Raw genomic sequence first — 115,343 nt, 5'->3', positions numbered from 1 at the left:
AAGGAGCAAGAGCGCCACGCCAACGGTATTCGTGACACACAAGTCAACTTGGAAGAGCAGACTGCCAAAATGCGTCACGTGGAGACTGAGCTCGAGACAATGCGCACTGAGCAGTACGCACTGCAAGATCGGGTTTCTCAGGCTCAAGGAGACTTGTATCAAACCAATGCTGATGTGAGTCAGGTTGAGTCACAAATTCGTTACGTGCAAGAAGCGCGCCAGCGCCTGCAACAACAATCCCAAGATTTACAAGCTCAACTGCAACGTTGGACTGTTCAAGAAACTGATGCCGCTCAAGCGCAACGCTCTGCTGAGCATGAGCTTAGCTTGGCTGCGGAAAAAGAACAAACATTAATGGCCGACTTATCTGGTTTGCAAGAGCAAATGCCAGCACGCGAAGAGGCCTATCAATCTCATGTACGCGAACTTAATGATGCTCGCGAGAGCTTAGCCACGATTGACCAGCGCTTAGCCAGTTTAGGCGAGCGTGTTAAAGCCATCACGTCACAGGTAGAAGAACTCAAGGGGCGCGATACCCGTCTTGAGGCTGAACTCGCTGGTATGCGCAGGCCCGATGCCGAAGCATTGCAAATGGCAATTGATCGTCATGCGATGGCGCAACGTAAGGTAGATGAAGCGAGACAAAAAGCAGGTGAGGCGCAACAACGTGTTCCTGCAGCTGATGAAGCTCGCAATACCGCACAACAACAGATTCAATCTGCTAACCAAGAGTTGGCACAAACCGAAGCTAGATTAACTGCACTGACTGCCTTGCAAGCCAGCGTTCAAGCTCAAGGCAAGATTGGTCCATGGCTTGAGAGCAAGGGCTTAAAAGAGAGCAAGCGTTTGTGGCAAGAGCTTAAGGTGGAGAGTGGTTGGGAAGCTGCTTTAGAGTCCGTCTTACGCGAGCGCTTAGCCGCTGTTACAGCCAAAAGCGTTCAAGAAACCTTGGCCTTAGCGAATGATGCGCCTCCAAGTCGTTTAGCGATCTTGCTCACAGAAGACATTTCTCCTGCACACACTACCGTGCCAGCAGATTTTATTGCACTACTAACTCGTGTTCAAAGTGCAGGTGCACCACGCGTAGCTGCTGTATTGCAAGAGTGGTTGGACAATATTTACATTGCTAATAGCTTGGAAGATGCATTGCATCGCCGCGAAAAGTTACCTGCTGGCGGTGCTTTCGTTACTCAACAAGGGCATTTAGTCAGTCGAGTTGGAGTGCAGTTATATGCGGCCGACTCTGAGCAGGCTGGTATGTTGGCTCGCGCTCAAGAGATGGAGGGTCTCGAGAAGCAATTGCGTGCACAGAAGTTAATTCAGAGTGAGTTGCAAGGTGAGCTGGATCAATGCGTTGCCAATTACCAAGCTGCCCATCAAGCTGCTGAGCAAACCCGCATTGCCGCAGAGCATGCCGTACAAGAAGTGCACGGCTTTGAAGTAGAAAGAATGCAATTAACTCAGGCTGAAGAAAAGTACAGCCAACGCGCTGAGCAAATTCAGGGTGAGTTAAGTGAGTTGCGTCAGCAAATGGAACAATTGAGTCAAACTCAAGAGCAATCCTCTGAGGAGCTCGCTCAGTCAGAAGAATCTAAGCAAGGTTTGCAAGAGAATCTCGCCATCGCTCAAGAAAAACTGGAGTCAGCCACTCAAGAGCGCGATCGTCTCCGTGAATCTTTGCGCTCATCAGAGATGTCTGCCCAAGAGGCAGCATTTGCAACCCGTTCTTTACAGCAGCGGATTGCTGACTTACAGCGTGATCAAAGTACTGCGCGTGTTCAGATCATGGAGATTCAGGATAAGCAGGCTACTTCTGAACAAGAGCTGGAAACTCTGAGCGATGAAGAGGCTCAAGATAAGTTACAAGGACTCTTGCTGGCTCGCAGCGCTCGCGAAGCCGCATTGGCAAATGCCCGTACTGAACAAGATGCACTCTTGCATCAATTACGTGAAGCAGATGAAGTGCGCTTACAGATTGAGCGCAGTCTTCAACCGATGCGTGACAAAGTGGTCGACTTACAGTTGCGCGAACAGGCCGCCCGTTTGAACTTTGAGCAGTTTGCGACCTTACTATCAGATGCCGAAGCAGACTTAATGGCATTAGAGGCCAGCTTTAGTCCAGATCTCAAGGTTGGGGCATTACAAACCGAAGTAAATCGCCTCAATTCTGAGATTCAATCTTTAGGCCCGGTCAATATGGCTGCCTTGGATGAACTCTCTAGTTCACGTGAGCGTAAACAGTTCTTAGATGCACAATCAGCCGATTTGAACGAAGCAATGCAGACTTTGACCGATGCGATTGCCAAGATTGATGCAGAAACCCGCGATCTCTTGCAGGGCACTTTTGATCAGGTCAATATACATTTCGGTAAGTTATTCCCTGAGCTGTTTGGTGGTGGTCATGCGGAGTTGGTAATGACCGGTGAGGAGATCTTGGATGCTGGTGTTCAGGTCATGGCCCAGCCTCCAGGCAAGAAGAATAGCTCTATTTATTTACTCTCTGGTGGTGAAAAGGCCTTGACTGCGATTGCCTTGGTCTTCTCCTTATTCCTCCTTAACCCTGCACCATTTTGTTTGCTCGATGAGGTTGATGCACCATTGGATGACGCGAACACCTTGCGTTATGCGAAGATGGTGGCCAAAATGTCTGATAAGACTCAGTTTGTATTCATTTCACATAACAAGATCACTATGGAAATCGCTCATCAGTTGATTGGTGTCACCATGCAAGAGCAGGGTGTATCGCGTATTGTGGCGGTGGATATTTCATCTGCAGTGTCGATGGTGGAGGCAGCTTAAGTGGATCTAGAGCAATTCATGACAATGCTAGGTTTGTCTGACTTGCAGTTTGCTTTGGCTGTTATTGGTCTACTAATACTGATTTTAGTGGCTATTCTGAATGTTAAATATGCTCATGCACTGCGTAAAGCAAAAGCGAGCGTTGAGTATTACGCCGCTGAGCGAAGTGCGCGTGAACCAACTTTTGGGACCGATTTTGCCGATTCCATTCTGGGTGAACAGATTGAGCCAGTTTTTAAAGAAGGCTCTCTGCCAGCAAATACTGAATTGCCAGCCTTTTCGATTGATCCAAGAATAGACTGCGTGATTGCTTTGCGCTTTTCCCAGCCAATTATGGGGTCAGAGATTTTAAAAGAAATGCATTCTTGGGAAGATTTATCTACTCCATCTTCAGCCCGCTGGATGTGCGAGGGTTTGAATGTGGATGATGATTCCTCTGAGACATGGGGTTTGCTTATGCCTGGCTCTTCTTATTCGGAGCTTCAGCTTGCTATTCAATTAGCAAGTCGTCGCGGGCCGATAGGCGTGCTGGAGTTGTCTGACTTTTGTTCTAGAGCTCAGGCGCTTGCGTTAACACTTGGTTCTCAGATTGACATGCCCAGTGTCAGTACGATGTTGGATAAGGCTAAAGATTTGGATTTCATGGCTGCCGAAAGTGATATTCAATTAAGTATCAACGTGCTATTTGATGAAGCATGCCCTTGGACCAGCCTTGATTCTTTGATGCGCCAACGGGGATTTATCTTGTCGCGCAATGGCCGCACTTATGAATACTTCAGTAATCGAGCGCCTATTTTTAGCAGCAGTGACCTTAACCCTGGCAAGCCTGTTCAGCAACTTACCTTACTCCTAGAGCTGCCCTTAGTTTCTTTGGAAGAGAAAGCATTTGAGCGCATGCTTGCGGAGGGTCTTGAAATTGCACAAGCTGCTCATGGTCGTTTAGTTGATGACAACGGCATCAATTTATCTGAAATTTCTATTCAAAGCATTCGTAAACACCTTGATGGTTTATATGAAAACCTCGAGAGAAACGGTGTTCCTGCTGGATCTTCTGCTGCTAGCAGACTTTTTAGCTGAGCAATCACTTGTCGTCCTCTAAGCCGATAAATTTAGCGGATCGTTATGCATTATTGCAGACCGATTTAGCGCGCTTAGAGCATGCCTACTACGTTCTAGATAATCCAATCGTTCCTGATAGTGAATATGACCGCCTCTATCGTGAGTTACTGGATATAGAGGCTTTGCACCCTGAATGGATTACTGTGGACTCACTCTCGCAAAGGGTGGGCGGTACTGCACTGAAGGAATTTGATTCGGTAACTCACCTAGTACCGATGCTTTCTTTAAACAATGCGTTTGAAGATGCTGAGTTAATTGCCTTTGATCGTCGCTGCCGTGAAGGTCTGCATGCCGATCAAGTGGATTACGCAGGTGAACTTAAATTTGATGGCCTAGCAATCTCCTTGCGCTACGAGCATGGTTCTTTAGTAAAAGCTGCTACCCGAGGTGATGGCGCCAGTGGCGAAGATGTCACTGCTAATATCAAAACGATTCGAGCCATTCCACTCAAACTGACAGGTGATAATATCCCAGCAGTATTGGAGGTGCGCGGTGAAGTCTTTATGTATCTGAAAGATTTCCAAAAAATGAATGTGCAAGCCGCTGCTCAAGGTGAGAAAGAGTTTGCCAACCCCCGTAATGCTGCAGCAGGAAGTTTGCGGCAACTAGATTCGAAGATCACTGCCAAAAGACCACTCTCTTTCTTTGCGTATGGGCTAGGAGCCCTAGAGCCACAGTCTTGGCTGCCAAAAACCCATGAAGAACTTCTCAATGCTTATGTGAAGTTGGGTTTACCAGTTTGCACAGAACGCCGTGTTCTCAAATCAGTAGATGATATTTTGGCCTTCTACAACCAAGTTGGTGCAAAGCGCGATTCTTTACCGTATGACATTGATGGTGTGGTCTATAAGGTCAACTCCTTTACTGAGCAAGCTAAGCTGGGTTTTGTATCTAGGGCGCCACGCTTTGCCTTGGCTCATAAGTTTCCAGCGCAAGAAGCGTTAACCACTGTACTCGGTATTGATGTCCAAGTTGGGCGCACTGGTGCCATCACACCAGTTGCAAGGCTTGCTCCTGTGGAGGTAGGCGGAGTGACTGTTACTAATGCCACTCTGCACAATGAAGACGAGGTCAAGCGTAAAGATGTCCGCATTGGCGATACCGTTTCTGTCAGAAGAGCAGGAGATGTCATTCCGGAAGTGGTTTCGGTGCTTAAAGAGCGTCGACCAGAAGGCGCAACAGAATTTGTAATGCCAAAAAATTGTCCGGTATGTGACTCCCATATTGAGCGCTTGGCTGATGAAGCCATTGCTCGTTGTAGTGGCGGCCTATTTTGTGGGGCCCAACGCAAGCAGGCATTAATTCATTTTGCGCATAGACGTGCATTAGATATTGAAGGCTTGGGCGAGAAGATTGTTGATCAGTTAGTTGATCATAATCTAGTCAGAACACCTGCTGATCTTTATCGCCTAGGCTTTACAGCAATCGCCAATCTAGAACGCATGGGTGAGAAGTCAGCTGACAATCTCATTGCAGCAATCAATCAATCCAGAAACACTACGTTAGCCAGATTCATCTTTGCGTTAGGCATTCGTCATGTGGGTGAGACTACCGCTAAAGACTTGGCTAATCACTATCAATCTATGCACGCTTTAATGGATGCCAATCTCGAAGACTTGCTCACAGTAAAAGATGTTGGTCCTGTAGTCGCAGACTCCATCACCAGCTTTATGGCAGAAGCTCACAACCGTGAAGTGATTGAGCAACTCTTGGCATCAGGAATGCAGCTCTCTGTAGAAGAAAAAGTCATTAGCGCAGCAGTAGCAGGAAAAACCTTTGTACTCACGGGTACATTCCCGACCATGACGAGAGATGAAGCAAAAGATCTTCTCGAAAAAGCAGGTGCCAAAGTAGCAGGCTCAGTCTCCAAAAAAACTGACTATGTAGTTGCAGGTACCGATGCCGGCAGCAAACTGACTAAAGCAGAGGAGCTAGGCGTTCCAGTAATTGATGAAGCTGCAATGCTGGAGTTATTGGAATAATTCACATTGTTACTTTTGGCTAACTTGTAGGCCATTTCTTACCAAAGATTCGGGTAGCAAATGCCTATTGAGCTCATTAAGATTCTGTATTTAGGAGTCTTAATGCAAACGCTTTCCAGCTTTTTCCAATCAATTATTGACCCTTTACGTTATAAGGATGTGGATAGCGTAATTGTTGTTATACATGCTGGCGTTGAGGTAGATAATTTCTTGCAGGCGATATCTCAGTTCGCTAGGATAGCTGCTGTAATTCCTAAGAGCAGCTCCAAAAAATTTTCAAATTTAACTTTATTAAAGCAACGCTACCCAGTTGTTGATGTGGATCGTCATTACATAAAAAATCGCACCTCTAATTTTATTGATGTTGTGGATGGGTTAACTGCAAATGAGAGATTTGCAGTTGTGGATATGGGGGGTTATTTTTCACGAATAACTATCGATTTAGCGGTGCGATTTGGAGACAGATTTATTGGGATAGTAGAAGATACTGAGAATGGGCACCAAAAATATGAGGTTGCCGTGCAAATACATAATCAATTCGAATCTATTTTTCCAATTATCTCGGTAGCCCGAAGCTCTCTCAAGGATCCAGAGGATGCTTTAGTGGGGCAGGCAATTGTATTTTCAGCAGAATCCGTGATGCGTGAACGCGGAAATATTTTATTGGGAAAGGTAGTTGGGGTTATCGGGTTTGGCAAAATCGGGCGATCGATTGCATTTTCCCTTGTCTCAAGAGGTGCAAGGGTGGATGTATATGATTCAAATCCAATTTTGATTGCTACAGCACTTTCACTTGGCTTTCATGCCTGTTGTAGGTCTGATTTTTTAAGTCGAGCCGACATTTTATTTTGTGCAACAGGGAATAAGTCCCTTTCAACTTTGGATGGTGTTTATTTAAAAAATGGGTTGCATATTTTTTGTGCTACATCATCTGATGATGAGTTATCAATTTGCTTGCGTAAAAAATTACATACCGAATCTTTTTTAGAGTCACCCCATACCCGCAGAGTAGTTTTATCCAACAAAAATATTTATATTCATAACGATGGAAATTCAATTAATTTTTTACATGGTGCAGTTGTTGATAAATTTATAGAGCTTGTACAGGGTGAAATTATTTATTCACTTGGGAGTTTGGGTGGGGCACCGCGCGGCCGGATTTCATATCTCCCTGATCTCGATAAAAAATATATCGCTCACCAATGGATTTCTAGATATGGTCACGGTCGAGCATTGCTATGCTGATGTATGAATCCCTTCCAATAGCTGCATCACTCATTTCATCCATTAGCCGAGCAGGTTTAAATGTGGTTGATAGACAGCAATTTATAAATACCTCTATATGCCCTATTAATATTAGCTATTGGAATAACTTTCTTCCTGTTGTGTTGATGGCCCCGTTGGTGTTATTTTCCCCGGCAGCGGGATTTGTGTCTGCAGATCTTATTTCTTTTTATGTTGTACTTCTGGCTTTATTAATCCAATTGCTTGCATATTCATTTGGCTATGCATTTAGAACCCTGCGGGTCACCGATATCGCTATTCTTTCAAAGTCTGCTGATATCACTGTTCCGGCTTTCCTTTCTTTGGTCGGGGTTTATTCGATTCACTCGGGTGTGATTTGGATTTTGCCTGCAATACTATGTATGTTTGTATTGGCTGCTGGCATTCAAGCTGCAAAAAGATCAATTTGGGCATCTATTGCACTAGTAACCATACTATCTTCTCAGGGGATCTATTCGTATTTTGTTGGCTTTAATTCGCCATTAGATAGTGGGTATTGGGGGCTACTATCTTTTACATTTGCAGTGCTAATTTGGCGATTTATTTTTTCATTTTTAATCTTAATTCGAAAAGAAGGATTTGCGAGAGCATTCAAATTTCCTGGGGAAATTTTGACTTTAGGTGGGTTTTATACTCGCGGCTTTTTAACGGCAATTACTCAAATTACATTTTTACTTGCAATAAGCGCTAATCAGCTGATGCTCGTGTGGCCAATACTGAATACCACGGGTTTTATGGGGGCAATATTTGCATATTTATTCTTGGGAGAGAGGTTGTATGTAAGAGATTTGTTATTTATTTTGTTAACTTTCCTACTCACAGTTTTGGCTATGTATTTGCTTAATTATGAAAAATTTCACACGTTTTTTTAGAAAAAATTTTGATATTTCAACAGTCCCTGAGCAATTTTTAGGGGCATTTCTTATGATTGCCTCTGAAGAAAATCCATTGTCTAGGCTTAATGTGACTGGCCACATTACTGCTAGCGGGCTTGTCATTAAAGATGACTTAGTGCTCTTGATCTACCATCCCTATATTAAGCAATGGTTCCAGCCTGGCGGCCATATTGATGATGGTGAGTCTCCTATTGAGGCGGCAATAAGAGAGGTTTACGAGGAGACAGGAATTCTTTGCGAATCTACTGATGGTCAATTGGATCCAGTTGATATTGATCTGCATGAAATCCCTGCAAATCCAAAGAAAGGTGAGGGCGCACACTTGCACATTGATCTTTTATTTGTATTGCAGGTGATTGAGGAGCGAGATTCTCCTGAGGATATTCAAAAAGCATGGGTGCCTTTTGATCAAATTACCAGCCCGCGCATTAAACGAGCCTTGCAAAAGCTGCAAGACCAGGCTTAAGCCCCTAGTGCCTCTAGTAAATCCGTTTCCAACAAGATCTGCAGTTTAGGGTTCTTGCTCAGGTTGGCCGCATCCAATAAGAATACGTCTTCTACACGCTCACCCAATGTATTGATGCGCGCGGTGTGTAAGGAGACTTGATGCTTGGCCAATATCCTAGAGATTGCATAAAGTAAGCCGGTGCGATCACTCGCTGAAAGAGATAGCGCATAGTAATGTCCGCGTTCGTCTGGAGTCATGTGGACGCGTGGCTGAATAGGGAAGGTGCGAGATTGCCTCGAGAGTCTTCCCATGCTGGGTGATGGCAGAGGAGCACTAATTTGCAACGCTGCTGTGAGTTCGTACTCCACTAACTGAATTAGATCGCGGTAGCTGCCGCCCTCATCCACTAGATTGCTGCCAGAAATTTGGAAGGTATCCAGTGCATAACCATGCTTTGTCGTATGAATGCGGGCATCCCAAATGGAGAAGCCATGGCGTTCAAAGTAGGCGCAAATTCTGGCGAAAAGATCTTCTTGATCCTTGATATAGACAGCAATCTGCAATCCCTCTCCAACTGGGGAGAGGCGAGCGCGTACGACCGGCGTTTCGCTATCCACCCTGTCAAATAGATGGCGAGTTAACCAGGCAATATCAGCGGCATCTTGGCGCAAGAAGAAGGCAACATCTAATTGCTTCCAGAGATTTTCATAGGTAGGATCTTCAATTGCATTGAGGCGCAACATGGCGCGGGATTCTTCTTGATGTTGTGCGAGTTCAGAGGAAGCATCTGGCTTTGCTCCACCCAATACACGCAAGGTTACGCGATAGAGGTCCTCTAGGAGTTTGCCTTTCCAGGCATTCCATACTTTGGGGCTAGTACCGCGGACATCAGCAACGGTCAGCAGATACAGTGCGGTAAGGTGGCGCTCATCACCCACCTTTTTAGCAAACGCTTGCACCACATCGGGATCGGTAATATCTTGTTTCTGAGCCACTTGGCTCATATTCAAGTGTTCTGCAACCAGCCAAATTAAGAGCTCGGTATCCGCCTTATCTAAGCCATGATCTTTGGCAAACTTGCGCATGTCTGCCTTGCCAAGCTCAGAGTGATCGCCACCACGTCCCTTAGCAATGTCATGAAACAGTGCAGCGATGACTAATAGCCAAGGCTTTTCAAAATGGGCAATCAGACTACTGCAGAAAGGAAACTCATGCGTATGCTCAACCACCATAAAGCGGCGTACATTCCGCAGTACCATCAGGATATGTTGATCCACTGTATAGACATGAAACAAGTCATGCTGCATTTGACCAACGATTCTTCTGAAGGCTGGCAAATAGCGACCGAGGACGCTGGTGCGGTTCATGAGTTGGAAGGCGCGACTGACTCCCTCGGGCTCCTTAAGGATTTCAATAAAGAGTGCGCGGTTCACCGGATCTTTGCGCCATTGACTATCCATCTTTTGGCGAGCGTTATATAAGGCTCTAAAGATCGTTGCCGATAAGCTCTTGACGTTCGCTGTTTGCGCAAAAACTAAAAAGGTCCGCAGGATTTGTTCTGGATACTCCTGAAACAACTGAGGGTCAGTAATATCTAGGACGCCTTGACGCTCAATAAAGCATTCATTGCCCACGCCAGCAATGGCATGGGTTGTTTTGGATTCTTGAGGAAAAAGGAGTGCTTCAATATTTTGAAGTAGTACATCGTTTAATTGGCTGACTGCTTTGGCCGCCCAGTAGTAGCGGCGCATGATGGCCTCACTGGCTAGTCTAGAGGACTCTTCCGTGATGCCCATGGCCGCTGCTAATGGTGTCTGTAAGTCAAATACCAAAACATCCTGCCTACGCTTGGCCAGTAGATGCAAGTTAGCGCGCAGAGTTTCTAAAAAACGCTGGTTACGATTGAGCTCTGTTAACTCACGTTGAGTTACCAAGCCTGCAAGACTGAGATCCTTGAATGTATTACCTAAGTGCGCTGCTTTGCTGACCCAGGAAATTACCTGTAAGTCACGTAAGCCACCGGGACTCTCTTTGCAGTTAGGCTCCAATGAGTAGGGCGTGTCTTGATATTTATAGTGACGCTGGATTTGCTCTGCTAGCTTAGCCTGGAAGAATGACTTTGGGTCTAAACTCTTTTCATAAACAGATTCAAACTCTTTGAAGAGGGCTTTCTTGCCACAGATGAGTCGTGATTCAAGTAGGGAGGTGCGAACGGTAATGTCTTGCTCTGCTTCAGATGTGCACTCAGCAACAGTTCTCACTGAGGAGCCAATTTCTAATCCGGTATCCCAGCATTGCGCTACAAAATTTTCAATCTTGCTGGCAAGTACTTCTTCAAAGTATTCCTTATCTGCAGGTAGCAAAATCAGAATATCAATATCGGAGTAGGGAAAGAGTGCACCTCTGCCAAATCCACCCACCGCTACAAGAGCAGCATCCGAATTTAAATCACAGGAATTCCATAAGCTGATGAGAAGTTCATCGCTGAGCTTGCTCAGTTGCTTGGTTAATCGCCCAACCACTTGATGCTCACGAAAGTCCTCATAGGCTAATTCTCGTGCAGCCCTTAGGCTGTCGATATCTGCAATAGGTTTCATTGCTGCGAGAGTTTGCCCCATTACGCTTGAACTAATTTAGTAATTAAGCGTTGGCTAGATTTGGTCTAAATGAGAGACCTTTAACGCAATCAGGAATTGGATTGCTACCCTCTGACCAAGTTAATACCTCAACGCCGGTGGCTGTTACCAAGAGCGTGTGCTCCCATTGCGCTGAGAGACTACGGTCTTTAGTCTTTACCGTCCATTGATCAGGCATTGTCCGAATATCACGCTTACCTGCATTGATCATCGGCTCAATGGTGAAGGTCATGCCTTCTTTTAACTTTTCACCGGTGCCAGGACGGCCGTAATGAAGAATCTGTGGATCTTGATGAAACACTTTGCCAATGCCATGACCGCAGTATTCACGAACAACTGAATAACCAGCCTTTTCAGCATGGGTCTGAATGACATGGCCAATGTCACCTAGGGATGCGCCAGGCTTAACTTGCGCAATGCCAAGCCACATACACTCAAAGGTAATTTGAGTGAGGCGTTTAGCTAATACTGAAACTTCACCAACCATAAACATGCGACTGGTATCACCGTAGTAGCCATCAGGCGTAATCACAGTGATATCGAGGTTGACAACATCACCGGTTTTTAAAATCTTTTCGCCAGGAATACCATGGCAGATCACATCATTGACCGAGGTGCAGATCGACGCCGGAAAGGGTGGGTAGCCTGGAGGTTGGTAGTTGAGTGGGGCGGGGATGGTCTTTTGAACATCGCGCATATATTCATGGCAGATGTGATCCAACTCCGCCGTGCTGACTCCAGCTTTGACGTGCGGGGCAACGTGGTCAAGAACTTCACTGGCTAAGCGACCAGCTTCGCGCATCCCTTGGATGTCTTTTTCGGCGGTAAATACACTATTCATGCCTTGATTATCAACGACTTGGGGCTTTTTACTAGTGGGTATATGCCTAAAAAATAGGCGGGCACACGATTTAATGGCATTTCTGAGTAGGTTTTCTAGTGAGGAGCTAGGGGTAGGGCGTCTAGACCATTGATATTTAAGCTATAATTTCGTTATCAGGTCAATTTTGATCTGAAATAGCGGGTTGAGCCTTCCAGGGTGGCGCTTTTTAGCGCAGCTAGGACTCAATCTCAGAAACCAACCCTTAGGAGAAGTTATGTCAGTAACTATGCGTCAAATGCTGGAAGCCGGTTGCCATTTTGGTCACCAAACCCGTTTCTGGTCCCCAAGAATGGCCCCATACATTTTCGGCCATCGCAACAAAATTCACATCATCAACTTAGAAAAAACATTGCCAATGTTTCAGGACGCCCTGAAATTTGCAAAACAAGTTGCTGCTAACCGTGGAACTATCTTATTCGTCGGTACTAAGCGTCAATCTCGCGAGATCATTGCTGAAGAAGCTGCTCGTGCTGGTATGCCTTACATCGACAGCCGTTGGTTGGGCGGTACGCTCACGAACTTCAAAACTGTTAAAGGTTCCCTCAAGCGTTTGAAGGACATGGCAGTTGCTAAAGAAGCTGGCGACTGGGAAAAGCTTTCCAAGAAAGAAGCCTTGACTAATGATCGCGATCTCGACAAGTTGCAAAAAGCACTTGGTGGTATTCAAGATTTGAACGGCGTTCCTGATGCAATTTTCGTAGTGGACGTTGGCTATCACAAGATTGCTATTACTGAAGCTAACAAGCTGGGTATTCCGGTTATCGCCGTAGTGGATACCAACCACTCACCAGAAGGTGTTGATTACATCATTCCTGGTAACGATGACTCCAGCAAGGCTGTTCTGCTCTACGCTCGTGGCATTGCTGATGCAATCCTCGAAGGTAAATCAAACTCTGTTCAAGAAATTTTGACTGCCGTTAAAGAAGGCGAAGAAGAGTTTGTTGAAGAAGGGAAATCTGAATAATGGCCGCTATTACCGCTGCAATGGTTGGCGAATTACGCGCCAAGACTGATGCTCCGATGATGGAGTGCAAAAAAGCATTGACTGAGGCTGATGGCGATATGGCTCGTGCAGAAGAAATTCTGCGTGTAAAGCTCGGTAGCAAAGCTGGTAAAGCTGCATCCCGTATTACCGCGGAAGGCATCGTTGCTTCAGCAATCAATGGCACTACAGGCACTTTGCTTGAAGTGAACTGCGAAACTGACTTCGTTTCAAAAAATGATGATTTCTTGGCATTTACACAAGCCTGCGCAAATCTGATTTCTGAAAAGAATCCAGCTGACGTTGCTGCCTTACTTGCATTACCAATGAATGGCCAAACTGTGGATGAAGTTCGTAGCGCCTTGATCGGTAAGATCGGCGAGAACATCATGCCACGTCGCTTCAAACGTTTCGCTGGTAGCAACAAGTTGGTTTCTTACCTCCACGGTACTCGTATTGGCGTGATGGTTGAGTTCGAGGGTGATGAGACTGCAGCTAAAGACGTAGCAATGCATATTGCTGCAATGAAGCCGGTAGCTTTGTCGATGGCTGATGTTCCTGCTGAAGCCATTGCTGTTGAGCGTAGTGTTGCTGTTCAAAAGGCTGCTGAGTCTGGCAAGCCACCAGAAATCGTTGAGAAGATGGTTGAGGGTTCTATTCAGAAGTACCTCAAAGAGGTTTCTTTATTGAATCAAACTTTCGTTAAAAACGACAAGCAATCTGTTGAGCAAATGCTGAAGGCTGCTAACACCACAATCAAGGGTTTCACCATGTTTGTTGTGGGCGAGGGCATTGAGAAACGTCAAGACGACTTTGCAGCTGAAGTTGCTGCTCAGGTCGCCGCTGCTAAGGGTGCTTAATTAGCTCCAAGCTTGCTGGGCTCTTCCAGTACGGCTGTAATACCCAAAAGGGCATCGAAACCTCGGTTTCCATGCCCTTTTCTTTGATCTGTGCCAAGCCCTTTATAATTTGGACAAGAAATTAAAAAGTACTTAAAGATCAATAAGCTAAGCAGATAAATGGCCTAGCAAATTACGGAAAATAAAACGATGCCAGCCTACAAACGTGTTCTCTTAAAACTCTCTGGTGAAGCCCTCATGGGGGATGATGCTTTTGGAATCAATCCAATCACGATTGATTCCATGGTGAAAGAAATAGCCGACGTAGTGCATAGCGGCGTTCAATTGGCTATCGTGATTGGCGGCGGAAATATTTTCCGAGGTGTAGCAGGTGGTGCGGCCGGTATGGATCGTGCAACAGCTGACTACATGGGAATGCTCGCCACAATGATGAACTCTCTCGCACTGCAAGATGCTTTGCGCCAAAAAGGTGTTGAAGCTCGTGTGCAGTCTGCTTTGAGAATGGATCAAGTGGTCGAGCCTTACATTCGTCCTCGTGCGATTCGTGCTCTGAGTGAAGGTAAGGTGGTGATCTTTGCAGCTGGTACGGGAAATCCATTCTTTACTACCGATACAGCAGCCGCTTTGCGTGGTGCAGAGATGGGAGTTGAAATCGTGCTTAAGGCCACTAAGGTAGATGGTATTTACAGTGCAGATCCAATGAAAGATCCAACAGCTACTTTGTATAAAACAATGACTTTTGACGAGGCAATCATCAAAAACTTGCAGGTAATGGACGCAACTGCTTTTGCATTGTGCCGTGATCGCAAGTTACCAATCAAAGTGTTTTCGATTCTCAAACCAGGCGCATTGATGCGTGTGGTTCAGGGTGAGTCTGAAGGCACTTTAGTACACGTTTAATAGGAGGCTTGATGTCCGCAACAGAAATTAAAACTACTACCGATCAAAAGATGCAGAAGTCTCTTGAGGCTCTGAAAACCAATTTGGCGAAGATTCGTTCTGGTCGTGCAAATCCCGGAATTTTGGAGCATATCCAAGTGGATTACTACGGTAATCCAACGCCACTAAGCCAAGTGGCTAGCCTAGGTTTGGCTGATGCCAGAACGATTAACGTGCAGCCATTTGAAAAAACGATGGTTGCTGTGATTGAAAAGGCGATTCGTGATTCCGATTTGGGTCTCAACCCAGCCTCGCAAGGCACTGTGATTCGAGTACCCATGCCTGCATTAACTGAAGAACGCCGCCGTGATTTGACTAAGGTTGTTAAAAACGAGGGTGAAGATACCAAGATCGCTGTACGTAATTTACGCCGCGATGCCAATGAGCATTTAAAGCGCCTCACCAAAGATAAAGAAATTTCTGAGGACGATGAGCGTCGTGCGACTGATGACATTCAAAAGATGACTGATCGCGCCGTGGTCGAGATTGATAAGATCGTCTCTGAAAAAGAAAAAGAGATCATGACGGTTTAATCGTCAGATCCAATCTTATTATTCGCCTCATGACACAGCACACTAGCTCAACCTTGGTAATTCCAGAGGTTAGCGCCATTCCTCGTCATGTCGCCATTATCATGGACGGTAATGGACGTTGGGCCAGTAAACGATTCATGCCACGTGTAGCGGGTCACTCAGAGGGCTTAGGTGCTGTTCGTAAGATTGTTCAAGAGTGCCGCCAACTAGGCGTGGAATATCTCACTTTGTTTGCATTCAGCTCTGAAAATTGGCGTCGCCCTCCAGAAGAGGTCAGCTTTTTAATGAAGCTATTTCTAAAGTCCTTAAAGGGTGAGGTGTCTCGTTTAGCTGAAAACGATATCCGTCTTCGCCTCATTGGGGATTTAAGTCGCTTTGATTCTGGGATTCAGGAGATGGTGCAGTTCTCCGAAGAAAAAACGGCGGCCTGCAAAGGGCTTACGCTTACTATTGCTGCTAACTATGGTGGACGTTGGGATATTTTGCAGGCGATGCGCCAATCTTTGGCTGCCAACCCTAGCTTGAAACCAGAGCAGGTATCTGAAGAATTATTGCAACCCTATTTATCTATGGCTTACGCGCCAGAGCCAGATTTGTTTATTCGCACTGGTGGCGAGCAGCGTGTCAGTAACTTTCTGCTTTGGCAGCTAGCCTATACCGAGCTGTACTTTACGGATACTCTCTGGCCTGATTTTGATGAAGCTCAACTACATAAAGCTTTTGACTGGTTTAGTCAGCGCGAGCGTCGCTTTGGACGCACGAGCGCTCAGTTAGCGTCTGAGTCATTGAGTGACGCAGTCTAAAACCCTCCTTATTTCCCCATGCTAATAACCCGAATCATTACTGCCACCATCTTAATGGCGGTGCTATTACCCATTTTATTTTTCTTGCCACCAATTTACTTGGGTATATTTTTCCTAATTACCTTAGTTGCTGCTGCTTGGGAATGGAGTCGCATGATTGCTCCGGAAGCTAAGAAGGCTGCGTGGCTCTATGCTGTTTTTTGTTTGGTCATTATTTTATTGTTGCTAGGAATGCAAGCAATTGCATGGCAGTTTTCTTTGCTCATGATGGCGGTCTTGTTTTGGTTTTTCGTAGCGCCATTCATCTTAGCCAAAGGAATGAATCTCTCGCTTCAAAAATTCAAACCTTTTTACAGCATTGTCGGTTTGATCATTCTGCCGGCAACTTGGTTTGCTTTAGTCTTCTTGCGTGAGTTGGGCTTAATCTTTTTATTAACAACGATGGCCTTGGTTTGGGTTGCTGATATCGGTGCGTATTTTGTTGGTAAAGCTTTTGGTAAGCATAAGCTAGCCGTGAGCATTAGCCCGGGGAAGTCGATTGAGGGTGCGCTAGGCGGTTTACTGCTTTGTTATCTCTACGCATTCTTATGTGTGACGTATTTACCGCTAGGCGACACTTTATTTGGTGCTTGGGCTATTCAATTTGGATGGGTGCCGATGTTCCTGATGGTGACAGCATTAACAGCGTTCAGTGTCTTTGGGGATTTATTTGAATCTCAGTTAAAGCGTTTGGCTGGCGTTAAAGACAGCAGTCATTTACTGCCGGGTCATGGTGGCGTTCTAGACCGCGTTGATGCACTCATTCCAACAATGCCGATTGCTGCATTACTAGCAGGGTTGATTTAATGTCTCCTAAACAGCTTGCTATCTTAGGGTCTACTGGATCGATTGGTGTTAATACCTTAGACGTAATCCGTGCTCATCCCGATCGCTTTACAGTAGTAGCTCTGACTGCTGCAAAACAAATTGAGCGTTTAGCAGAGCAATGTATCGAGTTTAAGCCTGCTATTGCAGTGGTGGCTGACGCTGATGGCGCCGCTCAACTGAGTCAACTTTTGCAAGAGAAAAAGATTTCCACTCAAGTTCTCTATGGACCTGAAGCTCTGGTCAGCGCAGTAACAGAATCGGGTTGCGATACCGTGATGGCAGCTATTGTGGGAGCCGCCGGCCTAGTCCCTACTTTGGCGGCAGCAAAAGCAGGTAAGCGAGTATTGCTCGCTAATAAAGAAGCGTTAGTAATGTCGGGTAATTTATTTATGCAGGCGATGAAAGCGGGCGGCGGCGAATTGCTGCCGATTGATAGCGAGCACAATGCGATTTTTCAATGTCTACCTGATCGCTTCACAAAAACCCCGTCTGTTCATTTAGGCGTTGAAGAGCTTTGGTTAACTGCTTCTGGCGGACCCTTTAGGGATAGACCCCTCGCAGATTTAGCTGGCATTACACCTGATCAAGCCTGCGCCCATCCGAATTGGGTAATGGGTCGAAAGATTTCGGTTGATTCCGCGACAATGATGAATAAAGGTCTTGAAGTCATTGAGGCTTTTTGGTTGTTTGGCTTGCCACTACAAAAAATTAAGGTTTTGATTCATCCGCAGAGCGTAGTGCACTCGATGGTGCGTTATCGCGATGGCTCAGTCTTGGCGCAAATGGGGCAACCTGATATGCGTACTCCGATTGCCTATGGATTGGCTTGGCCTGAACGTATTGATGCTGGTGTTGCTCCTTTGAATCTGACGCAGTTAAGTGGCCTCAGTTTTACAGAGCCGAATTTTGCTCAATTTCCTTGTTTGAGTTTGGCCTTTGCTGCTGCAAAAGCAGGTGGAACTGCGCCTGCCGTATTAAATGCTGCCAATGAAGTTGCTGTTGCAGCTTTCTTAGGGGGTGGGTTGCCTTACTTAAGCATTCCGAAGGTGGTAGAGTACTGCTTAAATGTCTTGCCATCAGACCCAGCAGATTCCTTAGAAATCATTCTTGGGGCTGATGCTCAGGCTCGTCAAGTTGCTAATCAATTTATTGACGACCTTCAGAAATAGATTGGTCTTTTGATGCAGGCCTTAATCACTCTTGCCGCATTCTTAGTCACACTTGGTGTACTCGTTAGCTTTCATGAGTACGGCCATTTTCTAGCAGCTCGTTTGTGTGGAGTTAGAGTACTTCGCTTTGCCCTAGGATTTGGTAAGCCACTATTTACTTATCACGCTAGTAACGGCACTGAGTGGGTTCTTGCTTCCATTCCTTTGGGCGGCTATGTCAAATTGCTGGACGGCCGTGATCGTGAGCAAGTGATTCCAACAGAAGAACGCCCCCAATCCTTCGATGTCAAGCCCCTATGGCAACGCTCTATGATTGTGGCCGCAGGACCCTTTGCCAACTTTCTGTTGGCAGTCATCTTGTTCTCAGTGATTTATGTTTCGGGTGTGCCTCAGCTTCCCGCTCGACTTCAAGCTCCACCCGAGCAATCGATTGCTGCAAAACTAGGTATAGCGGCAGGTGATCAGGTTGTTGGTTGGCAATCCCTTTCATCTGACCACAACGGCGCCCCCATTCTTGAAGAATTTGACTCAGTTCCAAGTTGGAATGCATTGCGTTGGCTTCTCTTAAATGCGATTACCGGTGAGCAAGGCTTTGCCCTAGAAATCCAGGATGCCGCTGGTGCCCGTCACGTCAAATCCTTTGGGCAGGGCGATTTACCGCTTATTGAACCTGAATCCGACCCATTTCAGGCGCTGGGCTTGTTTCCCCAAGTGAGCTCACCCTCGGAGTGGATGGAGCTCAAGTTAGGGCCGATAGATGCCTTAGGTTTTGCATATCAGCGGGTTTCTCTGATAACCAAAGTCTCCGTAAGGCTTATGTTGGGTTTATTTACGGGTAAAACGACCTTAAAGCAGCTCGGTGGACCCTTAAGTATTGCTGATATGGCAGGTAAGTCTGCCCAGGTCGGCTGGCAGCCATTTGTAGCCTTTTTAGCGCTCATGAGTATCAGTATTGGACTCTTGAATTTAGTGCCTTTACCAATGCTCGACGGGGGTCAGCTCCTGTATGATGCATGGGAGTTGGTTGCTGGTAAGCGAATATCTTTGTCACTTCAGGAAAAGCTCCAAAAAGTGGGTTTTTTGCTTCTGATATCGCTTTCCTTGCTAGCCTTGTTTAACGATTTGCAACGCTACCTTTCATCTTGAATTTTCTGATCCCCCTTTTTCGCTCCGTAACTCGGTTTGTTGCGCAAGTCGCTCTGATTCTTGCGGCGGGTTTTTGTATTAGTGCTCAAGCTGCTGACACCTTTGTTATTACAGATATTCGAATAGAGGGTTTGCAGCGAGTGGAGCCGGGCACGGTATTTAGTTACTTACCCGTTCAGGTGGGTGACACCTTTACCGAAGAGAAGAGTGCTGAAGCAATTAAAGCCCTGTATAGCACCGGTTTTTTCCGAGACGTACAGATTCAGGCTCAAGGCAATGTTTTGATTGTGATCGTTGAAGAGCGTCCCACTATCTCCCGTATTGAATTTACTGGGATGAAAGAGTTTGACCAGGAAAATATCCGTAAGTCGCTGAAGGCAGTTGGCGTTGCTGAGGCCCGCTTCTACGACAAAGCCTTGATTGACAAGGCTGAACAAGAGCTAAAACGCGCTTACGTTGGTAAGGGTATGTATGCCGCTGAAGTGGTTGCAACCGTTACCCCGCTTGAGAGAAATCAGGTTGCCGTCTATTTCAATATTGATGAAGGTCCTGTATCCAAGATTCAAGAGATTAATTTTATCGGTAATAATGTATTTAGTGAGAGCACTCTAAAAAGTGAGATGCAACTCAAGACTGGCGGTTGGTTGTCCTGGTACAGCAAAGACAACTTATATTCCAAGCAAAAGCTCACTGCTGACTTAGAGAGTATTCGCTCTTACTACCTCAATCGAGGCTACCTTGAGTTTGTTATCGAATCTACTCAGGTTTCCATCACACCCGACAAAAAAGGTATTTACCTCACCATCAGCATTCGTGAGGGGAATAAGTTCACAGTTAAAGATATTCGCTTGGCTGGTGAGTTGCTTGGTAAAGAGGCTGAGCTAATTCAGCTTGTGACCCTTAAGCCGGGTGATACATTCTCATCAGCTAAGTTAACTGAGAGCACTAAGGCTATTGCTGAGATTTTGGGTTCCTATGGTTATGCTTTTGCGAACATTAACCCGCAGCCAGATATTCGTCGTGAATTGAGCGAGGTTGACCTTACTTTAGTGATTGACCCAGGTCGCCGTGTTTATGTTCGTCAGGTGAATGTAAGCGGCAATGCAAAGACTCGAGACATGGTGATTCGACGTGAAATGCGTCAGTTTGAAAGCTCATGGTTCGATAGCGATAAGATTGATTTATCTAAGAAACGTCTAGGCCGCTTGGGTTACTTTACTGAGACCGATGTCTCCACACAAGATGTTCCTGGATCCGCAGACCAGGTTGATGTGAACGTTAAGGTAACTGAAAAACCAACAGGTGCAGTGACTCTTGGTGCAGGCTTCTCTTCAACTGAAAAATTAATCCTCTCAGCGGGTATTAATCAAGAAAATGCTTTTGGTACGGGAACCGCAGTTGGCCTCAACGCCTCTTTGGGTAAAATTAACCAAAGCTTAGCCTTATCTAACTATGACCCTTACTTTACGGAAGAGGGTATCAGCCGCTATACCGATTTGTACTACCGCTCATCCAGGCCGCTTTACTACACTGGCGATCCTGATTACCAAATTAAATCTGTTGGTTCAAATATAAAATTTGGCGTCCCTTATACGGAAGTTGATAGAGTATTCTTTGGTACTGGTATTGAGGCGTTTCAAATTAAATCTAGCTCTAATACGCCTGTGGGTTACTTGACCTACATGCAGGATTATGGAATTGCAGCTCCTGGCTATCCCGCGACATTAACTACTTACAATGTTCCAATAACTGTTGGCTGGTCGCGCGATGGGCGTGACAGCGCACTCATTCCCTCAACCGGGTCATTGCAGCAACTGAATGCGGAGGTGGGTACTCCTGCCGGCAATATGATGTTCTATCGCTTATTCGGGCAGTATCAAAAGTACCATTCATTTTCTAAAGGCAACATCTTGTCCTTTAACGGCGAAGTTGGTTATGGTGAGGCCTACGGCAAGTACCCATTCCCGATTACCAAAAATTACTACGTTGGTGGTATTGGCTCCGTTCGCGGCTATGCACCCGGCTCACTAGGACCGACTTATTACAATACGGCCATAGGACTTAATCAACCTACTGGTGGACAGTCTAAAATCGTCACCAACGTTGAATACACCGTGCCAGTTCCTGGTTCTGGTATTGATAAAACCCTGCGGGTATTTAGTTTCGTAGACGGCGGTAATGTCTATAACGAGAATATCAATCTTGTCTTGCGATATTCTTATGGCTTGGGTTTATCATGGATATCACCATTGGGTCCGCTCAAGTTTAGTTACGGTATTCCGATCAAATCATTGCCGACGGATAACATCCAACGTTTGCAGTTCCAAGTGGGTACAGCGTTTTAATTGTTTAAGGAAAGTTTTATGAAACTTCATCAATCTTCCAAATGGATTCAGTACAGCTTAATTGCTGTTTCATCATTCATTGCTTTGCCGTCGGCATTTGCTCAAGATGCTGGAACTCGGGTTGCGGCTGTGAACGTTGAAAAAGTATTCAACGAATCCAACATGGCTAAAGCTAGCCAGACTAAGTTGCAGAATGAATTTACAAAGCGCCAAAACGAAATTCGTGACAGCGCCCAAAAAATTAAATCTGCTGCAGAAAAGTTAGATCGTGATTCAGCGGTTATGTCTGAGGCTGAGCGTGCACGTCGTCAGCGTGAGTTGGCTGATCAGGATCGCGAATTGCAGCGCAAACAGCGCGAGTATACCGAGGACCTCAATCAGCGTAACTTTGAAGAGCGTGCGAAGATTGCTGAAAAAGCGAATCAAGCACTCAAACAAATTGCTGACCAAAGAAAAATTGATGTCATTATTCAAGATCCAGCCTATGCCAATCCCAAGGTTGATGTTACTGATGATGTCATCAAGGCCTTGAATAGTCTTAAGTAAGTTTTATGCCCACCGCCATCGAGCTGGCCGAACAGTTTCAAGTAAGCTTGGTGGGGGACGGCTCCTTCTCGCTTCAAGGCCTCGCCCCTCTCGAGCGAGCCCAATCCAGTCAAATCTCCTTTCTTTCGAATCCGCTGTATCGCCAACAAGCTAGTGACAGTGCTGCAGGTGGTTTGATTGTCAGTAAGGCGGATTTAGATTTTCTCCAGGCAAATCCTGGAGGCTCCTCGGCAGGGCGAGTATTTTTTGTCTCTAAAAACCCTTACGCTACTTTTGCCAGAATGGCGCAGCACTTTGCCATGGCTTCTGCACCTGTTTATGCGCCTGGAGTGCATCCCAGTGCCGCCATTGATTCTAGCGTTAGTATTCCAGCTTCATGTCACATCGGACCATTTGTGCAAATCGGCCCTGAGGTTAAATTAGGCGAGCGAGTTGTCTTGTTAGGAAATACTTCTGTTGCTAGAAACTCGAGTATCGGTAGCGATACTTTGATTTATCCCAATGTATCCCTTTATTCAGAAACCAAGCTTGGTGAGCGCTGCATTATTCATAGCGGAGCGGTCATTGGTGCGGATGGTTTTGGGTTTGCTCCTGACTTTTCTGCTACGGGAGCTGAGTGGGTCAAGATCCCGCAAACGGGTGCCGTTGTCATTGGCAATGATGTCGAGGTGGGCGCGTCAAGCACAATCGATCGTGGCGCCATGAGTGACACCATCATCGGCAATGGCACCAAGATTGATAACCAAGTTCAAATTGCTCACAATGTCGTGGTAGGCAATTGCTGCGTGATTGCTGGTTGTGCTGCCATTTCAGGAAGCACCAAGATTGGTAACTTTTGCATTATTGGTGGTGCAGCCAATTTTGCTGGTCACCTGACTATTGCAGATAGAACAACAGTATCGGGTAATACCTCAATTATTCGTTCGATTACTGAGCCGGGACAGCATTACACGGGCGTTTATCCTTCAATGCCCCATAGCGCTTGGGAGAAAAATGCGGCAATTCTGCGGGGACTCGATAAAATCCGTCAACGCTTACGATTATTAGATAAATCTAAATAGCTTCTTCGCCATATTACAAAATCTAGAAACTTTATTCAGCAGGTAAATACATGAGCAAACCAATCGCTATCGACATCAATCAAATTTTGAAGCTATTACCACATCGCTATCCATTCCTATTAGTTGACCGCGTATTGGAGATTGAGCCTCGTCAAAGTATTACCGCACTCAAGAACGTCACCATGAACGAGCCCTTCTTTCAAGGGCACTTCCCAGATTTTCCGGTAATGCCGGGGGTTTTAATTATTGAGGCGCTTGCCCAAACAGCAGCACTCCTGACCTTTTCCGAAGTGCGTGAAGAAAATGCGGTTTATTATTTTGCCGGTATTGATGGTGCTCGCTTTAAGAAGCCGGTATTGCCTGGTGATCAATTGATCATGACGGCTAAGTTAGAGCGTGAACGTGCTGGTATTTATAAGTTCCAAGTGCAAGCTACCGTGGATGGCGAGTTGGCTGCCGAAGCGAATATCACTTGTGCCGTTCGTACGAAAGGTGCGTAATGACTCAGATTCATCCATCTGCTGTAGTTGATAGTAAAGCTGAGATCGCCAGCGACGTCGAGATTGGCCCGTACTCCGTCATTGGACCAAACGTCAAAATTGGCGCTGCTTGCAAGATTGGCTCTCACACTGTGATCGAGGGTTACACCACGATCGGCAAAGAAAATAACTTTGCCCACTTCGCTGCTATTGGTGGCGCTCCTCAGGATATGAAATACCGTGGCGAACCTACCCAGTTGATTATTGGAGATCGCAACACGATTCGTGAGTTCACAACCATTCATACGGGTACATCGCAGGATGAGGGCATTACTAGAGTGGGTGATGACAACTGGATCATGGCTTATGTGCACATTGCACATGACTGCCAAATCGGTAACCATACGATTTTCTCAAGCAACGCACAAATTGCAGGCCACGTAAAAGTGAGTGACTGGGCGATTATGGGGGGCATGTCTGGCGTGCATCAATTTGTACGTATCGGTCAACATGCTATGTTGGGTGGTGCTTCTGCACTAGTGCAAGACATCCCACCGTTTGTGATTGCGGCTGGTGATAAAGCCTCTCCTCATGGAATTAACGTAGAGGGTCTAAAGCGTCGTGGTTTCTCAAGCGAAACGATTTCTGCATTACGTCAGGCATATAAGATTCTCTATAAAGATGGTCTCAGCTTTGAAGAAGCTAAGGTGGAGATTCAGAAGATGGTGCTCGCTAGTGCATCCGATGCCCAAACTGCAGAAAAGCTGACAGAGTTCCATGACTTTATTGCCGCCTCTACGCGCGGCATTATTCGATAGAGCAAATCTAGTGTCTAAGCTTGCTTGTGTTGCCGGAGAGCCTTCGGGTGACTTGCTGGCAGCGCCAGTATTAAGTGCACTAAAGCAGATCCCCGACACCTCTAATCTGGAGGTCTATGGTATTGGTGGTCCTCGTATGCAGGCAGAGGGCCTGCGTTCAGATTGGCCAATGGAGACATTAAGTGTTCGTGGTTACGTTGAGGCAATTAAACAGTTACCCGCTATTCTGAAGTTGCGTAAAGAGTTGATTGCCAATTTCACGGGCGAAGGCCGCCCAGATGTATATCTCGGTATTGATGCACCAGATTTCAATTTAGGCGTTGAGTTAGCTTTGCGCAAAGCTGGAATTCCGACTTTACATTTTGTTTCTCCATCGATTTGGGCTTGGAGAGCAGGGCGCATTACTAAGATCAAGCAAGCTGTTGAGAGAATGCTCTGTATTTTCCCATTCGAAACTGAGATTTATGAGCGTGCTGGTATTAGTGCAACTTATGTTGGGCATCCGCTGGCCAGTGAAATACCGCTTGAGCCAAATCCAGCAAGCGCTAAGCTAAAAATAGAAAAAATCTTACATCTGCCAAACAATACATTGAGTGGAATAGTTGTCTCTGTATTACCGGGTAGTCGCGGCTCTGAGATTGAGCTGATTGCGCCAGTCTTTTTTGAGACGATGTTAGAGCTTGTAAATCGTATGCCAGGACAACTTCTGCATTTTGTAATCCCAGTGGCCACGCCACGCCTACGGGTACCGCTAGAGTTGCTGTTAAAAAGTATTCTCGAGAAAAATCCTGATCTCAAAATTTATCTAATTGATGGTGAGGCCGATGCAGTGCTTGAGGCTGCCGATGTTGTGCTGATTGCTAGTGGAACCGCAACATTACAGGCGGCGCTCTGGAAAAAGCCCATGGTGATCTCTTATAAGGTACCTTGGTTGACTGCGCAGATTATGAAACGACAGGGCTATCTACCGTATGTTGGTTTGCCAAATATTCTTTGCGGTGAGTTTGTTGTCCCTGAACTTCTACAAGACGATGCTACTCCGAATCAGTTAGCCGATGCCTTACTAGCTTGGTTAAACAATCCTAGTAAAGTCGCTCAACTAAAAACCCGTTTTGCAGAAATGCATGAGACCTTGCGCAGACCCACGGGTTTATTGGTTGCACAGGCAGTGGCGCAAACCATTGCCGCCGCAAAACATCGGGTTATTGTGTGAGCCTGATTTGGGTATGTGGTGTCGACGAAGCAGGACGTGGTCCACTTGCGGGAGCAGTAGTTGCTGGTGCCGTCGTACTGGATCCCAATGACCCCATTAGCGGATTAAAAGATTCTAAGAAGCTATCGGCCGCAAGACGTGAGTTTTTGTTTGAGCAAATTCAGTTAAAGGCCAAAGCCTGGGGTATTGGTGAGGCGAGTCCAGCTGAGATTGATGAGATCAATATTTTGCAAGCGACGATGTTGGCAATGCGTCGCGCAATTGAAGATCTCACTACACGTTTAGGCGGCTGGCCAGATAAAGCCTTGATTGATGGCAATCGCTGTCCTGAACTTCCCATAGCAGCTGAGGCTATAGTTAAGGGCGATACTAAAGAGCCGGCAATCTCAGCCGCCTCTATCTTGGCAAAGGTCACACGTGATCGTCAAATGATGGCCTTGCATGAACTGCATCCCCAATATGGCTTTGCTCAGCATATGGGATATCCAACTGAAGTCCATTTCGCTGCACTAAAGGAATACGGCGCATGCGATGAACACCGCCGTAGCTTTTCTCCCGTACGTAATGTATTGGCACTGCATAGTCGATAATCCCAACTATGAAAATTGAATCTATCAGCTCAAAAGACAATTCCTTGTTTAAGGAAATTCGTCAATTGCAAGCTACTGGTCCTAAGGGTCAAAAGGCTAGATTTGCTTGTGGGCAAGCTTTGTTAGAAGGCATCCATTTAGTACAAACTTGGGTGGGTGATCCAGCACTCAAGACATTAATTACCTCTGAGTTGGGTTTGCAAAATCCAGAGATTGCTCAGGCTGTCTATGACCATGTAGAAATTTGCCCTGAGACTCGCGTTTATCAATTGGATAAAGGTTTATGGGATTTGCTCAGTGATCTGGTCAATGCGCCGCAGATTGCAGGCTTGCTGGACCTTCCTCAATCTGCATTGAACCCTCAAAAGTCGGTTGCTACGCTTGAGGGGGATGTCATTATTTTGGATCGCATTCAGGATGCTGGGAATGTGGGCTCTATTTTGCGCACTGCCGCAGCAGCAGGCTTTACTCAAGTAATTGCACTATCCGGTTGTGCCCACCTATGGTCAAGCAAAGTATTGCGAGCTGGCATGGGCGCCCATCGCTTGCTCGATCTTTATGAAGGTTGGTCATCTCAGCAAGTGCTCAGTGCAGTGACTGCACCTTTGCTCGCTGCAGCTGCCGATGCTGAGTTCGATCTCTTTAATATGCCTAAGGTGTTGATCCATCCGGTTGCCTGGATAATGGGAAGTGAAGGCCAGGGCGTTTCTGAAGATCTCATGGCACAAGCCAAAGGTGTCTCCATTCCGATTGATCCAAGAGTCGAATCGCTGAATGTATCTACTGCTGCAGCAATCTGTCTATTTGAAACAGTGAGAATTCGCCGCAACTAAAACTAGCTATTGCACTAGCCTAAGATTGTTTTATCCGACTTCATGGATTGCAAGACAGTAGTCGCAATCTCTTCAATCGATTTGCTCGTCGTAGCCACCCAAGGAATGGATTCTTTTTTCATCATGGCGGTGGCTTCATTAATCTCGTAGCGGCAGTTTTCTAACTTAGCATAATTGCTGCCAGGTCGTCGCTCATTACGAATCTCTGACAAGCGTTCGGCATCGATCATGAGGCCAAAAATCTTGCTGCGATACGGGATTAAATCTTTGGGTAACTGCCCACGCTCGAAGTCTTCTGGAATAAGAGGGTAGTTTGCTGCCTTCATGCCATATTGCATGGCTAAGTAAAGGCTAGTTGGTGTTTTGCCTACCCGCGATATACCTACCAAAATGACATCGGCCTCAGCTAGATTTTTGTTGGATTGACCATCATCGTGGGCTAAGGAATAGTTAATGGCCTCTATCCGGTTTTTGTAGGCCTCAGTATCTGCATTGTGGTGGAGACGGTTCATCGCATGGGTTGATTTAACCCCGAGAGCCTGCTCCAAAGGCGCCACAAAAGTTTGGAACATATCCAAAATCAGGCCATTGGCTTTGCCGACAATGGTGTTCAGTTCGGGATTCACCAAAGTGGTAAAAACAATGGGCTGAACCTCATATTTAGAGGCTGCCTGATTGATGCTAGAGACCGCATCGTGGGCTTTTTCAATGCTGTCCACAAAAGGCACCCGAATATGCTTAAAAGTGGCCTCAAATTGCGCCAAAATCGATTGGCTGAAGTTCTCGGCAGTAATGCCGGTGCCATCAGAAACAATAAAAACAATACGAGTTTGGAGAGACATGAGATTGGCCTAGAGGTCTTGGTCAGCACTACAATATGTAGTTAATGAAGTATGCCGTATTTTATCCGGCCGCTCGACCAGTTTCCTTATCCTTAGAGAGTATTTTATGTCCAACCAACAACAAAGTAACGATGTAGCAAATGCCTATGTTCTGCCTTTTGAGCAACTCCGCATGACGGATGTTGAATCAGTCGGCGGTAAGAATGCCTCACTTGGTGAAATGATTTCTCAGTTGTCCTCCACGGGTGTACGTGTGCCTACTGGGTTTGCCACTACCTCACTAGCGTTTCGTGATTTCTTGGAACACAACAACTTGACCGAGCGAATCCAACAGCGTTTGGAAAATCTGAACATTGATGATGTGCGTGCGCTAGCCGAGGCTGGAAAAGAAATCCGCGGTTGGATTGAGACTGCACCATTCCAGACGCGTCTTGATGAAGAGATTCGTACTGCTTTTAAGAAGTTAGACGATTCTGGCAAAGGCTCGTTTGCCGTACGCTCTTCTGCTACGGCAGAAGACTTGCCTGATGCTTCATTTGCCGGACAGCAAGAAACTTTCTTGAACGTTGAAGGCATTGATGATGTTCTAAAGAAGATTCGTGAAGTATTTGCCTCTTTATATAACGACCGTGCGATTTCTTACCGCGTTCACAAGGGCTTTGCCCACGCTGAAGTAGCGCTATCTGCTGGTATCCAGCGTATGGTGCGCTCAGACCTTGGCGCAGCTGGTGTGATGTTTACCTTGGATACTGAGTCTGGTTTCGAAGATGTGGTGTTTATCACTTCAAGCTATGGCCTAGGTGAGACAGTGGTACAGGGCGCAGTGAATCCAGATGAGTTTTATGTATTTAAAACTACCCTGGCAAAAGACAAAAAGGCGATTATTCGCCGCTCTTTAGGTTCCAAGTTGATTCAGATGCAATTTGCCCCAGCAGGTTCTGCTGAGAAGGTAATGACTGTAGATGTTGCTCCAGAAAAACGTAATCGTTTTTCCTTGGAAGATGCTGACATTACTGAATTAGCAAAATACGCAGTCATCATTGAAAAGCACTACGGTCGTCCAATGGATATCGAGTGGGGTAAGGATGGTCAAGATGGCCGTATTTACATCCTGCAAGCACGCCCAGAGACGGTGAAGAGTCAAGCTGCTGGTCAAGTGGAGATGCGCTACAAGTTAAAAGGTAGCTCAAAGGTATTGGCTAAAGGTCGTGCGATTGGTCAAAAGATTGGTGCGGGCCCAGTTCGGGTTATTCGTGACCCAAGTGAGATGGATCGTGTGCAGCCGGGCGACGTATTGGTTGCTGACATGACTGACCCTAACTGGGAGCCAGTGATGAAGCGCGCTTCTGCGATTGTCACTAATCGTGGTGGTCGTACTTGTCACGCAGCGATTATTGCTCGTGAGTTAGGTGTTCCTGCAGTGGTGGGTTGCGGTGATGCCACTGAGCATTTGCAAGACGGCATGATGGTTACCGTATCTTGCGCAGAAGGTGATGAGGGTCATATTTATGATGGCTTGATTGAAACTGAAGTGACTGAAGTTTCTCGTGGTGTATTGCCAGAGATCCCAGTCAAGATCACCATGAACATTGGTAACCCTCAGTTGGCCTTTGATTTCTGCCAAATTCCAAATGCTGGTGTTGGTTTGGCTCGCCTCGAGTTCATCATCAACAACTATATTGGTGTGCACCCCCGTGCTGTCTTGGAGTACCCAAATATTGATCCTGATCTCAAGCGCGCGGTAGAGAGCGTTGCTCGTGGCTATGCAAGCCCACGACAGTTTTATGAAGATAAATTGGTTGAGGGTGTGGCAACGATTGCCGCTGCTTTCTATCCAAAACCCGTGATTGTCCGTTTGTCTGACTTCAAGTCAAATGAATACAAGAAGCTCATCGGTGGTTCACGTTATGAGCCAGATGAAGAAAATCCAATGCTTGGTTTCCGTGGTGCATCCCGTTATGTATCAGCGGATTTCGGCGAAGCCTTTGCTTTGGAGTGCGCTGCGATGAAACGTGTTCGCGAGGATATGGGTCTGGATAACGTCGAGATCATGGTGCCGTTTGTTCGCACCATCAAGCAAGCTGAGCGTGTCATCGACATGATGGCAAAGTTAGGCCTTAAGCGTGGTGAGAATGGTCTGCGTCTGATCATGATGTGCGAGATTCCTTCTAATGCGATCTTAGCTGACCAATTCCTTGAGCATTTCGATGGATTCTCAATCGGCTCGAATGATATGACTCAGTTAACCTTGGGCCTAGATCGTGACTCCGGTATGGAATTGTTGGCGATTGACTTTGATGAGCGCGACCCTGCAGTGGAGTTTATGATTGCGCGCTCGATTGAAGCTTGCCTTAAGCAAAATAAATACGTTGGTATTTGTGGTCAGGGTCCTTCAGATCATCCAGACTTTGCGCGTTGGTTGGTTGCTAAGGGCATTACTTCGATCTCCCTCAATCCAGACAGCGTAGTAGCTACTTGGGAAATGTTGGGTAAGAAAGAAGCTTAACTCTCAATCGCTAATCATGAGTATGATGTAAAAAATGCCTAGATGCAAATCTAGGCATTTTGTTTTGTAGTGACCAACCGAACTATCGCTTAGCTTTTGCAGACACTGCTTTTTTGGGGCTGGCTTTAACTATTTTCTTGGGGACCTTGCTACTGCGATGAATAGGTACTGCACTCATTTTTTTGGCAGGCAATGCAATCGAGCGCGATGGGGTTGCTCCAGACCAACTGGGTTCTGCAATCGAGTTAAATGCAGTTCGTAATTTCTCGCCCCACAACTGGTGAATCATTTTGAAGTAGGGATTGGACTCATCCATGGTGACCAGCTTGCTTGCTTGCAAGGAGTTTTTTTCGTAAACCAATAGATCTAGTGGCAGGCCAACAGAAATATTACTATTGAGGGTGGAATCCATGGAAATTAGCGCACACTTGGTGGCCAAATTCAGCGGAGTATCGAAAGCAATGACTCTATCTAGAATCGGCTTACCGTATTTAGATTCCCCAATCTGGAAGTAACAAGTCTCAGGCGTAGCTTCAATAAAGTTACCGGCTGAATAAATATTAAACAGTCTTGGGCGCTCGCCTTTGATCTGTCCACCAAAAATGAGATTGCAATTGAAATCAATGCCTGCTTTTTCTAGCGCCTGATGGTCTCTGTCGTAAACCTGCTTGATGGCATCACCAATGACCACTGCTGCATCGTGGGTGCTTTCCACATTCCATAAATTTTTCCCGTTAAAAAGTTGGCCTTGTAACAGAATCTCCTTAACGGCCTGAGTAATGGCAAGGTTACCAGCACTCATCAGGGTAAAAAAACGGTCTTTATCCTTTTGGAATAAGGACATCTTTCTGAAGGTGCCGATTTGATCAACGCCCGCATTGGTGCGGGTGTCCGACAAAAACACCAGGCCATCTTTTAGGCAAAGTCCAACGCAATACGTCATCCTGCTGTCCCTTTAATTATTTCTTTGAATTATCTCTTACTTGACTCTATCAAGGACTGCTTTAGTTCATTTGAGTAATCGAGATGCTGGCACTTAACTCTTCGCCACCCCCGCCAGATCGCACACCCTTAACGGGCGCTGCCGAGTAATAATCCCTCCCAATCGCCAAGCGCACATGGCGTGCATCAGTAAAGCACGCATTGGTGATATCAATGCTCAGCCAAAGTCCTTTATCAATGTCGGTGCAAAAATCTATCCAGGCGTGGCTTGCTAGGTTGGGCGAATCTTCCGCGAAGAAGTAGCCACTGACGTAACGCGCTGGAATGCCAGAGGTGCGACAAAGGCCGAGCATGATATGTGCATGATCTTGGCAAACACCGGATTTCATAGCAAAAGATTGGGCGGCAGTGGTTGCGGAATTCGTTTGCCCTGGGAAATACAAAATTTCCCGCTGGACTGCCGCAGCTAACTCCAATACCTCATCAATAGAGTTCTTCTTGGGTAGGGATGATGAGAAATACTCCAGCATTGCTGCGGTAGGCTCAGTTAGATTAGTTTGCTGAAGGAGGTGATAGGGCGAAACTGCCTTGGGCTCATCTAGGAACTCAAAAGCATCTTGTGTCATGACCTCGCCTTCTGCCTCAATTATCATCGAGGTGTATGCGTTTTCTTGCACAAAAACGCTATACAGATTACCAAAAGCATCGTGTGAGCTACTTGTCTTAATAGGGGTGCTGACTTTCCACTTTTCAATAGATTGGCCTGCTACATCGGGAGGTGTTAGGCGTAGCTCTTGGATTGAGTAGCGTACTGGTGTTTCATAGCGATATTCTGTGCGATGACGAATCTTCAGGTGCATGGTGATCTTTAAGCTACGGCTAATGGTATGAGATAGGCATTACTGAACTCATCAGCAATATAGTTGATGCGCTCTAAGAACTCCTTAATGAACTCTTCCAGCCCTTGAGAAAAAACTTCATCAATATCGGAATAATCTAAGCTTGCTTTGAGTTTTCCAAGCAGGCGCTCAATTTCTTTGGATTGCTGATTTTTCATTTCTGCAATTAAAGGAATGAGTTCATTAACGCAGCACACTAATGAGCGCGGCATCTGTTTATTAAAAATTAAAAGTTGGGCAACTTGCTTGGGTGTTACTTGATCAGAGTAAATCTGCCGATAGATCTCAAATGCAGATACTGAGCGCAGTAGGGCGGCCCAGTGATAGAAATCAAAGAAATTCCCATCGGTCTCATCAACTAATTTGCCCTCCTTGTCCTTACGTAATACCTTCAGGGCTGCTTGACCTTCATATTTAGTTTCTAAAATACGGGCGGTGTTATCGGCTCTCTCAAGTAATGTGCCGACATTCATGAAGTAGAAGGCTTCATTCTTGAGCATAGTGCCATGCATGACGCCTCTAAATAAATGACAGCGGTGCTTTACCCATTCCAGCAATCTGCTTGGGTCAGTTTGATTACGAGCTTCCAGAATGCGCTGTAATTCCAGCCAAGTAGTATTTTGGGTTTCCCATGCTTCAGAAGTAATCTTGCCCCGAATGACACGGGCATTTTCACGGGCAGCAAATAAGCAGGATACGATGCTTGATGGATTACTGGTCTCGTAAATCATAAAATCCAAGACATTCTCACGAGTAACTACATCGTATTTCTCTAGGAATAATTTTTCCAGCTTAGAGATCGTCAGGAGCTTCTTCCAGCTTTGCTCTAAAAACTCTGCAGGCTGTGGGAGGAGGGAGGTTTGGTGATTGACGTCCAACATGCGAGCAGTATTTTCTGCACGTTCTGTGTAGCGGGCCATCCAGTAAAGGCAATCAGCGGTACGACTTAGCATATTGACTTATCCCTTTTATTCTTTGAGTACCCAGGTGTCCTTGGTGCCGCCACCTTGTGAGGAGTTCACGACTAAAGAACCTTCTTTGAGGGCAACACGAGTAAGTCCGCCTGGCACCATCTTGATGGTTTTGCCCGATAAAACAAATGGGCGCAAATCAATATGGCGGGGTGCAACACCAGACTCAACAAAAGTTGGGCAGGTAGATAGCGCAAGTGTTGGCTGGGCAATGTATTTATCTGGGTTGGCAATCAGATGTTTTCGGAATTCCTCTATCTCTGCTGTGCTAGAGGCTGGCCCCACTAACATGCCATAACCGCCGGCACCATGCGTTAATTTCACTACTAACTTATCTAAATTTGCTAGGGTGTAAGCAAGATCATCTGGCTTACGACATTGGAAAGTCGGCACGTTATTGAGAATCGGTTTCTCGCCCAAATAGAACTCAATCATATCGGGCACATAGGGGTAGATGGATTTGTCATCAGCAATACCGGTACCAATGGCATTCGCCAAAGTCACATTGCCTGCGCGATGTGCGGAGAGTAGCCCAGCAACACCTAAAGTCGAGTCGGAGCGAAATGCAAGAGGGTCCAAGAAGTCATCATCGACTCGACGGTAAATGACATCAACCCGCTCAGGTCCTTGGGTGGTGCGCATAAAGACTTGCTCGTTCTTTACAAACAAGTCCTTGCCCTCAACTAGTTCAACACCCATCTGCTGGGCTAGGTAGCTGTGCTCAAAATAGGCAGAGTTGTACATGCCTGGAGTGAGTATTACGACGTTAGGCTTTTTGACATCATTGGGTTTAACTGACTTCAAACATTCCAACAAAAAATCAGGATAGTGCTCGACAGGGGCAACGCGATACTGTTGAAACAGGTCGGGGAAGAGTCGCATCATCATTTTGCGATCTTCAACCATATAAGAGACGCCAGACGGAACACGCAAGTTATCTTCTAAGACATAAAACTCACCCTCACCAGCTCGCACAATATCAATTCCGGCGATCTGTGCATAAATATCCCGTGGCACATTCACGTTGCGCATCTCCGGTCGGTATTGCGCGTTGTTATAAATTTGCTCAGCGGGAATAATGCCTGCTTTGATAATGTCTTCTTCGTGATACACGTCGTAGATAAAGCGATTGAGTGCTTTAACCCGTTGACGTAAGCCAGCTTCTAGCTGCTCCCATTCTTTGGCAGTAAAGATGCGGGGGACTTGATCAAAGGGAATGGTCCTCTCAGATCCCAGATCATCTCCATAGACGGCGAAGGTAATGCCAACTCGTCGGAAGATGAGATCAGCTTCAGCGCGCTTGAGGCCCATCAGTGTATCGCTTTGCTGCTTGAGCCAATTGTGGAAAATTTGGTAATGGGGACGGGCTTTTCCGCTGGCGTCGAGCATTTCATCAAAAGGCAATTTCATACTTACAAACTAATGCCTTTAGGTTTACTGCATTTGGGGTGATGGGGCAGCTTGGTGCTCAATGCACTTAATTGGTGCATATCTATAGCGGCTTACTCTCCAATGGAATTGAGCGCCTGAGATTATTGAGCCTCTATAGCTTCAGGAAATTATGCGTTGAGGTCGCCTCGAGCAATTCGACCCTTTTGAACTTCCCATTCACGCTCTTTGGTGGCAGCGCGTTTGTCATGCTGTTTCTTGCCACGGGCTAATCCAATCTCGCACTTCACATTCCCTTTGGAGAAATGTAAGTTCAATGGGACAAGGGTGTAGCCTTTTTGCTCTACTTTACCGATAAGCTTTTTAATCTCAATTGCATTGAGGAGAAGTTTGCGGGTGCGGATGCTGTCAGGGACTATGTGGGTGGAAGCTGATAGCAGGGGGGTAATATGGCAGCCGATCAGGAACAGCTCCGCCCGACGGATGACAACATACGCTTCTTTGACGTGCACGCGACCGGCGCGGATGGCTTTTACTTCCCAACCTTCCAGAACCAGCCCTGCCTCGAATCGTTCCTCGATAAAATAATCGAAGAAGGCTTTTTTGTTTTCGACGATACTCATATTTATTTAGCTTCTCAAGATTGATTATGGCAGACGTCAACAAGACCGTTTTAATTGGCCAATCCGCGGACCGCATGTATGGTTTAGTAACTGACGTTGCCCGCTACCCAGAGTTCTTGCCCTGGTGCGGCGGTGTGGAAATTTTTGAGCAATCCGAGACTGTTTTGGATGCCAAAATCAATATCCACTTTAAGGGTATTAATCAGTATTTCCATACTCGAAACACCAATCTTCGCCCCGAAAGCATTGAGATGGTCTTTGTGGATGGCCCGTTCAAGCATTTTTCTGGGCAGTGGAACTTCATTCCCCTCAAGGAGGATGCCTGCAAGGTGGAATTTAAGCTGCACTGGGAGTTTAAGAGCGTCATCCTAGATAAGATTATTGGCCCAGTCTTCGGGCATATTGCAGGCACCTTTGTGGATTGTTTCGTCAAGCGGGCTGAAGATCTCTATGGCTAGCCAGTCTATGGAGATTCTGATTTGTGATGCCCGCTTAGGTGAGCCTCATTTAAGCCCTTTCACGCTGCACTTATTGCCCTCCGAGGCTCCTACTGTAGGACTTGCCCTCACTAAAGCTGGAATTGCCAAAGGCCCCAATGATTCCGTCTTGGCCAGAAAAGGCTGTTTCGGCGTCTTTGGCAAGCGGAAGGAGTGGGATAGCCCTATTTACGACGGTGATCGCCTAGAGCTGTATTCTCCGCTCCTGGTTGACCCCAAGGCTGTCCGTCGCAAGAAGGCCAATCAGAATCAAGATGCCAAATTCCAGGCTGCCGCAGCTAAAAGAAAGGCTAGGAGGCTATAATCGGTTTTTGCGACTAGGGGTTTTGCATGCGACTCATTCAAAAAGCACTCACTTTTGACGATGTGCTCCTCGTACCGGCTTATTCTTCGGTACTCCCTCGAGATGCCAGCTTGGCAAGTATGTTAACTCGAGAAATTTCACTCAATACACCGTTGGTGTCTGCAGCGATGGATACCGTCACTGAAGGCCGTTTGGCAATTGCCATGGCTAGCGAAGGTGGCATTGGTATTGTTCATAAAAATCTCAAGCCTACTGAACAGGCTAGGGAAGTGGCCAAGGTCAAGCGTTACGAGTCCGGCATTTTGCGCGATCCTATTACTGTGGATCCTAGTGTCACACTACGCCAAGTTATTCAACTTTCTCGTGAGCATGGTTTCTCCGGATTTCCGGTGCTGACTGGCAAAGAGGTAGTGGGCATTATTACCAACCGCGACTTGCGCTTTGAAGAAGATTTAGATGCGCCAGTAAAAACCAAGATGACTCCACGTGAGCGCTTAATCACAGTCAAAGAAGGTTGCTCTCTAGAAGAGGCAAAGCGCTTGATGAGTCAGCATCGCTTAGAGCGTGTTCTAGTAGTCAACGACAAGTTTGAATTACGTGGCCTGATCACCGTTAAAGATATCTTAAAGGCGACAGAACATCCGAATGCCTGCAAAGATAGCGAAGGTAAATTGCGCGTTGGCGCTGCTGTCGGCGTTGGTCCCGACAATGATGAGCGTATTGAGCTCTTAGTTCGTGCGGGCGTCGATGTGATTGTGGTGGATACCGCACACGGTCATAGCCAAGGTGTTTTAGATCGCGTGAAGTGGGTTAAGAAAAATTACCCTCATGTACAAGTGATTGGCGGAAACATTGCCACAGGTGAAGCGGCTAAAGCATTGGCTGATCACGGCGCTGATGGCGTCAAGGTTGGCATTGGCCCTGGCTCTATTTGTACCACCCGTATTGTTGCGGGTGTAGGCGTACCTCAGATTAGCGCCATCGTGAATGTGGCTGCTGCACTCAAGGGTACAGGTATTCCTTTAATTGCTGATGGTGGCGTGCGTTACTCCGGTGACGTTGCAAAAGCCTTGGCTGCTGGTGCAAGTTCGGTCATGATGGGCGGTATGTTTGCTGGCACTGAAGAAGCCCCAGGCGAAGTATTCCTGTATCAAGGTCGTTCATACAAGAGTTATCGCGGTATGGGTTCTTTGGGCGCAATGGCAGACGGCTCTGCAGATCGTTACTTCCAAAGTGACATCAGTGCAGCGAATGCTGAGAAGCTAGTGCCGGAAGGTATTGAAGGTCAAGTACCTTACAAAGGTAGCGTCCTTGCCATCTTGCATCAACTGACTGGTGGTATTCGTTCTTCAATGGGTTACTTGGGTTGCAAGACTATTGATGAGCTTCATGAGAAAGCGAATTTTGTGGAGATCACTTCAGCGGGTGTACGCGAGTCACACGTTCATGATGTGAAGATCACCAAGGAAGCGCCGAATTACCATATTGATTAAGAAGTAACAGCAGGCTGAATTTAAGGTAATCCTTTCGTGCATGACAAAATACTGATTCTTGACTTTGGCTCACAAGTCACCCAATTGATTGCCCGACGCGTGCGTGATGCGCGTGTCTATTCTGAAATCCATCCCTATGATTGTGATCCAGAATTCATTCGTAAGTTCATTCAAGAGCAGGGTGGTAAAGGCATCATTCTTTCAGGTGGACCTAGCTCTGTAACGGAAGAGGGTAGCCCTCGTGCGCCGCAAATCGTTTTTGAATTAGGCGTTCCCGTTTTAGGTATTTGCTACGGCATGCAAACTATGGCAACCCAATTGGGTGGCGCAGTTGCTTCGGCAGAATCCTTGGGTAAAGCCCGTGAGTTTGGTTATTCAGAAGTGCGCGCCCATGGCCATACCAATCTGCTCAAAGGTATTCAAGACTTTTCTACTAGTGAAGGTCACGGCATTCTGAAGGTGTGGATGAGTCATGGTGACTCTGTAACTACATTGCCACCAGCTTTCAAGCTCATGGCTTCAACACAATCATGTCCAATTGCTGGCATGGCTGATGAAGAGCGCCGTTTTTATGCATTCCAATTCCATCCTGAAGTAACACATACATTACAAGGCGAGGCAATCTTAAGTCGCTTCGTGCATGAGATCTGTCAGTGCAAACCAGACTGGGTCATGGGCGACTACATTAGCGAAGCAGTTGAGCATATTCGCAAGCAAGTCGGTGATGAAGAAGTCATTTTAGGTTTATCCGGTGGTGTTGACTCTAGCGTAGCTGCGGCATTAATTCATCGTGCGATTGGTGAGCAACTCACTTGCGTATTTGTTGATCATGGCCTACTTCGTTTAAACGAAGGCGATATGGTGATGGAAATGTTTGCCCGCAATCTCGGCGTCAAAGTCATTCGGGTTGATGCTAAAGACAAATTCATGTCCGAGCTTGCTGGTGTTGCAGATCCTGAAGCCAAGCGCAAAATCATCGGTAAAGAATTCGTAGAGATTTTCCAGGCTGAGTCTGGCAAGATTGCCAATGCTAAGTGGCTTGCTCAAGGAACCATTTATCCAGACGTGATTGAGTCTGCCGGTAAAGGTAAGAAGGGCGCGCATACGATTAAGAGTCATCACAACGTGGGTGGCTTGCCTGAAGACATGCATCTCAAGTTACTTGAGCCATTACGTGAATTATTTAAAGATGAAGTACGTGAGCTCGGGGTTGCTTTAGGTTTACCGCGTGAGATGGTTTATCGCCATCCATTCCCAGGGCCTGGTCTTGGTGTGCGCATCTTGGGCGAGGTGAAGGCGGAATTCGCCGATCTCTTGCAACGTGCTGACGCCATCTTTATTGAAGAATTGCGCAATACGATTGATGAAGCTAGTCAAAAATCTTGGTATGACCTTACTAGCCAAGCCTTTGCCGTGTTCTTGCCAGTGAAATCAGTAGGCGTCATGGGTGACGGTAGAACCTATGAATACGTTGTCGCCCTCAGAGCAGTTCAAACACAAGACTTCATGACCGCGCATTGGGCGCACTTGCCGCATGATTTACTAGGTAAGGTCTCCAATCGCATCATCAATGAAGTACGTGGCATCAATCGTGTGGTCTACGATATCAGCGGAAAACCCCCAGCAACTATTGAGTGGGAATGAAAAGCTAATACCATTAATTGATAAAGATTTTTTCATGCGCATTTGAGGTATTATTTTCTCGGAGTAAAGCCTCAGTCAACCCACTTATTTTGTACTTCTCGCTGTATTTTTAAATCAACATCTAATTTTTTAATATTGGCTAACAAAACCTAGGCAGGAGGTTTTTAAATGCATTATTCCAGATATTTTTTTTGGCTCTCAACTGGCATACTTGGCCCCCTATCTTTTTCATATAGCCCATATTTAGCTATATTTTTCTTAGTATTATTTTTGATTGGTCTAAAAGATTCAATCCAAAAGCATCATTCAGTATTGCGCAATTACCCTTTGATAGGACATTTTCGATTCCTGCTTGAATATATCCGCCCCGAGATACGTCAATACTTCCTAGAAGATGATGAGGAAAAAATTCCTTTTTCAAGAAATCAAAGGGCTATGGTTTATAGCCGATCTAAAAAAGATAACGATAAGCGAGGATTTGGTTCAATCAAGTCGATGTATGGTTCTGAAGGTGAATGGTTGGGACACTCAAATTCTCCGTGCCATCCTGACCCAAGTACATTTCGTATTCAAGTTGGCGGTTCAAGCTGTCTTCAGCCTTACTCTTTATCTATATTCAATATTTCTGCGATGAGTTTTGGATCGCTTTCCCCAAATGCCATTAGAGCGCTCAATAGAGGTGCAAAGTTGGGTGGATTTGCTCACGATACTGGCGAAGGCTCAATCTCTGCATATCATCGCGAGTTCGGCGGCGATATTATTTGGGAAATCGGGTCTGGATATTTTGGTTGTCGTGCTGAGAATGGTCGATTTTCAGAAGAAAAATTTACTGCTCAGGTGGTGGATCCACAAATCAAGATGGTGGAAATTAAGCTATCTCAGGGCGCTAAGCCTGGTCATGGAGGAGTCCTGCCTGGAGCTAAAGTCACAGCCGAAATTGCTGCTACTAGAGGCGTGCCGATTGGTGAGGATTGCATCTCTCCAGCCCACCATGCTGAATTTTCATCTCCTTTAGAGTTGATGAAATTCATTGCGCGTTTGCGTAAGTTAAGCGGCGGTAAGCCAGTTGGCTTTAAATTATGCGTCGGTCAGCCGTGGGAGTTTTTTGGTATTGCTAAGGCGATGCTAGAGACAGGCATTAGCCCCGACTTTATTGTGGTTGATGGAAGCGAGGGTGGTACTGGTGCCGCCCCTGTTGAATTTACGGATCATGTTGGGATGCCACTTCGCGACGGCCTTAGATTGGTACATAACACCTTGGTCGGAATCAATCAGCGCAGGGAGATTGCGATCGGGGCTTCTGGAAAAATTATTTCTGGCTATGACATTATTCGAGCTATTGCATTAGGGGCTGATTGGTGTAACTCTGCAAGAGGGTTTATGTTTGCGTTGGGTTGCATTCAGTCACGAACATGCCATACAGATAAGTGTCCTACAGGTGTTGCAACTCAGGATTTGGGTCGTCAAAGAGCATTGGTAGTTCCTGATAAGGCTGAGCGAGTATTTGCATTCCATCAGAATACTGTTGCTTCTTTGGCAGATTTAATTGGCTCTGCAGGTCTCATGCATCCTAATGAAATTACACCTGATTATCTTTTGTGCAGAGATGGTTCTGGCAAGATAACTTCGCTGGCATCTCAGCTCTCAACCCTGACTCCTGGAGCGCTACTGCAAGGTACTGACGCTTCTCTACAAAAAGATTTACCTCAGGAGTTTGTTCAGTATTGGGAAAGGGCTCAAACTAGTAGATTTGGCTTAGCCCCGCTATAAGTCTACCTAACTCCACCCTCGCCATTTGAGCCCAAGTGCACTAAACCCTTTTTTGTCTTAATATAGGTAAAGATTAATAATTTAATTTTAGGAATTAATATGTTTGCTAAAACAATACTCAGCGTTCTCTCCCTTGGTATAACGATAGTAGGATTAGTACTATTCTTCAATACTGGCGAGTATTACATCTTCATTATTGGCATGGCATGCTATTTCTTAGCCGCTGTATCAAGCTCTTTTTTCAAAAGCTGGAATCAATAGTTCTACGTATTGGACGTAATTTTATTTTCTAGAAATAGAAAGCAGGCGGGGTGTCTAAACTAGTCCCTTAGGTAAAGAAAAGTTGATGTTTTCGGCGATACCTTTCATGGGTAGCACCACACCTTTTGAAAGCGTTTTGATGGCTTTGATCACTTTGGCTGTTAATTCTTCGGGAGCGGATGCTCCGGCTGTAATGCCGATATTGTTCACTCCAGCAAACCACTCTGGTTTTATGTCCAGCGGATCGTCTACTAAAAACGCAGGAACCTGCATCTTTAAGGATAACTCCTGAAGTCTTTTGGAGTTTGAGCTATTTGGGCTACCAACGACTATCACCATCTCAACCAAAGGCAGCATTGCTTTAACAGCATCTTGTCGATTTTGCGTGGCGTAACAAATATCCTGTTTCTTAGGTGCATGAATATGCGGATATTTCTTTAATAGAGCGGCAGTGATTTCAGAGGTTTCGTCTACCGATAGGGTGGTTTGAGTAACAAAGGCGAGCAATTCACCTTCTTTAAACCTTAAGCCCTCTACATCAGCCACTTTTTCAATGAGATGAACCGGAGCATCAATTTGGCCTATCGTCCCCTCAACTTCAGGATGCCCAAGATGGCCAATCATGATAATTTGATAACCACTTGCATTTAAGCGAATCACCTCAGCATGGACCTTTGAGACTAAAGGACAGGTTGCATCAAAAACGGTTAGCTTGCGAAATTGAGCTTCATTTTTAACCGCTCTAGCTACACCATGCGCACTAAAGATCAGAATAGATCCCTCGGGTGCCTCCGATACGTCGTTGACAAAAATAACCCCTCTTGCCTGAAAATCTTTTACAACATAGGCGTTGTGAATAATCTCATGCCTCACGTAAATAGGGCTGCCATATTTCTTCAAAGCTTCTTCTACAATCGTGATGGCTCTTTCAACACCAGCACAAAAACCTCTAGGCTGGGCTAAAAAAATTTGTTTAGATTGATTGGCGCCTGAAGAAAGCATGGAGTGTTTTCAGTTTGACTAGTGAACAGCTATTGGATTGCTTTTTAAAACATTAAGCCTAAATGCCAATAATTTTTTCGTTAACTAGTGTTTACTCTAATCATCCGTATAAACCCTAGGAGTTCATAGGCCTCTTAATCCCTGAATTAATTCCCCCTAAGGGATGCTCTGTTATCGATCAGTAAATTGAAGTTTAGCTAAACGGGCATAAAGTCCACTTCGTTGAATTAAATCAGCATGGGTACCAGTTTCAATGATCTGCCCATGTTCCAGCACGATAATTTTGTCAGCTTGCTTTACGGTGGAAAGCCTATGGGCAATCACAATGGTTGTCCGATGATCCATTGCTGCCTCAAGCGCGCGCTGCACGAGTAATTCAGACTCAGCATCTAAGGCGCTCGTGGCCTCATCTAAGAGTAACAGGGCGGGATTTTTTAACAGTACTCGCGCAATCGCAATTCGCTGTTTTTGTCCCCCAGATAAGCGGATGCCTCGATCACCTAAGAAGGTTTGATATCCCTCTGGTAGTTTGGAGATAAATTCATCCGCGATAGCAAGGCGAGCGGCAGCTAGAACTTCATCATCAGTCGCATCCATCCTGCCAAAGCGAATATTCTCCATGGCATTATCTGAAAAAATCACAATATCTTGGGGAACAACGCCAATTAACTTTCTTAGTGCTTCGAGCTCAAGCTTGCGAATATCAATGCCATTAAAAAGAATTTCTCCGCTAGTGGGATCATAGAAGCGCTGCAATAGCTGAAAGAGCGTAGTCTTCCCAGCACCTGAAGGGCCTACGATTGCAATTCTTTGACCGGGTTTAATCTCTAGGGATAGATCAGTCAAAACACTATTTTGATTCGATGGGTAGTGAAAATTGAGATTGTGTATTTGTACTTCAACGCCAGCTGCATTGACTTGGGGGATTGATTTCACATTAGCGAGAGCTTTAACGGAGGACTCCACATTTAAGAGTTCTAGAAGGCGGTCGCTTGCACCAATCGCTCTTTGTGTATCGCCAATCACTTCAGAAATGCCTGCTATTGCGCCCGCAACAATCACTGCATACAAAATAAACTGAGACAATTCTCCAGCAGTTATTTGATTGTCCATGACTGCATAGGCGCCAAGCCAAAGCACCAAAATAATGCTGGTAAAACCAAACAATATGGCTACAAATGTGAGCAAGGCTCTTGCCCGTGTTCGAGTAATGGCCGCATCTAGAGCCGTATGAATGGATTGATTAAAACGATTAATTTCGATTGCTTCATTTGTGAATGATTGAATTGTCGGTATCGCATTTAATTTTTCACTTGCCATGGCAGAGGCGTTCGCAATCTTATCTTGTGAATTGCGAGATAGCTTTCTTACTCGTCTGCCCATAATCACTGTTGGAATGATGGTGAGTAATAGAGTAGCGAAAATCAATACTGATAATTTAGGACTGGTAATAAACATCATCACCAAGCCGCCTGCCAGTAAAAGAAGATTTCTGATGGCCATTGAGACGCTGGTTCCAATGAGCGTCTGTATTAGCACAGTGTCCGTATTAAGGCGTGAGAGTATTTCGCCGCTATGAGTGGACTCGAAGAACTCAGGACTCTGCTTAATGACGTGGCTATAAACTGCCGAGCGAATATCAGTTGTAATTTTTTCGCCTAACCAGGACACCATATAAAAACGCAGAGACGTTCCTAAGGCCACTAAGCCAGCAACAATAAATAGCGTTAAAAAAGTAGTATTAATTTGGTTGCCGCTATTGGCATTAAATCCCAAATCGATGATTTGTCTAAAAGAGAAAGGGACCGCCAATGTGGCGCTTGCAGCAAGCACTAGACTAAAGACGGCCAATACAAATTGTTTTTTATACGGCTTTAAAAAAGGGAGTAGCGCTGCTAGGGTGCGAAATCCACGGGGATTTGTCTTGTTGCTCTGCTTGGTCATTGAATAATCCCTAATAATTATCTATGATAGTTCACTTAGATTAGTTTGAATTTGTTTTTTAGTGACCACAGGAAGATGACAGGCGAAAGCTCCGTAACTCATAAAGAGCCCCTCTACAAAAGAAGTCCCTGGCTACCTCGAGGTCAAGTGCGTAGATTCATTTTTCTGGGGCTGATTATATTGGGCGCCTATGGATCTACCAGGCATTGGTCCTTCTACATCTTATTGCTTGCTTCAATAATCGCCCTCTCTCCAAAAGTATTGCTAGCCACCGCTCATTACTACGGAAAATCTGCATTATTTCTTGCCCAACTGTTTAGCAAATGAAGATCTTCTTGACTGGAGCTAGTGGTTTCGTAGGTAGTCATTTGATTGAGTCTTTGACTTCAGAGGGTCATGAGCTTGTATGCCACTTTCGTGCACCTCAAGCTATCAATATTGAATCTCACTCTAATCCTGAAGTTTGGTCAGGAAACCTGAATGATGTGGAGGGTTTATCAAAGAGAATTCAGGGTTTAGATGTCGTGATTCATTGCGCAGCAGAGATGAAGCTTTGGAACTCAGAAGAAGCACTACTGGAGACTAATGTTTTCATGACGAAAAATATTCTTGAGTCATCAAGGCGGGCGGGTATTAAGCAGTTCATTTATATGAGTGATGCCTCAATTGCTAAAAATCCATTGGGGCTAAATCTGAACATTGCAGAATCTCGAACTTTGCCACTATTAAAGAACTTTCCATACAGTCACAGCAAGTCGCAAGCAGAGCAATTAGTCCTTCATGCTGGAAATGAGACGCTCCAAACAATCAGCCTCAGGCCGTCCTCTATCTGGGGCAAGGGCGATATTGTTGATCGATTCTTGGGCAGAGCTGCAGATCTAAACAAATTTGGCTGGTTTGATCAAGGCAATTATCCATTCTCAACTTGCTATATTCAAAATCTTTGTGAAGCGGTCAATAAATCACTGTTGTCCAATTCAAACCAAGAAAGTTTTTTTATCAGCGATGGACCACCAATTCAGTTTAGGCAATGGATGAGTATGAGACTGAAGGCGGGTAAGTACAAAGTACCAGCTCTATCCATACCCCGTTCCCTTGCCAGACCCCTGGCGCGTTTCACGGAAAATGGCTGGAAATACTTGCCGCTTCGTGGCGATCCCCCCTTAATTAGAGAAATGGTTCACTTAATGGCGCACCCTTTTTCTGTCTCCATTCAAAAGGCCAAAGATCAATTGGCTTATGAGCCGTCTTACACCATGGAAGAGGGCATGGTTGAGATAGAGAAATCAACTAATAGATAAAGGGTATACCCTAGTAATATTGACTCAAACAAAGACGCAGTTTAAAGTTTTCTCAGTCAGTGAGCGATCATTAATTGGTGATCTGATTTGCAGAATAGATAAACCTTGAAAGGATGCAGAGTATGTTTAAATTTCACGATATGAAAGACCGGATTTCCAAGATAGCGGGATTTTTTGGAATGGTGGTCAGCATTACCGTTGCCTTCTATCTAATCTTCCCTACGGGTCAGACCCAATCCAAATTTGCCATGTTTTTAGTGTCGCTAGGCATTGCAATTGCTCTGAGCATCCTGACATTCAAGGCATTACTAAAGTCACAAAGATAAGGCTCTACTCTTAGGTAGTAAAAACCCCAAATGCTCCAGTATTTGGGGTTTTTTCATTGGATTCGTGAATAAGTCATTTCTTGATTTTGGTCAATTGATGGGTATAAACACTTATATCTAATAGCGCTTAAGAACCCCTTTACTGTGTAAGATTATTGTTACATTTAATTGAATAACTATTTTCCTGCTGCCTGACCCTTTTTGAAATTAATCCCATGATTCACAGCTTTAATCTTCAATTCAAGTCGCATATCAACGCCAGGGGCCAGAATTGAATTCTGTCACCCAGGAAGTGAAGATGGATTTCCAGCCCTTAAAAGAGCGTGGGCAAAGGGAAGTATTCTGCGGCCTCACTGGGATTATCTGGCTTCATCGAAAAATTCAAGATGCCTTCTTTCTAGTGGTCGGCTCTCGTACCTGTGCTCACTTGATTCAGTCTGCAGCAGGTGTGATGATTTTTGCAGAGCCCCGTTTTGCCACTGCCATTATTGATGATCGTGATTTAGCTGGACTTGCAGATGCAAATGACGAACTAGACAAGGTGGTAAAGCAATTACTCGAACGTCGTCCAGATATCAAGCTATTGTTCTTGGTGGGCTCTTGTCCTTCTGAGGTGATTAAGTTGGATTTATCAAGGGCGGCACAACGCTTAGGTAAAACATTTGCTCCGAATGTGCGCATTCTGAATTACTCTGGCAGCGGCATTGAAACAACCTTTACCCAAGGCGAAGATGCTTGTTTGGCTGCGCTAGTGCAGGATTTACCTCAGTCAACCAAATCTGATGAAGTTGAGCTATTGGTGGTGGGTTGCTTGGCTGATGTTGTCGAGGATCAATTTCATCGTATTTTTAAAGATCTGGGCTTACAGTCTTTTGCTTTTTTCCCGCCACGTGAATCAACCCAAAGAATCGTTGTCGGCCCAAAGACCAAATATTTATTAGCTCAGCCATTTCTAACGGATACCGCTAGGTTCCTAGAGAATATGGGTGCTCAAAGAATTGCCGCACCTTTTCCATTGGGGGTAGAAGGAACGGAAAAATGGTTCTCAGCCGCAGCTACTGCTTTGAATGTTTCCCCCGAGCTATTTGAAAAAGTAATCGCTCCACAAAGGGATCGTGCCAATAAATCACTTGAACCGCATCGCGCAGTCTTGCAGGGCAAATCCATTTTCTTTTTCCCAGACTCTCAATTGGAAATACCGTTAGCGCGTTATTTAAATAGAGAGCTCGGTATGAATCTGATGGAAGTGGGCGTTCCATATTTGCATCGTCAGCATATGGCAGAAGAGCTAGCGATGTTGGATCCCAAGACTCAATTGTCTGAAGGTCAAAATGTAGAGAATCAATTGGACCGTTGTCGTGCGCAAGAACCAGACATGGTGGTATGCGGCTTAGGCTTGGCCAATCCATTAGAAGCTGAGGGCTTTACGACTAAGTGGTCTATTGAGCTTGTCTTTACGCCGATTCAAGGATTTAATCAGGCAGCTGATCTTGCAGAGTTATTTGCGCGTCCCTTAACAAGAAAAAATAAGCTCATGATGGTAGAGGCAGCATGAAGTTAACACTCTGGACCTATGAAGGACCACCGCATGTCGGTGCGATGCGAATCGCTACGGCAATGGAGAAGGTGCATTATGTGCTACATGCTCCACAAGGGGATACCTATGCGGATCTTCTATTCACCATGATTGAGCGGATGAAAAAGCGGCCGCCAGTAACCTATACGACTTTTCAGGCGCGTGATTTAGGGAGTGATACTGCAGAGTTATTTAAAGATGCTGCAAGAACAGCTTATGCCCGTTTTAAACCCGATTTATTGATGGTGGGCGCTTCTTGTACAGCTGAACTCATTCAAGATGATCCAGGTGGATTAGCTGCCGCCCTCGATTTGCCAGTTCCGATATTGCCGCTTGAATTACCGGCCTATCAAAAGAAAGAGAACTGGGGTGCGGCAGAGACTTTTTACCAAATGGTTCGTTTGTTAGGGCAATCATTTATTTTGTCGCCAGGACAACAACGCCCGGCACGAGCATCTGGCGCGAAGCCAAGTTGCAATATTCTAGGTCCTACTGCTTTAGGGTTTCGTCATCGCGATGATGTCGAAGAAATTTCACGCTTATTGCGTGACTTGGGTATTGAGATCAATGTGGTTGCGCCACTGGGTGCTGATCCAGCGGATATTGCGCGCTTGCATGAGGCTGACTTTAACGTCAATTTATATCCAGAGACTGCAAACACTGCGATAACTTGGATGAGCCGCAGCTTTGGTCAACCCTCAACCAAAACGATTCCGATTGGATTTAAAGGTACTAAAGCGTTTATAGCTGAAGTCTGCCAGTTAGCAGGTATTGAATGTGATGTCGAAAAATTAAGCCAATCATCCAAGGCGCGTTGGTATGCCTTATCGGTAGACTCAACCTATCTCACCAATAAACGAGTATTTATTTTTGGTGATGCTACGCATGCAATCGCAGCGGCAAAAGTAGCGGCTCATGAAATGGGCTTCAAAGTAGTTGGATTGGGAACCTATAGTCGCGAATTGGCTCGTGAAGTACGTGAAGCTGCTGCCGAACTTGGGCTTGAAGCAATCATCACAGACGATTATTTAGAGGTTGAAGAAAAGATTACCGAGCTTCAGCCAGAGTTAATTTTGGGAACGCAGATGGAGCGTCATATTGCCAAGCGCTTGAAAATTCCTTGTGCGGTGATTTCATCGCCAGTTCACGTACAAGACTTTCCATCTCGCTACTCGCCGCAAATGGGCTTTGAGGGTGCCTGCGTATTATTTGATTCTTGGGTTCATCCACTCATGATGGGTCTAGAGGAGCATTTAATTGGCATGTTCAAAGGGGATTTTGAATTTCATGACGGTGCCATGCCATCGCATCTTGGGCATGCCTCCGCTCCTGCTAAAGAAAACTTAGATAAAGCACCTGCTATGGTCCCCTCTAAAAATGGATCACCTGCCTGGGAAACTGACGCAGAAAAAGAACTCAATAAGATTCCCTTTTTTGTAAGAGGTAAAGCCAGAAGAAATACAGAGAGTTATGCGGTAGAGCAGGGGCTTGTGAGTATTACATTAGAAACTTTGTATGATGCAAAGGCACATTTTAGAAGTTAAATATCGACCTCGTGTCGAGAAGAGTGAAGGTTAGAAAGCATGAAAGCAATCAACATACCCGTTTCAGATTTTCGTAGCGCTCCGCCTGATGGCGAAGGCAGCCTTCAGGTGCAGCTCGATCCTAATTTAAAAATTGGGAAGGCTAAGGTCTTCGCAATTTATGGCAAAGGCGGCATTGGTAAGAGCACGACATCATCTAACCTATCAGTCGCTTTTTCTAAATTAGGAAAACGGGTCATTCAGATTGGTTGCGATCCGAAACATGACTCGACATTCACGCTCACAAAAAAACTCATGCCTACTGTCATCGATGTGCTTGAGAAGGTGGACTTTCATTCTGAAGAGTTGCGCGTTGAAGACTTTGTTTATGAGGGTTATAACGGCGTAATGTGTGTAGAGGCAGGCGGACCGCCAGCTGGTACTGGTTGTGGTGGCTACGTTGTCGGTCAGACCGTGAAACTCCTTAAAGAGCACCATTTGCTAGACGATACCGATGTCGTGATTTTTGACGTTTTAGGTGACGTTGTTTGTGGCGGCTTTGCTGCGCCACTGCAACATGCTGATCGTGCACTAATTGTTACTGCTAATGACTTTGATTCTATTTTTGCGATGAATCGTATTATTCAGGCCATTGGAGCAAAGGCAAAAAACTACAATGTTCGATTGGGGGGCGTGATTGCCAATCGCAGTAAAGATACTGATCAAATCGACAAATTTAATGAACAAGTAGGATTAAAGACGATGGCCCACTTTCCTGACTTGGATGTGATTCGTCGTAGTCGCCTGAAGAAATCCACTTTATTTGAAATGGAATACTCTCCAGAGCTTGAACTCGTTCAACAAGAGTACATGCGTTTGGCTGCGGCACTCTGGCTCGGAGCGGACCCACTGCCTTCAGTGCCAATGAAGGACAGGGATATATTTGATCTTCTCGGTTTTGATTAGGTAGCTCAGCTGCTCATTTAGTTTGCTACTTAGTTAATCGCTAGGCATGCCAACGAGCTTGGCAGTAATTTCCCAAAGATCCTTGCTCAGTTTTTCACTCTTGGCTTTCATGGAGAGCTCTTGAGCAAAGGGTTCTCTGATAGCGGAGTTACGATTGCCCCAGCTCCAATGAACGCCTGATTGGGTAAAGTGAGGATCTGCCACAACTTGAGCAACCCTTTCTCCAGCAAGTTCCTGGCTAACATAACCCTTGGTAATATTTTTCTGAAACCAGGGAAATATTTTCTGGAAGAGTGGTGGGGTGTCTCGAAAGAGTGCCGTCTCAGCTACGCATCCAGGATAGAGGGTATTAAAGATCACGCCTGTGCCAGCGTGATATCTTTTTTGTAACTCTCGATTCATGATCATATTGCACAATTTACTGTCTTTGTAAGCCTTGCCTGGCTTAAAAGGCTTTCCATTGATCATGGCAATCGGTGCTTTAAATCCAGCCATGAGACCCTCTAGTGCACCAATATCTGCAGGGGCCGGAATCGGAACTTTCCCCCCGAATTCTTCTGAGTTTGCTGTCACGGTGCCCAAAGTGATTAGGCGAGCATGCTCACCTTTTGCTGCCGTTTGCTTAAGGTTTTCCAGTAGCATTCTGCTTAAGACATAGTGCCCAAAGTAATTCGTAGCTACGCTGATCTCAAATCCCTGTGGCGAGCGCGCTGGCTCTTTTAGGAGGGGTAGGTAGGTTGCGGCATTGCAAAGCAAGGTATTGAGTTTTTGACCGCTATCATTAAAGCGCTTTACAAATGCATGAACGCTGTCCAGATTACCTAAGTCCAATTGCCAAATTTCATATTGGTTTGAATCGAATTGATGGGCCTTGGCAACCAACTCCATTTTCTTTGGGTCTCGGACTGCCAGTATCAGCCGCCAATTTCGGGTTAGAAGGGCCTTGGCGGCATATAAACCAACGCCAGATGAGGATCCAGTAATAATTGCAAGCGGTTGAGTTGTAGTGGAGTTCATTTTTCTATTACAGTCTTAGTTTTGGTAATAATGAATTATTGTCATTTTAAGGCTAGACGCAATGTTTCTAAAAGCACTCAAGATTATTGCTATTGTATGTACAGCATTTCTATTTCTTGCTGCACTCTATTTATGGACTCCCGATAAGTCTAAAGCAGAGTTGGAGAAAGTCTATGGATCACCTAAAACTGCTTATGTCAGCGCCTTGGGAGTCAATGTTCATTATCAAGATACTGGGCCCTCCAAAAATTCAATCCCGATTCTATTTTTGCACGGCTTCGGATCTAGCTTGCAGACATGGGATTCCTGGTCAGAAGCTCTAAGTGGTGAGCACCGCGTTATTTCCCTTGATTTACCAGGATTTGGTCTTACCGGAGAAGATCCCAGTGGAATCTATACCGATCAGAGAAGTGTGGAAGTATTAGAAGCTTTTCTCAAAGAGCTGCAGATTCCTAAGGTAGTGCTGGTAGGCAACTCTATGGGTGGAAAGTTTGCTTGGCAGTTTGCAGCCCGCTATCCGGATCAAGTTGCCAAGTTGGTACTCATATCCCCAGATGGATATGCCAGCCCAGGAATGGAGTACGGTAAAAAGACAGAAGTTCCCGCCATCGCTGAGCTTTATCGCTACTTCTTTTCTAAAACTTTTTTGGCGATGAATCTAGAGCCAGCCTACGCTAATCCAAAAACATTAAATGATGCTTTAGTGAATCGCTATTACGATCTGATGCTAGCCCCCGGAGTGAGGGGGGCAATTTTGGCTCGTATGCAGCAAACGGTTTTACAAGACCCAATCCCTTCTTTAGCAACTATCAAGGTACCCACATTGTTACTTTGGGGCGAAAAAGATGCCTTTATCCCCATTGCCAATTCCAATGATTATTTGAAGGTGATGCCTAATGCGAAGAGAGTATCCTTGCCTAATATTGGACACTTACCGCAAGAAGAGCAGTCCACCATCGGTCTTGCTGCACTCAAAGAATTTTTATAAGTCATGAAACGCATACCCCTAGATTGGCCCAATCGACAACATAGCAGGCTTATCTCTGTTGGAGATTTAGATTGGCATGTTCAGCTCACAGGTAAGGGTCCAGTAGTTTTGCTGCTGCATGGTACTGGAAGCTCAACCCACTCTTGGTCAGATTTGATTCCTCTGCTGGAGCCCCATGCGCAAGTGCTAGTGCCAGATTTACCTGGCCATGCCTTTACCCAAGGCGCAAGATTAGAAGACCTCAAGCTAGATGTCATTGCGCGTTCATTGCAACTACTCATCGAGCAACTGGGAATTGAAGCCCCCTCGATCGTAGTGGGACATTCTGCTGGGGCACCCTTAGCAATCCGTTTTGCGGTAGCTGCAACAAAACAGCCAAAGCTGGTCATTGCTTTAAACCCATCTTTTATACCGCCACCGCCTGTCTATACTAGTTTCTTTGGACCGCTCTTAGGCCCCATTACCAAATCTTCAACGCTCTCCAGTTTGCTTGCTTCGCTGTCACCCAGTTTGGGAATGGTAGATAAGCTGCTGGACTCAACCAACACTTTTTTACCAGAGGCGCGGAGAGTTTATTACCGCAAACTCTTTGAGCGTTCAGATCACGTGCGTGGTTCTATGAATTTCATGGCAGCGGCAGACATTCAAAAGGTGTTATCTGAAGCAGGCTTGTATCAAGGTAAGTTAATCTGTGTATTAGGTAATCAGGATGCGTGGATTCCGGCTAAACCTTTAGAGAAAATTATTCAGGATCATTTCCCTGCTGCAGAGGTTTTGAAGTGGGAGGGTGGTCACATCATGCACGAGCTCGAACCAAGCAAAGTGGCGAAACTGATTCTGGAGGGACTAGCTTAGTTAAGCCTTTTTAAGCCCCTGCATGATTGCTTGAGAAACCTCAGTGGCTCCTGCATTCGGGAGAGGTAAGTACATCGACCCAAGCATTGCTGCGAGAGCCTTGCCTTCGTCTCTGGCTTGGGGTGAGGTATCAATCCATAAGGATTTAAAAGAGTAGTGAGAGGCAGCACGTGCTGACTGCTGAGCATCTTCCATTGCTTTCGGTCTGCCAGGGGAGCCATCTTTAGCAATGTTGGCTCGGCCATCCGTTAGGAAGACGAGAGCAGGGGTAAGCCCCTTTCTCATCGATGCGCTAGCGATCTCAAAAGACTCATCAATGGCCCGTGATAGAGGGGTCCCGCCTCCACCAGGTAGCCCACTTAAAGCCCGCTTTGCCTTTACTAATGAACGAGTAGGGGCAAGAACGAGTTCAGCAACACTCCCTCTAAATGACATCACTGCTACTTGATCACGTCTCACATAGCATTCAGCTAGCAAGAGCTCTACTGCACCCTTGGCTTCTGCAAGGCGATGCATTGCAGAAGAGCCAGAAGCATCCACGATAAACATCGTTAAAGTTTGAGTCCGCTCTTGATAGCGCTTGATCCTAAAATCTTCTTTGCGGATAAGAATTTTTCCTGCAGGGACGAGCTTACCAGCAGCCTTCATTTCTGCCCTGCGCACGCCTTGCCAAGGCACAGCAGCTCGTAAGGTATCAATGATGCTTAAGGTTTTACCGCCTTCGGGCATGCCTGGCATATTACCTAAGGGGCGCCCACGCACTCGCCCGACTTTGACGGCGCCTGTTTTTCCACCCATCCCTTTCGGTGTTTTCAAATCGGCTAAATCAGCCAAGCGTGCTAAGAGATCGGCGGGAATCGCAGCTTGAGCTGCTTCGAGAATTTCATCATCGAGAGCTTGAGGATTTTCTGAATCTGTTTTCTCAGACTCGTTCTCCTCCTTTTTTTCTTGGTCCTGATTTTGATCTTCAGTAGGTTCTAGCGGAGGCGGCTCTGGTGGAGGCGGCTGATCTTGATCTACGCTTTCTTCTGGCTGGTCGTCTAGTTGTTCTTCATCAGTCGGAGCTTCGTTTTCATCTTCAGGTGGAGGCGCACTTTGCGGTAAGCGAGTTGCTCTGGTTGATAACACTAAAGCAATAGCGCGCTGGAGGTGCATGCTACTGACTTCTGATTCTCTATCAAAGGCAGCTAAACATTTTGCAGTATTCAGTGCTAAGTTCAGCGCACGTATTGACACAACACCGAGTTGCTCAGCTACTCCTACAAGCGCACTCAGACTATCTTCGCTGATGCTGACATTTGAAAAGTGTTCGCTAGCGTAATCCAGTGATTGCCTATCCGGCAAAAAATCATCATCTGTTTCTGGTAAATCTCTCCAGCCAATGATGTCCAGATTCAGAAGAAAGGCTGTTCTTTGCCGAATTTTTTCATTGGGTTGTTCATCATCTTCGATGCCTTCATCTAAGGCAACAACACCAAAGTGACTTTCAATTCTGCGACTTTGACCATCACGTTCAATCGCAATGAATCCATTATCTAAAGCGCTGACCACTTTTGCTACTGCGCCCACTTCAACCCTCTCTGCCATTGGCATGAGTAATAGCTGCTGATCACATTGAGCTAGGAGCCCCTGTCTGAGAACAGCTTTACCAGTCCGTAAAGTTTGATCAAGATCGATACCACCAATCAGATTTTCATCAGAGATCCCAAGTGGCATTTTTCGTAATGGCAGGCGCATACCGCCTAATTGAGCAACGGTATTGAGATAAGCTAGCCAACGATCTCTGACAGGCCCAGAGCGCGCACGCAAAATCACGCCTCCCAGGCCATGGGGATTGATGGCTAAGAGTTGAGCGACCTGGAGCGCCCGCAACCAAGTTTCGAGTTTGGCACTCTTGCTGATCTCTTGGGTTTGTTCTAGAGTTTCCAAAAGACTGTATTGATTGATTGATCTTGCTTACTTACTGGTTTCAGGGAATAGCTCTTCTAAGGCCCTTCTGACCCGCACAGCAGAGCTAGAATCATCCAGAGGGTTGCGCCTGAGACGATGCTGCAAGGCAGGCACTGCAATCTTTTTCAGATGCTCAATCGTCACATGATTTTTTCCGCACAGGGCTGCATAAGCACGAGTTGCGCGCAGCAGTGTTAACTCGCCACGTAAGCCATCAGTTCCCAAATGGCTACAAAGCTGAGTGACTTTTTCTAGCATGGCATCATCGACCTTCACAGTCGACAACTTCTTCTTTCCCGCCTGAATTTGTTGTCGAATGATGGCGTCTTCTTTTTCCCAGATCTCCATGAACTTTTCTTGATTGCGCTCAAACTCATCACGTCGTTTGATAATCTCTACCCGAGACTTTGGTTCTTGAGGCGTCTTGACTTCCACCGCAAGTCCAAAACGATCAAGTAGTTGTGGACGTAATTCACCTTCCTCTGGATTTCCGCTGCCGACTAAAACAAACTTAGCTGGGTGACGAATACTCAAGCCTTCCCTCTCAACTACGTTTACGCCAGAAGCAGCAACGTCGATCAATAAATCGACTAAGTGATCCTCCAAAAGATTAACCTCATCTATATACAGAAAGCCGCGATGTGCTTTAGCAAGTAGACCGGGTTCGTATGCTTTCTCACCGGAGCTCAAAGCTTTTTCAATATCCAATGCGCCGATGACTCGGTCTTCAGTAGCGCCTAATGGCAAGTCAACTACTGGTACAGCCTTCTTAATGGCCTTCAGTTTGCCGCCAATCTTGAGTTTGGCTCTGAGTTCATCGCATATAGGGCAGGTTCCGCTTGCAGCATTTGGATCGCAGGCATATACACACTCTTGAACTGAGCTCATCTCTGGAAGCAATGCGGCTAGTGCGCGCACTGCCGTAGATTTACCGGTACCACGGTCGCCCATTACCAGCACCCCCCCAACACTCGGGTCGAGTGCTGCAATCAAGATTGCTAACTTCATATCCTCTTGCCCAACAATTGCAGAGAAAGGGTAGTTACGTGCCATTCAGATTCCTTGAAATTGTTTAATTCAAACCTGGTTATCTTACTTATTGCATTGCAGCAAATCAGTAAATGAATGATTGATTCTGTAAATATACTGGCATTAATTTTTTACTAGGACTTACCCTTAAATGATAGCTTTATATCAAATAAAGTGTCAATTTTAGTTGACAGTATTGTAGGATTCTTAAAGAATCAAACTAAGACAAAAACTAAAAAGTAAATTTTTTAAATTTGACCTTTTTAATAAAACTATTTAATGCTGACAAAAACAAAAGCTTCTAACCTGCATGAGTCTATCAAGCTGGTGCTTGTTACGATGGATACTCATTTAAATAGTGCCGCAAACCGCGCCTATGAGGATCTCAAGAAGACGATTCCGGGGGCGACTTTAAAGATTCACTCAGCTAGTGAATTTGCCGGAAATCCAGAGCATTTGCAAAATTGTAAGGATGACATTGCCAGCGGCGACATTGTGATTGCCACAATGTTGTTCTTGGAGGATCACTATTTACCCATCTTGGATGATCTCAAAGCAAGACGAGATCATTGTGATGCCATGGTTTGTGCCATGTCTGCAGGGGATGTTACTAAGTTAACAAAAATTGGCAAGCTGGATATGAGTAAGCCAGCTAGTGGTTTGATGGCGATGCTCAAAAAGCTGCGTCCAAGCGCTAAAGATAAGGATGGTAAGAGTAAAGCTTCGACTGCTGGCGCAAAGCAAATGAAAATGTTGCGTGTGATTCCGCAGATGTTGCGCTTTGTACCAGGCACCGCTCAAGACCTTAGAGCTTATTTCTTATCGCTGCAGTATTGGTTGGGCGGCTCTCAAGAAAACATGTACAACATGATGGTCAACCTTATCAATCGCTACGCCTCTGGCTCGCGTGAGGCTTTGCGTAAAAATGCTAAGGCACTTGATCCAGTCGAATATCCAGATTCTGGTGTGTATCACCCAAGGATGAAGAATCGCCTTAGCAATAATTTAAGTGATTTGCCTAAGGTGGTGCCCGATGCCAAAGCGCGTGGCAGAGTAGGGCTCTTAGTACTCCGTTCTTACTTGGTATCTGGTAATAGCGGTCACTACGATCCGGTTATTGCCGCATTAGAGGCCCAAGGTTTGCAGGTAGTACCTGCTTTTGCTGCTGGCTTAGATGCCCGCCCAGCAATTGATGATTACTTTAGCCAAGACGGTAAACCAACCATCGATGCCATGATTTCTTTAACGGGCTTCTCTTTGGTGGGTGGACCAGCCTACAACGATGCCCATGCAGCTGAAGAGGTGTTGGCTAAATTAGATATTCCCTACATTGCTGCTCACCCAGTTGAGTTTCAGAATCTGGAGCAGTGGGGCAGTTCCGAGCGCGGCTTACTTCCAGTTGAGAGCACCATCATGGTGGCTATTCCGGAGTTAGATGGCTCTACCATTCCAATGGTTTATGGCGGACGTCCTGGTGCATCTGGAACGACTTGCACTGGTTGTCATAAGCAATGCTCATTTACGGATGACCACAATCCTCAGGATATGTTTACCTGTACCGAGCGTGTGGGGATGTTGGCCGCACGGGTGGGTAAATTGGTTGACCTGCGTCGTTCGGAACGCGCAGAGCGCAAGGTGGGTATCGTATTGTTCAACTTCCCGCCAAATGCCGGAAATATTGGTAGCGCAGCTTATTTAAGCGTATTCCAATCGGTTCAAAACTTATTGGTTGGTATGAAGGAGCGTGGTTATACCGTTGACGTTCCAGAATCGGTTGATGAGTTGCGTGACTCGATTTTAAAAGGCAATGCACAGCAGTATGGTGCTGATGCTAACGTTCATACTTTGATTCCAGTCGATGATCATGTGCGTCGTGAACGCTGGTTAAAAGAAATCGAGGCTCAATGGGGCCCGGCTCCTGGTAAACAGCTTTCAAACGGCAGTTCGATCTTTGTACTTGGCAAGCAGTTTGGTAATGTGCTGATCTCAGTACAACCTTCATTTGGCTATGAGGGCGATCCAATGCGCTTGCTATTTGAGCGTGGCTTTGCTCCGACTCACGCTTTCTCTGCGTACTATCGTTATTTGCGGGAAGACTTTGCTGCTACAGCAGTGATTCACTTTGGTACGCATGGTGCACTTGAGTTCATGCCTGGCAAACAAACTGGTATGAGTGGCGCATGCTGGCCAGATCGTTTAATCAATGATCTACCAAATATTTATTTATACGCATCAAACAATCCTTCGGAGGGCGCGATTGCGAAGCGTCGTTCTGGAGCAACGCTGATTAGTTACCTCACCCCTCCAGTTACTCAAGCGGGTTTATATGCAGGTCTAGCAGATTTGAAGTCTTCGATCGAGCGCTTTAGATCCCTAGAAATAGATGCACATGAAGAACGCCTTGATTTAGCTGAATTGATTCAGGCCCAAGCTGCAGAGATTGATCTGTGCAAAGCTGAACCCGTATGGGACAAATCTGATGTTGATGGCTTGCAAAATACAGTGAGCAATCTCTTTAATGAATTGCTCGAGCTCGAGTACACCTTAATACCCCATGGCTTGCATGTAGTTGGTGCCGTACCTCCACTTGCTGAGCGCTTTGGTTTATTGAAGGCGATGGCCGATGTGGCCTTGGATCACCCAGTAGAGGACGCTGTAGTAGAAGCTCTCATGAATGGTGAGAAGTTTGACAAAGTGATTGATGCCAATCCGGAGTTACTTGAATTAGGTAGTCGCGAAACCTTAGAAGATTTATTTGGCAAGATGGTCAAGTCTAACGAGTTGATGTCTGCAGAGACTGAGGTGACTGGGATGCTGGATGCCTTAGACGGCCGCTTTATTCGACCTGCTGCAGGCGGTGATGTGATGCGCAATCCCGAAGTACTACCTACAGGCCGTAATTTGCATGGCTTTGACCCATTTAGAATTCCGAGCGTCTTCGCTGTTAAGGATGGTGCTAAGCAAGCTCAGCGCATTCTCGATAAGTACCAAGAAGATAGTCATGAGCTCCCAGAATCGATTGCGATGGTTTTATGGGGCAGTGATAACTTGAAATCCGAAGGTGGACAAATTGGTCAGGCCCTCGCATTGATGGGTGCTAAACCCCGCTTTGATAGTTACGGTCGTTTAGCTGGCGCGGAATTGATTCCATTAAGCGAATTAGGGCGCCCTAGAGTCGACGTAGTCATTACTCTATCCGGTATCTTCCGAGATCTCTTGCCTTTGCAAATTAAATTATTAGCCGAAGCCGCATTTATGGCTGCCTCTGCTGAAGATGAGCCACTGGAGCAAAACTTCATTCGTAAACATTCCTTGGCTTACCAAAAAGAACATGGTTGTGACTTAGAAACTGCCTCACTGCGAGTGTATGGCAATGCTGATGGCGCCTATGGATCGAACGTGAGCAATATGGTTGAAAACAGCGTGTGGGAAGAAGAGGATGAGTTAGCTGAAACCTATACCCGAAGAAAAGGTTTTGCTTTTGGACGTGCTGGTGTGCCGATTCAGAATAACGCTTTGTTGAAGAGTGTTTTATCCGATGTACAAATGACATATCAAAACCTAGACTCGATGGAGTTGGGAGTTACTACGATTGATAACTACTTTGATACCTTGGGCGGCATTACTAGGGCAGTGAAGCGTGCAAAGGGTGGGGCTGATGTGCCGGTATTTATCGGTGACCAAACGAAGGGTGAAGGCGCAGTCAGAACTCTCTCGGAACAAGTTTCTTTAGAAACTCGTACTCGTATGCTCAATCCAAAATGGTATGAAGGCATGCTAGAGAGTGGTTACGAGGGCGTGCGGCAAATTGAGGTTCATATCACTAATACTATGGGGTGGTCAGCAACTACAGGTCAAGTTCAACCCTGGGTATATAAGCAACTGACTGAGACTTTCATGCTGAACCCAGAAATGCGTGAACGCTTGGCAAAGCTCAATCCCACCGCTGCTGCGCGTTTAGCGAATCGCTTAACAGAGGCATCACAAAGAAATTACTGGCAGCCTGATGCAGAGATGCTGAAGCAAATGCAAGAAGCAAACGATGAGCTTGAGGATCGTCTCGAAGGTATTTATGACAACGTTGCTGTAGCCGCTTAAAGGATTAAATATGAGTATGCTAGATCGAATCAATCAAAGTCTTGAAGATGCAATGCATTTGTCCTACTCTAAGCAGGGGCCTCAGCTATTGCAGGAGGCAATGCATTACTCGGTATTTCCTGGTGGAGCCAGAATTCGTCCTCAATTATGTTTAGCAGTGGCATCTGCTTGTGGAGATGATGATCCCGCTCTATCCAATGCAGCTGCTAGCGCAATTGAGTTATTGCATTGCGCGTCTTTAGTCCATGATGATTTGCCTTGTTTTGATGATGCAGCGTTGCGACGTGGCAGGCCTTCGGTGCACGCGGCCTATGGTGAGCGTATTGCTGTTCTCGCAGGCGATGCCCTCATCGTTTTGGCTTTTCAGTGCCTAGCAAGCTCAGGTACTCGTTCAATATTCCGCTTAGCCCCATTGATGAACACAATTGCAATGAGTGTAGGATCTCCCCATGGAATTGTTGCGGGCCAGGCCTGGGAGTGTGAATCAAAAGTAGATTTAGGTGATTACCAGCGAGCTAAAACAGGGTCCTTATTTGAGGCGGCGACTGCTGCTGGTGCACAAGCTGCGGGAGCAGATGCGGCGACTTGGAGGCCTCTAGGTGAGTGGCTTGGCGAAGCTTATCAAGTAGCAGATGATATTCGTGATGTGGTTGCAGACCAGAGTGTTTTAGGAAAACCCTGTGGCCAGGACATAGCTCATAATCGCCCCAGCTCTGCAAAAGATTTAGGTTTAACTGGAGCAGTGCAACGTTTTGATGAGTTAGTACAAAAGGCAATTGCCTCAATACCTCATTGCAAAGGCGAGAAAATGCTGCGAGGCTTAGTGCGACAAGAGTCGGAGCGGCTAGTGCCATCAGAATGGTTTAAGGATAAGGAGAGAAAGATCCTAGTCGGCCACGCTAGTCATTCTTAAGCCACACTCTGTTTTTTCTCTTTCATCAATTGCCATTCATGGAACGTTTCTTCGATTGGCGTAATCGTCTAATTGCCTCACCAAGCTTTCAGCGCTGTGCTACCCGCTTTCCACTCACTCGCTGGATAGTCCGAAAGCAAGCCTCCAGCATCTTTGATTTGATGGCGGGCTTTGTCTACACCCAAGTTCTGCTTGCTTGCACCCAAGTAAACCTTTTTGACATCTTGGCAAAGGGTGCTGTCAGCTTTGGCGATCTTCAAAAACAAGTGCCTTTAAAGCCAGCCGGCTTAAGGCGTTTACTAGATGCGGCAGTCGCTATCCAGTTGCTGGTCAAGCGTAGCGATGATCGTTATGCACTCAGCATGAAGAGCGCTCCATTAGTCGGCAATGTTGCCATTCTGGATATGGTCAAACACCATGCTGATTTCTATCGCGACTTGTCCGATCCGATAGCTTTGTTACAGGGCGATAAAAGTTCCGTCGCTCTAAATGAGTACTGGTCCTACATCACGCCAGAGCAGGGCGCGGCACCAGAAAATTTATCAGCTGAAACAGTTGCTGACTACTCTAAATTGATGGCGCATACCCAATCATTGGTAACAGATGAGATTATCGATGCCTACCCTATGGGCAAACACCAAATGGTTCTCGATATCGGCGGTGGTCAGGGTGTTTTTATTAAAAGATTAGCCAGCCGCTACCCCCACCTTACTTTTAAATTATTTGATATTCCTGGTGTAGCAGAACTCTCCAATTCGCACTTTAAGGAAATTGGCTTATCTAATAGAGCGCAGGCCGTAGGCGGGAACTTTTTCCAAGACCCGCTACCTAAAGGCTGTGATCTGGCAACCCTGGTTCGAGTCATCTTTGATCATGATGACGCTCGAGTAAGGCAGTTGCTAGCCAATGTGTTTGATGCCCTCAATCCAGGTGGGACTTTATTGCTTGCAGAGCCTATGGCCGAGACCAAGGGATTTGAGGCGATGGGCCATGCCTATTTTGGTTTTTATCTACTGGCCATGGGCAGAGGAAGACCCAGAACTGAAGCAGAAATTAGCGGTTTATTGAGTCAAGCAGGCTTTACGGATATCAAGCTATTAAATTCTTACATGCCCTTGAATGCGCAAATATTGCAGTGCAATAAACCTGCAATTTAAGGCGTTAAAAGTGTGTAAAAGACCTATCCGGACAGGTTTTTTTTGATTAATTGAGTTAGTAGAGAAAACCCCTAGATGACAAATGGGCAAATACAGGTTAAAAACAAAGTGTAAATATTTTTTTACACATTTAATCGAAAAAACAAGAATATTTAGCGAGCAATGACTAATCAATATCAAACAAGAGCGATCGTTCTGGAAAGACCAGAAAGTGTTGCTCTTACCGATCTTGAATTAACCCCTATGACCCCCATCGATGTCTTGGTTGATATGGAGTGGAGCGGAATCAGTACGGGTACAGAAAAATTATTGTGGACTGGAAAAATGCCGAATTTTCCTGGCATGGGCTATCCATTGGTACCCGGTTACGAGTCTGTTGGCAGGGTAGTGCAAGCAGGTGCAGATTCTAATTTAAAGATCGGTCAAAGAGTATTCGTTCCTGGTGCAAAGTGCTACGGAGAGATTAAGGGCTTGTTTGGTGGTGCAGCTTCACGGGTGGTCGTAGATAGTAATCGCGTGATTGCTATTCAAGATCATTTAGGTGAAGAAGCCATCCTTTTTGCTTTAGCTGCAACTGGCCACCACGTGACTTCTGGCCCTGGACAGGAGCAACCAGATTTGATTATTGGTCATGGTGTATTAGGTCGCTTGATTGCTCGGATTGCAGTTGCCAAGGGTAAGCGCCCGGTAGTGTGGGAAACCAATGCAGGGCGCCGTGAAGGTGCCATAGGTTACGACGCAATAGATCCCAAAGATGATCCAGTTAAAAAATATAAAACGATTGTGGATGTCAGTGGCGATGCCCGTTTAGTCGATACGTTGATTAGCTGTCTTGCTCCTGGCGGTGAAATTGTTTTGGCAGGATTTTATGACACGATTTCTTTTTCATTCCCACAAGCCTTTATGCGGGAAGCACGTATTCGCATTGCGGCGCAGTGGGCGCCTGGAGATTTAGTGGCAATAAAAGATTTAGTCGAGTCTGGCAAATTAAGTTTGGATGGTTTGATTACGCATCGCTCCTCACCGAATGATGCAAATACGGCCTATCACACGGCTTTCAACAATATCGATTGTTTAAAAATGGTTCTAGATTGGAGAAATCTGCAATGAGTTCATCAAGCATCCCAGCAACAGCAACAATTCAGTTTATGGACTTAAAAAAAGAGGCTGCTATTGAGCCCGATCCAGTTTCTACTGGTCCTGTAACTAAAGAAACCCAAATCATTGCTATTTATGGCAAGGGCGGTATTGGTAAGAGCTTTACGCTTGCCAACCTGTCATACATGATGGCCCAACAAGGCAAGAAAGTATTGTTGATTGGATGCGATCCAAAGAGCGATACCACTTCGCTCTTGTTCGGTGGTAAAGCTTGCCCAACCATTATTGAAACTTCCTCTAAGAAAAAATTAGCTGGCGAGTCTGTTTCGATTGGCGATGTTTGCTTTATTCGTGATGGTGTATTTGCGATGGAGCTCGGTGGCCCAGAAGTAGGTCGTGGCTGCGGTGGTCGCGGCATTATTCATGGCTTCGAAACATTAGAAAAATTAGGCTTCCACGATTGGGGCTTTGATTACGTATTGCTTGATTTCTTGGGAGACGTGGTCTGCGGCGGCTTTGGTTTGCCAATCGCTCGAGATATGTGCCAAAAAGTGATCGTGGTTGCTAGTAACGATTTGCAATCGCTTTATGTTGCGAACAACGTTTGTTCAGCTGTGGAGTACTTCCGCAAACTCGGCGGCAACGTTGGTGTAGCGGGCATGGTGATTAATAAGGATGACCTGACTGGCGAGGCACAAGCTTTTGCTGAGAAGGCTGGTATCCCTGTATTGGCAGCCATCCCTGCGAACGAAGATATTCGTCGCAAGAGTGCGAGTTATGAAATTATTGGCCAGCCTGGTACACAGTGGGCTCCGCTATTCGAAGAGCTCGCCACTAACGTTTCAGAAGCTCCGCCAGTGCGCCCTAAGCCATTAAGTCAAGATGAGTTATTGGGCCTGTTCTCCTCAGAAATAACTGGTCGCGATGTCGTCTTAAAACCTGCCACTGTGAAAGACATGATGGGTAAAGACGAAGTGATCAAGAAAACACTCGAAGTTATCTACGATCAAGCCTAAAGAGATAGAGATCAATACGCCGTTATGAATAAAACAATTATTCCCATTACCCCAGAGGAAAAGTTAAAAACTGATCCTACGCTAGGAGATGGCTTAGGTTGTCATTCTGGTGAAGCAGAAATGCTTGCTGCTGCAAAGGCTGCGGGTAAGTCAGAAACATTGCAGCAGTATGCAAAAGACTATCCTAAAGGTCCGCATGATCAGCCACAAAGTATGTGCCCTGCATTTGGAGCCTTACGAGTAGGGTTGCGGATGCGCAGAACTGCCACGATTCTTTCTGGCTCAGCATGCTGCGTTTATGGTCTCACTTTTACTTCTCATTTTTATGGCGCACGTCGTAGTGTTGGTTATGTGCCATTTAATTCAGAGACATTGGTTACTGGCAAGTTGTTTGAAGACATTCGTGATTCTGTCTATCAAGAAGCCGATCCAGAAAAATATGATGCAATCGTCATTATTAATTTATGCGTACCAACTGCTAGCGGTGTTCCGCTTCAGTTGTTGCCAAAAGAAATTAATGGTGTACGCATCATCGGTATTGATGTGCCAGGATTTGGTGTGCCAACTCATGCTGAAGCGAAGGATGTATTAGCAGGTGCAATGCTCAATTACGCTCGCAATGAGGCCATGTCTGGGCCAGTGCAGGCACCACGTGCTGGTCGCTCAAGCAAGCCTACCATTACCTTATTAGGTGAAATTTTCCCAGCTGATCCTGTTGGCATCGGCATGATGATTGAGCCGATGGGTTTAGCAGTCGGCGCTTCAGTACCTACCCGCGAATGGCGTGAAATGTATCAAGCGCTTGATTGTGTAACGGTTGCCGCATTGCATCCTTTTTACACCTCATGTATTCGCGAATTTCAAGCAGCGGGAAGATCTATTGTTGGATCAGCTCCGGTAGGTTACGAGGGCACCGCCCGTTGGTTAGAGGCCATTGGTAAATCTACCAATACCCCACAAGATTTAATTGCAGCTGCGCAAAACCGTATCCTCCCAGCAATTAAGGGTGTGCTTGCTGCTGCTCCAATTAAAGGACGCATTACCTTGAGCGGTTACGAAGGTTCAGAGCTCATCGTGGCACGTTTGCTGATTGAGAGTGGTGCTGATGTACGTTATGTTGGCTCAGCATGCCCACGCACTCCTTGGAGTGATGAAGATCGGGAATGGTTGGAAGCAAAAGGCGTTCACGTTCAATTCCGTGCCTCTTTAGAGCAAGATTTAGCCGCGATGAAAGAGTTCAAGCCTGACTTGGCAATTGGTACAACTCCAGTAGTTCAAGCAGCTAAGCAAGCTTCAATTCCCTCGCTTTACTTTACGAATCTCATTTCAGCAAGACCGCTGATGGGTCCTGCCGGAGCTGGTTCATTAGCGCAAGTGATCAATGCTGCGATTGGTAATCAAGCGCGCTTTGATGAGATGAAAGCATTTTTTGGAGATGTTGGATCTGGCTATAAGTCAGGTGTTTGGGAAAATGTTCCACAAGATCACCCAGAGTTTAAGGCTGAGGTCCGCCGCAAGCTAGAGAAGAAATTGAAGAAGCGCAAAGCTGAGGAGATGATGTAATGTTCGTCATCGATCATGATCGTGCTGGTGGATATTGGGGAGCAGTCTATGTATTTACTGCCATCAAAGGATTACAGGTAGTTATTGACGGCCCTGTCGGTTGTGAAAACTTACCAGTAACTTCTGTCCTGCACTATACCGATGCATTACCTCCACATGAGTTGCCGATTGTAGTTACCGGTTTAGAGGAAGAGCAGTTAGGTCGTGAAGGCACAGAGGGCGCCATGAAACGTGCTCACGCCACTTTAGACCCTGATCTTCCGGCTGTAGTCGTAACCGGCTCTATTGCAGAGATGATTGGTGGTGGCGTTACTCCAGAGGGTATGAATATTGCCCGCTTTTTACCAAGAACCATTGATGAAGATCAATGGCAATGTGCTAACCGCGCAATGTATTGGTTATGGAGTGAATATGGAACTCGTAAGATTCCAGAACGTAAACCAAGAGCCGAAGGCGAAAAGCCACGCGTGAATATTATTGGACCATGCTACGGCACGTTCAATATGCCTAGTGATCTAGCCGAGATTCGCCGTTTAGTTGAAGGTATTGGTGCTGATATTAATATGGTTTTCCCACTGGGATCTCACTTGGCTGAAGTAGAGAACTTAGTGAATGCAGATGTGAATATTTGTATGTATCGTGAATTTGGTCGGATGTTATGTGAAGCTTTAGAGCGACCATATTTGCAAGCACCATTAGGTTTGCATAGCACAACTCAATTCTTGCGCAAACTCGGCGAATTGCTTGGTTTAGATCCAGAGCCATTTATTGAACGTGAAAAACACACCACCATTAAGCCAATCTGGGACTTATGGCGTTCTGTAACTCAAGATTTTTTCAGTACAGCCAGTTATGCCGTGGTAGCTAATGAAACTTATACCCGGGGTATTCGTCATTTCCTATCAGATGAGATGGGTCTACCTTGCAGTTTTGCCGTCCCAAGAAAGCCTGGCGAAAAAACCAATAATCAAGATGTGCGAAAGCTCACTAAAGAGAAGCCGCCACTAGTCATGTTTGGCAGCTACAACGAAAGAATGTATCTAGCTGAAACTGGTAGCAAAGCTTCTTATATCCCCTCATCCTTTCCTGGGGCGATTATTCGTCGCCATACCGGCACCCCATTTATGGGTTATGCCGGTGCGACATACATTATTCAAGAATTTTGTAACGGATTGTTTGATGCGCTCTTCTATATCTTGCCATTAGGCACTGATATGGACAAGGTAGACGCATCACTAACCCGCACCTATCGCTCCAACGCGCTCCCTTGGGATCAGGATGCCCAGAAATTGGTTGCGGACTACATTAAAACCAGGCCAGTGCTGATTCAGATTTCTGCAGCAAAAGAGATGCGTGATCGCGTAGAGCAAGAGGCAGAGAAGGCTGGTGAAGAAAGAATTACATCTGCAAGAGTGAAGTCTTCTTGCAAGGAAATTATTGAAGAGATCGAAGCATGATTTTTTTAACAACAAAAGTCAATTACAACAAATCCATTGATTTGTTGGAAACGGAATGTGGCATGCCGTACGCTACAGCCCATGTCGCGCGGGTTAAGCGCGGTAACGGCCGCAAGGCTATTTTTGAAGGAGGTAATTGGTTATGAGCGATCACAGAACAGGTTCAATATCTGGCCTTACTGATGACGAAGCCAAGGAGTTTCACCAGTTGTACATCCAAGGTTTAGTTGGCTTTACTTCTATAGCTGTAGTAGCCCATATCTTGGTTTGGGCATGGCGTCCTTGGTTCCACTGAAAACGGAATAAATCTTAGGGGAATAATATGAAAATGAATCACGTTATGAGCAAAGAGAAAAATATGATCAGGGAGGATTCGATTACTTTTAATCTTATTTTTATTTTATGTTTTTTAGTGTGCTTTGCTATTTCTTTATTCACCCAGATTTTGCCAACGAAGTGGAGTTCTTGGCTTCCTGGAGCTGAAGAAAAATCACTTATCGATGGTACGAGGTCGGCAGTCTATGGTTTTATGTCTTATTTAAATTAGGAGAAGATTATGTGGAGAATTTGGAAACTTTATGATCCCTTGCGATCAATGGTTGTTCAAGGTGTTTTCCTGTTTGGTCTTGCAGCAATGATTCACTTGATTTTGCTGAGTAGTGTTCGTTTTAACTGGTTGGATGGTTTAAGCCAAGCCCAGTTTAAGGCGATGGAAGCAAAAACAGGTTCTGCAATGCCACCATCAGTTCCAGCAGCAAAGTAATTTGTATAAAAAAATGGTGAATAGGGTTAGGTTAAATCGCTTTTTAGCTCAACCCTATTTATCCATTCATTGGAGAGCATAAAAAATGGCCATGCTTAGTTTTGAAAGAAAGTATCGCGTTCGAGGCGGTACGTTAGTCGGTGGGGACTTATTCGATTTTTGGGTGGGGCCGTTTTATGTAGGATTTTTTGGTGTTACTACCGTTTTCTTCGCTTTCTTAGGCACCGCACTCATTCTGTGGGGTGCTTCACAGGGTCCAACATGGAACCCTTGGCAGATTAATATCGCGCCACCAGATATAAGTTATGGATTAGGTTTCGCCCCTTTATTGAAAGGCGGGCTTTGGCAGCTGATTACGGTTTGTGCCTTAGGAGCATTCTTTTCATGGGCCTTACGAGAAATTGAAATTTGTCGAAAATTAGGCATGGGACTTCATGTTCCTTTCGCCTATTTAATGGCGGTGTTTGCTTATTTCACTTTGGTAGTGATTCGACCTGTATTGATGGGTGCATGGGGTCATGGCTTCCCATACGGCATCTTGAGTCACTTAGATTGGGTTTCCAACACAGGTTATCAGTACCTACATTTCCATTACAACCCAGCGCACATGATTGCTGTGTCCTTATTCTTTGCAACTACATTTGCTTTGGTATTACATGGTGGCTTGGTTTTGTCCTCTACCAATCCTCAAAAGGGCGAGTTTGTAAAAACCCCTGAGCATGAAGACACCTTCTTTAGAGATGCAATTGGCTATTCGATTGGTACTTTAGGAATCCATCGCCTTGGATTATTTTTAGCCTTAGCAGCAGTTTTCTGGAGCGCTGTATGTATTGTGATCAGCGGCCCATTCTGGTCTCGTGGTTGGCCGGAGTGGTGGGGTTGGTGGTTGAACTTACCAATTTGGCGTTAAGAGGAACATACTAATTATGGAATATCAAAACCTATTTACTCAAGTTCAAGTAGTTGCTCCGCCACATCATGGGGTTCATATAGATCCTCGTGATGAACGAGAACGTTTTGGCGAACCAGTTTTAATACATTTGTTTGGGCGTTTGGGTAATGCCCAGCTTGGACCAATTTATCTCGGCGGTTTAGGTATCGCATCTTTATTTTTTGGAATTATTGCAATCCAGATCATGGGTTGGAATATGTTAGCTTCGGTCAATTGGAACCCCATTGAATTTGTGCGCCAATTATTTTGGCTATCTTTAGATCCACCCTTACCTAAGCATGGTCTGTCGTTATTTATGCCGCTCAATGAGGGCGGCTGGTGGATGATGGCAGGTTTCTTCCTGACCGTCTCGATTCTTTTATGGTGGGCAAGAATGTATCGCCGCGCTGTTGCCTTAGGTATGGGTACGCATATCGCTTGGGGCTTCTTAGCAGCGATCTGGTTATATCTGGTATTAGGATTTATACGTCCTATCATGATGGGTAGCTGGAGTGAGGCGGTTCCCTTTGGAATCTTCTCGCACTTAGATTGGACTGCCGCTTTCTCATTACGTTATGGCAATTTGTTCTATAACCCTTTCCACATGTTGTCGATTGTTTTCCTATATGGATCGGCACTCTTATTTGCAATGCATGGCGCAACCATTCTGGCGGTGAGCCGCTTTGGTGGTGAGCGTGAAATTGAGCAAATTGTAGATCGTGGCACAGCCTCAGAAAGAGCTGCTTTATTCTGGAGATGGACCATGGGCTTTAATGCAACTATGGAATCGATTCACCGTTGGGCTTGGTGGTTTGCGGTCTTAACACCGCTAGTTGGTGGCATTGGTATTCTACTGACCGGTACTGTAGTGGATAACTGGTATTTATGGGCAGTCAAACACAATGTTGCACCTTCTTATCCGGATGTGTTTGGCGTTCCAATACCTGACCCTGCTACCTCTGGTTTTGTCCCTCCTGCTGCACCTACCAACATGGGAGTGAAGCCATGAAGCAATTAAGAAAATTTCTGATATTGCCGGCTCTATTGGCAAGTGTTCTATTGCTTTCAGGCTGTGAGAGGCCGCCAATAGAAGCTGTTCAGCATGGTTACCGTGGAACAGGCATGGATTTAATTTACAACCCGCGCACATTGGCTGAGCAGGCCGAGAAAAATACAGTCCCCGTGTCGTATGGACCAGCTCCAGCAGATGGACCTAAAGCAGGGGCTGTATATCAAAATGTGAAGGTGCTCAATAATTTGAGCGTTGCCCAATTTAGCGCGTTCATGGTTTCAATGACAAGTTGGGTTGCACCAGAGCAGGGGTGTACTTACTGTCATAACGCGGCAAACTTTGCAGATGACTCGCTGTATACAAAGCAAGTTGCGCGTAAGATGATTTTGATGACTCAACGAGTAAATACTCAGTGGCAAGACCACGTTGCGCAGACTGGTGTTACTTGCTATACATGTCATCGTGGCAAGAATATTCCTGAGCAAGTTTGGTTTAAAGAGCCGAAACAACAAACAGGCAATGGTCTTTTGGGTAATAAGGATGGGCAAAATACACCAGTAAGCGCATCAGCTTATTCATCTCTGCCGAATGATTATTTTGCTCAATACCTCACAAAATCAAGCAACATTCGCGTGCAGGGAGATACAGCATTACCAACTGGCAATAAACATAGCATCAATGAGACTGAATCGACTTATGGTCTGATGATGCATTTCTCAAAATCATTGGGTGTCAATTGCACCTACTGTCATAACACTCGTAACTTCTCAGCTTGGGAAGAAAGCCCTCCACAAAGATCGAAGGCTTGGTATGCAATTCGGATGGCACAAGACATCAATAATAACTATATGGAGCCGATCCAGGGATTATTCCCTCCGCATCGTTTAGGTCCAACGGGTGATGTTGCGAAAGCCAATTGCGGTACTTGCCACCAAGGTGCTTACAAGCCCCTCTATGGTGTATCGATGTTGTCAGATTATCCTTTCTTAACTGGCCCAGCTAAGCCAGCGCTGAAGGCTAATGATCCAGCTCCACCGGCAAAATCTGTCGCAATGAAGTAACCTATAGTTTGTAATAACCAATAGCGTCATAGGATAAATATGACGCTATTTTTTATAGAAAAGTTGGTTTAAGGAAATGCTAAAAAAAGCTGACTTTAAGGAAGATGAAGCATCTACTGCCATTGTGATTGGCAGTGGCTTTGGCGGGCTTGCAGCTGCCATTCGTTTATCTTGCATAGGCTACAAGGTCATTGTTTTAGAAAAGCTAGATGCTCCAGGGGGCAGGGCTTACGTCCATCACCGTGATGGTTATACCTTTGATGCAGGCCCAACCATTATCACCGCACCATTTCTACTCGAAGAATTATGGGAATTGTGTGGCAAGAAAATGTCAGATGATGTTGATCTGCGCCCAATGGATCCTTTTTATCGCATCCGTTTTGATGACGGTACTCACTTTGATTACACGGGTGATCCCGCCAGAATGCGCGCCGAAGTTGCTAAGTTTGCACCACAAGACTTACCAGGTTACGAGCGATTTTTGGCTGAGGCAGAAAAATGCTACAAGCTGGGATTTCAGGAGCTCAGTTCAACTGCATTTGACTCGATCAGCGATTTAATTCGTGCAATTCCATCGATGATTAAGATGCGGGCTTGGGAAAGTATCTACAAATTGGTTGCACGTCATTTAAAGAATGACAAGATACGTCAAGTAATGAGTTTTCATCCGCTATTAATTGGCGGCAACCCCTTTTCAGTTACCGCAGTCTATGCACTGATCAATTCCTTAGAACGCCGTCATGGGGTTCATTCCGCGATGGGTGGAACAGGCTCTTTAATTAAAGGCATGGCTGGCCTATTAGCTGGTAGAGGGGTGGAAATTCGCCTGAACTCTGAAGTGAAGCGTATTGAAGTGGCCGGTGGTAAAACTGAAGGCGTAACCCTAGCCAATGGTGAATTTATTCCATCAGACATTGTGGTCTCTAATGCAGACGCTGCTTGGACTTATCAGAAACTGATTGCACCAGAGCATCGGAAAGTGTGGACCGATGCTAAGGTCAATAAGAGCAAATACTCGATGAGTCTTTTTGTTTGGTACTTCGGCACAGATAATCAGTATCCTGATGTGCCTCACCACATGATCCTGTTGGGCAAGCGCTATAAAGAGCTACTGACGGATATCTTTAAGAGACATGTGCTAGCGGATGACTTTAGTCTGTATCTTCATAGACCAACTGCCACGGACCCATCCTTAGCGCCTGCTGGAGGTGATGCATTCTATGTATTGGCTCCGGTGCCGAATTTAGAAAGCGGCACAGACTGGGCTAAAGAGGCTGAGCCTTATCGCCAAGCGATTGCCAAGTATCTAGACGAAAGTGTTTTGCCTGGATTTGAGAAGCACCTTAAAACATCCTTTCTAATGACGCCGCAAGATTTTCAGGATCGCCTCCTTTCAGTAAAAGGTGCCGCCTTTGGTTTTGAGCCACTATTACTTCAAAGCGCTTGGTTCAGACCACATAATCGTAGCGAAGATGTCAAAGGTCTTTACATGGTAGGAGCTGGAACTCACCCAGGTGCGGGTATCCCCGGTGTTTTATCTTCTGCAAAAGCATTAATGTCTGTAGTACCAGATCCTAAAAAAGTTCTAGCATGAGTCAAAATATTAAAGATCTTCAAGAGTGTGTCGCAACCATGCGAGATGGATCCAAATCCTTCTTTGCTGCCTCTCGAATTTTGCCCCAAAGAGTCAGAGATCCTGCAACTGCGCTCTATGCATTTTGTCGGATTACTGACGATGTTGCGGATGCGGTAGATGCAGAGCCTGATGCAATTCCTAAGTTGCGTGAACGTCTTGATCGAATCTATCAAGGAACGCCAGACGATATTGCTGCTGATCGGGCCTTATCCATTGTTGTTAAAGAATTTCATCTTCCTATTAGCTTACCCCTAGCCTTAATTGAGGGTTATGAATGGGATACCCAATTCAGAACTTATAACTCCTTAGAGGATTTATTGGATTACTGCGCTAGGGTTGCCGGCACAGTGGGAGCAATGATGTGCGTCATCATGGATCGTCGGGAGCCAGAGACCTTAGCAAGAGCTTGTGAGCTAGGTCTTGCAATGCAATTGACTAATATTGCGCGTGATGTGGGTGAAGACGCAGCTAACGGCCGTATTTATTTGCCCTTGAATTGGCTCAGAGAAGTAGGATTAGATCCTCAAGTTTGGTTAAGTAAGCCTGAGTTTAATGAGCAAATTGCGAGCGTGATTGCTCGTCTTTTAAAGCATGCAGATGTTTTGTACTCACGTGCTGAGAGCGGAATTTCTGATCTACCCTGGGATTGTCGACCAGCAATTCAGGCGGCTCGATTGATTTATGCCGAGATTGGTCGTCAGGTAGAAAAACTGAATTTAGATTCTGTATCGACAAGGGCTTATGTGCCCTCCAAGAGAAAAGTGATACTTTTAGCAGAAGCTTTTACAGCCATCTCTAAGATATTTTCTTGGAAGCTTGATGTGGATGCCGATAAAGCTATTCAGTATTTAGTCAATGCGGTAATTGAAGTGCCTCATGAAAAGCGTTTTGATGGAACAGCTCATGATCGCTTATTGTGGTTTGTGGAGCTCATGGAGCGACAGGAGCGTCGTCGCAATCCTCGTAAGAGTGGTAGGGCTCTACAGTAGCTATTGAAGCAAGTTACCAGGTCTTACGAGGCATTCTCCAAGGTAGCATGAGCTGAGTGGTTGCCAAGGTTAACTTGGGAACGCTGAGGGTTTCATGAAACGACAGCACCTTTTCTCCTAATAGTTCAGAATTTAAAACAGAGCGAGTATAAAAAGGCGTATTTTCTAAAATCTTTTGTACTCTCAGGGTCTCAGAGCTTTGATTGCGCATATGCCCTTGAATACCCCACATCGTTTTTGGTAGAGCTTGCCTTGGAGGGGGTTCAAAGCGATCAATTGTTCCATTGGGGTTGAAAGTGAGTGCCAATAGATTTTCTTGAGTATTCTTTTCTCGCACGTCATAGATTACTGAAGTTCTAGTACCACTCATTTCTGCACGTGACCAGTCCCATTCATGAAAAGCTTCGCTGATAGGCTCATCACCTTCATTTGAATCTAAATAGGCATTCCCTTCCCATTGCAGGTCGGGAGAATTTAAGTTCACCTTGACTCGCGCTGATGGGGCAAGAGGCCCCCAGCGATGTTTGCCAGCAGCATCTAGTGGTGTACTAAAGTTAAATAAAGTATTGGGGTAGAGTTCAACGGTACCTGCAATCTTTTGCCCAAAAGGCACTGCACGCTCCCGTATCTGAACTGTTAACTTATTGCCATCCCAATGCAGGCTGCTTGGTCCAATGACGAAATCGGAAGAGTTTCGGGAGACTTGATTTTCTCCTCGCTCAGTCATTGCCCAACGGTTTTTCCCTGGGCTATAAATGGCAACATTCAGTGAGCAGTGATTTTCGGGGTTAACTGAAGAATCATTTCTTCTTGCCCAGGCATAGTAGGGCGAGAAAACGCTACCAACAAATGCAATCAGTACTATGCCGTTCTTGCCGTCATCACTTAGAGCATCGATGTACCACCAGAGATAAGCGTTCTGCCCGACAGCTTGATCAAACCGAGGTGATCCATCAGAGTTGCGGCCGCCATTCGTCCCGATAGTGCTGCCATTGGCACTCCCGGCCCTGGATGTACGCTGCCCCCCGCTAGATAAAGGCCTGGAATCGGGCTTTGCGCTGAAGCTCGCCCAAAAGTTTCCATCCAGCCATGATTGGCTTGGCCGTATAGAGCTCCCCCCGTTGCTGGAAAGAGTTGATTGAAAAGAGAGGGCGTTGTACGTTGGCATATTGCGCTATCCAAGTCGATATTAAGACCACACTGTTGTAGAAGATTAAAAGTTTCGCGTTCACATGCGTCGATTTCTTGCGTACTAAATTCTGACTGATCGCCCTTTGCTGGTGCATTGACTAGGCATAGCAGTCTTTGTGATTTCAAACTGGCTTGATATGTATCGCCTTGATCTTGTGCACATACGTAAACCGTTGGCTTTTTAGGAAGGCGTTGCTTTTGAAAAATGTCATCAAACTCAGCACGATAGTCTTGATTAAAAAACACATTATGTCTGACCAAAGGAAAGCCATCTGTTTTCGCATTGATCGACCAGGTAACAGCAGAAAGCGACCTTTTGGTAGGGCTAGGCGGAGTCATTTTGGCATTTAATGATTGTTTGCTAGAGGGGTTGAGTAAACCTGTTTGAAGCGCAGCCAGGTCACCATTAAAAATGACTGCTTGGGCTTTAATACTGGTGCCATCAGCTAATCTCACCCCACTGGCACGACCTCGCTCTATTAAGATTTCTTCACAAGCTTGGCCAGTCACCAGTTTGACACCTTTATCTTGCGCTAACTTCTGAAGGGCTTTGACTAGGCTGTACATACCCCCCTCAATTGCCCATACCCCTTGCGCCTCAACATCGGCAATCAGCATTAAAGTCGCAGGAGCTTGATAGGGGGATGATCCGCAATAGGTCGCATACCTTCCAAACAATTGGCGCAATCTGGGGTCATGGAAGTAGTCACCGAGTGATTTCCATAAGCTATTAAATAAGCCAATCTCGTATAAGACCTTAGACCCAGATATTCCAAGATCAGTAATCATGCCTCCAAAGCTGGGCTTTTCAGAAAGCATGTAAGGTTTTTCAAGTGCTCGATAGAGTTTTCGACATTGCTTGGAAAATTGAAGAAAGCGATCTGCTTCCGCTGCTGAAGAAAATGTCTTGATCGCTTCTGCTGATTGATCTGCATTAGCAAATAAATCTAGCCGCTCATCTTTGCTCCAAGCATGACGAGCCAGGACTTCTAACTTAGTAATATTTAATTCAGACTCTAAGGTGGTGCCCGCTTTTTGAAAGAGTGCATCAAAAACCCAGCGCATGGTGAAGACAGTAGGGCCAGAGTCTATCAGCGCAGGAGAGGTGGGATCGCTAGAGCAATTTAATTGCCGAATCTTGCCTCCTAGTTGCTCCTCTTTTTCAATCAGAATCACTTCTACGCCAGAAGACGCCAGATCAAGTGCGCAACTTAAGCCACCAATGCCGCCGCCGACAATAATGACCGGTGGTTTAGACAAGAGTGCGTCCTTTCCAACTGCCATCGGCATCAAAAGGGATGTAGCGCGAAAACATGGACTCAGAAAAATAATGGCCACTTAAGGAAGCGCGTATTGCATTTTGGTGGGCGCCATGCCGGGCATATTGATCCATCGCCGCTTGGGACTCCCAAATAGTAAAAGTCGCTTGTCGAAAGAAAGGGGCTTCACCAACGCCGGCAGCAATAATGCAACCTGATGATTGTTCAAGAGAGATTTCTGCGGCAGGTTGCTTTCGCCAAAAGGAAACGCAATATAGCGGCTTAATGGATGCTCTAGTAATCGATACGATCGGACCGGAAGAGGGTGCTTCAGCTGTTATATGTGGAGCAAAACCTGACCATTGGCCTTTAATCGAATATGCCTTCAGTTTGACTGAAAAAAAATCTTGAGCATGTGCCCTATACCAGCGAATTAATCTAGAGGATTGATAAAACTGTTCTAGGCTGTCCATGTCTTGAAAAACGCAAAATAGTGCCTGATGAGTTCCGCTTGGATGAATCGAGAAGCCACCATTTTTTCCTGAGCCCATATGTTTATAGAATTTCAGTCCTGGAGTCTTCCAGAGCCCTAGGCGGGCAAACATGAGTCTGAGAATACCGCTGATTTTTGCTGATAATTGGATATCAACCAAAACCATTAAGGCAACTTGGCCGTTCATTACGGGCTTTCTAATCAATAGCCTTAATATCGCTATCTACTAAGCCGTATTTTCGTAATTTAATGTATAGGCTTTGGCGTGATAAGCCCAAGATTTCAGACGCTGAAACGCGGTTGTCATTACTTAAATCTAAAGCGGCTTTAATGCAGAGCTCCTCAATTAAGTCAGTGGTCTCGGTAAGAATATCCTTTAAGGGAACCTTGCCAACCAACATGGACAATTCCTCAGAGCTGCGTACTAGTTTTTTATCTATGCGTTTAACTTTATTTTCTCTCGAATCCATTTGACGAAAGATCATGCCAATACAGGCGCGTGGATGAGCTACAGATACCGCTGATATATCGACCAATTTAAAGTTACTATTATTGTTACTAATCGAGGAGATGCAGGATTGAGCACTAGCTCTTCCCTTAAGGGATTGCATCATCCGATCAAAATCCGCCGTTTCTGAACCTAGATACTTTTGTATAGAGGTGCCAATTAATTCTTGTTCGCTCTTGGTATTGCTTAATTTGATAAAGGCTTTATTGGCTTTTAGAATCTGACCATCCGGAGTGCAAACGACAAAACCGTAGGCATTATTTTCAATGGCCTTAACAGTGAGAGAGTCGGACTCCATCAAGAGGTTTGCTTGAGTATGGTCCAGTGGCTTGAGATTCAATAGTAAGTGGAGTTTCCCGCTATTGGTAAAAGAGCTTGCACTGATTTGAATTTTTTTGCCGCCAACAAAAGAAGTATCCAATTCTCTCGACTCGCCTATTTCGAGCATCTCTTGAAAAAAACTAGTTACTTTGCCGAGTTCATCGGCAGGTAGAAGAGATAGAAACGATCTTCCAACGCAATCTTTTTTGGCAACCAACAGTTGCTTAATAGCATTGCTATTCATCTCGACAATTGGATATCCATCGTCTGCTTGAAGAATGATGATGGATTCAGATCCAATTTCAAAGATAGAGCGAAAACGCTCTTCTAGCTGATTGATTTGTAGAAAGTTTTGACTAATCTGTTTCTGAGCTATAACCAAATCTTGTTGTAGCTGAGCGATTTCCGCAAGATCTCTGCCAATAACAATGATCTTTTGATTCGATAGCGCCTTGATTGAGGCACACATTATGGGCAGCGATGTATCTTTCGCATTGCTAGAGAGATTAATTTGTCTAAATTTGGAAATATTGTCTTGATTGGCATCGTCTAACAAGTACTGAACTTTTTTTCTGCTGTCAGGTTCAACTACCTCCAACCATTTTTTCCCAATGAGGTCGTCTGGAATATGCTTGGCTAAGCTTTGTTTATGGGAGTAGATGTCTTGAATTGATCCGGAGTCATCTAATACAAAAGAGATATCCGCAGATGCTTGCGCTAAATGGCTAAGCTCTTCACTGCTTAAGTTCTGAAAGAGATTATGTGGTTGCAGTGAGGTGGTCATCTTAATTCAAACGATTTCTTTGTGATAACAGGTCAGAAACTCTGATAATGGCTTCTTCTGCGGTAAGAGTGCACACATCTGCAGAGCAAGCGCTGACTAGCTCAGGTTTGAAGTCGAATAACGGGCCACCCACCATCGTCAATATCTCTTTATTTTTTGAGACTATTTTTATTTCTTTCAGCAACGATTCCATTGTATCCCACTGAGCCTCAGTTGAGACAGAAATAGCAACTAAATCACAGGCTTGCAAGCGAATACGGTCCTTTAACTCTTCGCTAGAAATTTCAATTTCAACCGTTGCATTCCAGCCGGCTAGTTTGAAAAACTCTCCCAACATTAAGATGCCTAGGGTGTGCTGTGATCCCGGCACATTAACAAGAAGGGCATTTCCCTGAAACTCACTGAAATTGCTTTGATTTACAAAGATGGGGCTAAGCTGGTGAATCAGGTTCTGAGCGCGCCCAAGGGCTAATGTAACCTCCGTAAAACTGTTTTCATCGTTCTCCCAAAGCACTTGTAAGCGCCTGGTAGAAGCTGGGATGAGATTTACGTATAGGGAGATAAGAGAATGCCCCGATTTTTTCATGCGTTCTATAAAGGAGAAGCAGTCCTCTACTGGCCCATCTATTAATGTTTGGCAAAAGTCGACAATTTCAGACTGCTTCACCTCAATCTCAGTTTCAGCGCCATTTAAACCATTGGCGGAAACTAATTTATGCCCCATGAGTAAGCGGGGGATGATTTCGGACTCGATTGTTTTATTGAGCCACAGCATCATTTCAGTATTATCTAATTCGCCTAAATTAGATTGAAATGTTTTTTTCAGCGATTCCGACAAGGCCCATCTCCCAAAGATGTAATTAGGAACACAAAATGTAGGGTGTCAAATGCACACCGAAAATATGCTGCAGTGCAAAAAAATGCCCAATTTGTCCTAAATAGACAACATTTGGCTTGCGTACTATTTAGCCTTCTTCTTGACAGACTTTCCATAGGGGAAACGCTAGTCTAGGGTTATCCCGAGGACTTTCTTTCCTTAAATACCGTAAACTTTCTGTGACACTTTTGGCTTTAAAAAGTGCGTTAACGATTGTCTAAAAGTTGTTTTGGAAAATACAGCAGACTGTGCATGGAAAAAACATATAAGCCACTTTACACCCCAGAGGAAAGGGTAAGAAGAGACGAGACTAAATGGACCTTGGTCCAAGGAATCTTAGCGCCTGTTCAATTTTTGGTTTTTTTAGTGAGCTTATATTTAGTGCTGCGTTTTTTGTGGACAGGAGAAGGGGAGTCCGCAGCAAATATCTCGGTGGTGGTGAAAACCTTAACGCTCTACACCATCATGCTTACTGGATGCATTTGGGAAAAAGTGGTTTTCAATTGCTACTTATTTGCACCGGCATTCTTCTGGGAAGATGTCTTCAGTATGTTGGTATTGCTTTTGCACACTTTATATCTAGTGGCTTTAGCAACAGGATACTTAGATCAATATCAATTAATGATTTTGGCATTAGCTGCATACGCAACTTATGTGATCAATGCAGGCCAATTTATTTGGAAGTTGCGGATGGCGCGCTTAGATCAGGAGAAGAGGCAGCGCGAGTCTCAGCTTGGCGCTGAGGCTATTCGCCTTGAAGCTAGTCAAGCAGCAAGTATTAATAGCTCTCAAGCCAGCTTAACCGGCTTAAGTATGGATGAGGCGGAAGAGTTGCATCGCAATCTAGTTCAAGGGACACAATTTTTTGGATTTATAGCAATCATTGCGCATCTCCTTGCCTATATATATTCCCCTTGGTTGAAATAATCTAAAAGACTCTGTGAACTAATGCAAAAAAACTCCTACACCCAAAAACGTAGCCAACTAGAGGAATACTTTGATCGAACGGCAGTTGATGCTTGGGCGAAGTTAACTTCAACTGCGAAGGTGAGCGGTATTCGTGCCAAAGTCAGAGCGGGCCGTGAAGAGATGCGCCACCTATTGCTCAGTTATTTACCTAACGATTTGACTGGTCATCGAGTATTGGATGCTGGCTGTGGCACTGGCGTGTTGGCAGCCGATTTAGCTAAGCGCGGAGCACATGTCCTGGCGATTGACTTATCACCCACTTTAGTTGATTTGGCTCGCGAGAGAATTGGTAATGATTTTGGAGCGGGCTCTATCGAGTTTCGTTCAGGCGATATGCTTGATCCTGCCCTAGGTGAATTTGATCATGTTGTTTGTATGGACTCCATGATTCACTATCACCATTTAGATATTGCTGATTCTATGGCCAAGCTTGCCGATCGTACACGAGCTAATATCGCCTTTACCTTTGCTCCTAACAATGCAGCACTAAGTACGTTACTTACCCTTGGTAGTTTATTTCCTCGTAGCGATCGGTCACCGTTTATTCAACCGATTTCGATAGATTCCCTCACCAGGACTTTTAGTCAGCATGATGGTCTAGCTGATTGGGCGCCAGTAAGCACTCAAAAAGTACAGCGCGCTTTTTATTTTTCACAGGCTATGCGTCTCAGTAAGAAGCAGGCTAAGCAAAATACGGCGCGATAGTAATGAAAATGTTTACTCTGACCTGGCGCGGCAAAGAGCTATTTGAAAATTGGAAGCGAGTGAGTCCAAGATTCTTGCCTTTTGCTGATATCGCCACCAAAGAGTTGCCACTTAGCCGCCTCTTGAGGCTATCGCTATTTCAGGTCTCGGTAGGCATGGCAATGGTGATGCTGATTGGCACTCTCAATCGCGTGATGATTGTTGAGTTGCAAGTGAGCGCTGCTTTAGTTTCGATTATGGTTGCCCTACCTTTGCTATTTGCTCCTTTTAGAGCGTTAATTGGGTTTAAGAGTGATAGTCATAAGTCTTTTCTTGGCTGGCGCAGAGTGCCCTATATCTGGATTGGCTCTTGGTTGCAATTTGGTGGCTTTGCCATCATGCCCTTTGCATTAATTCTGCTGTCAGGTGACACCACATGGCCCACTTGGTTTGCACAAGCAGCAACTGGGCTAGCCTTTTTATTGGTGGGTGCTGGCATGCAGACGACCCAAACTGCCGGTCTTGCATTGGCATCAGACCTGGCTGAACCTGAGGCTAGGCCTAGAGTAGTTGCACTCATGTACATGATGTTGTTGGTTGGTATGGCGGTGAGTAGTGCGATCTTTGGTTATTTACTCATTGATGTCACGCCCATTCTGTTGATTCGTGTAGTGCAAGGTGTTGCAGCCACTACTTTGCTGCTCAATGTCATTGCAGTCTGGAAGCAAGAACCTCGCCAACCCCATTTAACGGCTTACTCAATTCAAACTCCAAGTTTTAAAGAGACTTGGGCTACCTTTGCAAAACAAGGCAAAGTGATGCGTTTTTTAGTGGCCTTAGGTTTAGGTACTGCAGCCTTTAGTATGCAAGACATTATCTTGGAGCCATATGGTGCTGAAGTGTTGGGCTTATCTGTCAGCGCAACTACAGTATTGACCAGCCTAACTTCATTAGGGGCTCTCACTGCTTTTGCTGTAGCAGCACGTTACTTAAATCGTTCCATTGATCCCTATCGCCTCGCCTCAATTGGCGCCTTGTTTGGCATTCTGGCATTTAGTTGCGTCATTTTTTCTGAGCCTTTACTTTCGCCTTTGTTATTTCGTTGCGGTGCATTTTTGATTGGCTTTGGAGGCGGCTTATTTTCCGTAAGCACCTTAACTGCTGCAATGAGTTTTGAATCAGGCGGCATGAATGGTTTGGTGCTCGGTGCCTGGGGTGCTGTGCACGCTACCGCATCGGGCATTGCTATTGCAGCTGGCGGGGTAATTCGTGATGTGATTTCTAGTCTAGCGACTAGTGGTTTGCTAGGTGACGGCCTGATTTCTACTGCTACAGGTTATAGCTTTGTGTATCACATTGAGTTTTATTTGCTGTTTATTACTTTGATCGCAATTGGACCTCTAGTTGTTATGAACAAGCAGCCCAAGATCAATGTTTCTCAGAAGTTTGGTTTAGATGAATTGCCAAGTTAAGAAGTGGCACAGTATGTTTTTTCACAATAAGCGTTATTGTTAAAAGGGAGAGCAAGATGGCAACCGGAGCAATTACAGAATATGTAGATGTTGCGCAATTGGTGCTGTATGCATTTTGGGTATTTTTTGCAGCACTTGTGTATTACCTTACTGTCGAAAGTAAGCGTGAAGGTTTTCCACTCGAATACGATGTTCGTGGTGAAACGCGTCGAGCTGCCGGTATAGCGGGTATGCCAGCGCCGAAAACTTTTCATACGGAATATTGGGGTGATGTCACCGTCCCAAAAGATGAGCCCCTTGAAAAGGTAGCCGCTAGACCTTCAAGTTACTTAAATGGCGCCCCTTTAGTCCCAACCGGAAATCCAATGTTAGATGGTGTTGGTCCAGGCGCATTTACTAAGCGTGCAGATATTCCTGATATGACATCAGAAGGTCAAAAGCGCATTCTGCCTGGACGTTTACTCGGTCAATTTACTGTAGCCAAACAAGATAAAACGCCAGTTGGCATGGAGGTCATGGGTGATGATGGACTGATCGCCGGCACCGTGAAAGAGCTCTGGATTGATCAGGCTGAAGTGGTCATTCGCTATTTTGAAATCGAAACTTTGCCAGAGTTTGGCGGTAGAAGAGTATTACTACCGATCAATTTCACTCGAATTCATCGGGACTATATCAAGGTGGAATCGATTCTTGCCAATCAATTTGCTTTGGTGCCAGGCTTAAGGAGTCAAGATCAAATCACCTTATTGGAAGAAGAGAAGATCATGGCTTACTTTGGTGGTGGCACTTTGTATGCAACCCCTGAGCGTCAAGAACCGCTTATTTAAATAGTTATTTATTGAAAGTAATTTGTGAATCAAAAAGCACATCAATCAGCAGAGTATGAGTTTGAGGCAGCCCTAGGGCTGCCAGAACCATTGCCACAAGATGAAGTGATCTTGTGGCAGGGAGCTCCCAATTGGATCTCTATGGCTAAGCATGTATTTCGTTTGCAGTGGCTGAGCTTGTACTTTGCGGTGATTGTGATTTGGCAAGCGATTTCAGTATCCAGTAGTGAGGGTGGCTTGGCTGCGGGTTGGAGTAGCGTAGCGCTTGCCTTCTTCCTGGCCGTAATTGGTCTTGTGTTGGTTGGATTGTTGGCTTACTGGTCCGCAACTACGACCATGTACACCCTAACAAACCGTCGCATCGTGATGAGAGTTGGCATTGTTTTAACAGTGACATTTAATCTTCCCTATAAGACTCTTGGTAGTGCAGATCTCAAGCTATACAAGGATGGAACTGGCGATATTCCGATGCAGATTGCTACCGAGGATAAGATTGCTTTTTTTCATTTATGGCCCCATGTACGTCCATGGCGTTTAGCAACACCAGAGCCCATGATGCGTTGTGTTCCTAATGCGAAGGTAGTTGCAGCAATACTGACAGAAGCCTGGATGGCATCTACTGGACTCAACAAAATGGAAGTGCAAGATATTCAAGTTCTACAAACGGGAGTGCAGACGGCATGAGCACTGCAGAAAGAAAAGATTTTCTATCGCCCGTGGCTAAGATACTGGTAGCCGCTGGCATTGCCATTGTGTTGCTGTTGGTTTTTATTAATAGTCGTGACTTGAGTCAAGTAAGAGAGCCAGATGCAGCGCCTGCGAAAGTTTTGCAGTTACGCTTTGAAGATCGGCCAGATGGCTCGATTGCGGTAATTAATTATAAAACTGGACAGCAGATTGATTCTGTTCAGGGTGAGGCAGGATTTATTAGGGGTACTTTGCGCGGGCTTGCTCAAGAAAGAAAGCGCAGGGGCTTGGATAGTGGACCACCCTTTGATCTTATTTACAGAGCGGATGGCCGCTTAACTTTATCGGATACAGCAACAGGTCGCATGGTCGATCTAGAGTCTTTTGGACCTACCAATGCTGGAACATTTTATAAATTGCTTGACCCAGTGCATTTAGCAGCAACAGTTAAATAATTTTTTATTTGGAGTAGAAAATGAATTTAGATAGCGCAGAAAGTATGTTGCAAAGTCAAATCCCTGCAAAGGGTGAAATTAATGAATCTACCAAGATGGCGTTGCAAGACGCTGTATTGAGTCCGCGCTTTTATACGACTAATTTTAAAGAGATGGATCGTATCAGTATCGATTCCTTGCGCCCTGAGTGGGATGCATTGATGGCTGAGTATGAAGGTGATAACAATCATGATCACTTTCAACGCCCTGCAGATATGGACAAAAATTACTCCAATCTACATCCAGCCTTATATGACGAGTTCGTTGATTTCTTGATCAGCTCTATTACTTCTGAGTTCTCTGGCTGCATTTTGTACGCAGAGATTAAGCGTAAGGTCACCAATCCAGATATGCGCATGTTATTTGGTTACATGGCCAGGGATGAAAGTCGTCATGCTGGCTTTATTAACCAGTGGCTCAAGGATTTCAATATCGGTATTGATTTAGGCTTTTTAGCGAAATCTAAGAAATATACTTACTTTAGGCCTAAGTTTATTTTTTACGCTACCTACCTCTCTGAGAAGATTGGTTACGCCCGTTACATCACTATTTTCCGTGAACTTGAAAGTCGCCCTGAAACACGTTTTCATCCGATCTTTTTATGGTTTGAGCGCTGGTGTAACGATGAGTTCCGCCATGGTGAATCCTTTGCACTAATCATGCGTGCCAATCCGAAGTTGCTCCAAGGCGTTAATAAGTTATGGATTCGTTTCTTCATCCTTGCGGTATATGCCACGATGTATGTGCGTGACCATACTCGCATTGAGCTCTATAAGGCGATGAAGATCTCTCCAACGGATTACGACAAGAAGGTTCTTTTCATCACCAATGAAATTATTAAGCAGGTATTCCCAATTTCTGTAAATTTAGATGATCCCCGTTTCTATCAGTACCTTGAAGAGATGCGGGCGCTGTTCGAAAAGATGGATGTTTATAAAAAAGAGGGTGGCCTGATCAACAAGTTGAAAACTGCCGTTTTAGGTGCTCGTGCTGGTATTGTATTTTTGAAGTTGTATTTCATGCCAGTTCAAGACAATGCCTTGCCGGCTGATGTTCGCATGGTTCCTTCTTGGTAATCTGATGAGCATTGTTTGGCCCATCCTCTACTCCATTTTTATATGGTGGTTTAGCACGGGAATTATTCTCTTGCTAAACCAACGTCATCCTTCGACCTATAAAAATGCTTTTTGGGTAAGTGGTATGGTTTTGGCTTTAGCTTTAGTCGGACTAAAAACCAGTGCTAATTTAAGTACTGTAGCTGGTGCTTATTGCGGCTTTACCTGTGCCATTTTAGTTTGGGGTTGGCAAGAAATCGGCTTCTTATTTGGCTATGTTACTGGTCCTCGTCGAGATCCTTGCCCAGAAAATTGTCGGGGCTGGCAAAAGGCGTATCTTGCATTTAAGACAATCCAGCATCATGAGATTGCCTTGGTAATTTTGGCCCTAGCTGTGACTATGATGACTTGGGGCGGTTCAAACCAGACCGGTTTTTGGACTTTTATGATTCTTTGGCTCATGAGGCAGAGTGCAAAGTTAAATATCTTCTTGGGTGTTTTAAATCTCAATGAGCGCTTCCTGCCGAATCATCTCAAATATATCTTTACTTACTTCACTTGTAAGCCAATGAATCCATTGCTTCCGCTATCAGTGATCGGCGGTGTTCTTTGTGCAATTCCGTTGTGGCAAGCAGCGGTTCATCCAAGTAGTAGTGATTTCATGGTTGCCTCAATGTCATTGACTGGTGCTATTTTGTCCTTGGCAGTCTTGGAGCATATTTTGATGGTGGTTCCTTTTTCTAGCGAAGGCTTGTGGAAATGGGGGATGCGATCATAAATACGCTCACCATGCGCCGCTTTCCTGCGCCATCCGCAATATTAGAGTTGTTAAAACCGATTACTTGGTTTCCACCCATGTGGGCTTTTGCCTGTGGAGTGATTGCAACTGGCGTTTCCTTTGAGGGGCGTTGGCACTTATTAGTTGCTGGTGTGATTCTCGCCGGTCCGATGGTGTGTGCTGCTAGTCAAGCGGTGAACGATTGGTATGACCGTGAGGTGGATGCTATTAACGAACCACAGCGTCCGATTCCTTCTGGTCGCATGCCAGGAGCTTGGGGTTTATATGTTGCCTGTATTTGGACTGGCCTCTCACTCTTATTGGGCTGGCTAATTAGTCCTTGGGCATTTGCCGCGACACTGCTTGGTCTTTTACTGGCCTGGTTCTATAGCATGCCGCCATTACGCTTTAAGCAAAACGGCTGGTTGGGTAATGCTGCTTGTGGAATCTCTTACGAGGGTTTGGCTTGGTTTACCGGATCAGCAGTGATGATGGGAGATTTGTTCCCTTCCACACCATCTATCCTTCTAGCAATTTTGTATAGCATCGGTGCACACGGCATCATGACCTTGAATGACTTCAAGGCGATTGAAGGCGATCGTCAAATGGGTGTTCTCTCGTTGCCGGTGCAACTCGGCGTTGCAGGTGCAGCTGAGAATGCCTGCTTAATGATGTTAGCCCCCCAGTTTGGCGTATTTGGTCTTCTACTGATCTGGGGTGCTTACTGGCAGGCTGGTGTGATTGTGCTGCTGATAGCAGGGCAAATAGTGATGATGCGCAATTTCTTGTTAGATCCAGTCAAGCGCGCATTATTTCTGAGTGGTTTCGGGGTGCCATTGTTTGTTGCAGGAATGATGGTGAGTGCATTTGCAGTGGCAGGACGTTTCTCGGTCAATTAATTCATTTCACTATGAGCGCTTCTGAATCCACCTATCTCACTTGGCCCCAAATTGCACGACTTGGTTTAGTCCAAGCGTCTTTGGGATCGATTGTGGTTCTAACTACTTCACTGTTAAATCGTGTGATGGTAGTTGAATTAGCTCTACCAGCAATTCTGCCTGGTGCATTGGTGGCGATTCATTATTTTATTCAGTTAATACGACCCCGGATGGGTTTTGGCTCTGACCAAACGCGTAGAGCCAGCCCATGGATTCGGGGCGGGATCTTGGTATTAGCTAGCGGCGGGGTGCTTGCTGCTGCCTCAACGATTTTATTAAGTAGCTCAGTAGGATTGGGTATTGCGCTGGCGACAGTTGCCTTTTTAATGATTGGCATTGGCGTTAGTTCAAGTGGCACCGCATTGTTGGTTCTTCTGGCAAAACGTGTGGAGCCTAAAAAGAAGGCTGCCGCCGCTACCTGCGTTTGGTTGATGATGATTTTCGGTTTTGCTTTTACAGCCAGTGTCAGTGGAAAGTTTCTGACGCCTTTTTCATTTGAGCGCCTGTTAATGGTCTCCACCACCGTCTCTGTGATTGCAGTGGCGGTGACATTCCTGGCAATTTGGGGTATGGAGTCTCCGTTGTTAAAGACTCAGCAGTCCATCGCTAATACAGATGCAGCTCAATCAGAAGCGATTCCTTCTAAAGCCAATTTTCGTGAAGCCTTTGCTGAGGTCTGGAAAGAAAGTAGGGTACGTTCGTTTACTTGGTTTGTCTTTGTGTCGATGCTTGCCTATAGCTCTCAAGATTTAATCTTGGAACCATTCGCCGCGGTTGCCTTCGGGTTCTCACCCGCAGAGACAACGACATTATCTGGCTTACAAAATGGTGGCGTCCTCCTTGGGATGCTCTTTTTAGCATTTATTACAAGTAAAGCTAAATCTCAGACTTTAACGTCACTGAGCACTTGGACTATTGGCGGCTGTTTAGCCTCAGCCTTAGCAATGATGGGTCTTGTTTTATCAGGCCCGATTGATAACGTCATTTTCTTTAAGGTGGCTGTTTTCTTGTTAGGCATTTTCAATGGCGCCTTTTCTATTGCAGCGATTGGATCGATGATGCAATTTGCCAGTGTCGGTAGCGCGCAGCGTGAAGGTGTTCGTATGGGTATTTGGGGGGCATCGCAAGCGATGGCCTTTGGTTTAGGTGGAATTATTGGAACTGGCTTAAGCGATATCGCGAGGATTGTTTTAGGCGATCCCGCTTCCACCTATGCTTTTGTGTTTTTCTTGGAAGGTGTTTTATTTGTGGTGGCTGCTTACTTGTCATTTCAGACGCGTACGCAAAAACAAACAAACGAATTATCAAAGCAATTGGTTGGCGTGTAAGTTATTAATGATGAATTAATGCACTCAATATATGGAGATCAGAATGAGTACTTTAGAAACTTTTGATGTCGTAGTTGTTGGTGGTGGTCCTACTGGAGCTACTGCTGCAAGTGACCTTGCTAAGAAAGGTCGTAAAGTACTCTTATTGGATCGTATGGGCCGAATTAAGCCTTGCGGTGGGGCTATCCCTCCGCGCTTGATTAAGGATTTTGAAATCCCTGATGAGCTTTTAGTTGCCAAAGCCAATTGCGCCAGAATGATTGCGCCATCAGATAAGGCGGTGGATATGCATATTGAGGGCGGCTTTGTAGGGATGGTCGATCGCGATAAGTTTGATGAATTTTTGCGTGTCCGTGCCGCCAATGATGGCGCTGAAAGAAGAACGGGTATTTTTGAGAAACTCAGTCGTGATGAAGATGGCGTCTCAGTGGTCCAATATGTCGTCCGAGGTGGCAAGCAAAGTGTGCCTGACACAACCGTATCGGTACGTGCCAGGGCAGTAATTGGTGCAGATGGCGCCAAATCCGGAGTTGGGCGCCAGGCTATCCCCGGCGCGAAGGAAGTTGAATATGTCTTTGCGTACCACGAGATCGTCAAGGTTCCTGAAAATCCGCCGGCAGACTTTGATGGCAGCCGCTGCGATGTGTTTTATCAAGGCGCTTTATCTCCTGACTTTTATGGCTGGATATTCCCGCATGGTAATACCATGAGCATTGGTACAGGAACTGCTGATAAAGGCTTTTCCTTACGCAGTGCAGTTACCGCCCTTAAAAAACAGACTGGCCTTGAGAATGCTGAAATGCTGCGACACGAGGGCGCACCCTTACCAATGAAGCCCTTGAAGAAATGGGATAACGGTAGAGATGTAGTGTTAGCCGGTGATGCTGCTGGCGTGGTAGCTCCAGCTTCGGGTGAAGGGATTTACTATGGCATGTATGGTGGCCGAGTAGCTGCAGAAGCAGTAGAAGAGCTTCTCGTTACTGGCAATGGCAAGGTTTTAGCAAAAGCCCGTAAAAAATTTATGAAAGAACACGGTACCGTATTCTTAGTTCTCGGAATTATGCAGCGTTTTTGGTACAACAACGACAAACGTCGCGAGCGCTTTGTCAAAATGTGTGAAGATAAAGACGTTCAGCGCTTAACCTTTGAATCGTATATGAATAAAAAGCTTGTCCGCCGTGACCCTATGGCGCACATCAAGATTTTCTTTAAAGATACCGCCCATTTATTGGGTTTTGCAAAAGTTTAAGAAGCAGTAGCTACTACTTAGAAACAGTCATTCAGCAGCAGTGTTTAATTAGTCCTAAAACTGAAGGGAAGTGGAATTATGAGAGATAACAGCGCAACAACCCTAAGAAATAAAACCGGCAAGATCTATGTCATTGGGATCATTGCATTTTCAGGTTTGATTATCGGAATTACCTTTATCAAGTTCCTATTTTCGGTTTAATTTTGTGGTGTCAGGCTCAGTTGTTCGAGACTGAAGCCGTTATCGTTTACTAGGCGATTTAGTAGCGCCTGGTATTTTTTGGGCTCAACCGTCTTAGTACGGGAGAGAATCCAGAGATATTTTCTTCCCGGGTCGCTCACGGCGGCCAATTGATACTCGGGGTCGATATCGATTACCCAATAGTCTCCCCAGACCATTGGCAGAAATCCAAGCCAAGCAGGAGCGAAGCGGACCTCTAAAGTGGGAGAGGTGGAGCTGCCAATTTGCCTTGCGGTGCCAAGAGCCTCACCTTTTTCACCATTTTCAAATGTGCAGCGATTGGTAACACTCACATTGCCATCTTCCTTGATCTTATAGGTAGCATTAGTATCGGCGATACATTTTCTTTGAAACCAATTTGGAAACTTCGCAATCTCATACCAAGTACCTTGGTAGCGAGGTACATCAAGCGAAGCAATTGTTTTAATGGGCGCAATGGGTTTTTGATCCCCTTGCGCAATCGCTACATTGTGAATAAGACTAAATGCCAGCAGACCAATGATGGAGTAGATTTTATTCATAGTATTTTCGATTAGTTAAGAGTAAGGGTTATAAAGATCTTAATTGTGTTGCGCAAGATTCAATGCGTTCCTGAGCTTTACGTAATTGAATCAATTCGGTGCCAGCTTTATTGAGTTTGAGTTGTCCAATTTCTGGATCAAAGCGCATTAGTATTTGATAAAAGTCTTTTACTTCAAGTAAGTTAACTTTAATCTCCTTGCCCCCCAAAAACAGATTGGCATCCAATGAACCTTTGGTGATATCTATTCGTAGCGGACTAGCATTCAGAGTACATTGAATAGACTTATTTTGATTATTAATGGACTCCAATACTGGCCCACTAGCATCGCAGCCCAATAGAAGCAGTGGGATTAGATATAAGTGAAGATGCTTGAAGTGCATATAGTTAGTGAGCTTACCTTGCCCCGAGTGGCGAAACTCCAATCAAGTATTGATGTAGTCCCAATATAAATGCAGCCCAAATCACAATTCCTGTGACAACTACAGTAATAGTAGCTTTGGTGCTTATCACCGCCTTTTCTGGCATATGAATAGGGCGCTTTCTAGCTGAACGGAAATCCAGCACTGCCCAGAGTAAAAAAGATCCAAATAAAATCAGGCCCACTAATGTTCCGTTTGCCAGTAGGTGAGCAAGTGCCCATACCTTGACACCTAAAATCATTGGGTGCTTTAGTTTAAGCCGAATAGCATTATTGTTTGGTGAACTACCTGCCAAGAAAATAAAGGCAACCAAGTTTAATAAGATCGCAATATGGATGAGGTAGGTCGCTGGTTGCCATAGAACAATCGGTGCCTGTCTGGCTTGACCATAGCCAACTACGACCAAAATTAATCCAATTAAGGAGATGATGGTGTACAGACCCTTCCATTTCACCTCACCTAAGCGATCAATCATGTGATTACGCCATGGTTCGGCAAAGATGCGGCAAGAGTGGCTGCCAAGAAAAATAATAAGACCAGTGATGAATAGGTACATGCAATGCTCCAGTAAGAAAACTTATTCTAGGGGTTTATGAGTTTCAGAGTCAGTGGGTTTGATGCCGTAAGGCTCCACTAGGGGCCAGATGTGATTCGGAATCATAGAAGCCATTTTTGCCGGCTGCTCTCTTCTGAGATGCAGCACTGTTTCAATGGCTTTCATTTCTACACGTGTTCTCGCAAACTCCAAGCCACGAGGACCCACTCTAGGCATTAACCAACCCACAATCGGCCTTAACCAATTCGGCATTTTTCTTAAAGGGAGTCCGCCTGCTGCGCGCTCGACATTCTTCATAAATCCAACTACAGCAGAGTGGCGTTTACCTGCAGTACCCGGAGCAGATGTTGTTACTTCATCCCCAAGTAGATTAAGCAGTTCTTCGCCGCGCTCATTACGAACAATAAGCCATTGCTCTCCCTGCCCACCCATATAGCCAACGGTAATATCAGACAGCACGTTGGTGTAATCGACGCACGTGCGGCAGGTTAGAGGGAAGAAGTCATTTGGTAAGGTAGAGAGCGGTAATTGAAGAAATGGAATTTCTTTCTTCTTGCCATTCTTAAAGCGGACTTCAACATGGTAGTCCGCCCTAAATTCAAGATAGTTAATTTCATCTGGCTCTGAACTAATGAGCGATAGAAAGTGATGAAAGTTTTCTGTAGTCGTATTGTCTGAGCAGGGGGTGCCAATGACGTAAAGTTTTTCAAGCCCCAATTCTTTTTCAAGTGCTCTTAAGGCATAAACCTGACAAGGAATACCAATGACCGCCATTTTCTTGTATCCCTTGGCGATAGCCGGCTCTAGTAGAGATAGTAGTGGTGCATATCCCATTCTCATGCCACGACACTTAGCCATATCAGCAGCTTTATCAATGATGATGGGTAAAGGCTTCCAGCGATCATTGGGATCTTCAGTCATTGTCAGAATGGCATCTACTGCACCAGTCTCCAATAAACGTTCACCAATGCGGGTGGTAATACCAGTCCACTGAGCACCTGTGCTCGGATTTTTTAATCCTGCGCGAAGCATCTTGATGAATGGACCAAAATGGAGTTCATCAGGCCGACTAAGGTCTCTTGGTCTGCCGTGAACCTGAGTTTCTAATTCTGGGTATTTAGGTTTGATGAACTGGCAGGCGTCACCACAGCGTTTTGGATTGCTGGTGCGAGAGATGCCGCAGTCAGTACATAAACTGCGATAGGGTGCTGTGTCTGTTGTCACGCAAGCCTTTAATAATCTTGATAGTTTAAGGGGCAAAGCTATATAGCTAAAGCTTCATAATCGATTTATTATGAACTGAGTATAGAGTATTTGTAGATCACTTTAATCCTCTTGGAGAATGAAATATGTTGCCGAATATCCCCCTCAAAAGACTTAATGGAGCCCAAGAAAATCTGCAGGATTATGCTGGCAAGGTATTGCTTATAGTCAATGTGGCTAGTCGCTGCGGATTTACACCGCAATACCGAGATTTACAAAAACTATACGAAGAAAATAAAGCCCTTGGCCTGGAGATTTTAGGTTTTCCTTGTAATCAATTTGGCGCTCAAGAGCCTGGCTCAGCAGATGAGATTGGGCAATTTTGCAGCGCGAATTATGGCGTAACATTTCCGATGTTTGAGAAGATAGATGTGAATGGGGCGGCCGAACATCCTTTGTATGCATTTCTAAAGGAGCAGGCTCCAGGCATTCTAGGAACCACTGGCATTAAGTGGAATTTCACTAAATTTCTCGTAAGCAAAGATGGTAAATCAATCACACGACTCGCATCTGCAGATGGCGCAAATAAGATGTCAGAGGCGATTAAAAAGCTGCTGTAATTTGAATGCAACGTGATGGGTGCTATTTTAGCGAGTAGTGCTCACTTCTTTTTCTTCTGATCGGAATCTAACCATTCATTGACATCAGGAAATGCATCTTGTACTTCCCCCATAAATTCTCGAACCATGTAATACAGGCCAGCAATTAATAGGCAAAAAACAAAGATCGATACGAGGAGTAATGTTGTATTACTCATTTTTTACGATTCAATAATGCGGATAACTTGAAATAAATCCCAAAGCAAAATATTGAGGGTACCCAGAGCGCAGTAAAGATAGACTGCTCTCGATCTTGGACTACAAACCATAAATAGGCTGAAGTGAAGAAAGAAATCACCACTGCCAAGAGAATGAAGTAATCTGATTTTTTAAACATATTCACTCCTTTACTTCGTTATTAAAGTAATCCCTAATTCCGTAGCCAACTGCACTCAAAAGACATCCCATAATAGCGCAGCTGCCTAACACGCGAATGCCAGATGAAAGACCAAAAGCGAATATCTCTACTGGAATGAAGTCCCATAAGCTCAAGGTGATTAATATAAAACTAATTGAGCTGATAAAGAAACCAAAAAATATTAAAACATTTTCAGATAACTGCACAAACTTATTCATTAGATGGACCGCTGCAGGTAAATTGAAGGCCTATTGGCAGGCTCAATTAGACCACTGATTCGGTTGACTTGGCTGGCCACGTAAAATTGGCCATTGCTGAGATGGTGATTAAAAGCAAAACGACTTCTATTAAGTAGACACCACAATAACCAGTTGCTGGATTATTCAGATCTGCGCCAAAATAATTTCTTGAGGCCATGCCGGCAATGATGTCGCGAAATACGCCTCCAACACCTATTGCAATACCTGCGGCGGTAGCTTGTACAGCTCCCCAAGCACCCAATGCCAAGCCGCTTTGATTTTCAGGGGCGTATCTCATTGTGGCAGTTAAGGTCCCATGGCTAAATAGGCCATTACCAAATCCAATTAATAGCACCCCCACAATAAAAATGAGCGTGCTTCCAAGGGGTGCGGCCACAATCACCAAAATGAATGCGGGTATACCAATTTTGGCGCCATTACTGGCCATCTTAAAAGGATCGTAACCAGCGCTTAATACTTTGGATGCAATGCTAAAGCCAAATAAACAGCCGAGGGCTAGAGTAGCTGTTAATACGGTCGTCGCACTCACACTCATATTTAATAATTCACCGCCATAAGGCTCTAATAAAACATCATTCATACTAAATGCCATAGTGCCAAAACCTACGGCGATTAAGCGACGAATAGCCTGCCCACCTTCTTTAAATGTTTCCCAAGATTCTTTAAAATTTTGCTCTCTGGCTACTTGCGCTCTTGCCCGCGCTTCTTCGCGACTTTCTTGTTTCCAGAGTGCAATTGCATTCAACACAATAGTTACAACAGCGCTTCCTTGAATCACTTGGATTAGGCGACCGGGACTGTACTCTTCTAATAGCTGACCAAAAATCAGTGCACTGCCAATCATGCCAACTAATAGCATCACAAACATCAGTCCAACAATATTCGGTTGTGACTTAGGTGGCGCAAGATCGCAGGCTAATGCCAGTCCGACTGTTTGAGTAGTATGAATACCAGCGCCAACAAATAGAAACGATAGCCCAGCAGCCGCTAATCCAACCCATGCTGGCGCTTGACTGGCATTGCCAGCTCCCGCTAAGACCAGCAGAGCAAAAGGCATGATCGCTAGACCGCCAAATTGAACCATGGTTCCCATCCAAATATAAGGAACACGACGCCAACCCAGAGCAGATTTATGGGTATCAGAGCGAAAACCAATTAAGGCTCTAATGGGTGCAAAAATAATGGGCAATGAAACCATGATCGATACCAGTGATGCTGGTACCTGTAACTCTACGATCATCACTCGATTTAAGGTGCCGACCAAAAGTACTAGGGCCATGCCAACAGATACTTGGAATAGAGACAGTCTTAGTAATCTACCTAGGGGAAGTTCAGCAGAAGCGGCGTCTGCAAAAGGTAAAAATCGAGGGCCTAGATTCGCCCAAGTATTGATTAATTTTTGACTAAAACGATTCATGTAAAACTTAGTTTAACTGACAGTTATGCAAAACAAAAAAACATAAGACCTAGACTTTTAGATCTAGGTCTTATGAGGGAGGGTACAACTTATTTTTTTGCTAATGGTGCTGCGGGTGCCGTAGAAGCAGCAGCAGCTTTTGCAGCTTGACCACCTTCTAGGAAACCTTTCACCCAAGTTGTGTTATTTAATAACGCCAAATGAACTGAAAAAGAACCAACAGCTACTGCACCCAAAAACAATGGAATGCCAACGGTTGGTTTTACTACTGTCCACATTTTTCCGTAGATCATCTTAAGCTCCTTAAATTACTTCAACCAAGGTGAATAGATGTATGCAAGTAAATGGGCGAGTGCTGCAATCATCCCAAAAAATTGCGTACCTTGTATGAGGTTGCGATGCAACTCTTCCGCCTCCTCAACACTCAGACCTGTAAGAGTGTTATTTGTCATAGCATTTCCTCTCAAATCTAACTGCGTCGTGCTAACCCACACGAGGGCACTGAATTAACCTTCTTTACTACAAGGTGAATTTTATACCAATGTGTATAAAAATATTTACAGTTTTATCGGGAGTTTCCCTAATAAGTTCTTCTATTGCGGTGCAAAAAACTGATTCGTAACAGTGTTTTTTTAGGGGGCTTTTTAGTCCACAGGGGATATAGAATGGGTATCTTCAAAAGCTGTTTAGGGGCCTCAAATAGTCAAACTAGTGAGTGATTTGTCATGATAAAAATACTAATAGAGATGGCTTGTGCTGCAACCGGATTTGCCATGTCTTTGTTGTTTGCCAAGCAACTGGATCTGGGCACTGTCCCTGCAGTGTTTATGGGTCTGATGGGGGCAATCTTTACCTTTATTCTTGCCCAAGGCCTAACAAACTTCATTTTTCGTATACTGAGACGTGATTAATATGGGGCTCAGCCTCTTTAACTATAAGGATAGGTAATGAACGAGCAATCTGTATCTGGGCAAGTGGACGCAAAAATGAAAAGAAGCATGCTTTGGCTTAAATTTGCCATTGTGATATTCCCGTTGGCCTTAATTGGTCAAATCTGGATTCTGTACCAAGAATATTCCTTCACCAATCTAGTCTTTGTGTTGATTACCGCTTTTGCCTTGTATTCCACCATCAATTCTTACAAAAAATTTAAAGCCTACGAGGCTGCCATCAAGAACCAGGAGTAGTGACCCCTATGGGGGTTTTCCCTATTAGGTAATACTCAAATAGGTGTCAATCTTGATTGACATATCGCGAATCAAGAGGAAGAATCATTTCTATGATTTTTCTTCATTCGCCCAAGCTATTTTTGAATAGCTACTAGCATGCAAATACTGAATCTTGGTGTCAACCACCATACCGCTCCAATTGATATTCGGGAGAGTGTTGCTATTGCCCCGGAAAACTTACAGGATTCCTTATTGGATCTTCGTAATCATTTAAAGGGGAAGTATTCAGATTTGATGCCAGAGGTAGCCATTTTATCGACCTGCAATCGCATGGAGATTTATTGCGCTGCTAATGACACTACCTATCCTGATCATTATTTAGAAGAGCGCACTTTTGATTGGCTGACTTCTCAAAAGCGTTTGCAGGGTGATGCATTAAAGCCCTATATTTATTCTGCAAAAGAGACTGATGCTGTAAAGCATGTATTTAGAGTGGGCTGTGGAATGGACTCCATGGTGTTGGGTGAGACTCAAATACTGGGTCAAATGAAAAAGGCTGTGGAATTAGCTGACCAAGTGGGCACACTAGGGTCTTATCTAAAACCTTTATTCCATAAAACTTTTTCAGTTGCTAAAGCAGTTCGATCATCAACAGATATTGGCACGCAGTCAGTATCGATGGCGGGCGCTTCTGTTCGCTTAGCAGAACGAATTTTTGGTGACCTAAAAAACTCCAAAATTTTATTTATTGGTGCTGGTGAGATGATTCAGCTATGTGCATCTCACTTTGCCGGTAAGAGGCCAAAAGAAATTGCAATTAGTAATCGCACAGTTGATCGTGGTGATGAGATGGCAAGGGTTTTTGCTGCAAAAGGCTTGCAAACAGATTCCTTTCCATTGCAATCTTTGCCAACTCGCTTGCATGATTTTGATGTGATTGTTTCCTGCACTGCAAGTGCATTGCCTATCATTGGTATGGGCATGATTAAAACGGCCTTGAAAGCCAGAAATAGCAGGCCAATTGTGCTGATCGATTTAGCGGTGCCACGTGATATCGAGCCAGAGATTCGATCCCTGAAAGATGCCTACCTCTATTCAGTGGATGACTTAGGTGGCGTTGTTAATGAGGGTCGTAATATTCGCGAGCTTTCTATGGCGGATGCGGAAATCATTATCGATAAAGGCGTCAGTGAATTTTTTCAGACACTTCAAAAAAGAACGCTTGTACCGATTATTCAGTCCTTGCAAACTACTGCAGAGCGGCTCAAAGAAATAGAACTAGAAAAAGCAGTACGTCGCATAAAAAAGGGTGAAGATCCCATCGAGGTCCTATCCATCATGGCTCAGGCCTTGGCTAATAAATTTATGCATGCTCCTATTAATGCATTACAAAATTCACCGAATAATGAGATTGAAGACTTTAAACGAATTCTCTCTAGTATCTACTCTCAAAAATAATTACGGTATTGAATATGCTCAAGGCAACTAACTTACTTCATACAATTAATTCTTCAGAAGAATTAAAGCAGCTCGAGCCGTCTCAATTGCCACTATTGGCAGATGAGCTGCGTGAATTTATTCTTCAGTCTGTTTCTAGTACTGGAGGGCACCTATCCTCCAATTTGGGAACAGTGGAGTTAGCAATTGCCCTGCATTATGTTTTTGATACTCCTGAAGATCGCATTGTTTGGGATGTAGGGCATCAAAGTTATGCCCATAAAATTTTGACTGGGCGTAGAGAGATGATGCCGAGCTTGCGTCAGTTTGGAGGTTTATCTGGGTTTCCGAAGCGCTCTGAAAGTCCCTATGATGCTTTTGGCACAGCACATTCCTCTACTAGTATTTCAGCGGCTCTTGGAATGGCAGTAGCCAGCAAAGTCAAAGGGGAAAAGCGGAATGTAGTCGCAGTGATTGGTGATGGCTCAATGAGCGCTGGCATGGCATACGAGGGTTTAAATAATGCCGGGGTTGATAAATCGATTCCCCTAATCGTGATTCTGAATGATAACGAAATGTCGATTTCTCCGGCTGTTGGAGCCCTTAATCGATATTTAGCAAAGCTCATTAGTGGCTCTCTTTATGGCGCCACCAAAAAAGGCTTGGATAGGATGCTTTCCTACACGCCCCCATTGAGAGAGTTTGCCAAAAGACTGGAAGGTCATGCTAAGGGAATGATTGGCCCAGCCACTATTTTTGAGGAGTTTGGTTTTGATTACTATGGCCCAATCGATGGCCATAATCTGGCTGATCTGATTGTCACACTGAGTAATTTGAAAAAAATTGCCCAGACTGATGGGCCGCAATTCTTGCATATCGTTACCAAAAAAGGGAAAGGATACGAGAGAGCAGAGTCCAATCCGATTTCATATCATGGCCCCGGTAAATTTAATCCCAGTGAAGGTCTTAAGCCTTCCGCAGCAGGTAAAAAAACCTACACCGAAGTCTTTGGTGAGTGGCTGTGTGATATGGCCAAACAAGATGAACGTCTTATTGGTATCACGCCAGCAATGCGTGAGGGTTCCGGCCTAGTTCAGTTTGAAGAGCAATTTCCCAATCGTTACTTTGATGTTGGAATTGCAGAGCAGCATGCGGTTACTTTTGCAGCTGGTATTGCGTGTGAAGGGCTAAAGCCAGTAGTGGCAATCTACTCTACTTTTTTACAAAGAGGTTACGACCAGCTCATACACGATGTGACATTGCAGAATTTGCCAATCGTCTTTGCCATTGACCGAGCTGGTATGGTCGGTGCAGATGGGCCAACCCATGCCGGTGTATTTGATATTGCCTTTTTAAGATGCCTACCGAATTTAGTCGTCATGACGCCATCAAATCAAGCGGATTGTAGAGATATGCTGACGACTGCTTTTAGTTTGGATGGTCCTTCTGTAGTGCGCTATCCACGAGGATCTGGAGAGGGTCCAGAGGCATCTCGGGTACTCGAGATCATTCCCGTTGGAAAGGGAGTTATTACTCGTCGGATAAAAAGTGCAGAAGCTGTTGAAAAAAAGATTGCCTTTGTTTGCTTTGGTCCATTGCTCTATAGTGCGCTGAAAGCGGCAGAAGAGCTAGATGCTACTGTTGCTGATATGCGCTTTGTGAAGCCCTTGGACGAAGCCTTGCTATTAGATCTTGCAAAAAATCATGATGCTTTGGTTTTTATTGAAGATAGCGCAATTCAGGGGGGAGCAGGTAGTGCCTGTTTAGAGGTGCTATCAAGACATCACATTCAGATACCGACCTTGCAAATTGGTTTGCCTGATGAATACGTCGAACATGGCGACATTAGTCTGCTCTTGGATTTATATGGACTATCCCCGAAGAAAATCTTGGTCAAAGTACAAGAGCATTTTCAATTAACACCCTAACCACCTTACTTTTATGTTTAATAAAGAAAACGCACATATCAATGGCTTATCAAAAGAGAAGAAGTGGGAATATATTGGTAAACCTGTTGCCATCATCTTTGGCAGCCTGAACCTCTCTATTCTGATATTTTTCTTAATCTCCTATTACGCTTAAGTGCTGAGATAAAGGCCTACTCAATTCCATGATGATTAAGAGAATGGTAGTGCCATTGATCTGGGGTTTAACGGTAGCGATTTTGGGTGGCCTATCCACAGATCTAGGCCCATGGTACCAAGCCTTAAAAGAGCCCTTTTGGAAACCTCCTGACATCGCATTTGGCCCAATCTGGTCAACTATTTTTATTTTGTCTGGCGTAGCTTGGGTTGCAACCAAACATTGCACTTCAGATCTTGTGATTCTGAGTCGCTTAAATATTCTATTTTGGGTAAACGGTTTACTCAATATCCTTTGGAGTATTTTATATTTTCGCTTTCAAAGACCGGACTGGTCTTTATATGAATCCGTATTTTTATGGCTTTCAGTGCTTGCCATATTGCTGACCATTAGAAAGATTTCTCCTAAATATAGCCTGTATATGCTGCCCTATTTAATATGGGTGAGCATTGCCATTGCTTTAAATTGGGACACGGTTCAACTCAATGGACCCTTTAACTAAAACTTCAGTATCTTTTTAAGTTGAGATAATACGGGGTCGGGATGCAAGTGAGTACGAACGCTAGCATTTCAAATCTGTGTACTTTGATACTGCAATGGATGCTTTATCTAAATAAAAGCAATAAGCTAGTTGTCGCGATGAGCCCATATAAAAATAGATAAATTTTTATATCCTTGAAAACAATATCTCTTGGAATTTTTTTATATTTCAGAAGATATATATGATAAATAACCGGTGAAATTAAAATCACACCAAATTCAAATAGCAACTCTAGTTTTTCACCAGTCATCTATTTAATAAATTTATTTTTTGAGAATATTAAAAAGGCAGCAGATATGATGCCCAGGGAAAAGAGTAAAAAAGAGCCTGTTTTCACAAAAATAACAAAACCCAATAGCACCAGGCCAAATACAAATAATCCTAATTTATCCCTAGACATTAAATTGCCTCCTGAATTATTAAATTTCTTCTAGTTCGTATTCGGCATTTAAAAAACCTACTAAAACTTACTTCAAATAATAACTGAGGTTTTATATCTTAAGTCGTGAGTTTGGGTTGCAGTCATCTGAACTCTGGAATATAGCTAGATCATTGTTATCCCTATGCTACATCCCCTGGTATCTGCGTACAATACCTTACAGCCTATTCTTTTGTATTTATTTTTAAATGATCGAGTTACGTCAAACTGCTCTTGAAATACTTGTTCTTACTGATGCCCAAATCAAAGTAAGTCGATTATTTGGGCTATTTGACGATTACCAGCGACAACTTGTTGGTCTCAATATTTCTGCAACTTTTAGCTCTCAAGAGCTTGCATTGCCAGGTCGCCCTGAAAAGCCCGAGCTTATCCCACCCCTACAGGTTCCCAAAAGAAGAATGGATAGCGTAGAAGGCAGAGCTTCTTTGTTGCATTCACTTGCGCACATCGAATTCAATGCCATGAATCTTGCACTCGATGCCATTTGGCGTTTCCCTGATATGCCTAAGCAATATTACGAAGATTGGCTTAAGGTTGCCAAAGAAGAGTCATACCACTTTACGTTGGTGAATGAATACATTCAGACATTGGGATTTCAGTACGGCGATTTTCCTGCTCACAATAGTTTGTGGGAGATGGTTGAGAGAACTACCGATTCAGTAATTGCCAGGATGGCGCTAGTACCCAGAACGATGGAAGCCAGAGGCCTTGATGCGGTTCCTGGAATTCGGGATAGGTTTAAGCAAATCAAAGATGCTAAGGCAGTAGAGATATTGGAGATTATTCTCCATGATGAAATTGGTCATGTGTTCATTGGGAATCGTTGGTTTAATTATTTATGCGGGAATAGTGGTTTATCTCCAATCGCTGCTTATAGAGAATTAGCCAAAAAATATCAGGCGCCCACTTTGAGGGGGCCATTTAACCTAGTAGCACGTCAGCAAGCAGGATTTACTGCAGAGGAGTTAGATTTGCTGGGGTCTCTTGGCGATAAACGGTCGCAATTAGTATGAAAATTCTGAGTCTCATCCCGCCGATGACCCAGCTCAACACGCCGTATCCATCGACAGCCTATCTCACTGGGTTTTTGCGATCCCAAGGATTGAATGCTGTTCAAGAGGATTTGGCATTGGCACTAGTGCTCGGTTTTTTTACTGTTGATGGCTTGGCAGAGGTAAGAGACGCGGCAATAAATCTGCCGGAGGAAAAACGCAGTGCCAGCGTCAACTTTTTCCTCGATTATTTTTCGGACTATCAAAGCACCATTGCGCTAGCCATTGCATTCTTGCAAGGGCGTGATAGCACGCTTGCTCATCGCATCAATAGTCGAGCCTTGTTGCCAGAGGGCCCACGGTTTGTTCCTCTGGATACGTATGGTGAAGATGAGGGTGGTGATTCATTGGCTTGGGCATTTGGTGCCTTGGGCTCTCAGGATCGGGCACGTCATCTGGCAACGCTTTATCTCAATGATTTATCGGATGTATTACGAGATGCTGTTGATGCTCGTTTTGAGTTTGTTCGTTATGCAGAATCTTTGGCAAGTAGCCAGCCAACATTTACACCATTAGCACAGGCTTTAGCTGCTCCGCCAACCTTAATGGATCGTCACCTTCAAGAGCTCACCAAAACAGCCGTTAATAAACATCAACCGAGTTTGGTGTTATTGTCTGTTCCCTTTCCCGGTGCGATGTATGCTGCATTACGCATTGCTCAAACGATCAAGGAAAGTTATCCCAGCATCAAGATTGGCCTTGGTGGTGGTTATGTTAATACTGAATTGCGTGAACTCACTGACTCACGGATCTTTGATTATGTGGATTTCATTAGCCTAGATTCTGGTGAGAGACCCTTGTTGGCTTTAATCGAGCATCTGAGCGGTAAGCGTTCGCAGGAACGTTTGGTGCGCACCTTCATTCGAAATGCCGACAATCAAGTGCGTTATATCAACTGGCAAGAGCCTGATGTTCCCTTTGGGGAAGTTGGTACCGCAACTTGGGATGGATTGCCATTAGATTCCTATCTATCGTTATTGGATATGCTCAATCCGATGCATCGCCTTTGGAGCGATGGCCGCTGGAATAAGCTGACCGTTGCTCATGGCTGCTATTGGAAAAAATGTAGCTTCTGCGATGTGAGCCTAGACTATATCTCGCGTTACGAAACCGCTTCAGCCAGCCTATTGGTTGATCGCATTGAGGCAATTGTTGCGGAGACCGGTCAAACTGGATTTCATTTTGTGGATGAGGCTGCACCACCGAAGATTTTGAGAGCACTTGCTGAAGAGTTAATTCGTCGAAAGGTGATTATTTCTTGGTGGGGCAATATTCGTTTTGAAAAGACCTTCACTCCTGAATTATCCCAATTGCTAGCACAAAGTGGTTGCATAGCCATGTCTGGTGGCTTAGAGGTGGCTTCTGATAGGCTGCTTGATCTCATGAAAAAAGGGGTTTCAGTGGATCAGGTGGCCCAAGTAACCAAAGGTTTTTCTGATGCTGGGATTTTGGTGCACGCCTATTTGATGTATGGCTTTCCAACCCAAACCGTTCAAGAAACTGTAGATGCTTTGGAGTATGTCCGTCAGTTATTCGAAAATGGCTGTATTCAGAGTGGATTTTTTCATCGTTTCACATGTACCGTGCATTCGCCAGTAGGGCTTGATCCAGCAGATTATGGAATTGAGCTTGTGCCATTACCTACTATTTCTTTTGCAAAGAATGACATTTCTTTTATAGACCCGACTGGTGTGGATCATGATGCGCTAGGTATCGGTTTGAAGAAGGCGATTTATAACTTCATGCATGGTCTAGGATTTGAGATAAAGGCTCATGATTGGTTTGAGATGCCAAACATTCCTAAAGCTTCTGTGCCACGAAATAAGATAGCCAAAATTTTGGGCTATGTATAAACTTTCAGAACAGATTTCAATTCCTTTTAACTCTTAAGACTAGCCTCTCTATGAATCTATCCCGTCGGACCTTTATTGCTTCCGCTGCATTAGCTCCAGTAGCCTGCGGTAGTCTATCTTATGAACATGGCACACCAGTGGCTCAGCCAAAACCATTGCCAATGATTCGTCCTCCTCAGGTAGGCCAAGAATGGACTTACATCAAAAAAGATATCTTTGATGGCAAAACGCTAGACGTGATTAATGAGCGAGTTGCGAGTGTTGGTACAACTATTGTGCTTGAGCGTTCCACAGCGAATGGATTCCGTCTGCCTAATGAGATTCAGTCTTCATGGGGTATGGTTTCAACAGATCCTCAGTGGCCACGCTTACTGAACTTTAATCCACCTCTACCACTTTGGCCCGAAACGCTCTCCACGACATGGACAAAACAGTTCAGTAGCAAATACAGTATCGCTGGATATTCTGAATCAAAAATGGGCTGGCAAGAATACATGAGCGTTCAGGGTTGGGAAAAAATTACAGTCCCTGCAGGCGAGTTTGTGGCATTGCGTTTTCAGAGTCTCATTAACTATGAGAGTGAAGATCCTAATAAAGTAGATTGCATTCGTAAGGAGACTGTTTGGTTTGTGCCGCAGATTGGTCGCTGGGTTGCTCGAGAAACTTCTGGGTCCTATCAACTTCAGGGGCAAATTGGAGCAGTGATTTTGGAAGGCAGCTATCAGTGGCAATTGACTTCATATAAATGAAACTATTACAAAAGATCAGTTTGGTATTTTTGCCAGCATTGCTGGTAGCTTGTATTTCTTCACAACCTTATCCAAATGGTGTAACCCTAGCTCAACCCATAAATCCGCCACAGGTGAGGGCACCTCAAGTAGGACAACAATGGGTATACAACGTTCGCAATGTTTTTAATCAAGAGATTGTGGATGTTGTCACGGAGAAAGTGGTTGCTATCGGTCCGCAAGTACGGATTGAGCGAATAGGGCTCAAGCACGGACGCTTGCCTGATGAAATCCAGGAGCCTTGGGGTTTTATCCTTCAAGACTCCCACTGGAATCCCCCGCAAAAGTTTTTACAACCCATGCCTTTGTTGCCTGAGCAATTGGTTGCCGGTTGGTCTAGTTTTTATCGAAATCGATACCAAGTAGTGGGTTATCCGGACAATGATTATTACTTGGGCTTAAATATCAATGCATTGAAATGGGAACGCGTGAAGGTTCCTGCAGGTGAATTTAATACTTTGCTCTATCGTAATGACATGCCATTCTTTACCAGTAATGACTTCTCACGAGTAGCTAATATTCGTGGTGAAGATGTCTGGCTTGCCCCTGAAATTGGTCGTTGGGTCATTAGGCGCAGCTCCGGTCGATATCTTTGGGCTGGGATGTTTTGGAGTAATGCCCTCTGGGAGGACTACCTGGAATGGGAACTTGTGTCCTGGAAGTAAGTAAAGCGCTTAAAATCAGTACATAGCCATGTATACCGTTAAAGAACTCTTTCCTACCCTACAGGGTGAGGGCGCCCACGCTGGTCGCGCAGCAGTGTTTTGCCGTTTTACAGGATGTAATCTTTGGAGTGGTCGTGAGGAAGATCGTGCATCGGCGATTTGCCAGTTTTGCGACACTGATTTTGTAGGGACTAATGGTATAGGCGGAGGTAAGTTCGAAACTGCCTCCCAGTTGGCCGAATCTATTGAAGAGGCTTGGAATAGTACTGCTGCTGGACCACAGCAACGCTATGTAGTCTTTACTGGTGGCGAACCTTTACTCCAGTTAGATGCGGCCTTAATCGATGCTCTCCATCTATTAGGTTTTGCCATTGCTATCGAAACGAATGGGACGATTAAAGTACCTAAAGGGGTGGATTGGGTATGTGTTAGCCCTAAAGCGGACTCTGAACTGATCGTCCTTCAGGCAGATGAAATTAAGTTAGTTATTCCTCAAGTGGGCCATACCCACATCGAAACACTCCTAGCTAGATTTGAAAAGATGGACTACCGCAATCGTTTTTTGCAGGCGATGGATGGACCTCGGATTCAAGAAAACTTGGCCTTGGCGATCCAGCTATGTCAAAAACGGCCTTTATGGCGTTTGAGTGTCCAGACTCATAAAATGATCGGTATTCGCTAGCTGGAATCAGAAGGTGAATTTTTAGAAAAAGTAAACATGACTACTAAGCAAGAAACTATTTCGATTACCAGGCGACTAGAGTTTGATGCGGGCCATCGTATTCCAAACCATGATGGTCAGTGCCGCCATTTACATGGTCATCGCTATGCAATTGAAGTGACCTTGATGGGTGTCATTGCCGATCATCCTGGTAAAGCAGATGACGGTATGGTTTTGGATTTTGGGGAGATTAAGCGCCTTACCAATCAGCATGTAGTAGAGCCATGGGATCATGCCTTCTTAGTCGCCAAAGAAGATGCAGGTTTAGTAGATTATTTAAATTCCATTCCTAATCATAAAACTGTCGTGATGGATCATGTGCCCACAGTAGAGAACTTGGCCAGTGCTGCATTCAGACTTTTGCAACCCGTATTTGATAAGGCATTTGATGGTCGGCTGAAGCTATCATCGATTCGCCTTTATGAAACCCCCAATTGTTGGGCAGACGTTTCGCATTTATAAGTATCGATTCAATTGACCATGCAAGCTGAGCTTGATCGCCAATACATGCAGCAAGCCATAGAGCAGGCTATGCTAGCTGCTTCTGCTGGCGAGGTTCCGGTTGGTGCGGTGCTGGTTCGCGATGGCCAAGTAATTGCTAAGGGTTTCAATCAACCTATCTCCAACAGTGATCCCAGCGCTCATGCTGAAATGCTTGTTTTAAGAGGAGCTGCTCAATCAGAAGCCAACTACCGATTGCCTGGGACAACGCTCTATGTCACCTTAGAGCCCTGCACTATGTGCGCAGGCGCAATCTTGCATGCCAGAGTCGATCGGGTTGTATTTGGTACTAGCGACCCAAAAACAGGAGCTGCTGGTAGTGTTCTCAATGTATTCTCAGAAAAGCGAATTAACCACCAGACCCAAGTTGAGGGTGGCATTATGAGTGAAGAATGCGGCCAGATATTGCGTCAATTTTTTAAGGAGCGACGTTGAAGCAAATTCATTTGATTGCTCCATCAGGAGCCAGTCTTGATGCTCGAAGCCCTGAAGCTGGTATTAATTGGTTAGGGCAGCAGGGGATCGAAGTTTTAAACACTGATTGTGTTACTCGAGTTGAGCAGCGTTTTGCTGGTACTGATGCGCAACGCTTAGCTGAAATCAATCAGCTTGCGAAGCTTCCACCGCAGGTAGTAGTTGTTGCCATGCGAGGTGGCTATGGCTTACATCGATTACTTCCAGATATCGATTGGGCTGGCATTGCTCAGGCTGTTCAAAATGGACTGCAGATTTGTGGCCACAGTGATTTCACAGCGTTTGAGTTAGGCTTGCTGGCAAAGACTGGTGCTATCACGCTAGCAGGGCCAATGCTGAACTTCGACTTTGCTTGTCAGGGTGAGCAGGGTGAAAACATTACACCTAATCCATTTATGTGGCAGCATTTTCAAGAAGCGATGACAGGGCGATCATTGCAATGCAAGATCACTGCAACACAGCAATATCTCAAGCAGGCAGAAGGACAATGCTCGGGCATGCTTTGGGGTGGTAATCTCACCATCCTGTCTGGTTTAGTGGGCACCCCTTATTTTCCAAGTCGTGAGCAAACTAAAGAGGGAATATTATTCCTTGAGGATGTGAATGAGCACCCCTATCGAATTGAGCGCATGCTAATGCAATTGCTTGACTCGGGTGTGCTGGCTAATCAAAGCGCAATTCTTTTTGGCGGCTTCTCTGCTTATCGACTACACGATAACGATCGTGGGTATAACTTAGATGGCGCCATTGAAATCATCCGTAAGCGCCTTCCAAGTCATATCCCAATATTAACGAATCTACCTTTTGGACATCAGGCTGAAAAGTTAACCTTACCAGTAGGTGCGCAAGCGCACATTGAATATCGTTCGGCAGGTTTTAGTATTAAAGCTTCGTGGTAACGCATGCATCACTTAGGACCCTCTTTGAAAGCGCTACTCTTATTAAGCAGCATTCTGATCGCAAGTAGCACAATGGCAACTGAAGAGCCAAAATACACCCTCCTGGAAAAATCAGAGCCATTCGAGTTGCGGGCTTATGCTCCACAGCTGATTGCTGAGGTCAAGGTCGAGGGTGATTTAGATAAAGCTTCAGGCCAAGGTTTTCGTTTAATCGCTGCCTTCATCTTTGGTCAAAACCAAGTGAGTGAAAAAATTGCGATGACTACCCCGGTTGGGATAGAGTCAAATGATCAGCAGAAAAGTGCAAAAATTGCGATGACAGTCCCGGTTGGTATTGAATCTGCCAGCCCTGAAAAGGGTGCGGCTAATCAATGGACTATATCGTTTGTCATGCCCTCCGAATACACCCTAGAAACTTTGCCTAAACCCTTAAATTCCCAAGTCAAAATTAGGCAACTGCCTGCAGAGATCAGGGCGGCGATTACTTTTTCTGGTTTTTATAGCGAAGATACAGTCTTGGAAAAAACCAAAGCCCTAGAAGATTGGATTAAGACCAAGAATATGCAAGCCATTGGCTCGCCGCAGTTTGCGCGTTACAACCCACCCTGGACGCTCCCTTTTATGCGACGTAATGAGGTGATGATTCGGGTGCGCAATTGATACTTAAGCCCTGAATCTATTGAGTACGTATTCTGTGGCATTGCCTGGGTTTTGCTTGAAAAATATAGAATTCGACCTTCTGGCGGCGTAATAAAGGGTCTAGGGAAAGTACTTAAGATATTTCATTTGAGTATCGTGATAAATGAGCTTATAAAGTAGGCATACACATTTATAAGCTTTGAGACTGTGATCTGATCAAGTGATCAACGTCAATTTTGTTAGCAAAAAATACCAAAAGAAATAGGCGCTACTACTGCGCAAGCAATATTCCGGCATTTTTTCAGCAATTAGTCTTACACAGTGATGCCATTTAACTTTTCCCAATATCTAGCTAAGGTACATATAGTATGAAAATTTACGATTGGATTACTGCAGCCGAAAAAGGAATTTTGATCCTTATTGCATTCTTTACTATTTTTAGTGTCGGTATAGAGATGTATGCCGTTCTTTTAAATGGAAAAATTGCCTTAACCGATCTGTTATTAATGTTCATTTATGCCGAGGTTCTAGGTATGGTGGCAGCCTTTTACAAGTACAACAAAATCCCAATCACTATTCCTATATTTATTGCAATTACGGCCCTCTGCAGGCTCATTATTTTGCAGGGTAAGGGAATTAGTACGGTTGACTTGATATATGAGAGTGGAGCGGTATTGTTGCTTGCTATCTCAGCGATCCTCATCAAAAAAGCCATGAGTACTAAAGATTCAGAGGTATAAAACCCCTTAATTGATGCCGACTAAAACTCAGGCCTCAAAACTCTTTAATACAAATGAGGCGCCACCATCTTGTCCCAGCGCCTCAACAAGAATGGGCAAGCTTTCAGATAACTGCTTTTCTAGAGTCCATGGTGGATTGATGATGAACATGCCGCTAGCCTGCAGTCGGCGCTCCTTGGGAGCGTTCTCAACCCGAAGCTCAACTTGTAACCAAGACCGTTTATGAGTTACCGCAATCTTTTTCATGTGATCCGGCAGGGATGCCGATTCTCTTCTGGAGAGGCATGGATACCAGATTGCAAAACAACCCGTAGCGAAGCGATGTAAAGCCTCTTCGATCGCAGTCTCGAGATAACGATAGTCTTGCTTATCTTCATAAGAGGGGTCAATCAACACTAGACCACGCCTACTAGGGGGTGGCATCAAGCCTTTCAGCCTTGCAAAGCTGTCTTCTGCATAAATGTCGACCTGCTTAGACTGCTTGAGCTGGCTGATATTGTGGCGCAGGATATCAATCTCTTTGGGATGTAATTCAAAGAGCTTCAGACGATCTTGTGCTCTTAGTAGATGTGCCAGGATAAATGGAGAGCCAGGATAAACGGCAATATCATTATCGGCATTCTCGGAACGAATGCGGTCGAGATAATTAGCTATGCCAGGGCTTACTGAATTACTCTCTGCAAATCGAGCCAAGCGATAAATACCTTGATCGGCTTCTTTACTAACGATTGCAAAGCCATCAATTAAGCTATAGATACCGGCACCAGCATGCGTATCGACAATAGTCAAAGCGCCAGGCTTTTCTTGTAGATACTCAACTAAATGAATCATCACCAGATGCTTCAGAATATCGGCATGACTACCCGCATGAAAAGCATGGCGATAGCTAAACATCTCTAGATAGCCTTAGGTTTTTGCGCTTTAATAAACAAAGCTAAAGTCATGCTAATTAATGCCACACACGCGTATTGCAAAGACTGATTAAGTTCTGAGTCTAGAGTTTGCGTAAGGAGAATATAGATGGTGACAAGGCCACCGAGCGCAAGCAAGCGAGGTCCGATCTGATTAGCCGCCATCTGTTTCTCTGGAATAAACCCGACCAATATTGCCCCGAGCATTCCGGACCACAGTCCAATTGCACACCCCGCTAGAACATCGGTGAGCCAGTGTGCGCCAAGCGCATTGCGAGAGATGCCTGAAAAAATCGCAATGATAAAGACCCACCACAAAGAGGCTCTTTTATCTCGATCGCTAGCAAAGTAGATTCCGGAAACTACCGCAAAAGCAGTCAGCGTATGACCAGAGGGCATTGCTCTATGTAATAGCGGTTCGCCGATGCGATAAAAGTCTTCTAAAGCTAGTACTCCAGCAGGACGTGGAAGTTCTAATAGAGGCTTGATAATTTGACTGATGGTGCCGCCAATCAAAGATGCCAAAAGTCCGGCGCTCAGCAATCGAGGCGCTAGCAGCAAGAGGGGGAAGCACAGTGCAAAGATGCCCCAGCCATTGCCAATAAAAGTGAGCCAAGCCCAGAGGGTGTCTGGAAGTAACTGGGTATAACGATTGATCAATAAGAATGTCGGGGTTTGCAACTCACCAAAGTAAATAGCGATCGCTAGACTAAGTGGCAGAAGCGGAACACACCAAACCCAAATTGATGCAATTGCTAAAGCCGATTTGCGCTGCTCAGTCATGCGAATTAATGTGACCGCTCTTGATCGGCTTCATTTAATTGATGCGCCATCTTCTCTAGCACCTGAGCAACGGTGATGGCCTGCATGCAGACATTGTCATGGCACGGTGTTTTACGATGATTGGCGGCACTAACACAGGGTGAACATGCCAGATTGGCTGTAATTGCAATCGATTTACCAATAGAGCCATAGAGTGCTGGCGTTTCTGGTCCGAAGAGGACGACTGTCCGCAATGCAGTGACAGCAGAGAAGTGGCCAGGCCCAGAATCATTGGTCACCATCACATCAGAGAGGGTGTAGAGCGGTGGTAATTCTGCAAAGCTCACTTGGCCTGCAAAGTTCAGAGCATTTTTAACATTGGCAACTGCGCGGACTTTTTCAACATAGTCAAATTCAGCTGGGGAGCCAGTAATCAGAATGAGATCACTTGGATAGCGTTGATTTAATCCTTGAATCAGCTCAGAAAAGCGCTGTTGAGCCCAACGCCTTTGTGGTAATAGATCGCTAGCATTGGGGTTGACCAAAATGAGTCGTTGCTCACCTTGCTTAAACGCAATGCCAAAACTCGCACTCAGTTTCTCAATGCGCTCGCGAACTTTGCTCAATACTGCTGGATCAATTACCGCTTGCTCTAAGCGAACTTCTGAATCTGCAATATGTATTTTGCTAAACGGTACCTCAATCTCATTAGCAAATGCTGCATGAATCAGAGAGAGAAAATTCTTAGTAATATGAATGTGCGGGTTGTAATGAACTTTGCGTGTTAGCATAAAGCCGCGCCATAAACCTTCACCATGAAAGATGTGATAACCCACACGACGGCGTGCACCACATAAGCCCGTCAGCAGGGCGGTAAAGCGAGAGAATAATTCCAAATCAATCACGGTGTCGATACGGTGCTTGTGAGCTAGCAGTAAAAATTTGAGCGTATCTTTAATTAAGCCACCTAAGCTAGAAGAATCAATCGTAAAGATGTTCTCAGGCTTAACGGTATTTAATAAAGTGAGACTGGCACGATTGCTTTTAAAAATCAGAAAAAATAATTCAGCGCCACGAGCTTGTGCATTGCGCATCGCAGGATCAACCAAGATTGCACTACCCATTTCAGATAACTCAATAAAGAGTAATTTTCGGGGTGCTTCTGGACTGCGAGAAAAGAGATTCTTGACGGCATCAGTCAGAGCAACGACTGGGCTTGCTACCGCGCAAAGTGGTACGCCGACCCAGTGGTCAATCGCACGCATGGTGTTGACGCTAATACTCATAGTAGGGCTCTAAAAAATTATTTCCGTTTTAATAAAAAGTAAGCGCCAGGCAATACCGACAAGACGGTAATAGCGCCATAGCTAATGGATGCTAATACTGTCATAGATGGACTAACGCCCCACAAAGCTAGTACAGATGAGAGGGTGGCCTCACGCAAGCCCCAACCAGAGATGCTGATTGGTAGCATTAATAAAAGACTCAAGGCAGGCAAGCCAATCATGAGAGCTTCAATAGGTGCATCAACTCCATAGGCTTTGAGGCAGAAGAGCAGCGTTAGAATAGTCAGGGAGTGAATGCCAATCGCAAATACGGCTTGAGCCACATTCATGGGCCAAGAAAAAGCGAGCTTGATACCAGGTAGAGCATGACTCATTTGTATGCGGTCTAATAATTTTTGCAACAAATGACAGCTAGGCCCCCATGCCAAAATAGCGGCGAGTAATAAACCTGCCGCCACCATGATGCCGGTGACTGCGTATCCTAAATCAGTACCCCAGGCGGCTAAGGTCGCGCCACCCAAAATGAGGCCAAGTCCGCCCAGTAAATTATTTCCCGCTAAGCCAAGCAAGCGATCCACCAAAACCATGGAAAAACTCAGGCGCAGTTTAGGAGTGGCATGCTCTAGGTCGACAGAGTGATGAAGTTCTTCATCGAGCTCCTTTGCTTGGGTCAAGCTGCCGCTACTATTTAAGTGGGTAGCGGTAATGGCGCGATAGCTATCACCACCTAGCGTGCTGGGCAAACCTTGATTAATCAATCCACCGGCAAAGTAGAGCGCAACAAAATTAGGGAGACTTCCCTGAAAGCCCACCTGACGCATTAAAAATCCCCAGCGTAGTCCACCACAAATAAACGCTGAGATCATGGTTAATCCAGCTGCCAAAAACCACCAAGGTTGCATCTGAATATCAGAATCTAATATGGCGTGCCAATCAATTCCGCTGGTGGCCTTCCAAAGCAGAGCGACCGACAACAAAATACGAATTGTGGGCCAAGCCCGCTTGAGGATAACTTTCCACCCAGATGTTGCTTTGGGGGTGGCTTGGGATTGTGAGCTCATAGGCATAAGGATAATGCCTACGGCTCCTAAGGTCTTGAATTTGGGGAATTAACGCGCTACCCCATCAGCCTGCCAGTTCCGGCAGAGGCTGTAGTCAAATTTAGATAAAACTTGCCCAAATCGAATAATTTCTAGCTGGTCCAGTGGTTCACAGACTTCAAAAGCGAGATTCCCGCCTACAGGTGACCTAAAAGCCATTCCTGACCAGTTAATCAGTAAGACATTTGCGCCAGTCGGCAATTGCCCAAACCAAAGGTCAAACTGATCTTGTCTTTGGTCCAGCACAAAGACTGGGAGAGGTTGTACGTACCAGGCAGCACGACTACCTAAGGTCCAGTTTTGTACTGCAATCCCATTGACTTTCGTAGCTTGCGCTAATTGAGCTGCTTTTTGGCCGGCAAGCTTCCAGCCATAGAGGTCAGCAATGGGATTGGATTTCACTATTGAGTTAGTGACGCCTCCAGCCAAAACAAATCCAAAGCCTAGTAAACAAACGAGTAATTGCCCAATGAGCAAGGCACGAATTGCTATGCGATGTTGTATTGCCCATAGCCTGGCAAGGCCAATGCCAGCAAATGGCGCAAGACAAAACCAGGCGGGCGTAGTCCAGTGGGGCAAGCTACCTCCGCCTGACAGCGTAGCAAAAATGGCAAAAGGTATCGCAAAGAAACTCAGTAAAGCAATCAGAATCAACTTCTGCGAGTGGAGGTAATGCTTTAGAAAAGTATAGATACCCAAAAGTAATAGAGGTCCAAAGCAGGCAATCTGAATACCTAGAAAGGTGCCAACTCTACGCCAGGCCCAAGCGCCACCACTGCCATGAGCAATTTGATATTTGAATGAGATCCAATCATTGACCCAGTTCCAATAGAGTACGGGGCTAATTGCGATCAAGGCAATTGCTGCTGCAAGCCAAAAACCAGCTTGAGTAATCCAGACTTTTTTGGGTGAGGCTAACAATACCAAGAGCAAAGCAAATGCGGTAAACGCAGCGGTGTATTTGCTCAGCCCTGCCAAGCCCAGTATTAAGCCGGTAGTAATCCAGTCTGTAATAGTGAACTGATCTTTTCGGGTCCAACGTAAGGCCATCAACATCAAGCCAAGGCTTAAGGGGGCAAGTAGGGTGTCAGGCAAAAGACCGATTGCTAAAACATGCGGCAACGGCGCTGTAATGATGGCTAATACAGCCATCAACCCACACAGATTTGCTGAGGGGAGGGCAGTAGTAAGGTAGTCCGCATGACGCCCTTGTATCAAGTGGTGAATTTCTAGGGTCACTCGATACACCAAGAAAGCCGAGAGCACCCAGAGCAATTCCGGAATCAAACGAATGATTCCCTCAGATGAGGTCAGACTCACTAGTGGCCATTGGATCCAACCTACCAGTGGCGGATGATCAAAATAACTCCAGGCAAGATGTTTTGCATATAAAGCGTAGTGCGCCTCATCGACAGAAAACTCAATTGAGAAACCCAAGACAAAATGCACCAGTGCAGTAATGCAGATGCTGATGACAGCCCAGCTTGAGGGGGATTGATAGCGCATGCGATGATTTTAGACTTAAGCAAGCCATTCTTTGGGACAATGAAGCGGATGCCTATAAAAACTCTTTTTCGATCTCTGCTACTTTTGACCGCCATAGCCATCTCCTTAGCAGGCTGTGCAGGTTTGACTGGAAACTCTATTGAGAATGAGGCGGGGCAGCCATTCAATGCGGATCAGTTGCCAGCTCAAGAGGATTTACCCAAGTTCTCTGCGGAGAAGCCGCGTGATGGCATGCCAGATGGTTGGCATTTCTATCGCATCGCACCTTATAAAAAGAACACCATTTACCGACTTGAGAAATACCAAGGTCGCACGGTGCTAGCTGCTAACTCTAAAACATCAGCATCTGGTCTTGCGGTAAAACTTCGCCCCCGCTCAGCACAGAACTTATGGTTGCAATGGGAGTGGAAGGCGGTAGGCGCAATACCGCAAGCAGATAACGCTGATAGTCAGCGCGACGATGCACCATTACGTATCTTGGTAGCCTTTGATGGCAACAAATCCAAACTCCCCCTCAAAGAAAAACTCACCTTTGAGATGGCTAGCTTAATTAGTGGTCAAGAAATGCCTTACGCCACAGTGATGTACATCTGGTCGGGTAAGAATTCAGTCAATACAGTTTTGAACAACGCTCATACCTCTCGTGTAAAGATGATTGTGGTGGATTCTGGTTGGGATAGTCTGGG

At 45.3% G+C, this 115,343-nt stretch carries 111 protein-coding genes (2 of these 111 cut by a window edge); 79 read left to right on the top strand and 32 right to left on the bottom strand.

The window, feature by feature from the left end:
• From smc to FD967_RS07230, 6 genes are all read left to right on the top strand, one after another.
• Window positions 1-2,799, top strand: the 3' portion of a protein-coding gene (gene smc, locus FD967_RS07255; RefSeq protein ID WP_215325315.1) for a chromosome segregation protein SMC. The gene continues 723 nt to the left of window position 1, outside the view; only the last 2,799 of its 3,522 coding nucleotides appear in the window; the start codon falls outside the window, past its left edge; its stop codon occupies window positions 2,797-2,799.
• A gap of 18 nt (window positions 2,800-2,817) precedes the next feature.
• Window positions 2,818-3,876, top strand: coding sequence for a cell division protein ZipA C-terminal FtsZ-binding domain-containing protein (locus FD967_RS07250; protein ID WP_215325314.1), 1,059 nt, complete (start codon window positions 2,818-2,820; stop codon window positions 3,874-3,876).
• Between the two features lie 8 nt (window positions 3,877-3,884).
• Entirely contained in the window at window positions 3,885-5,900 is a 2,016-nt protein-coding gene (gene ligA, locus FD967_RS07245; RefSeq protein ID WP_215325313.1) for an NAD-dependent DNA ligase LigA, read from the top strand.
• A 102-nt stretch (window positions 5,901-6,002) separates the two neighbouring features.
• Window positions 6,003-7,145: an NAD(P)-dependent oxidoreductase gene (locus FD967_RS07240; RefSeq protein ID WP_215325312.1), complete on the top strand. Its 1,143-nt coding sequence runs from the start codon at window positions 6,003-6,005 to the stop codon at window positions 7,143-7,145.
• Window positions 7,139-8,056, top strand: a complete 918-nt coding sequence (locus tag FD967_RS07235) for a hypothetical protein (RefSeq protein WP_215325311.1) — start codon at window positions 7,139-7,141, stop codon at window positions 8,054-8,056. The genes FD967_RS07240 and FD967_RS07235 overlap by 7 nt, the downstream gene beginning before the upstream one ends.
• Before the next feature lie 52 nt (window positions 8,057-8,108).
• A complete protein-coding gene (locus FD967_RS07230; RefSeq protein WP_215325310.1) occupies window positions 8,109-8,546 on the top strand; it encodes an NUDIX hydrolase in 438 nt (145 codons plus the stop codon).
• Here FD967_RS07230 and FD967_RS07225 read toward each other — a convergent pair.
• Together FD967_RS07225 and map are read right to left on the bottom strand one after the other, a co-directional pair.
• Window positions 8,543-11,146 carry a [protein-PII] uridylyltransferase gene (locus FD967_RS07225; RefSeq protein WP_215325309.1) on the bottom strand — a complete coding sequence of 868 codons (2,604 nt, stop codon included), beginning with the start codon at window positions 11,144-11,146 and terminating at the stop codon, window positions 8,543-8,545. The two genes, FD967_RS07230 and FD967_RS07225, sit on opposite strands and share 4 nt — an antisense overlap.
• Window positions 11,147-11,168: 22 nt before the next feature.
• Window positions 11,169-12,005: a type I methionyl aminopeptidase gene (gene map / locus FD967_RS07220; RefSeq protein WP_215325307.1), complete on the bottom strand. Its 837-nt coding sequence runs from the start codon at window positions 12,003-12,005 to the stop codon at window positions 11,169-11,171.
• 256 nt (window positions 12,006-12,261) lie between these two features.
• Here map and rpsB point away from each other — a divergent pair, with 256 nt between their 5' ends.
• The 16 genes from rpsB (at window position 12,262) to FD967_RS07140 (ending at window position 27,231) form a co-directional block, all read left to right on the top strand.
• Window positions 12,262-13,011: a 30S ribosomal protein S2 gene (gene rpsB / locus FD967_RS07215; protein WP_215325305.1), complete on the top strand. Its 750-nt coding sequence runs from the start codon at window positions 12,262-12,264 to the stop codon at window positions 13,009-13,011.
• Complete coding sequence (gene tsf, locus FD967_RS07210) at window positions 13,011-13,889, top strand: translation elongation factor Ts (RefSeq protein ID WP_215325304.1); 879 nt, start codon at window positions 13,011-13,013, stop codon at window positions 13,887-13,889. The genes rpsB and tsf overlap by 1 nt, the downstream gene beginning before the upstream one ends.
• A 189-nt stretch (window positions 13,890-14,078) precedes the next feature.
• Complete coding sequence (pyrH, locus tag FD967_RS07205) at window positions 14,079-14,789, top strand: UMP kinase (RefSeq protein WP_215325303.1); 711 nt, start codon at window positions 14,079-14,081, stop codon at window positions 14,787-14,789.
• 11 nt (window positions 14,790-14,800) lie between these two features.
• Window positions 14,801-15,361 (top strand): ribosome recycling factor, encoded by a 561-nt coding sequence (gene frr / locus FD967_RS07200; protein WP_215325302.1) that lies wholly within the window; start codon window positions 14,801-14,803, stop codon window positions 15,359-15,361.
• Window positions 15,362-15,390: 29 nt separating this feature from the next.
• Window positions 15,391-16,164, top strand: coding sequence for an isoprenyl transferase (locus FD967_RS07195; protein ID WP_215325301.1), 774 nt, complete (start codon window positions 15,391-15,393; stop codon window positions 16,162-16,164).
• A gap of 18 nt (window positions 16,165-16,182) precedes the next feature.
• Window positions 16,183-17,010, top strand: coding sequence for a phosphatidate cytidylyltransferase (locus FD967_RS07190; RefSeq protein WP_215325300.1), 828 nt, complete (start codon window positions 16,183-16,185; stop codon window positions 17,008-17,010).
• Complete coding sequence (ispC, locus tag FD967_RS07185; RefSeq protein WP_215325299.1) at window positions 17,010-18,200, top strand: 1-deoxy-D-xylulose-5-phosphate reductoisomerase; 1,191 nt, start codon at window positions 17,010-17,012, stop codon at window positions 18,198-18,200. Before FD967_RS07190 ends, ispC begins: the two co-directional genes overlap by 1 nt.
• Window positions 18,201-18,212: 12 nt before the next feature.
• Entirely contained in the window at window positions 18,213-19,346 is a 1,134-nt protein-coding gene (locus FD967_RS07180) for an RIP metalloprotease (RefSeq protein WP_215325297.1), read from the top strand.
• Entirely contained in the window at window positions 19,343-21,691 is a 2,349-nt protein-coding gene (gene bamA, locus FD967_RS07175; protein WP_371819283.1) for an outer membrane protein assembly factor BamA, read from the top strand. The genes FD967_RS07180 and bamA overlap by 4 nt, the downstream gene beginning before the upstream one ends.
• A gap of 18 nt (window positions 21,692-21,709) precedes the next feature.
• A complete protein-coding gene (locus FD967_RS07170; protein ID WP_215325296.1) occupies window positions 21,710-22,237 on the top strand; it encodes an OmpH family outer membrane protein in 528 nt (175 codons plus the stop codon).
• A gap of 5 nt (window positions 22,238-22,242) precedes the next feature.
• Window positions 22,243-23,298: a UDP-3-O-(3-hydroxymyristoyl)glucosamine N-acyltransferase gene (gene lpxD / locus FD967_RS07165; RefSeq protein ID WP_215325294.1), complete on the top strand. Its 1,056-nt coding sequence runs from the start codon at window positions 22,243-22,245 to the stop codon at window positions 23,296-23,298.
• 50 nt (window positions 23,299-23,348) lie between these two features.
• Entirely contained in the window at window positions 23,349-23,798 is a 450-nt protein-coding gene (fabZ, locus tag FD967_RS07160) for a 3-hydroxyacyl-ACP dehydratase FabZ (RefSeq protein WP_046330453.1), read from the top strand.
• Window positions 23,798-24,595, top strand: a complete 798-nt coding sequence (gene lpxA, locus FD967_RS07155; RefSeq protein WP_215325292.1) for an acyl-ACP--UDP-N-acetylglucosamine O-acyltransferase — start codon at window positions 23,798-23,800, stop codon at window positions 24,593-24,595. The genes fabZ and lpxA overlap by 1 nt, the downstream gene beginning before the upstream one ends.
• 10 nt (window positions 24,596-24,605) lie before the next feature.
• Window positions 24,606-25,808, top strand: a complete 1,203-nt coding sequence (lpxB, locus tag FD967_RS07150) for a lipid-A-disaccharide synthase (RefSeq protein ID WP_371819282.1) — start codon at window positions 24,606-24,608, stop codon at window positions 25,806-25,808.
• Complete coding sequence (gene rnhB / locus FD967_RS07145) at window positions 25,805-26,398, top strand: ribonuclease HII (protein ID WP_215325288.1); 594 nt, start codon at window positions 25,805-25,807, stop codon at window positions 26,396-26,398. Before lpxB ends, rnhB begins: the two co-directional genes overlap by 4 nt.
• An 8-nt stretch (window positions 26,399-26,406) precedes the next feature.
• Window positions 26,407-27,231 (top strand): RNA methyltransferase, encoded by an 825-nt coding sequence (locus FD967_RS07140; RefSeq protein WP_215325286.1) that lies wholly within the window; start codon window positions 26,407-26,409, stop codon window positions 27,229-27,231.
• 14 nt (window positions 27,232-27,245) lie between these two features.
• Here the strand turns inward: FD967_RS07140 and FD967_RS07135 are convergent, their stop codons facing one another.
• Window positions 27,246-28,073 carry a pyruvate, water dikinase regulatory protein gene (locus FD967_RS07135; protein WP_215325284.1) on the bottom strand — a complete coding sequence of 276 codons (828 nt, stop codon included), beginning with the start codon at window positions 28,071-28,073 and terminating at the stop codon, window positions 27,246-27,248.
• A 106-nt stretch (window positions 28,074-28,179) separates the two neighbouring features.
• Here FD967_RS07135 and ppsA point away from each other — a divergent pair, with 106 nt between their 5' ends.
• Window positions 28,180-30,579, top strand: coding sequence for a phosphoenolpyruvate synthase (gene ppsA / locus FD967_RS07130; RefSeq protein ID WP_215325283.1), 2,400 nt, complete (start codon window positions 28,180-28,182; stop codon window positions 30,577-30,579).
• Window positions 30,580-30,661: 82 nt separating this feature from the next.
• Here ppsA and FD967_RS07125 read toward each other — a convergent pair whose 3' ends face one another.
• The 5 genes from FD967_RS07125 to smpB form a co-directional block, all read right to left on the bottom strand.
• Entirely contained in the window at window positions 30,662-31,522 is an 861-nt protein-coding gene (locus FD967_RS07125) for a proteasome-type protease (RefSeq protein ID WP_215325282.1), read from the bottom strand.
• Between the two features lie 61 nt (window positions 31,523-31,583).
• The gene (locus FD967_RS07120) at window positions 31,584-32,381 is read right to left on the bottom strand and encodes a transglutaminase family protein (protein ID WP_215325281.1); all 798 of its coding nucleotides are present in this window, start codon (window positions 32,379-32,381) and stop codon (window positions 31,584-31,586) included.
• Window positions 32,382-32,389: 8 nt separating this feature from the next.
• Window positions 32,390-33,373: an alpha-E domain-containing protein gene (locus tag FD967_RS07115; RefSeq protein ID WP_215325280.1), complete on the bottom strand. Its 984-nt coding sequence runs from the start codon at window positions 33,371-33,373 to the stop codon at window positions 32,390-32,392.
• Between the two features lie 15 nt (window positions 33,374-33,388).
• Window positions 33,389-34,801, bottom strand: a complete 1,413-nt coding sequence (locus FD967_RS07110) for a circularly permuted type 2 ATP-grasp protein (protein WP_215325279.1) — start codon at window positions 34,799-34,801, stop codon at window positions 33,389-33,391.
• 149 nt (window positions 34,802-34,950) lie between these two features.
• Window positions 34,951-35,403, bottom strand: a complete 453-nt coding sequence (smpB, locus tag FD967_RS07105) for an SsrA-binding protein SmpB (protein ID WP_215325278.1) — start codon at window positions 35,401-35,403, stop codon at window positions 34,951-34,953.
• Window positions 35,404-35,429: 26 nt separating this feature from the next.
• Here smpB and FD967_RS07100 point away from each other — a divergent pair, with 26 nt between their 5' ends.
• From FD967_RS07100 to FD967_RS07080, 5 genes are all read left to right on the top strand, one after another.
• Entirely contained in the window at window positions 35,430-35,861 is a 432-nt protein-coding gene (locus FD967_RS07100) for a type II toxin-antitoxin system RatA family toxin (RefSeq protein WP_215325277.1), read from the top strand.
• The gene (locus FD967_RS07095; RefSeq protein WP_215325276.1) at window positions 35,854-36,204 is read left to right on the top strand and encodes an RnfH family protein; all 351 of its coding nucleotides are present in this window, start codon (window positions 35,854-35,856) and stop codon (window positions 36,202-36,204) included. Before FD967_RS07100 ends, FD967_RS07095 begins: the two co-directional genes overlap by 8 nt.
• Window positions 36,205-36,230: 26 nt before the next feature.
• The gene (gene guaB / locus FD967_RS07090; protein ID WP_215325274.1) at window positions 36,231-37,697 is read left to right on the top strand and encodes an IMP dehydrogenase; all 1,467 of its coding nucleotides are present in this window, start codon (window positions 36,231-36,233) and stop codon (window positions 37,695-37,697) included.
• Window positions 37,698-37,733: 36 nt separating this feature from the next.
• On the top strand, window positions 37,734-39,341 hold the full coding sequence (gene guaA, locus FD967_RS07085; RefSeq protein ID WP_215325273.1) for a glutamine-hydrolyzing GMP synthase: 1,608 nt from the start codon (window positions 37,734-37,736) through the stop codon (window positions 39,339-39,341).
• Window positions 39,342-39,509: 168 nt separating this feature from the next.
• A complete protein-coding gene (locus FD967_RS07080; protein WP_215325272.1) occupies window positions 39,510-41,111 on the top strand; it encodes an FMN-binding glutamate synthase family protein in 1,602 nt (533 codons plus the stop codon).
• A 315-nt stretch (window positions 41,112-41,426) separates the two neighbouring features.
• Here FD967_RS07080 and ispH read toward each other — a convergent pair whose 3' ends face one another.
• Together ispH and FD967_RS07070 are read right to left on the bottom strand one after the other, a co-directional pair.
• Window positions 41,427-42,374 (bottom strand): 4-hydroxy-3-methylbut-2-enyl diphosphate reductase, encoded by a 948-nt coding sequence (gene ispH, locus FD967_RS07075; RefSeq protein ID WP_215325271.1) that lies wholly within the window; start codon window positions 42,372-42,374, stop codon window positions 41,427-41,429.
• A 171-nt stretch (window positions 42,375-42,545) separates the two neighbouring features.
• The gene (locus FD967_RS07070) at window positions 42,546-44,318 is read right to left on the bottom strand and encodes an ABC transporter transmembrane domain-containing protein (RefSeq protein WP_215325270.1); all 1,773 of its coding nucleotides are present in this window, start codon (window positions 44,316-44,318) and stop codon (window positions 42,546-42,548) included.
• Between the two features lie 335 nt (window positions 44,319-44,653).
• Between FD967_RS07070 and FD967_RS07065 the strand changes: the two genes are divergently transcribed.
• The 5 genes from FD967_RS07065 to bchL all read left to right on the top strand — a co-directional run bounded on the left by FD967_RS07065 (window position 44,654) and on the right by bchL (window position 50,010).
• Window positions 44,654-45,619: an NAD(P)-dependent oxidoreductase gene (locus FD967_RS07065; RefSeq protein ID WP_215325269.1), complete on the top strand. Its 966-nt coding sequence runs from the start codon at window positions 44,654-44,656 to the stop codon at window positions 45,617-45,619.
• Between the two features lie 122 nt (window positions 45,620-45,741).
• Window positions 45,742-45,945, top strand: coding sequence for a hypothetical protein (locus tag FD967_RS07060; protein ID WP_215325268.1), 204 nt, complete (start codon window positions 45,742-45,744; stop codon window positions 45,943-45,945).
• Window positions 45,946-46,216: 271 nt separating this feature from the next.
• On the top strand, window positions 46,217-47,500 hold the full coding sequence (locus FD967_RS07055) for a ferredoxin:protochlorophyllide reductase (ATP-dependent) subunit N (protein ID WP_251369006.1): 1,284 nt from the start codon (window positions 46,217-46,219) through the stop codon (window positions 47,498-47,500).
• Window positions 47,497-49,065, top strand: a complete 1,569-nt coding sequence (gene bchB / locus FD967_RS07050) for a ferredoxin:protochlorophyllide reductase (ATP-dependent) subunit B (protein WP_215325267.1) — start codon at window positions 47,497-47,499, stop codon at window positions 49,063-49,065. Before FD967_RS07055 ends, bchB begins: the two co-directional genes overlap by 4 nt.
• A 39-nt stretch (window positions 49,066-49,104) precedes the next feature.
• Entirely contained in the window at window positions 49,105-50,010 is a 906-nt protein-coding gene (bchL, locus tag FD967_RS07045) for a ferredoxin:protochlorophyllide reductase (ATP-dependent) iron-sulfur ATP-binding protein (RefSeq protein ID WP_215325266.1), read from the top strand.
• Between the two features lie 33 nt (window positions 50,011-50,043).
• Here the strand turns inward: bchL and FD967_RS07040 are convergent, their stop codons facing one another.
• A complete protein-coding gene (locus tag FD967_RS07040) occupies window positions 50,044-51,027 on the bottom strand; it encodes a protochlorophyllide reductase (protein ID WP_215325264.1) in 984 nt (327 codons plus the stop codon).
• A gap of 61 nt (window positions 51,028-51,088) precedes the next feature.
• Here FD967_RS07040 and FD967_RS07035 point away from each other — a divergent pair, with 61 nt between their 5' ends.
• Both FD967_RS07035 and bchO read left to right on the top strand, forming a co-directional pair.
• Window positions 51,089-52,015, top strand: coding sequence for an alpha/beta fold hydrolase (locus FD967_RS07035; RefSeq protein ID WP_215325262.1), 927 nt, complete (start codon window positions 51,089-51,091; stop codon window positions 52,013-52,015).
• 3 nt (window positions 52,016-52,018) lie between these two features.
• Complete coding sequence (gene bchO, locus FD967_RS07030) at window positions 52,019-52,870, top strand: alpha/beta fold hydrolase BchO (protein ID WP_215325261.1); 852 nt, start codon at window positions 52,019-52,021, stop codon at window positions 52,868-52,870.
• Here the strand turns inward: bchO and FD967_RS07025 are convergent, their stop codons facing one another.
• Both FD967_RS07025 and bchI read right to left on the bottom strand, forming a co-directional pair.
• Window positions 52,871-54,799, bottom strand: coding sequence for a magnesium chelatase subunit D (locus FD967_RS07025; RefSeq protein WP_215325260.1), 1,929 nt, complete (start codon window positions 54,797-54,799; stop codon window positions 52,871-52,873).
• A gap of 27 nt (window positions 54,800-54,826) precedes the next feature.
• Window positions 54,827-55,873, bottom strand: a complete 1,047-nt coding sequence (gene bchI, locus FD967_RS07020) for a magnesium chelatase ATPase subunit I (RefSeq protein WP_215325259.1) — start codon at window positions 55,871-55,873, stop codon at window positions 54,827-54,829.
• A gap of 255 nt (window positions 55,874-56,128) precedes the next feature.
• On the opposite strand from bchI, the gene FD967_RS07015 reads away from it, so the two are divergent.
• The 15 genes from FD967_RS07015 (at window position 56,129) to FD967_RS06945 (ending at window position 73,543) form a co-directional block, all read left to right on the top strand.
• On the top strand, window positions 56,129-59,947 hold the full coding sequence (locus FD967_RS07015) for a magnesium chelatase subunit H (protein WP_215325258.1): 3,819 nt from the start codon (window positions 56,129-56,131) through the stop codon (window positions 59,945-59,947).
• Between the two features lie 10 nt (window positions 59,948-59,957).
• Window positions 59,958-60,860, top strand: coding sequence for a polyprenyl synthetase family protein (locus FD967_RS07010; RefSeq protein WP_215325257.1), 903 nt, complete (start codon window positions 59,958-59,960; stop codon window positions 60,858-60,860).
• Window positions 60,861-60,898: 38 nt separating this feature from the next.
• Entirely contained in the window at window positions 60,899-62,017 is a 1,119-nt protein-coding gene (locus FD967_RS07005) for a methyltransferase (RefSeq protein WP_215325256.1), read from the top strand.
• A gap of 162 nt (window positions 62,018-62,179) precedes the next feature.
• Complete coding sequence (gene bchC, locus FD967_RS07000) at window positions 62,180-63,127, top strand: chlorophyll synthesis pathway protein BchC (RefSeq protein WP_215325255.1); 948 nt, start codon at window positions 62,180-62,182, stop codon at window positions 63,125-63,127.
• Entirely contained in the window at window positions 63,124-64,131 is a 1,008-nt protein-coding gene (locus FD967_RS06995; RefSeq protein WP_215325254.1) for a chlorophyllide a reductase iron protein subunit X, read from the top strand. The genes bchC and FD967_RS06995 overlap by 4 nt, the downstream gene beginning before the upstream one ends.
• 24 nt (window positions 64,132-64,155) lie before the next feature.
• Window positions 64,156-65,694 carry a chlorophyllide a reductase subunit Y gene (gene bchY, locus FD967_RS06990; protein ID WP_251369005.1) on the top strand — a complete coding sequence of 513 codons (1,539 nt, stop codon included), beginning with the start codon at window positions 64,156-64,158 and terminating at the stop codon, window positions 65,692-65,694.
• The gene (bchZ, locus tag FD967_RS06985; RefSeq protein ID WP_215325253.1) at window positions 65,694-67,151 is read left to right on the top strand and encodes a chlorophyllide a reductase subunit Z; all 1,458 of its coding nucleotides are present in this window, start codon (window positions 65,694-65,696) and stop codon (window positions 67,149-67,151) included. The genes bchY and bchZ overlap by 1 nt, the downstream gene beginning before the upstream one ends.
• 142 nt (window positions 67,152-67,293) lie before the next feature.
• Window positions 67,294-67,446, top strand: a complete 153-nt coding sequence (gene pufB, locus FD967_RS06980; protein ID WP_112294336.1) for a light-harvesting antenna LH1, beta subunit — start codon at window positions 67,294-67,296, stop codon at window positions 67,444-67,446.
• Between the two features lie 27 nt (window positions 67,447-67,473).
• Window positions 67,474-67,698: a hypothetical protein gene (locus FD967_RS06975; RefSeq protein WP_215304490.1), complete on the top strand. Its 225-nt coding sequence runs from the start codon at window positions 67,474-67,476 to the stop codon at window positions 67,696-67,698.
• Between the two features lie 9 nt (window positions 67,699-67,707).
• The gene (gene pufA / locus FD967_RS06970) at window positions 67,708-67,914 is read left to right on the top strand and encodes a light-harvesting antenna LH1, alpha subunit (protein ID WP_215325252.1); all 207 of its coding nucleotides are present in this window, start codon (window positions 67,708-67,710) and stop codon (window positions 67,912-67,914) included.
• Window positions 67,915-67,999: 85 nt separating this feature from the next.
• Window positions 68,000-68,824 (top strand): photosynthetic reaction center subunit L, encoded by an 825-nt coding sequence (gene pufL / locus FD967_RS06965; RefSeq protein WP_215325251.1) that lies wholly within the window; start codon window positions 68,000-68,002, stop codon window positions 68,822-68,824.
• A gap of 16 nt (window positions 68,825-68,840) precedes the next feature.
• Window positions 68,841-69,854, top strand: a complete 1,014-nt coding sequence (gene pufM, locus FD967_RS06960) for a photosynthetic reaction center subunit M (protein WP_251369004.1) — start codon at window positions 68,841-68,843, stop codon at window positions 69,852-69,854.
• Window positions 69,851-70,918 carry a photosynthetic reaction center cytochrome PufC gene (gene pufC, locus FD967_RS06955; RefSeq protein ID WP_215325250.1) on the top strand — a complete coding sequence of 356 codons (1,068 nt, stop codon included), beginning with the start codon at window positions 69,851-69,853 and terminating at the stop codon, window positions 70,916-70,918. Before pufM ends, pufC begins: the two co-directional genes overlap by 4 nt.
• 76 nt (window positions 70,919-70,994) lie before the next feature.
• Entirely contained in the window at window positions 70,995-72,512 is a 1,518-nt protein-coding gene (locus FD967_RS06950) for a phytoene desaturase (protein ID WP_215325249.1), read from the top strand.
• Window positions 72,509-73,543: a phytoene/squalene synthase family protein gene (locus FD967_RS06945; protein ID WP_215325247.1), complete on the top strand. Its 1,035-nt coding sequence runs from the start codon at window positions 72,509-72,511 to the stop codon at window positions 73,541-73,543. The genes FD967_RS06950 and FD967_RS06945 overlap by 4 nt, the downstream gene beginning before the upstream one ends.
• 13 nt (window positions 73,544-73,556) lie before the next feature.
• On the opposite strand, the gene FD967_RS06940 is transcribed toward FD967_RS06945, so the two are convergent.
• The 5 genes from FD967_RS06940 to FD967_RS06920 form a co-directional block, all read right to left on the bottom strand.
• The gene (locus FD967_RS06940) at window positions 73,557-74,270 is read right to left on the bottom strand and encodes a carotenoid 1,2-hydratase (protein ID WP_251369003.1); all 714 of its coding nucleotides are present in this window, start codon (window positions 74,268-74,270) and stop codon (window positions 73,557-73,559) included.
• 158 nt (window positions 74,271-74,428) lie between these two features.
• Window positions 74,429-75,994: a 1-hydroxycarotenoid 3,4-desaturase CrtD gene (crtD, locus tag FD967_RS06935; protein ID WP_251369002.1), complete on the bottom strand. Its 1,566-nt coding sequence runs from the start codon at window positions 75,992-75,994 to the stop codon at window positions 74,429-74,431.
• Entirely contained in the window at window positions 75,987-76,673 is a 687-nt protein-coding gene (locus tag FD967_RS06930) for a spheroidene monooxygenase (RefSeq protein WP_215325244.1), read from the bottom strand. Before FD967_RS06930 ends, crtD begins: the two co-directional genes overlap by 8 nt.
• 10 nt (window positions 76,674-76,683) lie before the next feature.
• Window positions 76,684-78,099 carry a transcriptional regulator PpsR gene (gene ppsR, locus FD967_RS06925; protein ID WP_215325243.1) on the bottom strand — a complete coding sequence of 472 codons (1,416 nt, stop codon included), beginning with the start codon at window positions 78,097-78,099 and terminating at the stop codon, window positions 76,684-76,686.
• A gap of 1 nt (window position 78,100) precedes the next feature.
• Window positions 78,101-78,937, bottom strand: coding sequence for a B12-binding domain-containing protein (locus FD967_RS06920; protein ID WP_215325242.1), 837 nt, complete (start codon window positions 78,935-78,937; stop codon window positions 78,101-78,103).
• A gap of 291 nt (window positions 78,938-79,228) precedes the next feature.
• Here FD967_RS06920 and bchF point away from each other — a divergent pair, with 291 nt between their 5' ends.
• From bchF to FD967_RS06860, 11 genes are read left to right on the top strand one after another with little or no spacing between them, the layout of a single operon-like run.
• Entirely contained in the window at window positions 79,229-79,903 is a 675-nt protein-coding gene (gene bchF / locus FD967_RS06915) for a 2-vinyl bacteriochlorophyllide hydratase (protein WP_251369001.1), read from the top strand.
• Between the two features lie 21 nt (window positions 79,904-79,924).
• Window positions 79,925-80,650 (top strand): magnesium protoporphyrin IX methyltransferase, encoded by a 726-nt coding sequence (bchM, locus tag FD967_RS06905; protein ID WP_215325241.1) that lies wholly within the window; start codon window positions 79,925-79,927, stop codon window positions 80,648-80,650.
• A gap of 2 nt (window positions 80,651-80,652) precedes the next feature.
• Window positions 80,653-82,101 (top strand): BCD family MFS transporter, encoded by a 1,449-nt coding sequence (locus FD967_RS06900; RefSeq protein WP_305848862.1) that lies wholly within the window; start codon window positions 80,653-80,655, stop codon window positions 82,099-82,101.
• Between the two features lie 56 nt (window positions 82,102-82,157).
• Window positions 82,158-82,928: a photosynthetic reaction center subunit H gene (gene puhA / locus FD967_RS06895; protein ID WP_215325240.1), complete on the top strand. Its 771-nt coding sequence runs from the start codon at window positions 82,158-82,160 to the stop codon at window positions 82,926-82,928.
• Window positions 82,929-82,952: 24 nt separating this feature from the next.
• The gene (gene puhB, locus FD967_RS06890; protein WP_215325239.1) at window positions 82,953-83,612 is read left to right on the top strand and encodes a photosynthetic complex putative assembly protein PuhB; all 660 of its coding nucleotides are present in this window, start codon (window positions 82,953-82,955) and stop codon (window positions 83,610-83,612) included.
• Window positions 83,609-84,070 (top strand): photosynthetic complex assembly protein PuhC, encoded by a 462-nt coding sequence (puhC, locus tag FD967_RS06885; RefSeq protein ID WP_215325238.1) that lies wholly within the window; start codon window positions 83,609-83,611, stop codon window positions 84,068-84,070. The genes puhB and puhC overlap by 4 nt, the downstream gene beginning before the upstream one ends.
• Window positions 84,071-84,090: 20 nt before the next feature.
• Complete coding sequence (gene acsF, locus FD967_RS06880) at window positions 84,091-85,185, top strand: magnesium-protoporphyrin IX monomethyl ester (oxidative) cyclase (protein ID WP_251369000.1); 1,095 nt, start codon at window positions 84,091-84,093, stop codon at window positions 85,183-85,185.
• Between the two features lie 4 nt (window positions 85,186-85,189).
• Window positions 85,190-85,942 (top strand): putative photosynthetic complex assembly protein PuhE, encoded by a 753-nt coding sequence (gene puhE / locus FD967_RS06875; RefSeq protein ID WP_215325236.1) that lies wholly within the window; start codon window positions 85,190-85,192, stop codon window positions 85,940-85,942.
• On the top strand, window positions 85,924-86,841 hold the full coding sequence (gene chlG / locus FD967_RS06870; RefSeq protein ID WP_251368999.1) for a chlorophyll synthase ChlG: 918 nt from the start codon (window positions 85,924-85,926) through the stop codon (window positions 86,839-86,841). Before puhE ends, chlG begins: the two co-directional genes overlap by 19 nt.
• 11 nt (window positions 86,842-86,852) lie before the next feature.
• Window positions 86,853-88,208, top strand: coding sequence for a BCD family MFS transporter (locus tag FD967_RS06865; RefSeq protein ID WP_215325235.1), 1,356 nt, complete (start codon window positions 86,853-86,855; stop codon window positions 88,206-88,208).
• Window positions 88,209-88,251: 43 nt separating this feature from the next.
• The gene (locus FD967_RS06860) at window positions 88,252-89,457 is read left to right on the top strand and encodes a geranylgeranyl diphosphate reductase (protein WP_215325234.1); all 1,206 of its coding nucleotides are present in this window, start codon (window positions 88,252-88,254) and stop codon (window positions 89,455-89,457) included.
• A gap of 197 nt (window positions 89,458-89,654) precedes the next feature.
• Here FD967_RS06860 and FD967_RS06855 read toward each other — a convergent pair whose 3' ends face one another.
• From FD967_RS06855 to FD967_RS06840, 4 genes are read right to left on the bottom strand one after another with little or no spacing between them, the layout of a single operon-like run.
• Window positions 89,655-90,218, bottom strand: a complete 564-nt coding sequence (locus FD967_RS06855) for a lipocalin family protein (RefSeq protein WP_215325233.1) — start codon at window positions 90,216-90,218, stop codon at window positions 89,655-89,657.
• Window positions 90,219-90,246: 28 nt separating this feature from the next.
• Window positions 90,247-90,600, bottom strand: coding sequence for a hypothetical protein (locus FD967_RS06850; protein WP_215325232.1), 354 nt, complete (start codon window positions 90,598-90,600; stop codon window positions 90,247-90,249).
• Between the two features lie 13 nt (window positions 90,601-90,613).
• A complete protein-coding gene (locus tag FD967_RS06845) occupies window positions 90,614-91,195 on the bottom strand; it encodes an NnrU family protein (protein ID WP_215325231.1) in 582 nt (193 codons plus the stop codon).
• 21 nt (window positions 91,196-91,216) lie between these two features.
• A complete protein-coding gene (locus FD967_RS06840; RefSeq protein ID WP_251368998.1) occupies window positions 91,217-92,419 on the bottom strand; it encodes a Coenzyme F420 hydrogenase/dehydrogenase, beta subunit C-terminal domain in 1,203 nt (400 codons plus the stop codon).
• A gap of 125 nt (window positions 92,420-92,544) precedes the next feature.
• Here FD967_RS06840 and FD967_RS06835 point away from each other — a divergent pair, with 125 nt between their 5' ends.
• Window positions 92,545-93,018 carry a glutathione peroxidase gene (locus tag FD967_RS06835; RefSeq protein WP_215325230.1) on the top strand — a complete coding sequence of 158 codons (474 nt, stop codon included), beginning with the start codon at window positions 92,545-92,547 and terminating at the stop codon, window positions 93,016-93,018.
• 41 nt (window positions 93,019-93,059) lie between these two features.
• On the opposite strand, the gene FD967_RS06830 is transcribed toward FD967_RS06835, so the two are convergent.
• The 5 genes from FD967_RS06830 to pufB (FD967_RS06810) form a co-directional block, all read right to left on the bottom strand.
• The gene (locus tag FD967_RS06830; protein ID WP_215325229.1) at window positions 93,060-93,215 is read right to left on the bottom strand and encodes a hypothetical protein; all 156 of its coding nucleotides are present in this window, start codon (window positions 93,213-93,215) and stop codon (window positions 93,060-93,062) included.
• Window positions 93,212-93,394: a hypothetical protein gene (locus FD967_RS06825; RefSeq protein WP_215325228.1), complete on the bottom strand. Its 183-nt coding sequence runs from the start codon at window positions 93,392-93,394 to the stop codon at window positions 93,212-93,214. The genes FD967_RS06830 and FD967_RS06825 overlap by 4 nt, the downstream gene beginning before the upstream one ends.
• A gap of 285 nt (window positions 93,395-93,679) precedes the next feature.
• A complete protein-coding gene (locus tag FD967_RS06820) occupies window positions 93,680-95,092 on the bottom strand; it encodes a PucC family protein (protein ID WP_215325227.1) in 1,413 nt (470 codons plus the stop codon).
• 89 nt (window positions 95,093-95,181) lie between these two features.
• Window positions 95,182-95,385: a light-harvesting protein gene (locus FD967_RS06815; protein WP_215304446.1), complete on the bottom strand. Its 204-nt coding sequence runs from the start codon at window positions 95,383-95,385 to the stop codon at window positions 95,182-95,184.
• A 15-nt stretch (window positions 95,386-95,400) separates the two neighbouring features.
• Window positions 95,401-95,544 carry a light-harvesting antenna LH1, beta subunit gene (pufB, locus tag FD967_RS06810; RefSeq protein ID WP_112294365.1) on the bottom strand — a complete coding sequence of 48 codons (144 nt, stop codon included), beginning with the start codon at window positions 95,542-95,544 and terminating at the stop codon, window positions 95,401-95,403.
• Between the two features lie 273 nt (window positions 95,545-95,817).
• Here pufB (FD967_RS06810) and FD967_RS06805 point away from each other — a divergent pair, with 273 nt between their 5' ends.
• From FD967_RS06805 to FD967_RS06730, 16 genes are all read left to right on the top strand, one after another.
• Window positions 95,818-96,003: a hypothetical protein gene (locus tag FD967_RS06805; RefSeq protein ID WP_215325226.1), complete on the top strand. Its 186-nt coding sequence runs from the start codon at window positions 95,818-95,820 to the stop codon at window positions 96,001-96,003.
• Between the two features lie 36 nt (window positions 96,004-96,039).
• Entirely contained in the window at window positions 96,040-96,279 is a 240-nt protein-coding gene (locus FD967_RS06800) for a hypothetical protein (protein WP_215325225.1), read from the top strand.
• 138 nt (window positions 96,280-96,417) lie between these two features.
• Window positions 96,418-97,719: a glutamyl-tRNA reductase gene (hemA, locus tag FD967_RS06795; protein WP_215325224.1), complete on the top strand. Its 1,302-nt coding sequence runs from the start codon at window positions 96,418-96,420 to the stop codon at window positions 97,717-97,719.
• Between the two features lie 14 nt (window positions 97,720-97,733).
• Window positions 97,734-99,626 (top strand): 1-deoxy-D-xylulose-5-phosphate synthase, encoded by a 1,893-nt coding sequence (gene dxs, locus FD967_RS06790; RefSeq protein WP_215325223.1) that lies wholly within the window; start codon window positions 97,734-97,736, stop codon window positions 99,624-99,626.
• Window positions 99,627-99,639: 13 nt separating this feature from the next.
• Entirely contained in the window at window positions 99,640-99,780 is a 141-nt protein-coding gene (locus FD967_RS06785) for a hypothetical protein (RefSeq protein WP_215304439.1), read from the top strand.
• Between the two features lie 31 nt (window positions 99,781-99,811).
• On the top strand, window positions 99,812-100,282 hold the full coding sequence (locus FD967_RS06780; protein ID WP_215325221.1) for a TspO/MBR family protein: 471 nt from the start codon (window positions 99,812-99,814) through the stop codon (window positions 100,280-100,282).
• 666 nt (window positions 100,283-100,948) lie between these two features.
• On the top strand, window positions 100,949-101,773 hold the full coding sequence (locus tag FD967_RS06775) for a ferritin-like domain-containing protein (RefSeq protein ID WP_215325219.1): 825 nt from the start codon (window positions 100,949-100,951) through the stop codon (window positions 101,771-101,773).
• The gene (locus FD967_RS06770; RefSeq protein ID WP_215325218.1) at window positions 101,770-103,665 is read left to right on the top strand and encodes a radical SAM protein; all 1,896 of its coding nucleotides are present in this window, start codon (window positions 101,770-101,772) and stop codon (window positions 103,663-103,665) included. The genes FD967_RS06775 and FD967_RS06770 overlap by 4 nt, the downstream gene beginning before the upstream one ends.
• 50 nt (window positions 103,666-103,715) lie before the next feature.
• The gene (locus FD967_RS06765; protein ID WP_215325217.1) at window positions 103,716-104,414 is read left to right on the top strand and encodes a hypothetical protein; all 699 of its coding nucleotides are present in this window, start codon (window positions 103,716-103,718) and stop codon (window positions 104,412-104,414) included.
• Window positions 104,411-105,118 (top strand): hypothetical protein, encoded by a 708-nt coding sequence (locus FD967_RS06760; protein WP_215325216.1) that lies wholly within the window; start codon window positions 104,411-104,413, stop codon window positions 105,116-105,118. Before FD967_RS06765 ends, FD967_RS06760 begins: the two co-directional genes overlap by 4 nt.
• 28 nt (window positions 105,119-105,146) lie before the next feature.
• A complete protein-coding gene (gene queE, locus FD967_RS06755; RefSeq protein WP_215325215.1) occupies window positions 105,147-105,800 on the top strand; it encodes a 7-carboxy-7-deazaguanine synthase in 654 nt (217 codons plus the stop codon).
• 36 nt (window positions 105,801-105,836) lie between these two features.
• Window positions 105,837-106,301, top strand: coding sequence for a 6-carboxytetrahydropterin synthase QueD (gene queD, locus FD967_RS06750; protein ID WP_215325214.1), 465 nt, complete (start codon window positions 105,837-105,839; stop codon window positions 106,299-106,301).
• Between the two features lie 18 nt (window positions 106,302-106,319).
• Entirely contained in the window at window positions 106,320-106,775 is a 456-nt protein-coding gene (gene tadA / locus FD967_RS06745; RefSeq protein ID WP_215325213.1) for a tRNA adenosine(34) deaminase TadA, read from the top strand.
• A complete protein-coding gene (locus FD967_RS06740) occupies window positions 106,772-107,713 on the top strand; it encodes an LD-carboxypeptidase (protein ID WP_215325212.1) in 942 nt (313 codons plus the stop codon). Before tadA ends, FD967_RS06740 begins: the two co-directional genes overlap by 4 nt.
• Before the next feature lie 3 nt (window positions 107,714-107,716).
• Entirely contained in the window at window positions 107,717-108,373 is a 657-nt protein-coding gene (locus FD967_RS06735) for a heme-binding protein (RefSeq protein WP_251368997.1), read from the top strand.
• Between the two features lie 347 nt (window positions 108,374-108,720).
• Entirely contained in the window at window positions 108,721-109,092 is a 372-nt protein-coding gene (locus FD967_RS06730; protein WP_215325210.1) for a phosphate-starvation-inducible PsiE family protein, read from the top strand.
• Between the two features lie 27 nt (window positions 109,093-109,119).
• Here FD967_RS06730 and FD967_RS06725 read toward each other — a convergent pair whose 3' ends face one another.
• The 5 genes from FD967_RS06725 to FD967_RS06705 are packed head-to-tail and all read right to left on the bottom strand — an operon-like array spanning window position 109,120 to window position 114,657.
• Window positions 109,120-109,986: a 23S rRNA (adenine(2030)-N(6))-methyltransferase RlmJ gene (locus tag FD967_RS06725; protein WP_215325208.1), complete on the bottom strand. Its 867-nt coding sequence runs from the start codon at window positions 109,984-109,986 to the stop codon at window positions 109,120-109,122.
• A 2-nt stretch (window positions 109,987-109,988) separates the two neighbouring features.
• Window positions 109,989-110,786, bottom strand: coding sequence for a phosphatase PAP2 family protein (locus FD967_RS06720; RefSeq protein ID WP_215325206.1), 798 nt, complete (start codon window positions 110,784-110,786; stop codon window positions 109,989-109,991).
• Between the two features lie 5 nt (window positions 110,787-110,791).
• The gene (locus FD967_RS06715; protein WP_215325204.1) at window positions 110,792-112,051 is read right to left on the bottom strand and encodes a glycosyltransferase family 9 protein; all 1,260 of its coding nucleotides are present in this window, start codon (window positions 112,049-112,051) and stop codon (window positions 110,792-110,794) included.
• A 17-nt stretch (window positions 112,052-112,068) separates the two neighbouring features.
• The gene (locus FD967_RS06710; RefSeq protein WP_215325203.1) at window positions 112,069-113,112 is read right to left on the bottom strand and encodes a lysylphosphatidylglycerol synthase transmembrane domain-containing protein; all 1,044 of its coding nucleotides are present in this window, start codon (window positions 113,110-113,112) and stop codon (window positions 112,069-112,071) included.
• 48 nt (window positions 113,113-113,160) lie between these two features.
• Entirely contained in the window at window positions 113,161-114,657 is a 1,497-nt protein-coding gene (locus FD967_RS06705; protein WP_215325202.1) for a glycosyltransferase family 39 protein, read from the bottom strand.
• 3 nt (window positions 114,658-114,660) lie between these two features.
• Here FD967_RS06705 and FD967_RS06700 point away from each other — a divergent pair, with 3 nt between their 5' ends.
• On the top strand, window positions 114,661-115,343 hold the 5' portion of the coding sequence (locus tag FD967_RS06700; protein ID WP_251368996.1) for a DUF3047 domain-containing protein. It continues 169 nt past the right edge of the window; only the first 683 of its 852 coding nucleotides appear in the window; it begins with the start codon at window positions 114,661-114,663; its stop codon lies beyond the right edge, outside the window.

Origin of the sequence: Polynucleobacter sp. JS-Mosq-20-D10 (assembly GCF_018687755.1) — a bacterium.
In the GTDB taxonomy this organism is placed as follows: domain Bacteria; phylum Pseudomonadota; class Gammaproteobacteria; order Burkholderiales; family Burkholderiaceae; genus Polynucleobacter.
Note: the sequence above shows the minus strand (reverse complement) of the source record. Positions and strands in the feature narration are given on the sequence as shown.

Bases quoted from the DNA above. Each gene is read 5' to 3' on its own strand.
- FD967_RS06835 (WP_215325230.1), top strand. From the start codon at position 92,545: ATGTTGCCGAATATCCCCCTCAAAAGACTTAATGGAGCCCAAGAAAAT.
- pufB (WP_112294336.1), top strand. From the start codon at position 67,294: ATGAGCGATCACAGAACAGGTTCAATATCTGGCCTTACTGATGACGAA.
- FD967_RS07125 (WP_215325282.1), bottom strand. From the start codon at position 31,522: ATGACGTATTGCGTTGGACTTTGCCTAAAAGATGGCCTGGTGTTTTTG.
- FD967_RS06845 (WP_215325231.1), bottom strand. From the start codon at position 91,195: ATGTACCTATTCATCACTGGTCTTATTATTTTTCTTGGCAGCCACTCT.
- pufM (WP_251369004.1), top strand. From the start codon at position 68,841: ATGGAATATCAAAACCTATTTACTCAAGTTCAAGTAGTTGCTCCGCCA.
- FD967_RS07190 (WP_215325300.1), top strand. From the start codon at position 16,183: ATGCTAATAACCCGAATCATTACTGCCACCATCTTAATGGCGGTGCTA.
- bchO (WP_215325261.1), top strand. From the start codon at position 52,019: ATGAAACGCATACCCCTAGATTGGCCCAATCGACAACATAGCAGGCTT.
- guaB (WP_215325274.1), top strand. From the start codon at position 36,231: ATGCGACTCATTCAAAAAGCACTCACTTTTGACGATGTGCTCCTCGTA.
- FD967_RS06785 (WP_215304439.1), top strand. From the start codon at position 99,640: ATGTTTAATAAAGAAAACGCACATATCAATGGCTTATCAAAAGAGAAG.
- pufL (WP_215325251.1), top strand. From the start codon at position 68,000: ATGGCCATGCTTAGTTTTGAAAGAAAGTATCGCGTTCGAGGCGGTACG.
- bchB (WP_215325267.1), top strand. From the start codon at position 47,497: ATGAAGTTAACACTCTGGACCTATGAAGGACCACCGCATGTCGGTGCG.
- FD967_RS07010 (WP_215325257.1), top strand. From the start codon at position 59,958: ATGAGTATGCTAGATCGAATCAATCAAAGTCTTGAAGATGCAATGCAT.
- FD967_RS07135 (WP_215325284.1), bottom strand. From the start codon at position 28,073: ATGTCTCTCCAAACTCGTATTGTTTTTATTGTTTCTGATGGCACCGGC.
- FD967_RS06765 (WP_215325217.1), top strand. From the start codon at position 103,716: ATGAATCTATCCCGTCGGACCTTTATTGCTTCCGCTGCATTAGCTCCA.
- FD967_RS07035 (WP_215325262.1), top strand. From the start codon at position 51,089: ATGTTTCTAAAAGCACTCAAGATTATTGCTATTGTATGTACAGCATTT.
- map (WP_215325307.1), bottom strand. From the start codon at position 12,005: ATGAATAGTGTATTTACCGCCGAAAAAGACATCCAAGGGATGCGCGAA.
- FD967_RS07080 (WP_215325272.1), top strand. From the start codon at position 39,510: ATGCATTATTCCAGATATTTTTTTTGGCTCTCAACTGGCATACTTGGC.
- bchF (WP_251369001.1), top strand. From the start codon at position 79,229: ATGGAAAAAACATATAAGCCACTTTACACCCCAGAGGAAAGGGTAAGA.
- FD967_RS06780 (WP_215325221.1), top strand. From the start codon at position 99,812: ATGATTAAGAGAATGGTAGTGCCATTGATCTGGGGTTTAACGGTAGCG.
- FD967_RS06900 (WP_305848862.1), top strand. From the start codon at position 80,653: ATGAAAATGTTTACTCTGACCTGGCGCGGCAAAGAGCTATTTGAAAAT.
- FD967_RS06730 (WP_215325210.1), top strand. From the start codon at position 108,721: ATGAAAATTTACGATTGGATTACTGCAGCCGAAAAAGGAATTTTGATC.
- pufC (WP_215325250.1), top strand. From the start codon at position 69,851: ATGAAGCAATTAAGAAAATTTCTGATATTGCCGGCTCTATTGGCAAGT.
- frr (WP_215325302.1), top strand. From the start codon at position 14,801: ATGTCCGCAACAGAAATTAAAACTACTACCGATCAAAAGATGCAGAAG.
- ppsR (WP_215325243.1), bottom strand. From the start codon at position 78,099: ATGACCACCTCACTGCAACCACATAATCTCTTTCAGAACTTAAGCAGT.
- FD967_RS07005 (WP_215325256.1), top strand. From the start codon at position 60,899: ATGGAACGTTTCTTCGATTGGCGTAATCGTCTAATTGCCTCACCAAGC.
- dxs (WP_215325223.1), top strand. From the start codon at position 97,734: ATGCTCAAGGCAACTAACTTACTTCATACAATTAATTCTTCAGAAGAA.
- FD967_RS06825 (WP_215325228.1), bottom strand. From the start codon at position 93,394: ATGTTTAAAAAATCAGATTACTTCATTCTCTTGGCAGTGGTGATTTCT.
- rpsB (WP_215325305.1), top strand. From the start codon at position 12,262: ATGTCAGTAACTATGCGTCAAATGCTGGAAGCCGGTTGCCATTTTGGT.
- FD967_RS06860 (WP_215325234.1), top strand. From the start codon at position 88,252: ATGAGTACTTTAGAAACTTTTGATGTCGTAGTTGTTGGTGGTGGTCCT.
- FD967_RS07100 (WP_215325277.1), top strand. From the start codon at position 35,430: ATGGCAGACGTCAACAAGACCGTTTTAATTGGCCAATCCGCGGACCGC.
- FD967_RS06850 (WP_215325232.1), bottom strand. From the start codon at position 90,600: ATGCACTTCAAGCATCTTCACTTATATCTAATCCCACTGCTTCTATTG.
- bchL (WP_215325266.1), top strand. From the start codon at position 49,105: ATGAAAGCAATCAACATACCCGTTTCAGATTTTCGTAGCGCTCCGCCT.
- FD967_RS07070 (WP_215325270.1), bottom strand. From the start codon at position 44,318: ATGACCAAGCAGAGCAACAAGACAAATCCCCGTGGATTTCGCACCCTA.
- FD967_RS06710 (WP_215325203.1), bottom strand. From the start codon at position 113,112: ATGAGCTCACAATCCCAAGCCACCCCCAAAGCAACATCTGGGTGGAAA.
- FD967_RS07140 (WP_215325286.1), top strand. From the start codon at position 26,407: ATGAAAATTGAATCTATCAGCTCAAAAGACAATTCCTTGTTTAAGGAA.
- FD967_RS07015 (WP_215325258.1), top strand. From the start codon at position 56,129: ATGCTGACAAAAACAAAAGCTTCTAACCTGCATGAGTCTATCAAGCTG.
- FD967_RS07115 (WP_215325280.1), bottom strand. From the start codon at position 33,373: ATGCTAAGTCGTACCGCTGATTGCCTTTACTGGATGGCCCGCTACACA.
- FD967_RS06865 (WP_215325235.1), top strand. From the start codon at position 86,853: ATGAGCGCTTCTGAATCCACCTATCTCACTTGGCCCCAAATTGCACGA.
- FD967_RS07230 (WP_215325310.1), top strand. From the start codon at position 8,109: ATGATTGCCTCTGAAGAAAATCCATTGTCTAGGCTTAATGTGACTGGC.
- puhC (WP_215325238.1), top strand. From the start codon at position 83,609: ATGAGCACTGCAGAAAGAAAAGATTTTCTATCGCCCGTGGCTAAGATA.
- queD (WP_215325214.1), top strand. From the start codon at position 105,837: ATGACTACTAAGCAAGAAACTATTTCGATTACCAGGCGACTAGAGTTT.
- FD967_RS06830 (WP_215325229.1), bottom strand. From the start codon at position 93,215: ATGAGTAATACAACATTACTCCTCGTATCGATCTTTGTTTTTTGCCTA.
- FD967_RS07180 (WP_215325297.1), top strand. From the start codon at position 18,213: ATGCAGGCCTTAATCACTCTTGCCGCATTCTTAGTCACACTTGGTGTA.
- FD967_RS06950 (WP_215325249.1), top strand. From the start codon at position 70,995: ATGCTAAAAAAAGCTGACTTTAAGGAAGATGAAGCATCTACTGCCATT.
- FD967_RS06760 (WP_215325216.1), top strand. From the start codon at position 104,411: ATGAAACTATTACAAAAGATCAGTTTGGTATTTTTGCCAGCATTGCTG.
- hemA (WP_215325224.1), top strand. From the start codon at position 96,418: ATGCAAATACTGAATCTTGGTGTCAACCACCATACCGCTCCAATTGAT.
- queE (WP_215325215.1), top strand. From the start codon at position 105,147: ATGTATACCGTTAAAGAACTCTTTCCTACCCTACAGGGTGAGGGCGCC.
- bchI (WP_215325259.1), bottom strand. From the start codon at position 55,873: ATGGCACGTAACTACCCTTTCTCTGCAATTGTTGGGCAAGAGGATATG.
- lpxD (WP_215325294.1), top strand. From the start codon at position 22,243: ATGCCCACCGCCATCGAGCTGGCCGAACAGTTTCAAGTAAGCTTGGTG.
- bchY (WP_251369005.1), top strand. From the start codon at position 64,156: ATGAATAAAACAATTATTCCCATTACCCCAGAGGAAAAGTTAAAAACT.
- pufA (WP_215325252.1), top strand. From the start codon at position 67,708: ATGTGGAGAATTTGGAAACTTTATGATCCCTTGCGATCAATGGTTGTT.
- acsF (WP_251369000.1), top strand. From the start codon at position 84,091: ATGAATTTAGATAGCGCAGAAAGTATGTTGCAAAGTCAAATCCCTGCA.
- tadA (WP_215325213.1), top strand. From the start codon at position 106,320: ATGCAAGCTGAGCTTGATCGCCAATACATGCAGCAAGCCATAGAGCAG.
- FD967_RS06800 (WP_215325225.1), top strand. From the start codon at position 96,040: ATGAACGAGCAATCTGTATCTGGGCAAGTGGACGCAAAAATGAAAAGA.
- bchZ (WP_215325253.1), top strand. From the start codon at position 65,694: ATGTTCGTCATCGATCATGATCGTGCTGGTGGATATTGGGGAGCAGTC.
- FD967_RS07195 (WP_215325301.1), top strand. From the start codon at position 15,391: ATGACACAGCACACTAGCTCAACCTTGGTAATTCCAGAGGTTAGCGCC.
- FD967_RS06945 (WP_215325247.1), top strand. From the start codon at position 72,509: ATGAGTCAAAATATTAAAGATCTTCAAGAGTGTGTCGCAACCATGCGA.
- FD967_RS06940 (WP_251369003.1), bottom strand. From the start codon at position 74,270: ATGACTGAGCGAGGAGAAAATCAAGTCTCCCGAAACTCTTCCGATTTC.
- FD967_RS07250 (WP_215325314.1), top strand. From the start codon at position 2,818: ATGACAATGCTAGGTTTGTCTGACTTGCAGTTTGCTTTGGCTGTTATT.
- FD967_RS07110 (WP_215325279.1), bottom strand. From the start codon at position 34,801: ATGAAATTGCCTTTTGATGAAATGCTCGACGCCAGCGGAAAAGCCCGT.
- pyrH (WP_215325303.1), top strand. From the start codon at position 14,079: ATGCCAGCCTACAAACGTGTTCTCTTAAAACTCTCTGGTGAAGCCCTC.
- FD967_RS06930 (WP_215325244.1), bottom strand. From the start codon at position 76,673: ATGAACGGCCAAGTTGCCTTAATGGTTTTGGTTGATATCCAATTATCA.
- FD967_RS06815 (WP_215304446.1), bottom strand. From the start codon at position 95,385: ATGATCTACGGAAAAATGTGGACAGTAGTAAAACCAACCGTTGGCATT.
- ispC (WP_215325299.1), top strand. From the start codon at position 17,010: ATGTCTCCTAAACAGCTTGCTATCTTAGGGTCTACTGGATCGATTGGT.
- FD967_RS07225 (WP_215325309.1), bottom strand. From the start codon at position 11,146: ATGGGGCAAACTCTCGCAGCAATGAAACCTATTGCAGATATCGACAGC.
- FD967_RS07060 (WP_215325268.1), top strand. From the start codon at position 45,742: ATGTTTAAATTTCACGATATGAAAGACCGGATTTCCAAGATAGCGGGA.
- FD967_RS06720 (WP_215325206.1), bottom strand. From the start codon at position 110,786: ATGACTGAGCAGCGCAAATCGGCTTTAGCAATTGCATCAATTTGGGTT.
- fabZ (WP_046330453.1), top strand. From the start codon at position 23,349: ATGAGCAAACCAATCGCTATCGACATCAATCAAATTTTGAAGCTATTA.
- FD967_RS06805 (WP_215325226.1), top strand. From the start codon at position 95,818: ATGATAAAAATACTAATAGAGATGGCTTGTGCTGCAACCGGATTTGCC.
- tsf (WP_215325304.1), top strand. From the start codon at position 13,011: ATGGCCGCTATTACCGCTGCAATGGTTGGCGAATTACGCGCCAAGACT.
- FD967_RS07240 (WP_215325312.1), top strand. From the start codon at position 6,003: ATGCAAACGCTTTCCAGCTTTTTCCAATCAATTATTGACCCTTTACGT.
- FD967_RS06705 (WP_215325202.1), bottom strand. From the start codon at position 114,657: ATGCGCTATCAATCCCCCTCAAGCTGGGCTGTCATCAGCATCTGCATT.
- FD967_RS06775 (WP_215325219.1), top strand. From the start codon at position 100,949: ATGATCGAGTTACGTCAAACTGCTCTTGAAATACTTGTTCTTACTGAT.
- bchM (WP_215325241.1), top strand. From the start codon at position 79,925: ATGCAAAAAAACTCCTACACCCAAAAACGTAGCCAACTAGAGGAATAC.
- FD967_RS07040 (WP_215325264.1), bottom strand. From the start codon at position 51,027: ATGAACTCCACTACAACTCAACCGCTTGCAATTATTACTGGATCCTCA.
- FD967_RS07235 (WP_215325311.1), top strand. From the start codon at position 7,139: ATGCTGATGTATGAATCCCTTCCAATAGCTGCATCACTCATTTCATCC.
- FD967_RS06735 (WP_251368997.1), top strand. From the start codon at position 107,717: ATGCATCACTTAGGACCCTCTTTGAAAGCGCTACTCTTATTAAGCAGC.
- smpB (WP_215325278.1), bottom strand. From the start codon at position 35,403: ATGAGTATCGTCGAAAACAAAAAAGCCTTCTTCGATTATTTTATCGAG.
- chlG (WP_251368999.1), top strand. From the start codon at position 85,924: ATGGGGGATGCGATCATAAATACGCTCACCATGCGCCGCTTTCCTGCG.
- FD967_RS07120 (WP_215325281.1), bottom strand. From the start codon at position 32,381: ATGCACCTGAAGATTCGTCATCGCACAGAATATCGCTATGAAACACCA.
- pufB (WP_112294365.1), bottom strand. From the start codon at position 95,544: ATGACAAATAACACTCTTACAGGTCTGAGTGTTGAGGAGGCGGAAGAG.
- puhA (WP_215325240.1), top strand. From the start codon at position 82,158: ATGGCAACCGGAGCAATTACAGAATATGTAGATGTTGCGCAATTGGTG.
- FD967_RS07170 (WP_215325296.1), top strand. From the start codon at position 21,710: ATGAAACTTCATCAATCTTCCAAATGGATTCAGTACAGCTTAATTGCT.
- puhE (WP_215325236.1), top strand. From the start codon at position 85,190: ATGAGCATTGTTTGGCCCATCCTCTACTCCATTTTTATATGGTGGTTT.
- FD967_RS07095 (WP_215325276.1), top strand. From the start codon at position 35,854: ATGGCTAGCCAGTCTATGGAGATTCTGATTTGTGATGCCCGCTTAGGT.
- FD967_RS06715 (WP_215325204.1), bottom strand. From the start codon at position 112,051: ATGAGTATTAGCGTCAACACCATGCGTGCGATTGACCACTGGGTCGGC.
- FD967_RS06975 (WP_215304490.1), top strand. From the start codon at position 67,474: ATGAAAATGAATCACGTTATGAGCAAAGAGAAAAATATGATCAGGGAG.
- bchC (WP_215325255.1), top strand. From the start codon at position 62,180: ATGACTAATCAATATCAAACAAGAGCGATCGTTCTGGAAAGACCAGAA.
- ppsA (WP_215325283.1), top strand. From the start codon at position 28,180: ATGTCCAACCAACAACAAAGTAACGATGTAGCAAATGCCTATGTTCTG.
- ispH (WP_215325271.1), bottom strand. From the start codon at position 42,374: ATGCTTTCTTCAGGCGCCAATCAATCTAAACAAATTTTTTTAGCCCAG.
- lpxA (WP_215325292.1), top strand. From the start codon at position 23,798: ATGACTCAGATTCATCCATCTGCTGTAGTTGATAGTAAAGCTGAGATC.
- FD967_RS06820 (WP_215325227.1), bottom strand. From the start codon at position 95,092: ATGAATCGTTTTAGTCAAAAATTAATCAATACTTGGGCGAATCTAGGC.
- FD967_RS06770 (WP_215325218.1), top strand. From the start codon at position 101,770: ATGAAAATTCTGAGTCTCATCCCGCCGATGACCCAGCTCAACACGCCG.
- FD967_RS06725 (WP_215325208.1), bottom strand. From the start codon at position 109,986: ATGTTTAGCTATCGCCATGCTTTTCATGCGGGTAGTCATGCCGATATT.
- FD967_RS06995 (WP_215325254.1), top strand. From the start codon at position 63,124: ATGAGTTCATCAAGCATCCCAGCAACAGCAACAATTCAGTTTATGGAC.
- FD967_RS06855 (WP_215325233.1), bottom strand. From the start codon at position 90,218: ATGAATAAAATCTACTCCATCATTGGTCTGCTGGCATTTAGTCTTATT.